Origin of the sequence: Lacrimispora xylanolytica (assembly GCF_026723765.1) — a bacterium.
Taxonomy (GTDB): domain Bacteria; phylum Bacillota; class Clostridia; order Lachnospirales; family Lachnospiraceae; genus Lacrimispora; species Lacrimispora xylanolytica.
On the sequence record NZ_CP113524.1, the window covers coordinates 1,088,015 to 1,203,357 of the forward strand.

The 115,343-nt window shown below is 42.7% G+C and carries 111 protein-coding genes and 2 riboswitches (2 of these 113 running past the window's edge); of the genes, 96 read left to right on the forward strand and 15 right to left on the reverse strand.

The window, feature by feature from the left end:
- Positions 1-276 carry the 3' portion of a sigma-70 family RNA polymerase sigma factor gene (locus OW255_RS05215; protein ID WP_024836962.1) on the forward strand. The gene continues 264 nt to the left of window position 1, outside the view, so only the last 276 of its 540 coding nucleotides appear in the window; its start codon lies off the left edge, out of view; the stop codon is at positions 274-276.
- A 42-nt stretch (positions 277-318) separates the two neighbouring features.
- Positions 319-795, forward strand: a complete 477-nt coding sequence (locus tag OW255_RS05220) for a phage holin family protein (RefSeq protein WP_024836961.1) — start codon at positions 319-321, stop codon at positions 793-795.
- Between the two features lie 36 nt (positions 796-831).
- Here OW255_RS05220 and OW255_RS05225 read toward each other — a convergent pair whose 3' ends face one another.
- From OW255_RS05225 to OW255_RS05235, 3 genes are read right to left on the reverse strand one after another with little or no spacing between them, the layout of a single operon-like run.
- Positions 832-1,401 (reverse strand): accessory gene regulator B family protein, encoded by a 570-nt coding sequence (locus OW255_RS05225; RefSeq protein ID WP_268115854.1) that lies wholly within the window; start codon positions 1,399-1,401, stop codon positions 832-834.
- A 49-nt stretch (positions 1,402-1,450) separates the two neighbouring features.
- Positions 1,451-2,752 carry a sensor histidine kinase gene (locus OW255_RS05230; RefSeq protein ID WP_268115855.1) on the reverse strand — a complete coding sequence of 434 codons (1,302 nt, stop codon included), beginning with the start codon at positions 2,750-2,752 and terminating at the stop codon, positions 1,451-1,453.
- Positions 2,721-3,458: a LytR/AlgR family response regulator transcription factor gene (locus OW255_RS05235; protein ID WP_024836958.1), complete on the reverse strand. Its 738-nt coding sequence runs from the start codon at positions 3,456-3,458 to the stop codon at positions 2,721-2,723. The genes OW255_RS05230 and OW255_RS05235 overlap by 32 nt, the downstream gene beginning before the upstream one ends.
- Before the next feature lie 772 nt (positions 3,459-4,230).
- Between OW255_RS05235 and OW255_RS05240 the strand changes: the two genes are divergently transcribed.
- A complete protein-coding gene (locus OW255_RS05240; protein WP_024836956.1) occupies positions 4,231-4,371 on the forward strand; it encodes a cyclic lactone autoinducer peptide in 141 nt (46 codons plus the stop codon).
- A 99-nt stretch (positions 4,372-4,470) separates the two neighbouring features.
- Entirely contained in the window at positions 4,471-5,094 is a 624-nt protein-coding gene (locus tag OW255_RS05245; protein WP_024836955.1) for an undecaprenyl diphosphate synthase family protein, read from the forward strand.
- Positions 5,095-5,292: 198 nt separating this feature from the next.
- On the opposite strand, the gene OW255_RS05250 is transcribed toward OW255_RS05245, so the two are convergent.
- Positions 5,293-6,447, reverse strand: coding sequence for an SLC13 family permease (locus OW255_RS05250; protein ID WP_268115857.1), 1,155 nt, complete (start codon positions 6,445-6,447; stop codon positions 5,293-5,295).
- A 105-nt stretch (positions 6,448-6,552) separates the two neighbouring features.
- Entirely contained in the window at positions 6,553-7,098 is a 546-nt protein-coding gene (locus OW255_RS05255) for an ECF transporter S component (RefSeq protein WP_268115858.1), read from the reverse strand.
- A 322-nt stretch (positions 7,099-7,420) separates the two neighbouring features.
- Here OW255_RS05255 and OW255_RS05260 point away from each other — a divergent pair, with 322 nt between their 5' ends.
- The 15 genes from OW255_RS05260 to OW255_RS05330 all read left to right on the forward strand — a co-directional run bounded on the left by OW255_RS05260 (position 7,421) and on the right by OW255_RS05330 (position 23,842).
- The gene (locus OW255_RS05260) at positions 7,421-7,996 is read left to right on the forward strand and encodes a MarR family winged helix-turn-helix transcriptional regulator (protein ID WP_024836952.1); all 576 of its coding nucleotides are present in this window, start codon (positions 7,421-7,423) and stop codon (positions 7,994-7,996) included.
- 99 nt (positions 7,997-8,095) lie between these two features.
- Complete coding sequence (locus OW255_RS05265) at positions 8,096-8,536, forward strand: hypothetical protein (RefSeq protein ID WP_268115859.1); 441 nt, start codon at positions 8,096-8,098, stop codon at positions 8,534-8,536.
- Between the two features lie 21 nt (positions 8,537-8,557).
- Positions 8,558-10,720 carry a protein translocase subunit SecDF gene (locus OW255_RS05270; RefSeq protein WP_024836950.1) on the forward strand — a complete coding sequence of 721 codons (2,163 nt, stop codon included), beginning with the start codon at positions 8,558-8,560 and terminating at the stop codon, positions 10,718-10,720.
- Between the two features lie 163 nt (positions 10,721-10,883).
- The gene (locus OW255_RS05275; protein ID WP_024836949.1) at positions 10,884-11,396 is read left to right on the forward strand and encodes a ferritin; all 513 of its coding nucleotides are present in this window, start codon (positions 10,884-10,886) and stop codon (positions 11,394-11,396) included.
- A gap of 109 nt (positions 11,397-11,505) precedes the next feature.
- Positions 11,506-11,964, forward strand: a complete 459-nt coding sequence (locus tag OW255_RS05280) for a LytTR family DNA-binding domain-containing protein (RefSeq protein WP_024836948.1) — start codon at positions 11,506-11,508, stop codon at positions 11,962-11,964.
- Positions 11,964-12,362, forward strand: a complete 399-nt coding sequence (locus tag OW255_RS05285) for a DUF3021 family protein (protein WP_024836947.1) — start codon at positions 11,964-11,966, stop codon at positions 12,360-12,362. Before OW255_RS05280 ends, OW255_RS05285 begins: the two co-directional genes overlap by 1 nt.
- Before the next feature lie 115 nt (positions 12,363-12,477).
- Positions 12,478-12,993: a DUF6622 family protein gene (locus tag OW255_RS05290; protein WP_268115860.1), complete on the forward strand. Its 516-nt coding sequence runs from the start codon at positions 12,478-12,480 to the stop codon at positions 12,991-12,993.
- A gap of 25 nt (positions 12,994-13,018) precedes the next feature.
- Positions 13,019-13,948 (forward strand): AraC family transcriptional regulator, encoded by a 930-nt coding sequence (locus tag OW255_RS05295; protein ID WP_024836945.1) that lies wholly within the window; start codon positions 13,019-13,021, stop codon positions 13,946-13,948.
- A gap of 144 nt (positions 13,949-14,092) precedes the next feature.
- On the forward strand, positions 14,093-14,476 hold the full coding sequence (locus tag OW255_RS05300) for a cupin domain-containing protein (RefSeq protein WP_024836944.1): 384 nt from the start codon (positions 14,093-14,095) through the stop codon (positions 14,474-14,476).
- 88 nt (positions 14,477-14,564) lie between these two features.
- Positions 14,565-15,884, forward strand: a complete 1,320-nt coding sequence (locus tag OW255_RS05305; protein WP_268115861.1) for an ABC transporter substrate-binding protein — start codon at positions 14,565-14,567, stop codon at positions 15,882-15,884.
- 28 nt (positions 15,885-15,912) lie between these two features.
- Complete coding sequence (locus OW255_RS05310) at positions 15,913-16,803, forward strand: carbohydrate ABC transporter permease (RefSeq protein WP_024836942.1); 891 nt, start codon at positions 15,913-15,915, stop codon at positions 16,801-16,803.
- Positions 16,796-17,602: a carbohydrate ABC transporter permease gene (locus OW255_RS05315; protein ID WP_024836941.1), complete on the forward strand. Its 807-nt coding sequence runs from the start codon at positions 16,796-16,798 to the stop codon at positions 17,600-17,602. The genes OW255_RS05310 and OW255_RS05315 overlap by 8 nt, the downstream gene beginning before the upstream one ends.
- Before the next feature lie 79 nt (positions 17,603-17,681).
- Complete coding sequence (locus OW255_RS05320) at positions 17,682-19,712, forward strand: beta-galactosidase (protein ID WP_268115862.1); 2,031 nt, start codon at positions 17,682-17,684, stop codon at positions 19,710-19,712.
- Between the two features lie 443 nt (positions 19,713-20,155).
- On the forward strand, positions 20,156-22,243 hold the full coding sequence (locus tag OW255_RS05325; RefSeq protein ID WP_024836939.1) for a sodium-translocating pyrophosphatase: 2,088 nt from the start codon (positions 20,156-20,158) through the stop codon (positions 22,241-22,243).
- A gap of 441 nt (positions 22,244-22,684) precedes the next feature.
- Positions 22,685-23,842, forward strand: coding sequence for an endo-1,4-beta-xylanase (locus tag OW255_RS05330; RefSeq protein WP_024836938.1), 1,158 nt, complete (start codon positions 22,685-22,687; stop codon positions 23,840-23,842).
- 122 nt (positions 23,843-23,964) lie between these two features.
- Here OW255_RS05330 and OW255_RS05335 read toward each other — a convergent pair whose 3' ends face one another.
- Positions 23,965-24,948, reverse strand: a complete 984-nt coding sequence (locus tag OW255_RS05335; RefSeq protein WP_268115863.1) for an ABC transporter substrate-binding protein — start codon at positions 24,946-24,948, stop codon at positions 23,965-23,967.
- Between the two features lie 458 nt (positions 24,949-25,406).
- Here OW255_RS05335 and OW255_RS05340 point away from each other — a divergent pair, with 458 nt between their 5' ends.
- Positions 25,407-27,146, forward strand: coding sequence for an ABC-F family ATP-binding cassette domain-containing protein (locus OW255_RS05340; protein WP_268115865.1), 1,740 nt, complete (start codon positions 25,407-25,409; stop codon positions 27,144-27,146).
- A 57-nt stretch (positions 27,147-27,203) separates the two neighbouring features.
- On the opposite strand, the gene OW255_RS05345 is transcribed toward OW255_RS05340, so the two are convergent.
- On the reverse strand, positions 27,204-28,412 hold the full coding sequence (locus OW255_RS05345; RefSeq protein WP_268115866.1) for a chloride channel protein: 1,209 nt from the start codon (positions 28,410-28,412) through the stop codon (positions 27,204-27,206).
- A 33-nt stretch (positions 28,413-28,445) separates the two neighbouring features.
- Positions 28,446-28,518: riboswitch (Fluoride riboswitch) on the reverse strand.
- Positions 28,519-28,885: 367 nt separating this feature from the next.
- Between OW255_RS05345 and OW255_RS05350 the strand changes: the two genes are divergently transcribed.
- The 19 genes from OW255_RS05350 (at position 28,886) to OW255_RS05440 (ending at position 46,114) form a co-directional block, all read left to right on the forward strand.
- Positions 28,886-30,106: an ABC transporter substrate-binding protein gene (locus OW255_RS05350; RefSeq protein WP_024836934.1), complete on the forward strand. Its 1,221-nt coding sequence runs from the start codon at positions 28,886-28,888 to the stop codon at positions 30,104-30,106.
- Between the two features lie 89 nt (positions 30,107-30,195).
- Positions 30,196-31,086: a branched-chain amino acid ABC transporter permease gene (locus tag OW255_RS05355; RefSeq protein ID WP_268115867.1), complete on the forward strand. Its 891-nt coding sequence runs from the start codon at positions 30,196-30,198 to the stop codon at positions 31,084-31,086.
- A gap of 10 nt (positions 31,087-31,096) precedes the next feature.
- Entirely contained in the window at positions 31,097-32,086 is a 990-nt protein-coding gene (locus OW255_RS05360) for a branched-chain amino acid ABC transporter permease (RefSeq protein ID WP_268115868.1), read from the forward strand.
- Between the two features lie 2 nt (positions 32,087-32,088).
- A complete protein-coding gene (locus OW255_RS05365; RefSeq protein ID WP_268115870.1) occupies positions 32,089-32,895 on the forward strand; it encodes an ABC transporter ATP-binding protein in 807 nt (268 codons plus the stop codon).
- Positions 32,888-33,586 (forward strand): ABC transporter ATP-binding protein, encoded by a 699-nt coding sequence (locus OW255_RS05370; RefSeq protein WP_268115871.1) that lies wholly within the window; start codon positions 32,888-32,890, stop codon positions 33,584-33,586. The genes OW255_RS05365 and OW255_RS05370 overlap by 8 nt, the downstream gene beginning before the upstream one ends.
- Before the next feature lie 138 nt (positions 33,587-33,724).
- Positions 33,725-34,582: an aminotransferase class IV gene (locus tag OW255_RS05375; RefSeq protein WP_268115872.1), complete on the forward strand. Its 858-nt coding sequence runs from the start codon at positions 33,725-33,727 to the stop codon at positions 34,580-34,582.
- Between the two features lie 35 nt (positions 34,583-34,617).
- The gene (locus OW255_RS05380) at positions 34,618-35,685 is read left to right on the forward strand and encodes a DUF4392 domain-containing protein (protein ID WP_268115873.1); all 1,068 of its coding nucleotides are present in this window, start codon (positions 34,618-34,620) and stop codon (positions 35,683-35,685) included.
- 81 nt (positions 35,686-35,766) lie between these two features.
- Positions 35,767-36,453, forward strand: a complete 687-nt coding sequence (gene pxpB / locus OW255_RS05385; RefSeq protein WP_035317659.1) for a 5-oxoprolinase subunit PxpB — start codon at positions 35,767-35,769, stop codon at positions 36,451-36,453.
- A 4-nt stretch (positions 36,454-36,457) separates the two neighbouring features.
- On the forward strand, positions 36,458-37,486 hold the full coding sequence (locus tag OW255_RS05390; protein ID WP_268115874.1) for a 5-oxoprolinase subunit C family protein: 1,029 nt from the start codon (positions 36,458-36,460) through the stop codon (positions 37,484-37,486).
- 1 nt (position 37,487) lies between these two features.
- On the forward strand, positions 37,488-38,327 hold the full coding sequence (locus OW255_RS05395; RefSeq protein ID WP_331485798.1) for a putative hydro-lyase: 840 nt from the start codon (positions 37,488-37,490) through the stop codon (positions 38,325-38,327).
- A 26-nt stretch (positions 38,328-38,353) separates the two neighbouring features.
- Entirely contained in the window at positions 38,354-39,109 is a 756-nt protein-coding gene (locus OW255_RS05400; RefSeq protein WP_268115876.1) for a LamB/YcsF family protein, read from the forward strand.
- A 215-nt stretch (positions 39,110-39,324) separates the two neighbouring features.
- Positions 39,325-40,068, forward strand: coding sequence for a LytR/AlgR family response regulator transcription factor (locus tag OW255_RS05405; RefSeq protein WP_268115878.1), 744 nt, complete (start codon positions 39,325-39,327; stop codon positions 40,066-40,068).
- An 8-nt stretch (positions 40,069-40,076) separates the two neighbouring features.
- Positions 40,077-41,387: a sensor histidine kinase gene (locus OW255_RS05410; protein WP_268115880.1), complete on the forward strand. Its 1,311-nt coding sequence runs from the start codon at positions 40,077-40,079 to the stop codon at positions 41,385-41,387.
- Between the two features lie 593 nt (positions 41,388-41,980).
- Positions 41,981-43,168, forward strand: a complete 1,188-nt coding sequence (locus tag OW255_RS05415; protein ID WP_416861720.1) for an acetyl-CoA C-acetyltransferase — start codon at positions 41,981-41,983, stop codon at positions 43,166-43,168.
- Positions 43,169-43,198: 30 nt separating this feature from the next.
- Positions 43,199-43,945 carry an acetoacetate decarboxylase gene (locus OW255_RS05420; RefSeq protein ID WP_268115883.1) on the forward strand — a complete coding sequence of 249 codons (747 nt, stop codon included), beginning with the start codon at positions 43,199-43,201 and terminating at the stop codon, positions 43,943-43,945.
- A gap of 13 nt (positions 43,946-43,958) precedes the next feature.
- Complete coding sequence (locus OW255_RS05425; RefSeq protein WP_024836919.1) at positions 43,959-44,618, forward strand: CoA transferase subunit A; 660 nt, start codon at positions 43,959-43,961, stop codon at positions 44,616-44,618.
- On the forward strand, positions 44,618-45,274 hold the full coding sequence (locus OW255_RS05430) for a 3-oxoacid CoA-transferase subunit B (protein ID WP_024836918.1): 657 nt from the start codon (positions 44,618-44,620) through the stop codon (positions 45,272-45,274). Before OW255_RS05425 ends, OW255_RS05430 begins: the two co-directional genes overlap by 1 nt.
- A 96-nt stretch (positions 45,275-45,370) precedes the next feature.
- Complete coding sequence (locus OW255_RS05435; protein WP_268115885.1) at positions 45,371-45,517, forward strand: cyclic lactone autoinducer peptide; 147 nt, start codon at positions 45,371-45,373, stop codon at positions 45,515-45,517.
- A 12-nt stretch (positions 45,518-45,529) separates the two neighbouring features.
- Entirely contained in the window at positions 45,530-46,114 is a 585-nt protein-coding gene (locus OW255_RS05440) for an accessory gene regulator ArgB-like protein (protein ID WP_268115887.1), read from the forward strand.
- A 35-nt stretch (positions 46,115-46,149) separates the two neighbouring features.
- Here OW255_RS05440 and OW255_RS05445 read toward each other — a convergent pair whose 3' ends face one another.
- Positions 46,150-47,349, reverse strand: a complete 1,200-nt coding sequence (locus tag OW255_RS05445) for an FprA family A-type flavoprotein (RefSeq protein WP_024836916.1) — start codon at positions 47,347-47,349, stop codon at positions 46,150-46,152.
- Between the two features lie 263 nt (positions 47,350-47,612).
- Between OW255_RS05445 and OW255_RS05450 the strand changes: the two genes are divergently transcribed.
- From OW255_RS05450 to OW255_RS05505, 12 genes are all read left to right on the forward strand, one after another.
- Positions 47,613-48,014 carry a helix-turn-helix domain-containing protein gene (locus tag OW255_RS05450; RefSeq protein WP_268115889.1) on the forward strand — a complete coding sequence of 134 codons (402 nt, stop codon included), beginning with the start codon at positions 47,613-47,615 and terminating at the stop codon, positions 48,012-48,014.
- Positions 48,011-48,595, forward strand: a complete 585-nt coding sequence (locus OW255_RS05455) for an ATP-dependent Clp protease proteolytic subunit (RefSeq protein ID WP_268115890.1) — start codon at positions 48,011-48,013, stop codon at positions 48,593-48,595. The genes OW255_RS05450 and OW255_RS05455 overlap by 4 nt, the downstream gene beginning before the upstream one ends.
- A gap of 64 nt (positions 48,596-48,659) precedes the next feature.
- The gene (locus OW255_RS05460) at positions 48,660-49,121 is read left to right on the forward strand and encodes a 2-thiouracil desulfurase family protein (protein WP_268115892.1); all 462 of its coding nucleotides are present in this window, start codon (positions 48,660-48,662) and stop codon (positions 49,119-49,121) included.
- A gap of 18 nt (positions 49,122-49,139) precedes the next feature.
- On the forward strand, positions 49,140-49,727 hold the full coding sequence (locus tag OW255_RS05465; RefSeq protein ID WP_268115893.1) for a hydrolase: 588 nt from the start codon (positions 49,140-49,142) through the stop codon (positions 49,725-49,727).
- Positions 49,728-49,871: 144 nt separating this feature from the next.
- A complete protein-coding gene (locus OW255_RS05470; protein ID WP_268115895.1) occupies positions 49,872-51,191 on the forward strand; it encodes an aspartate kinase in 1,320 nt (439 codons plus the stop codon).
- Between the two features lie 126 nt (positions 51,192-51,317).
- Positions 51,318-52,439, forward strand: coding sequence for an aldo/keto reductase (locus OW255_RS05475; protein WP_268115896.1), 1,122 nt, complete (start codon positions 51,318-51,320; stop codon positions 52,437-52,439).
- Positions 52,440-52,464: 25 nt separating this feature from the next.
- A complete protein-coding gene (gene pap, locus OW255_RS05480) occupies positions 52,465-53,964 on the forward strand; it encodes a polyphosphate:AMP phosphotransferase (RefSeq protein WP_024836909.1) in 1,500 nt (499 codons plus the stop codon).
- A 66-nt stretch (positions 53,965-54,030) separates the two neighbouring features.
- Positions 54,031-55,287, forward strand: coding sequence for a BaiN/RdsA family NAD(P)/FAD-dependent oxidoreductase (locus tag OW255_RS05485; RefSeq protein ID WP_024836908.1), 1,257 nt, complete (start codon positions 54,031-54,033; stop codon positions 55,285-55,287).
- Positions 55,284-55,970 (forward strand): (d)CMP kinase, encoded by a 687-nt coding sequence (cmk, locus tag OW255_RS05490; protein ID WP_024836907.1) that lies wholly within the window; start codon positions 55,284-55,286, stop codon positions 55,968-55,970. The genes OW255_RS05485 and cmk overlap by 4 nt, the downstream gene beginning before the upstream one ends.
- Before the next feature lie 2 nt (positions 55,971-55,972).
- A complete protein-coding gene (gene ispH, locus OW255_RS05495) occupies positions 55,973-56,824 on the forward strand; it encodes a 4-hydroxy-3-methylbut-2-enyl diphosphate reductase (protein ID WP_024836906.1) in 852 nt (283 codons plus the stop codon).
- On the forward strand, positions 56,805-57,899 hold the full coding sequence (gene rpsA, locus OW255_RS05500; RefSeq protein ID WP_024836905.1) for a 30S ribosomal protein S1: 1,095 nt from the start codon (positions 56,805-56,807) through the stop codon (positions 57,897-57,899). Before ispH ends, rpsA begins: the two co-directional genes overlap by 20 nt.
- A gap of 90 nt (positions 57,900-57,989) precedes the next feature.
- Positions 57,990-60,047 carry a M13 family metallopeptidase gene (locus tag OW255_RS05505; protein ID WP_268115898.1) on the forward strand — a complete coding sequence of 686 codons (2,058 nt, stop codon included), beginning with the start codon at positions 57,990-57,992 and terminating at the stop codon, positions 60,045-60,047.
- 36 nt (positions 60,048-60,083) lie between these two features.
- Here the strand turns inward: OW255_RS05505 and OW255_RS05510 are convergent, their stop codons facing one another.
- Positions 60,084-60,443 carry a metal-dependent transcriptional regulator gene (locus tag OW255_RS05510; protein WP_024836903.1) on the reverse strand — a complete coding sequence of 120 codons (360 nt, stop codon included), beginning with the start codon at positions 60,441-60,443 and terminating at the stop codon, positions 60,084-60,086.
- A 186-nt stretch (positions 60,444-60,629) separates the two neighbouring features.
- On the opposite strand from OW255_RS05510, the gene OW255_RS05515 reads away from it, so the two are divergent.
- From OW255_RS05515 to OW255_RS05585, 15 genes are all read left to right on the forward strand, one after another.
- The gene (locus tag OW255_RS05515) at positions 60,630-60,842 is read left to right on the forward strand and encodes a FeoA family protein (RefSeq protein WP_024836902.1); all 213 of its coding nucleotides are present in this window, start codon (positions 60,630-60,632) and stop codon (positions 60,840-60,842) included.
- Positions 60,843-60,858: 16 nt separating this feature from the next.
- On the forward strand, positions 60,859-61,077 hold the full coding sequence (locus tag OW255_RS05520) for a FeoA family protein (RefSeq protein ID WP_024836901.1): 219 nt from the start codon (positions 60,859-60,861) through the stop codon (positions 61,075-61,077).
- 72 nt (positions 61,078-61,149) lie between these two features.
- Positions 61,150-63,333 (forward strand): ferrous iron transport protein B, encoded by a 2,184-nt coding sequence (gene feoB, locus OW255_RS05525; protein WP_268115900.1) that lies wholly within the window; start codon positions 61,150-61,152, stop codon positions 63,331-63,333.
- Positions 63,334-63,396: 63 nt separating this feature from the next.
- Positions 63,397-63,534 carry a FeoB-associated Cys-rich membrane protein gene (locus OW255_RS05530; protein WP_034597746.1) on the forward strand — a complete coding sequence of 46 codons (138 nt, stop codon included), beginning with the start codon at positions 63,397-63,399 and terminating at the stop codon, positions 63,532-63,534.
- Between the two features lie 48 nt (positions 63,535-63,582).
- A complete protein-coding gene (locus tag OW255_RS05535) occupies positions 63,583-64,074 on the forward strand; it encodes a transcriptional repressor (RefSeq protein ID WP_024836899.1) in 492 nt (163 codons plus the stop codon).
- A gap of 141 nt (positions 64,075-64,215) precedes the next feature.
- Positions 64,216-64,327: riboswitch (TPP riboswitch) on the forward strand.
- 85 nt (positions 64,328-64,412) lie between these two features.
- Entirely contained in the window at positions 64,413-64,709 is a 297-nt protein-coding gene (locus OW255_RS05540; protein ID WP_024836898.1) for a thiamine-binding protein, read from the forward strand.
- Positions 64,678-65,439 (forward strand): ABC transporter permease, encoded by a 762-nt coding sequence (locus tag OW255_RS05545; protein ID WP_024836897.1) that lies wholly within the window; start codon positions 64,678-64,680, stop codon positions 65,437-65,439. Before OW255_RS05540 ends, OW255_RS05545 begins: the two co-directional genes overlap by 32 nt.
- A gap of 22 nt (positions 65,440-65,461) precedes the next feature.
- Positions 65,462-66,484, forward strand: coding sequence for an ABC transporter substrate-binding protein (locus OW255_RS05550; protein ID WP_268115901.1), 1,023 nt, complete (start codon positions 65,462-65,464; stop codon positions 66,482-66,484).
- A gap of 15 nt (positions 66,485-66,499) precedes the next feature.
- Entirely contained in the window at positions 66,500-67,252 is a 753-nt protein-coding gene (locus OW255_RS05555) for an ABC transporter ATP-binding protein (protein ID WP_024836895.1), read from the forward strand.
- Between the two features lie 88 nt (positions 67,253-67,340).
- Positions 67,341-68,750 carry a L,D-transpeptidase family protein gene (locus tag OW255_RS05560; protein WP_024836894.1) on the forward strand — a complete coding sequence of 470 codons (1,410 nt, stop codon included), beginning with the start codon at positions 67,341-67,343 and terminating at the stop codon, positions 68,748-68,750.
- Between the two features lie 100 nt (positions 68,751-68,850).
- Positions 68,851-69,606 (forward strand): nucleoside phosphorylase, encoded by a 756-nt coding sequence (locus tag OW255_RS05565; protein WP_268115902.1) that lies wholly within the window; start codon positions 68,851-68,853, stop codon positions 69,604-69,606.
- Positions 69,607-69,608: 2 nt separating this feature from the next.
- Positions 69,609-70,211, forward strand: coding sequence for a hypothetical protein (locus OW255_RS05570; RefSeq protein WP_024836892.1), 603 nt, complete (start codon positions 69,609-69,611; stop codon positions 70,209-70,211).
- Positions 70,212-70,229: 18 nt separating this feature from the next.
- On the forward strand, positions 70,230-71,003 hold the full coding sequence (locus tag OW255_RS05575; protein ID WP_268115904.1) for an energy-coupling factor transporter transmembrane component T family protein: 774 nt from the start codon (positions 70,230-70,232) through the stop codon (positions 71,001-71,003).
- A complete protein-coding gene (locus tag OW255_RS05580; RefSeq protein ID WP_268115906.1) occupies positions 70,994-72,706 on the forward strand; it encodes an ABC transporter ATP-binding protein in 1,713 nt (570 codons plus the stop codon). The genes OW255_RS05575 and OW255_RS05580 overlap by 10 nt, the downstream gene beginning before the upstream one ends.
- Positions 72,707-72,721: 15 nt before the next feature.
- Complete coding sequence (locus OW255_RS05585; RefSeq protein ID WP_268115908.1) at positions 72,722-73,237, forward strand: transcription repressor NadR; 516 nt, start codon at positions 72,722-72,724, stop codon at positions 73,235-73,237.
- A gap of 62 nt (positions 73,238-73,299) precedes the next feature.
- Here OW255_RS05585 and OW255_RS05590 read toward each other — a convergent pair whose 3' ends face one another.
- The gene (locus OW255_RS05590; protein ID WP_024836888.1) at positions 73,300-73,791 is read right to left on the reverse strand and encodes a hypothetical protein; all 492 of its coding nucleotides are present in this window, start codon (positions 73,789-73,791) and stop codon (positions 73,300-73,302) included.
- Positions 73,792-73,987: 196 nt separating this feature from the next.
- On the opposite strand from OW255_RS05590, the gene OW255_RS05595 reads away from it, so the two are divergent.
- The 16 genes from OW255_RS05595 to rhaD all read left to right on the forward strand — a co-directional run bounded on the left by OW255_RS05595 (position 73,988) and on the right by rhaD (position 91,836).
- On the forward strand, positions 73,988-75,709 hold the full coding sequence (locus OW255_RS05595) for a L,D-transpeptidase family protein (RefSeq protein ID WP_268115911.1): 1,722 nt from the start codon (positions 73,988-73,990) through the stop codon (positions 75,707-75,709).
- A 190-nt stretch (positions 75,710-75,899) separates the two neighbouring features.
- Positions 75,900-77,105 carry a macrolide family glycosyltransferase gene (locus OW255_RS05600; RefSeq protein WP_268115913.1) on the forward strand — a complete coding sequence of 402 codons (1,206 nt, stop codon included), beginning with the start codon at positions 75,900-75,902 and terminating at the stop codon, positions 77,103-77,105.
- A complete protein-coding gene (locus OW255_RS05605) occupies positions 77,089-77,637 on the forward strand; it encodes a PadR family transcriptional regulator (RefSeq protein WP_024836885.1) in 549 nt (182 codons plus the stop codon). Before OW255_RS05600 ends, OW255_RS05605 begins: the two co-directional genes overlap by 17 nt.
- A 10-nt stretch (positions 77,638-77,647) precedes the next feature.
- Positions 77,648-77,923: a hypothetical protein gene (locus tag OW255_RS05610; RefSeq protein ID WP_024836884.1), complete on the forward strand. Its 276-nt coding sequence runs from the start codon at positions 77,648-77,650 to the stop codon at positions 77,921-77,923.
- A gap of 95 nt (positions 77,924-78,018) precedes the next feature.
- Complete coding sequence (locus OW255_RS05615) at positions 78,019-79,692, forward strand: glutamine--tRNA ligase/YqeY domain fusion protein (protein ID WP_268115916.1); 1,674 nt, start codon at positions 78,019-78,021, stop codon at positions 79,690-79,692.
- Positions 79,693-79,795: 103 nt separating this feature from the next.
- Positions 79,796-81,223, forward strand: coding sequence for a MocR-like pyridoxine biosynthesis transcription factor PdxR (pdxR, locus tag OW255_RS05620; protein ID WP_268116577.1), 1,428 nt, complete (start codon positions 79,796-79,798; stop codon positions 81,221-81,223).
- 13 nt (positions 81,224-81,236) lie between these two features.
- A complete protein-coding gene (locus OW255_RS05625; RefSeq protein WP_268115917.1) occupies positions 81,237-82,100 on the forward strand; it encodes an MORN repeat-containing protein in 864 nt (287 codons plus the stop codon).
- A gap of 16 nt (positions 82,101-82,116) precedes the next feature.
- Positions 82,117-83,091: an AraC family transcriptional regulator gene (locus OW255_RS05630; RefSeq protein ID WP_268115918.1), complete on the forward strand. Its 975-nt coding sequence runs from the start codon at positions 82,117-82,119 to the stop codon at positions 83,089-83,091.
- Between the two features lie 203 nt (positions 83,092-83,294).
- Entirely contained in the window at positions 83,295-83,537 is a 243-nt protein-coding gene (locus OW255_RS05635) for a hypothetical protein (protein ID WP_024836879.1), read from the forward strand.
- Between the two features lie 218 nt (positions 83,538-83,755).
- Complete coding sequence (locus OW255_RS05640; protein ID WP_024836878.1) at positions 83,756-85,711, forward strand: aconitate hydratase; 1,956 nt, start codon at positions 83,756-83,758, stop codon at positions 85,709-85,711.
- A gap of 3 nt (positions 85,712-85,714) precedes the next feature.
- A complete protein-coding gene (locus OW255_RS05645; protein ID WP_268115920.1) occupies positions 85,715-86,899 on the forward strand; it encodes an isocitrate/isopropylmalate family dehydrogenase in 1,185 nt (394 codons plus the stop codon).
- An 83-nt stretch (positions 86,900-86,982) separates the two neighbouring features.
- Positions 86,983-87,861 carry a LysR family transcriptional regulator gene (locus OW255_RS05650; protein WP_268115922.1) on the forward strand — a complete coding sequence of 293 codons (879 nt, stop codon included), beginning with the start codon at positions 86,983-86,985 and terminating at the stop codon, positions 87,859-87,861.
- A 95-nt stretch (positions 87,862-87,956) separates the two neighbouring features.
- Positions 87,957-89,393, forward strand: a complete 1,437-nt coding sequence (rhaB, locus tag OW255_RS05655) for a rhamnulokinase (RefSeq protein WP_268115923.1) — start codon at positions 87,957-87,959, stop codon at positions 89,391-89,393.
- A 13-nt stretch (positions 89,394-89,406) separates the two neighbouring features.
- Complete coding sequence (gene rhaM, locus OW255_RS05660) at positions 89,407-89,721, forward strand: L-rhamnose mutarotase (RefSeq protein WP_268115924.1); 315 nt, start codon at positions 89,407-89,409, stop codon at positions 89,719-89,721.
- Positions 89,722-89,744: 23 nt separating this feature from the next.
- Positions 89,745-90,995 (forward strand): L-rhamnose isomerase, encoded by a 1,251-nt coding sequence (locus OW255_RS05665; protein WP_024836873.1) that lies wholly within the window; start codon positions 89,745-89,747, stop codon positions 90,993-90,995.
- Between the two features lie 13 nt (positions 90,996-91,008).
- Positions 91,009-91,836, forward strand: a complete 828-nt coding sequence (gene rhaD, locus OW255_RS05670; protein WP_024836872.1) for a rhamnulose-1-phosphate aldolase — start codon at positions 91,009-91,011, stop codon at positions 91,834-91,836.
- 114 nt (positions 91,837-91,950) lie between these two features.
- Here rhaD and OW255_RS05675 read toward each other — a convergent pair whose 3' ends face one another.
- Positions 91,951-93,741, reverse strand: a complete 1,791-nt coding sequence (locus OW255_RS05675) for a sigma-54-dependent transcriptional regulator (RefSeq protein WP_268115926.1) — start codon at positions 93,739-93,741, stop codon at positions 91,951-91,953.
- Positions 93,742-93,958: 217 nt separating this feature from the next.
- Between OW255_RS05675 and OW255_RS05680 the strand changes: the two genes are divergently transcribed.
- From OW255_RS05680 to OW255_RS05715, 8 genes are all read left to right on the forward strand, one after another.
- Positions 93,959-95,113, forward strand: coding sequence for an iron-containing alcohol dehydrogenase (locus tag OW255_RS05680; RefSeq protein ID WP_268115927.1), 1,155 nt, complete (start codon positions 93,959-93,961; stop codon positions 95,111-95,113).
- Positions 95,114-95,126: 13 nt separating this feature from the next.
- The gene (pdxA, locus tag OW255_RS05685) at positions 95,127-96,167 is read left to right on the forward strand and encodes a 4-hydroxythreonine-4-phosphate dehydrogenase PdxA (RefSeq protein ID WP_268115929.1); all 1,041 of its coding nucleotides are present in this window, start codon (positions 95,127-95,129) and stop codon (positions 96,165-96,167) included.
- 18 nt (positions 96,168-96,185) lie between these two features.
- Complete coding sequence (locus tag OW255_RS05690) at positions 96,186-97,439, forward strand: four-carbon acid sugar kinase family protein (protein WP_268115931.1); 1,254 nt, start codon at positions 96,186-96,188, stop codon at positions 97,437-97,439.
- Between the two features lie 19 nt (positions 97,440-97,458).
- Positions 97,459-98,367 (forward strand): 4-hydroxy-tetrahydrodipicolinate synthase, encoded by a 909-nt coding sequence (dapA, locus tag OW255_RS05695; protein ID WP_024836865.1) that lies wholly within the window; start codon positions 97,459-97,461, stop codon positions 98,365-98,367.
- Between the two features lie 56 nt (positions 98,368-98,423).
- The gene (locus OW255_RS05700) at positions 98,424-101,078 is read left to right on the forward strand and encodes a cation-translocating P-type ATPase (RefSeq protein ID WP_268115933.1); all 2,655 of its coding nucleotides are present in this window, start codon (positions 98,424-98,426) and stop codon (positions 101,076-101,078) included.
- A gap of 411 nt (positions 101,079-101,489) precedes the next feature.
- Positions 101,490-102,650 carry a sialidase family protein gene (locus OW255_RS05705; RefSeq protein WP_024836863.1) on the forward strand — a complete coding sequence of 387 codons (1,161 nt, stop codon included), beginning with the start codon at positions 101,490-101,492 and terminating at the stop codon, positions 102,648-102,650.
- Positions 102,651-102,773: 123 nt separating this feature from the next.
- Positions 102,774-104,051, forward strand: coding sequence for an SLC13 family permease (locus OW255_RS05710; protein WP_024836862.1), 1,278 nt, complete (start codon positions 102,774-102,776; stop codon positions 104,049-104,051).
- 49 nt (positions 104,052-104,100) lie between these two features.
- Positions 104,101-104,448, forward strand: coding sequence for a VOC family protein (locus OW255_RS05715; RefSeq protein WP_024836861.1), 348 nt, complete (start codon positions 104,101-104,103; stop codon positions 104,446-104,448).
- A gap of 133 nt (positions 104,449-104,581) precedes the next feature.
- Here OW255_RS05715 and OW255_RS05720 read toward each other — a convergent pair whose 3' ends face one another.
- Positions 104,582-105,142 (reverse strand): hypothetical protein, encoded by a 561-nt coding sequence (locus OW255_RS05720; RefSeq protein WP_024836860.1) that lies wholly within the window; start codon positions 105,140-105,142, stop codon positions 104,582-104,584.
- Positions 105,143-105,410: 268 nt separating this feature from the next.
- On the opposite strand from OW255_RS05720, the gene OW255_RS05725 reads away from it, so the two are divergent.
- The 4 genes from OW255_RS05725 to guaB all read left to right on the forward strand — a co-directional run bounded on the left by OW255_RS05725 (position 105,411) and on the right by guaB (position 109,659).
- Positions 105,411-105,701: a co-chaperone GroES gene (locus OW255_RS05725; protein WP_024836859.1), complete on the forward strand. Its 291-nt coding sequence runs from the start codon at positions 105,411-105,413 to the stop codon at positions 105,699-105,701.
- 85 nt (positions 105,702-105,786) lie between these two features.
- Complete coding sequence (groL, locus tag OW255_RS05730; RefSeq protein ID WP_024836858.1) at positions 105,787-107,406, forward strand: chaperonin GroEL; 1,620 nt, start codon at positions 105,787-105,789, stop codon at positions 107,404-107,406.
- Between the two features lie 84 nt (positions 107,407-107,490).
- On the forward strand, positions 107,491-108,000 hold the full coding sequence (locus tag OW255_RS05735) for a DUF6106 family protein (RefSeq protein WP_051464685.1): 510 nt from the start codon (positions 107,491-107,493) through the stop codon (positions 107,998-108,000).
- A gap of 204 nt (positions 108,001-108,204) precedes the next feature.
- Positions 108,205-109,659 (forward strand): IMP dehydrogenase, encoded by a 1,455-nt coding sequence (gene guaB / locus OW255_RS05740; RefSeq protein ID WP_024836856.1) that lies wholly within the window; start codon positions 108,205-108,207, stop codon positions 109,657-109,659.
- A gap of 62 nt (positions 109,660-109,721) precedes the next feature.
- On the opposite strand, the gene OW255_RS05745 is transcribed toward guaB, so the two are convergent.
- Positions 109,722-111,131, reverse strand: a complete 1,410-nt coding sequence (locus tag OW255_RS05745) for a spore germination protein (RefSeq protein ID WP_024836855.1) — start codon at positions 111,129-111,131, stop codon at positions 109,722-109,724.
- Between the two features lie 462 nt (positions 111,132-111,593).
- On the opposite strand from OW255_RS05745, the gene OW255_RS05750 reads away from it, so the two are divergent.
- Entirely contained in the window at positions 111,594-112,466 is an 873-nt protein-coding gene (locus OW255_RS05750) for a YitT family protein (protein ID WP_024836854.1), read from the forward strand.
- Positions 112,467-112,482: 16 nt separating this feature from the next.
- Here the strand turns inward: OW255_RS05750 and OW255_RS05755 are convergent, their stop codons facing one another.
- Both OW255_RS05755 and OW255_RS05760 read right to left on the reverse strand, forming a co-directional pair.
- A complete protein-coding gene (locus OW255_RS05755; protein ID WP_268115936.1) occupies positions 112,483-113,871 on the reverse strand; it encodes an MATE family efflux transporter in 1,389 nt (462 codons plus the stop codon).
- A 79-nt stretch (positions 113,872-113,950) separates the two neighbouring features.
- Entirely contained in the window at positions 113,951-114,391 is a 441-nt protein-coding gene (locus OW255_RS05760; protein WP_024836852.1) for an FMN-binding protein, read from the reverse strand.
- Between the two features lie 158 nt (positions 114,392-114,549).
- Between OW255_RS05760 and addB the strand changes: the two genes are divergently transcribed.
- Positions 114,550-115,343 carry the 5' end (the start) of a helicase-exonuclease AddAB subunit AddB gene (gene addB / locus OW255_RS05765; RefSeq protein WP_268115937.1) on the forward strand. It continues 2,650 nt past the right edge of the window, so the window shows 794 of its 3,444 coding nt (coding positions 1-794); its start codon is at positions 114,550-114,552; its stop codon lies beyond the right edge, outside the window.

A 115,343-nucleotide genomic window follows, 5' to 3' on the forward strand; every position in this document is an offset into this window, starting at 1 on the left:
AGTAAGCTGCATTTTGACAGAGAGATGGTAATGGAGGATGATTTCTTTACAAACATGGATATGGATCAATCGGAATTTGAAGATTGTGTCTTTCTGGAGGATTTAAAAGGATTGATGGGGAAGCAGGAGGGAAAACAGTACCATATTCTTTGCGACATTGTTTTCAGGGACGAGTCCGATGCTGTCATTGCAGAAAAGAATCTGGTGTCCCGTCAATACGTTCACCGGGTCAGAAAAAATTTTTATAACCTGTTAAAAGAGAAATATTTTAAGTAGGAACCACATTACATAACAAATCAATTGGGAAGGAGATTAAGCATGGATAAAAAAATATTTGTAGAAAAGGGCACGATGGGGGCAATAGGTGCGTGGGTCATGGATCAATTTGATTTGTTAATACCAACTGTATTTTTATTAACCTTGTTGATGATCATTGATTATCTTTCCGGTATGCTGGCATCAAAAAAGGAGGCTCTTGATCATCCCAATAACAGGCAATATGGTTGGAACAGTAAAAAAAGCCTGTTAGGCATTTATAAAAAGGCAAGCTACATATTCATCATATTTGTGGCAATCTGCACCGATTACATTATTTATAAATTTACATCAGAATTAGGCATTAAATTTGAACATAAAACAATATTTGGTCTGCTGGTATCTATATGGCTGATCATGAATGAGCTCATTTCTATTTTAGAAAATGCAGGGCGGATGGGGGCCAATCTTCCGGACTTTTTAAAAAAGGTATTGACCGAAATGCAAGGCACCATAGAAAAAAAGGGAAAGAAATTGTAACATACCGGTTACAAGGATTTCCTTCCCTTTTCCTGATTATTTCGTTTTCCTGTTGAATTTAGAAATCACCAATGTGATAAAGACAAGAAGATAGGTTAATGCCAGGAGTAAAAGGTACCGGTCCCATTGAAGCATTAGAAACCCCAATGCAGCCAGGAAGCTGAGTAAGAAGGTAAGATTTGTTTTTCGTACAAATTCTTGATTCTCCTCCTCATCCACTGGTCGGTTTGGATGGTTATAGGATCCGGTAAGTTTAATAGCTGTCAATAAAACAAGAAATAGGATAAAAGAAACAGGGGCACTTAAATGAATATACTTTACAAGGAACAAAATCGTCGTCATGGTCATACAGGAGAAAACCAGGCAGGAATAATAGGATTCCAGATGAAGTCCTCCATTAAAGGAACGGAGAGGAATAAAAAATAAGAAAAACAGGAGACATTCGATTTCCATATGCAGCACAACGGCGATGATGACGCTGCAAATAAAATTGAGAAACAGTTCTAAAAAGCTTTGAAATCCGTAAAGGTAAATATCGTAGTTCTCTTTGGGAATGACTCCTTTTTTCATAATGTAATTTGTAAATACAATGGATAGCCGTTCCATCAGCCAACCTCCTGCTTTAATTGTAGGAAAAAAGATTTGAACTCTTTTGTCATGTTTCTCCGCCCTCATAAAGGATGACGGCGGCCTTAAAAATGTTACCTTCTGTCTCTGTTATCACTTCTCCGTTATAAGTGGCAACGGCCTGTTCAATGGAAAGCATACCCATAACATGCTTTGATGGGGAATCTTTTGAGGAATCTTCTAAGGTATTCCATACCACGATGGAGAGGATTTCCTTCTGATAAGTCATTTGAATTCCAATCATTCGTTTTCCGTTTTGGATATGACGGCAAGCGTTCAGGGCATTTTCCAGAAGGTTTCCAAGAATAATCGTAAGGTTCCCATTCTGGAATGGGAGAACAGGAGGTATAAAAATATTGGCGTTAAATTCAATGTGCTCCTTTTGAGCCACAGAGCACTTATAATTCACCAGAGAATCTACCACGATGTTTCCGCTGCGTGAGATTTCATGGATTTTCCTTGAGGTACCGTTTTCCAGCAGGGCTGTTAAGTAATGGACAGCTTCTTCATTTTTATTAGCATTTACCATTCCTAACAGGCAGATAAGGTGCTGTTTGATATCGTGACGAAGCATTCTTAACTCAGCGTCCTGAACTTCCCTTTCCTTTGCCTGCTGATTGCAAAGGTCCAACTGCTGCTCATAAAGCAGGGTCTTTTTCTGGTAATCCGTATTCTGGGCCAGGGACTCAAATACCTCAAAAATCACATAATTAATAAATAAAAGTAAAATGCCTGAAATAAAAGAAAATAATAATTCGTCACTGGATTGATTGCTGATTACAAAGATGTTATGCATGATGTAGATGCTTCCTGCCGGCACAATAAAAAGGATAGCCATATATCGAAAGGAGATATCGGTGATACTTCTCTGCTGCAGGCAGTTGCCTGTGATGATTGCAAAAACAAGCATTAAAATCTTGGAAATAATGTTTCCTGAAAGTCCGGAGCTATCATCAAATTTCAGCATATATAAGATCATGTGGACAATAATCTCCACCAGCATCCAGATCGCACAGATGAGAAATGAAAAGATGGAACACTTTCTTAAGCTTTCCGAATGAGCGCTGCTGGTGACTAAAAATACAAAAAACATGTTTAACAGTAATGTAATGACCGGTGAAAGTGGTTCTCCCATGCCAACGTATACCTGAAAAAGAAAATAGGCGATCCAGACCAGGTAATTAGGCAGTTTTAAGGGAGTAGGAAGAAAAAAAGCATGGATACATTTTCTTATGACCAGGATATAAAAAAGTGCAAGAAACGGGCTTACTATGGCAGTAGAAAGCATATTCACAGGATCAGACACCTGCCTTTCTGCTTGCCAGATCACATAACTGCATCCTTATCTTTTTCTGCCTGTCCTCGCTGATCTGAAGTGTAATCTGCTCACCGTTATTTTCAATGACCAGATTGGAGAAATTCATCTTTCTTACGTAATCATAATTTACCAGATAAGACTGATGGATTCTTAAGTATCGCTGGTTGATTTCCTTTAGATCTTTTTCTACGTCATTTAACTTTCCGTAGAAAAATTCCTCTTCACCATTATTAAGATAAATATGTATGATCCGGTTCCGGCTTTCAAAATAAATAACATCCTTTAGGGCGACCTTTTTGATCTCTTTATTAAAGTTAAACTGATAATAAACGTTATTTTCGCTGATCCTCTGGTAAGCTTCATGAAAATACTGGGAGAATTTCGAATGATCCAAAGGCTTTGACAGGAAACGGAATGGCTCTACTTCAAATAACTCTTTTAAGTACTGCTCATACCCGGAGATATAAATTAATAATACCGATTTATCGGTCTCTCTGATATGGCGGGCAGCTTCAATTCCGTTTTGCTGGGACATTTCAATATCCAGATATATGAGGTCAAATATGTTTCCCTGGCGGATATATTTTTCAAGCATAACACCATCAAAAAATACATCGATTTCTATTTCAATTCCATTAGCTTCCGCTTCAGCTCTTAATGTTTTTTCTAACATACCTGTGAACAGAAAATCATCATCACAAATTGCGACTCGTAACATATTCTCACTTCCTTAATTTAGTTTTTACAACAGTTTCCATTACTTGCCAAGCATCAAGGGGGTGTGCTTTGTAATCGGCATGATTTTCCGGGTATATCCCGAAAAATATGGTAACAAACAACATATATTATACTATATAATTGTTTTATTTTGTATAGAAGTATTAGCTATAGTATGAATAAAAAATGAGAGAAATGGAATAAGGAAAAATTACAAATAACCTCGTAATTTCAACAAGTTAAGTATTTTGTAAGGGAAATGTTATATTTTCGTATTGCTCTGCAAAGCAGAAGCACAATCTGACATATTATTACAGATGGAAGTGAGGTGATGCTATTTGAATTTATATTTGTTTTTACTACTTGCGGTGGGGATGCTTATTTTAATCACGTATTTGTTCTTTACCATCTTTGATAAAGATTTTTTAATAAAGTCAGATAGAAAAATTTACAATATAAATTTTATTATTACGATTATCATTACCAATTATTTAGAATGGAGTGAAATTAAATTCCAATATAGTAATGAATTTCTGCTGGAAAATTTGATTTCCCTATTTAATCTAATCAATATATTGCTTTGTCTGACCCTTTTGCTGTTAATAATCTTTGCAAAAGACCGGAATGAAATCAAAAAAAGAGGTTAATTCATTCTTTGAAGTAATAGGTGGAAAAAATTACATGCAGTACCGTTATTATTACATTGTGATATATTTTTTGTACCAAGATACTATAATGAACCCATCTTATAGAATATGATGGAGGTAGTTACTATGAAAAGTAAAACAAACAATACAGCAAAATTCATGGAGAAGCTGGCTAGAAAGTCTTTAGAGCTGGCAGCAGAAAGCAGATGCATGTACATATACCATCAACCTAAGATGCCTGCAGAGCTAAAGCAGTTTAAGAAATAGTCTGCTGAGATTTTTCACTCGTTTGCTCACTCCCATTATGGAATCATAAAAAATGGCTATACTCTTTGTATATTTCCAAATGGAAAAAGGAGGAAGCAAATGAGAATTCCAAAGCACATTGGAATCATACCTGATGGAAACCGGCGCTGGGCACTGGAGCAGGGAATGAAAAAAGAAGACGGATATGATAATGGAATTTCTCCGGGAATGGACCTATATTATATCTGTAAAGATATGGGAATTGAAGAAATGACCTTTTACGGCTTTACTGCGGATAACACCAAGCGTCCCACCACACAGCGGGAGGCATTCTCAGAAGCATGTATCAAAGCGGTAGAGAGATTATCAAAAGAAGACGCAGAGCTTCTGGTACTGGGAAAAACATCATCAGCCATGTTTCCTGAGAGATTAAAGCCCTATACCACCAGATCCAGATTTGGTGAAGGAGGCATGAAAATTAATTTTCTCATAAACTATAGCTGGGAGTGGGATTTAGGGCTTCAAGACGGAGCCATAGGACCTCAGTTAAAGACCTCTGATGTTTCAAGAATTGATTTGGTGATCCGCTGGGGCGGACGGAGAAGGTTGTCTGGTTTTTTACCCGTTCAATCGGTCTATTCAGACATGTACATTGTAGATGATTACTGGCCTGATTTCAGACCGCAGCATATTTATGATGCTGTAGAATGGTATTCCAGACAGGATGTGACCCTAGGGGGGTAATGAGTATTCGTTTCCATAGAAAAAAGCAGCGGTTTTATTCTTAAATCCGCTGCTTTTTTATGATATAGGAAAGTTTTGCGAACTCCCCTATATCATAAAAAGCACTCCGTGCAGGATGCACATGACGCTTAAGAGGAAGATGTCACTAAAGTGACGGCGCGTCAGCGCCAGAGTCTGACAAGTCAGACTCTTTCTAGCTTATATCATCAGGAAGCCTGCAATTCCAAGAACTGCAAGGCAGCTGAAATTAAGAACCGTAAAATGAATTAAAAACTTTGCCTTATTCTCACCATACTGGCTGCTGTAAAGAGAATAGGCGATAATGCTGGCAAGGGAAGCCACCGGTGTGCCAAGCCCTCCGATGTTCACTCCGTAATAAAGAGCCTTGGCATGGGAGCTAAAGGGGGCAATTGCAATGGTTGCCGGAACATTGCTTATGAACTGACTCAGCAAAAGAGAGTAAATATAAGTTGCCTTGGGCGTATGAACCAGGTCGGAGAGATATTGATTTAATTGTGGAATATGTGATACATTTCCGACAGCTACAAAAATAAATACAAAAGTAAATATCAATTGATAATTAGCCTGTTTTAACAGCTTTTTGTTTGTGATTAAGGTGGATAAAATCACGATGGGAAATACAGCCAGATAAGGAATTAAATTAAATACACTTAGAATAACAAGAATCAGTAAAAGGCTATAAAACCCCATTCCTTTTTTATTCTGAATCCTTACATCCTCCATTTCAAACTGTATCTTCTTTGACTTAACAATAAAACCAAGTAAAACAAGGAGCACCAGGCTAAGAATACAAAGCGGCAGAGAGAATCCAAGAAACGTTTTCGTACTCATCTTATAAAAGGAGAATAAAAACAGATTCTGTGGATTTCCAAAGGGTGTCATGCTGCTTCCTAAATTAGCGGCTATGGTAACCAGTACACAAGGAATCACAATATCATAACTGCTTTTTTTAGAGATAATAATTAAAATCGGTACAATGGCAAGCAAGGTAACGTCATTGGTAAGGAGCATGGAAACGAGAAAAGAGGTGAGACAAAGTGCCATGGTAAGAGCGCGCTCTGTTTTACAGCTTTTACACACCTTGGTGGCGATATACTGAAGAAAATGAAACTGATCGAATGCGTCTACCACAATCATTAATTCAAACAGGCAGACGATAACTTTAAAATCAATATATTCCCACCTTGGTAATTGAAAAAAAGAAGAAATGATTGCTGCAAATAGGGAAACGGAGAAAATCACGTTACTGGTCACATACTGTTTTATCTTTATCCAGGTCTGTACCAGATGATTCCCTGGATGTTTATCCATGGGCAATTCTTGCTGTATCATATATTAATGTCCTTTATGAGTATAATTTTAGTCTGACCTTTTTGAAATCATTTGCATTATATGCACTTTCATAGTCCATGTCAAGCTATTTATAAAGCCTGCAGGTCATTCCTCATAATCCTTTTTTAAGACAAGGCTCCTTAACTCATTTCTGCGAAGAAGAAATGGAAGCAGAGTACCGGCAATCAACAGGCTGAAACTGTTCTGGACAAGGTTAAGAGGAATATTTAAGAGGGCAGCGGATTTGCCATAAACCACACATTCAAATAAGAAATAACCTCCGGTGACAATTGTGCTGCATGTGAGGCCGGAACTTATAAAAGGAACAAGCCGGAAGGAAACGATTCCACTTCTTTTTATCAGCCTCTGATAGAGGTATCCAGAAAAGAAGGAAGCCAGTGCCTTTATGATTAAGGTAGCAGGAGCATAGAAAGCATAGCCGGATAAAAAGTCTGCCATCATAGAGCCAATCCCGGCAGAAATTCCTCCTGTCATTGGCCCTAATAGAATCCCGCTGATTAAAACCAGACCGTCTCCCAGATGAATATAGCCGTTAAAGGCTGATGGAATATGAATTACCATAGTGGCTACGGTAATCAGTGAAGCCATGAAAGCCCCGTATACGATTTTTTTAGTTCCCATGGATTTCATGATGTTCCCTCCTTTCGTAGTGCTCTTAGAAATAATTTAAGTCTATCATAATGAATCATTGGCATTATTCAAATATCCAATTTGAATAAAATCATACATACCAGTTTTTAAGGATTGGATGTATTCTTCCTGAGAATGAGAATATTTGCTTGATATTCTTCCTCCAAATAAATATAATAGAAATTAGACCAGGACTGGCTTTTAAGGCCATTAAAGGTTAAGAATTTATGCTATGCTGAATGGTATCTATAGAAAAAGTTATAGATATAAGCGAATTCATTACAAAAGACTTATATTACGAGAGAAATACGGAGGTGTTCCCATGAAAAAGGAATGGACAGAAGAGGATCACTGCCCTTATTGCAAACGGCATTGCTCATTAAAAGACCCTCATTGCGGAAAAGGAAAATCTCTTGCAAAATCCATAACAGTAAAAAAGGACAGCATGAAAGCAAAGGCTGTGAAAGCGATTGATAAGGAAGAATTAAAAAAGCTTCAGTCTGATCTTAAATTATTTGTTCTTTATGAGAAAGCAAATGAATGTCTTATGAAAAAGGCAGATGGAAAGAATAAGGGAAAGAAGTTAAAGGGCTACATATTAAATATACTGGCAGAAAACAATGGCATCTCTCCAACGGAATTAAAGGAATCTTCCGGTCTGTTAAAGGAAGAATTAAAAAGGGTTCTGGAAAAGCTTTCTAATAGAAAAGAAATATCCATTCAGGATTCTAAGGAGAACGGCAAAAAGATATTGCTGACGGAAAAAGGCAGGGAAGCAGTGAATTTACAGCTGTACGGGCTGGAGAATGGAAGCGATGAGCTGTTTTCTGTTTTAGGAGAAGAAGAAAAGGAAAATCTGGAAATAATTCTTAGGAAGTTAATAGGGTCTGTGGAATAAGCAAAGGTTGTGTTTCCAGATTATTTGTAGTACAATGCTTTTTGGTGTTTATATTCTGAAAAGTAAGTAATTTGTGTAAATGTTGCAGGAGGGGGACCTATGAAAAATCAGGCCGCAAGCAGCAGTGTAATCCGCAGAATCATGGCATATTTATTCTGTTTTGCACTGCTGTCGTCTGAATTTAATATTTTTAATATCGACATTGGCCGAAAGCTGCCCCATCCTGTGAAAAAGACGGTGTCTGAGAAGGGGGCCAGCCATAAGGGCGTCAAGGGCATCATAGAGTATATCGGTTTTGACGAAGAAGCAAGTGGAGAGATGATGAGCCCCTCCATTGGCAGAGCTTCCTTTGGAGTGATGCCAATGAAGTACTTAATCATGAGAGCGGAACTTCTTTTTATTCCTCTGATCCTGTGGGCTGTAATCACGGTATTATTGCAGGACGGCTATATAGGGAAAATGTTTCTGATACGGTTTATCCACGATTCAGATGGAGAAAAAGAAAGCTTAAGGTTCGTTCATCCATTATGTCAAAATTAAAAGTAGAAAAGAGGATACGATATGAAACCAGGAAAGAAAATGCTTACTGGGATCTTGGTTGCCTTGGCAGCCCTCTGCGCTCTCGCAGTGTTTGGTCTTGGAAGCGATGTGAAGGGTATCTTAGATATGCGTTACGGCATAGATATCCGAGGCGGTGTGGAGGCGATCTTTGAGCCTCAGGATTTAAACAGAAAGCCAACGGAAGCAGAGCTCCAGACAGCGAGAGAGATTATTGAAACCCGTATGGATAACCAGAATATTTCAGACCGTGAAGTAACGGTTGATAAAAATGCCGGTTATATCATCGTTCAGTTCCCCTGGAAGTCCGGTGAGACAAACTTTAATCCAGAGGATGCCATTGCAGAACTCGGTGAGATGGCTGAGCTTACCTTCCGGGATCCAGACGGCAAAGTTTTAATTCAGGGTAAGAATGTTAAGACAGCAGCACCAGAAACCGTCACCAACAACGGTATCAAAGCATATGAAGTAGCACTTAGCTTTGATCAGGAAGGTGCAAAGCTCTTTGAAGATGCCACTGGTAATTTAATCGGCAAACGCATGAGCATTTACATGGATAACGACCTTATTTCAAGCCCGACCGTTCAGACAAAGATTTCCGGCGGACAGGCTGTGATTACAGGTATGAAGGATTATAATGAAGCAAAAAGCCTTGCCGAGAAGATCAACGCAGGTGCGCTTCCATTTTCCCTTGCAACCTCTAATTTCTCTACCATCAGCCCTGCTCTTGGTAACAATGCCTTAAATATTATGATCTATGCAGGAATTGCAGCATTCTTCATCATTTGTGTATTTATGATCGGGTTCTACAAGCTTCCAGGTGTTACCGCCTGCATTACCCTGTTCATGCAGATGATCATTCAGATGCTTGCGATCTCCATTCCTCAGTATACACTGACCCTTCCAGGTATAGCAGGTATCATCCTGACCCTTGGTATGACGGTGGATACCAATATTATTACATCAGAGCGTATCTCTGATGAGCTGAAAAAGGGTGCCTCCATCAAAGGCGCAGTTACTTATGGATATAAGAATGCATTCTCATCCGTATTTGATGGTAATGTAACAGCCGCCATCATTGCTGCCATCCTTATGGCTTTAGGTTCAGGTACCATGTTAAGCTTTGGTTATACTCTTATGATCGGTATGATCGTAAACCTTTTTGTAGGTATTTGGGTTTCCAAGCATCTTCTGTTATCCTTCATCGAAAACAAGAAGTTTAATGATATGAAACACTTCCGTGTGAGAAAGGATATTAAGACCATACCGTTCTACCAGAAGAAGTATATATTTGCCATTATTTCAGGCGTTATTACCATTGCAGGTATTGCAGGCTGCTTTACAAAGGGAATTGCACTTGATACCCAGTTTACCGGTGGTGCTGTTTTAAGCTACTCCGTATCCAATGAAGCAGATACAGAAAAGATTCAGGCAGCCGTAGAGAAAGAGACCAACAGACCGGTAACTGTCCAGATTAAAGAGGACAACATGACCGGACTTAAGAGACTTTCTGTTACCTTTGCAGGAAATGCAGGTATGTCTCCGGATGAACAGAAGGCCATTACAGAAGCTATCAACACAACTTCCGATAAGGTTGATGCAAAGCTTTCTGAGACCTACGTGGTTGAGCCTTACATCGGTGCCAAAGCGCTCAGGAATGCAGGACTTGCCATTGGGCTTGCACTTCTCTTTATTATCGTTTATGTATGGGTCAGATTCTCTGCTATTTCAGGTCTGCCCGCTGGAATCACTGCTATGATCGCCCTGTTCCATGATACGATGGTCGTGTTCTTTGCCTTTGTACTATTTGGAATTCCGTTAAACGATGCCTTTGTGGCGGTGGTACTGACGATTATCGGTTATTCTATTAACGATACCATTGTTATTTATGATAGAATCCGTGAGAACAAAAAGAATGACAGCAAAATGTCCGTCGTGGATCTTGTTAACATAAGTACAAGCCAGACTCTTGGCAGATCCATTAATACATCCATGGCAACCGCCATCTGTGTTGTGGTCATCATGGTTGCTTCCATGTACTTCCAGATTGAGTCCATCATTGAATTCTCTCTGCCAATGCTATTTGGTGTTATCACCGGATGCTATTCCTCTATCTGTGTTGCCGGTACCTTATGGGCAATGTGGGAGAAGAAAAAAGAAAAATAAAATCATAAAACCGGAATATCATGCTATACATGGTGTTCCGGTTTTATTTTATTCCTGGTTTATTTGTTTTGAAAAATTTAATGATTGGCAGATTGAATATTTTTATCAAAAATGTTAGAATATAGTAACACACGTAACTAATTATTAAAAGGAGGATGAAATCATGTTAGATAAAATTATCGTAGATAAAATTAATAAACAGATTAATTTTGAATTTTATTCTGCTTATCTGTATTTGGATATTTCAAACTATTATGCAGACAGTAATTTAAACGGATTTGCAAACTGGTTCAAGATTCAGACCCAGGAGGAGCGGGATCATGCGTTGCTCTTTATGGATTATCTGTTAAACAACGGTGAAAAGGTAGTACTGGATGACATCAAGGCTCCTCATTATACGTATGAGGATTTCCGCCAGCCAACTGTGAATGCCTATGAGCACGAATTAAAGGTAACGGCTGCCATTCATGATATTTATGCAGCAGCTTATGATCTGAAAGACTTCCGTACCATGCAGTTCCTTGACTGGTTCGTAAAGGAGCAGAACGAGGAAGAGAAAAACACGGATGAGATTATAAAGAGATACGATTTATTTGGTAATGATGCCAAAGGACTCTATTTAATTGATTCTGAACTGGCGTCAAGAGTCTATACAGCACCGTCACTTGTTCTTTAAATAACTTAACATTATAGTACTTATATAAAAAGCGGTCTCTGTCATGATGCCAGGTAGTTTCATTCATGGCAGGGATGGCTTTTTCTTATTTGAATCAGGAGTATCTCTTATGAAAATACACATTAACTTCATACCCCAGGAGGAAGAAGAGGAAGTAGTTTTCAGGATACATGGTATGAAAAAGCATGTGACCCAGGCCATTGATATTCTTAATCCAGGGGAGAAGGAAGCTGGCTATCTTCTTTGTAAAAAAGAGGAAAAATTTTTTAAGATACTTGCAGGTGATATCCTTTACCTGGAGTCCATTGACCGTAAGGTTTTTGTATACACGGAAAAAGAGACCCTGGAGATATCGGAAAAGCTTTACGTTTTGGAAGAACAGCTTTCCGAGTGTTCCTTTATCCGTATCAGCAAGTCCATGCTGCTGAATTTTGATAAGATCTATTCTTTTTATCCCAAATTAAGTGGAAACTTAGAAGCCCTATTAGTAAATCAGGAAAAGGTGATCATATCAAGACGGTATGTGCCTGGATTAAAAAGAAAACTGGGAATGGGGGAAAAAGAATAATGCAGAGCAAAATCAAAAAGATATTTCAGCTTACTTCTATGGTATTTACCGTAATTGTCCTGATGCAGCTATTGCTTGGTAATGAGTTAAGCAGAACCATTCTCTATGAATATCTGGCTTGCTCCCTCCTGGCTGCCATGTTAAAGCATATATTTTTCAGAGGGATTATCTTCGAATTTTCCATATGGAGACAGCTTTTATATCTCTTTCTTGTATGGCTGTTTGTCATAACCTGTAATTTTCTGTTTCACTGGGGCATGTCAATGGCTTCTGTTTTTGCAAGTCCGGTGATGGTGATTACGATTTATCTTGTCTTACGCCTGTTCAACTATCAGCTTGAGAAAATGGAAGTGCGAAAGATGAATGAGCTGCTGAAAAAAAGGAGGGACAGTAAATAAGGTTTCAAACAGTACCGCTTAGGAGGGGATTTTGACCGCTTACGTCAAAGCATATTGCCTAATTCTTCGTTTGATACTATGGTAGGGGTACCAATAAAAGAAAGAAGGAATTGATATGTTTTTGATTGAAGTAATAAAAAGAACTCCCGCTATGGTATGGTTTATATTGGCCTTCCTCATTGTAAGAGGCTTAAATTCCTCCAGGGATGGAGAAGTCTCTTTGATAAGAATGGTAATCGTGCCCCTGGTTTTTATGATATGGGGACTGGAAAAGCTTTTTACCAGCTTTCATTATCTTTCCATTGCCCTGGTTTGCTATGTGATAGCAGCAGGTCTTGGAAGCATGCTGGGGTATGTCCTGTATAGCCGTTTTCGAAGGATATATAAAAAGGAAGGAGTGTTTTACCGCACAGGTTCCTACCTTCCACTGACAATCATATTGATTAACTTTTTTATGAAGTACATTCTGAATGTTGTTTTAGCAATTCAGCCGGATTTTCATGGAGACTTAACTTTTAATATCATGTATTCGGTGGTTTGCGGTGTTTCCGTTGGTCTGTTCATCGGGGGAATTTATCAGGTCATTGCAGGGTGCAGAACTTATGTGGAAAGCAGGGGTGCAGAGGTTTAGCTGAGTGTAAAAAGGGGGAAGCTGTTTGGCAAAACAAAGGGAGAAGGTAGAGTATCGATATTATGAAATTCCGGAGGGGGAAGCCGTACTGGCACTATTGGGAGAGGACTGGATCAGGGAATACGGAAAGCAGATTAAATTTCTCCATTTTCACAATTTATTAGAGATTGGATATTGTCACTGGGGAAGCGGAGAGGTTGTACTGGGACAGGAGCATATTCCTTTTTCCGGGGGATCATTTATGGTGGTTCCTCCCCGGCTTCCCCATACCACGAGCAGCGATCATGGGACAAAGGGATTTTGGGAATGGATGTATGTTGACCTGGATAAGCTGGTCTCTGACTTAAGTCAATATGATTCTATGATGAAGAAAACCATGTTAAAGCGAATCAAGAAAACCGGGTACCTGTTAACAGAAAAGGAGAATCCGGTTCTGGCGAAGCTGATACTTGGGATCATGGAGGAGGCACGGAATAAAAAGCCATACTATAAGGACAGCATAAGAGGACTTCTTGGTGCCTGTGTGGTGGAGTTTTTAAGGCTTTCCGATGATGAGGAGAAGATCATGAGATCCAGGTCCAACACCACCCTCATTGCCGGTGCTCTGGAATTTGTCTCAAACCACTACATGGAGGAAATCAGAATCAGCGATCTGGCAGATGCCTGCAGCATCAGTGAAAGCCATTTCCGCCGTGTGTTTGAGGAAGGGATGAACATGAAGCCAGTGGATTACATCAACTTAATCCGAATCCAGAATGCCTGTGAGCTGTTAAAAAGAACGGAAAAGAATATGGAAGAGGTATCGGCTCTATCTGGATTTGCCTCTATTTCCGCCTTTAACAGGAATTTTAGAAAAGTCATGAATATATCCCCTTATCAGTGGAAGAAATCTTCAGAAAATTATGAGAGCAGATTGCTGTACTGTAAGATCAGTGCACAAAAAGGCTGGGATTAAAAGCGCAAATGATTGAATTTGCGCTTTTTTTAATTGAATCTAAAAGCTTTATGAGCAAAAATATTGGTATAATATACCTAATAGTTACAAGTTGACAACATGAGCTTATTTTTACTGGATTGGAAATGAATGGGGGAATATGATTTGGACAAGCTAGAACTATACCGCCCGGAAGATTCCATTTACGTAGAAAAGGGAAATGGAACAAGGGTCAATTATTTTATTTTTGATGAATTTGAGATTCATGAGAATGTGATTTCTCCGAAATCTGCACAGGAGTGGCATATGCATCGGGCGATCGAGGAGGTACTTGTTGTTACCTCTGGAGAATTGACCGTCAGGTGGAAGGAGGAAGGAGGCATCTACCGGGAGACCGCATCTAAGGGTATGGTCATTCGTGTGGGTAATTCCGTTCATACCATTGAGAACCGAACCAATGAGGAGGCTGCCTTTCTGGTATTTCGTATGGTACCGGATGGGAAGGACAAACGAAATGTGATCAAGCATGATAAAGTGATTTTCCCCTGAATGTATTCAGGGTGCGGGTTGAAAAAGATGCTTGGATGAGATTCATCCGATCTTTGAAATTATATTAATTTAAAGGAGGAGTTTCGCTATGAAGAAAAAAATCGCATCTCTATTATTGGCAGGAGCTATGGTAGCATCCTTAACTGCCTGCGGCACAGGGGGTGGCAGCACTGGCACTACAGGGGATACAAAAGGGGAGGGAGCTAAGGCTTCCAATGAACTGACTGTCTGGTGCTGGGATCCAGCCTTTAACATCTATGCCATGAATGAGGCAGCCAAGGTTTACCAGAAGGACCACCCGGATTTCAAGCTTAATGTGGTGGAAACCCCATGGGCAGATGTTCAGACAAAACTGACCACAGCCGCCACCTCTGGAAATGAGGATTCTCTTCCTGATATCATTCTTCTTCAGGATAATGCCTTCCAGAAAAATGTAATCAGTTATCCGGATACATTCAAAGACTTAACAAGCAGCGGTATTGACTTTTCCAAATTTCCAAAAGCAAAAACGGCTTATTCAGTGGTAGAAGGAAAGAATTACGGTGTGCCATTTGACAATGGAGCTGTTGTTGCCTGCTACCGGACAGATGTTTTAAAAGAAGCAGGATACACAGTAGATGATTTTAAAGATATCACATGGAGCAAGTATCAGGAAATGGGAGAAAAGATTCTTGCTAAGACAGGCAAACCTCTCTTATCCTGTCAGGCTGGAGAATCCGACTTAATTGTGATGATGCTTCAATCTGCTGGCGGAAGTCTGTTTGATAAAGACGGAAAGCCCAGCATGGTTGGCAATGACAAACTTAAGAAAGTAATGGAAACCTATGCTTCTTTAGTAAAGAGCGGTGTTCTTGTGGAAGTCAATGACTGGGATCAGTATGTAGGAACCTTAACAAACAGTACGGTAGGCGGGACCATCAACGGATGCTGGATCATGGCAAGCATTCAGACCGCAGAAGACCAGTCCGGCAAGTGGGCAATCACCAATATGCCTAAATTAGAAGGGGTTGAAGGCGCTACCAATTATTCCAATAACGGCGGATCCAGCTGGGCAGTAACGTCTGCAAGCAAAAATCCGGAACTGGCCTATGATTTCTTAAGCAAGACCTTTGCAGGAAGCACAGAGCTTTATGAAACCATTCTTCCAAAGTCTGGAGCTATGGCAACATACCTTCCGGCAGCAGAGAGTAAAGTTTATGGAGAGCCTCAGAAATTCTTTGGAGATGCTCCGGTCTACTCTATGATTACTGATTTTGCTTCCAAGGTGCCATCCAATAATACGGGAGTTTACTACTATGAAGCACGTGATGCAGTGGCAACTGCCATTACAAAGGTAGTAGCAGGCGGAGACATCGACGCAGAGATCAAGAATGCAGAGGATACGGTTAATTTTGCAATGGGCAAGTAAGAGACGCTAGGAGGTGGCATTTCCAGTGATTCATTCTAAGAATAAGCTTTCATTGGGTCAGAAACAGAGCAGGGCAGGCTGGGCATTTTTAACTCCTGCGGTTCTTTTAATTGCAATCATGAGCTTTCTGCCCATGATTCAGGCCCTCTTCCTTTCGTTCCAGACAGGAATCGGCAACAAGATGAAATGGACGGGTGTGACCAATTACATCCGAATGTTCAAGGATCCGGTTTTTGTACAGGCGCTGAAAAACAATTTTATCTATCTGATTATTCAGGTGCCTGTTATGTTGATTTTAGCGCTGGTGCTGGCTTCCCTGTTAAATCATAAGGATCTTCGGTTTAAAGGGCTCTTCCGCACCGCCATATTTCTGCCATGTGCCACCTCACTGGTATCCTATGCTGTAATCTTCCGTTCCTTATTCGCTGTGGATGGCCTGGTGAACAATATCTTAATGAAATTGGGATTCCTGTCCACAGGCTATAACTTTTTAGGACATCCAAACAGTGCCAGAGTCGTAATCATTCTGGCACTGATCTGGAGATGGACTGGCTATAACATGGTATTTTACTTATCCGGCCTTCAAAATATTGAATATTCTGTTTATGAAGCGGCTAAAATCGATGGAGCATCCCCCATTCAGTCATTCTTTCGGATTACGGTGCCTCTTTTGCGGCCAACCATTCTTCTGACTGCAATCATGTCCACCAACGGAACTCTGCAGCTGTTTGATGAATCCGTGAACTTGACCAATGGCGGACCGGCAAACGCTACCATCACCATGTCACACTATATTTATAATGTTTCATTTAAGTATGTACCTAATTTCGGATATGCGGCATCCATGTCCTATCTGATTCTCTTTTTGGTGGCAGTGCTTGCATTCGTTCAGTTAAAGGTAGGTGATAAACGTGACTAAGGGAAAAAAGCTCTTCGCTTATACATTTTTAATCCTTGTTTCTTTAATTTCTGTATTTCCGCTTTACTGGATGATGGTGGCGGCCACCAACCGGAGCGTGGATGTCACCAGAGGGACGCTTGTTTTTGGCACGGCTCTCATGGATAACTGGATCAAGCTGTTTGGCTCCCAGAACGTAGGCACAGCACTTTTTAACTCCTTTAAATATTCCATTATCATGACACTCATCTCCCTGCTTATCTGCTCCATAGCAGGATACGGCTTTGAGGTCTTTCATGATAAGGCAAAGGACAGGGTCATGAGTGTGATCTTGCTGGCTATGATGGTTCCCTTTGCAGCCACCATGATACCTCTTTACCAGATGTTTTCAAAGGCAAGGCTGTTAAACAGCACCCTGGGATTCATACTGCCTACCATATCTACGCCATTTTTAATCATGCTGTTTCGTCAGAGCGCCAGATCCTTTCCATCGGACATTATGGAGGCGGCCCGCTTAGACGGATTGACGGAATTACAGATTTTTTACCGTATGTTCTTACCTACCATGCGGTCGACCTACGCAGCGGCTATGACCATTACGTTTATGAACGCATGGAACAGCTATCTCTGGCCAAAGGTAATCATGTCAGATGCCAAAAGCATTACCATGCCTATGCTGGTAGCAAACTTAACAGAAGGATATGTGACGGATTACGGAACCCTTATGCTGGCGGTCTTAATCTGTACCATTCCAACGGTCATTATCTTCTTCCTTCTTCAGAAGAGTTTTGCAGAGGGAATTACAGGTGCAGTAAAATAAAAATATGATTACAGGCACCGCGGCCGGTTTTTCCTGTGGGGAAATGGTAGCGGTGCTTTTTAGAAAGGAACTTCTGCTTATGAATAACTTGGGATTATGGCATGGAGGAGATTACTATCCGGAGCAATGGCTGGACCAGCCTGAAATACTGAATAAGGATATAGAGCTGTTTTTACAGGCCGGTATCAATACGGTTACTCTTGGTGTATTTGCCTGGTCGTTTCTGGAGCCGGAGGAAGGGAAGTTTGATTTTACCTGGCTTCTTAAACGGGTGGACCAGCTTTATGAAAATGGAATTTCTGTCATCATGGCGACTCCCTCAGGAGCCCGGCCGAAATGGATGTCAGACCGTTATCCTAACGTACTTAGAGTGAATGAAACAAGGCAGCGCCAGCTGTTTGGAGGAAGACATAATCATTGCTACACCTCTTCGGTATACCGGGAAAAGGTAGCACGGATCAACCAGAAGCTTGCTCAGACCTTCAAAGCCCATCCTGGAGTCATTATGTGGCACATTTCCAATGAGTACGGGGGAGAATGTCATTGCCCTCTGTGTCAGGATGCCTTTCGAGGATGGCTTAAGAAACGATACGATTCCATTGAGGAGCTGAACCGGAAATGGTGCAATGCATTCTGGAGCCATAAATATCTTTCCTTTGACCAGATTGAAAGCCCCTCAACCATCGGGGAGAATATGGTTCATGGTCTGAACCTGGACTGGAAACGGTTTGTAACAGAGCAGACATCAGATTTTGCGGCCTGTGAAATCAAAGCCCTCAGAGAGGCAGGTGCCATGCAACCGGTCACAGCTAACTTCATGTATGATTTTAAGGGACTGAATTACAAACGCTTCTCTCAGGAGATTGATGTGGTATCCTGGGATTCCTATCCGCTCTGGCATAAGAGGGCGGAGATTCTTACCGCCAGAGACAATGGGCTTCAGCACGATTTCATGAGAAGCTTAAAAAAGAAGCCGTTTCTCTTAATGGAATCCAGTCCCAGCAGCACCAACTGGCAGGGGGTCAGCAAGCTGAAAAAGCCCGGCATGCTAAAGCTGGATTCTCTTCACGCGGTGGCTCATGGCTCAGACAGCGTACTGTATTTTCAGATGCGGCAAAGCAATGGAAGCTCTGAAAAGTTTCATGGAGCAGTCATTGACCACTATGGCGGCGAGGATACCCGGGTATTCCAGGAAGTGTGTGAGATAGGAGAAGCCCTTAACTCCTTAAAGGAAGTGTCCGGAACCAGTGTCCGTTCTAAGGTAGCATTGATTTACGATACGGAGAGCCGTTGGGCCATGGAGGATGCCCAGGGCCCCAGGAATAACAGTCTTTATCATCACGAGGCTTGTGTAAAAATCTACAGTGCGATAAAAAAACTGGGCTTTAATGTAGATGTGATATCCATGGAAGATGATTTCACAGGATATGAGTTTATAGCTGCCCCTATGCTATATATGTTCCGCAGTCAGGTGGAAGAAAAGCTCCGGACCTTTGTAGAGGAAGGTGGAAAACTTATGGTAACCTATTGGTCCGGAATTGTGGATGAGTGGGATCATTGTTTTCTGGGAGGTGTTCCCTACGGTCTTATGGATGTCCTGGGACTTCGAAGTACTGAGATTGACGGACTATACGATGGAGAGGTCAATCACCTGGTTTCCGTTTCTGGAACATGGGAAGAGAAGGAGTATGAGTGCCGCAACCTATGCGATCTTATAAAAGTCCAGGGGGCGGAAGCGCTTTTTGTATACAGGGATGATTTTTATCAGGGATATCCGGCACTGACCAGAAATCAGTATGGGAAGGGCCTTGCTTATTATGTATGTGCAGATGTAGAAGCGAAATTTTATGATGACTTCTTTAGAAGGGTCATGAAGGAAAGTAAGATTGAACCACTGGTAAGAGGAGAGATTCCAGAGGGCTTAGAAGTGTGCTCCAGAGAGTCTGATGAGTTTGAATATCTGTTTATCCAGAATTTTAACAGGGAACCCGTAACGCTTTCTTCTGAGCTGATGGATGATCTTGAGGCTGGGACTTTCCTGTATGGAGATAAATCTGATCATGGTGAAATTGGCGGATTTCAGACATTGGTGGTAAAAAGAGAAAAGTAACTGCATTGATATTTGATAAAAACTGTGCAAATAAACACATAATTTTGGGAAAATAATTGTTTTGTTGTTGGTAAAGTTATATAATGACTATAATGTTTTAAAAAATGGCACCTGTTATTAAGATGTTTTAAAATCAATGCCTAAAGGCTTGAAATATACTAAGGAGGTGATAACCAGAAAAATAGAACGCTTAGAAGCCACATGGCTTTTAGGTTTAAAGCAGTCTGAAGGTTCCCCCATGCTTTTATACTGCGGTAACTCATTCTTTTATTCTGGGCTTCCTGCGCACAAATAAAGGGCCTGTTCATGTAGAGATATTGGTAGCCCGTTCATTTTCACTTAATGGAGGTGATGGGTAAAATAAAAATAATTGGAAAAAAGGTATATAGTTATATAGTACACAATAAAAAATAATAAGAGAAGAAAGTTGGGGTTTATAGTGTATGAGTAATTTAGACTTATTTTTAATTATTTCCATTTTGGTATCTGCACTTGCTTTTGGGTTTGCGGCCTGGCTGTTTCGATGGGTCAAGGCTCAGCCGTCTTCCAATGAAAGAGTGGAAGAGATCGGCAGCTACATAAGGAAGGGTGCAAATACATTTCTTCGAAAAGAATATCTTGTTTTGGCAAAATTCTGTGGGGCAGCTGCGATTGCTATTTTTATATTTCTACCGGCTCCTATCTGGAAAGGTGGATCAATCTTACCGAATCTGATTATTGTGATCGCCTATTTATGCGGTACTGTTTTTTCCGCGTTTGCCGGTAAAATTGGAATTACAGTGGCAACCATGGCAAATATAAAGACAGCGGAGTCAGCCAGAAATGGCGGCTTAAGACCTTCCTTTTTATCTGCATTCCGTGGCGGTGCCGTTATGGGAATGGCGGTAGTAGGAAGCTCTCTTTTAGGTGTTGCCTTAGTCATGGCAATTACCCACGATGCTACCGCACTTCTTGGCTTTAGCTTTGGGGCAAGTTCGCTGGCTCTCTTTGCCAAGGCAGGCGGAGGAATTTTTACGAAAACAGCAGATATCAGTGCTGACCTTGTCGGTAAGGTGGAGCTTGGAATTCCAGAGGATGACCCAAGAAATCCAGCGGTTATTGCAGACAACGTGGGCGACAATGTAGGTGATGTGGCAGGAATGGGAGCGGATTTATTCGATTCTAACGTGGCTTCCATGGCTTCTGCTCTGGTTATGGCAATCGCTCTTGGCAATAAGATGGGAGTCGATTACGCAGCTATGGTATTTTGCTATGCAGCCCTTGGACTGTTATCCTCAATCTTTGGAGTTATGGCCGCACGTATGGGGAAAAAAGGCGATCCTACCATGGCACTCAATATGAGTACGTATCTTACGACAGGCATCTTTGCAGTTCTGACCGCAGGCGCGACCGCTTTCTTTTCCTTTGACTGGCGTATCTGGGGAGCAACGGCAATTGGTCTGCTTGTGGGCGTTATTATAGGTATTACCAGTGATTACTTTACCAATGACAACAAAAAACCTGTCCGAAATGTGGCAAAGGCATCAGAATCCGGCCCGGCATTTACTATTTTGTCCGGTGTATCCTATGGATTTTTAAGTGTACTTCCTTCCATGGTCGGTATTGGAATTTCAGCAATGATTTCCTACCACCTTTGTGCATCCATTTCACCCGATGATCCCATTGCAGGAATGTTTGGTATTTCCATGGCAGCAGTTGGTATGCTTTCCATCGTTGGTATGATCATATCCAATGATGCATACGGGCCTATTGCGGATAATGCCAGAGGTCTTGTGGAAATGGGTGATTTAGGAGAGGAAGCTTTAGAAATCACAGACTCTCTCGACAGCGCAGGTAATACAGTAAAGGCAGTTACCAAGGGCTTTGCCATTGCAGCAGCAGGTCTTACGATTATATCTCTGCTTGGTGCGTTTATGAGTGAGGTCAATGAGGCAGCAGGCTCAGTCGTTTTAAAGGGCTTTGATATTATTAATCCATCCGTATTCTTTGGAATGTTAGTGGGAGCAGCGATACCAGCCATCTTTTCAGCCATGCTGATGCTTGGCGTTGACAGAAATGCACAGCGTATGGTGTCTGAAATCCATCGCCAGTTCAGAGAAATCAAAGGCTTAAAAGAAGGAAAACCAGGAGTGATGCCGGAATACGATAAATGTATTGATATCGCGACCCATGGTGCGTTAAAAGAGCTGATTCCAGCTGGATTTGTCAGCATCATTGTTACGATTGCTGTTGGATTTATTGGTGGCGTGGAAGCAACAGGCGGATATCTCACCGGTAATATTATCAGCGGTCTTCTCTTAGCCCTGTTCATGAGCAACTCTGGCGGACTCTGGGATAATGCAAAGAAATACATTGAAGCAGGCGGCAATGGCGGAAAAGGAAGCGATGCTCATAAAGCAGCAGTCGTTGGAGATACCGTAGGAGACCCCTTTAAGGATACCGCGGGTCCATCCATTAACACACAGATTACTGTGGTTTCTCTGGTAGCTTCGTTAATGGCTTCTCTGTTCCTGTCATTTTCCCTGTTTTAAAGTGAAATGAATTAGTTTATTAGGAAGGAACGCAGCTTGGCTGCGTTCCTTTTTTACCTTTATCGGAGAGGCCAAATTGGAGAATCTTCAATAAATGCATTTTATATGTGATAAATAGAAAAAAATCGAATTTTAGATGTAATTTTTGTGGTTTTATAAGAAAATATGACGAACAGTATCGGATTTTTTACATTTTTACTGGGAAAGATGCATAACGTGTTACATTAGTATTGTCTTTATGACCACATAGCTAGAGATAGAAGAAATATGATTCTATTTTTAGCTATGAATCAAGGAAAAGGAGTTTTTTGTTCTGGTAACGTAAAAAGGGAGAATGGAAGGGGGGGGGAACTTGGTTCGATGTTGGTACCACGATATCTGTTTTTTACGACCGGCAAGGATTCCTTTCAGTTAACCAATTATACATAAGGGGGTAATACAATGAAAAAGTCAGTGAAAAAGATTTTGACAGTGATTTCTGCAATGGCGCTTACCTTATCGTCATTAGGAGTTACTCAGGCAGCAACGGCAGATCAGACTCTGCTGAATACGTATGGAGCCAAATACGGTCGGGTAGGTACCTGCGTAAATTTATATCAGCTCCAGAACCAACAGACCTTAAATGTCATTAAACAAAGATACAACAGTGTCACCCTTGAGAATGAGATGAAGCCGGACGCCATGCTTGGCGGTTCACCGACTCTGATTTCAGTAGCAGAAGCAAAATCACTGGGATACTATATTCCTAGTAATTATACAGAGTCTACCGTTCCGAAGATCAATTTTAGCACAGTGGACAAGGTTTTAAAGATTTGTTATGAAAATAATTTAGGACTGCGTGGTCATACTCTTGTATGGCACGGCCAGACACCAAACTGGTTTTTTAAAACCAATTACAATGGCGGAACCGGCTTTGTAAGCCAGTCTGTAATGAATGCACGTATGGAATTCTATATTAAGACTGTGATGAATCACGTTTACACAAGCCAGTACGGCAGCGTTGTTTACGCATGGGATGTGGTAAATGAGTATCTTCACTCCCCAGGTGGCACCGGTTGGGTCAGCATCTATGGCGGCGTAACAACCAGTCCTCAGTTTGTAAAAGATGCATTCCGTTATGCCAATGAAACATTAAGCTATTTCAAACTTACCGATAAAGTCAGCTTATTCTATAATGATTATAATGAGTATATGGAAGCTGACAATATTGTAAAAATGATTAATTTCATCAATGCAGAGAAGAAAATCTGTAATGGTGTTGGTGGTCAGGCTCACTTAGAAACATCTTTCCCAAGTGCATCTTACTTTAAGCAGGCATATACGAAATTTGCTAATGCAGGCTTAGAAATTCAGATTACTGAATTTGATGCCGGAGCAAGTTCTGAGCAGGCGCAGGCTACATATGTATACGATATCATGAAATCCGTAAACGAAATTAAAAAATCGGGCGGTAAAATTACAGGCTTTACCTGGTGGGGACTTTCTGATGACGTTTCCTGGAGACGTGATAAGAATCCATTGCTCCACTCTAACTTAAATACTCCTAAGGCTTCCTATTACAGAACACTGGATGCCTTTACCGATGTATTTGGCAGATAATTGAGTAAGTATTCATTTCGTTATTAAAGTTTTACGGGGGAAATAAACGCTGGTAGGGACAGCGAGTATAAAAAAGCTTTTATTATAACAGGAAAGGAGCGCAGCAAAGCTGCGCTCCTTTCCTAATTTAAGGCCAGCAAGGCTTCCACCAGAAGCTTCATCTGCTTGCCGGAAGTATATAAGTCTCTTGAAAAATAATTGGAGAAATCTATATTTATAACATGACCGTTCTTAACTGCAGGGATGCTGTTCCACACGGCATTCTGAGACAAGTCTTCGGAACCGTCCCATACGGAATTAAGTATGTAATCGCCGCAGTATTCCGGTAATACTTCCATTGATATCTCCAGATATTTATCACCTTTTTGGAATACCTCCTGCAATTTATCGGGAGCTTTAAAGCCTAGATAATTATAGACAATATCAGCACCTCTTCCATATTTGTCACCGAATAAATAAGTTCCTTCCATAACAGTTATGGTCTTATTATCAATTCCGACATTTTTCAGCTGGGCTTTATATGTTTCTGCCTGAGTCTCGAATTCGGAAAGTGCCTTTTTCGCATCTGCTTCTTTTCCAATCACCTTACCGGTAAAAATAATTCGTTCGGATAAGCTTTTTGTATAAGCTTCTGTTGCAACCGTAGGAGCAATTGCGGTGAGCTTTTTATATTCCTCCTTTTTTGGTGTATCGGCAATCAGAATAAGGTCTGGCTCTAATGCCATAATGCCTTCATAATCTTCGCTTGTAATTTTAGTATAAGTGTCAGCTGTTAAAAGACCGTCAAATAAATCGACTTCATTATCACCTGCAATTGGTTTCACTCCCATGGATACCAGGTCGCCGGGATTGCCAAGGGCTACAATTCTTACAGGATTTACCGGTACCTCAACATCACCCATAATAGTACTTACCGTATGAGTGCTGGCATCTGATGTATTATTTGGGTTAGAAGCTGCAGCCTGACCATTGGCTGAATCATTGATCTCTGCGATATTCCCTGAGGGTTCAGTGTTCTCCTTATCGGTCTTTTGGCAGGCTGTGAATGCAACCGTCACACACAAACAAAGGAAGGGAATCAGCTTCCTTTTTGTTATTAATTTCATAGCATTATCTCCTTATTTTCTTAAACGCTTATTCCGTTTGCAACAGATAAAACTGAGATAAAGCAATCATATAGCTGCAAAAGGAGTAATCTTAATGGAACCTATTCTTATATGCAAGTTTAGATTTGAAACAATTAGTTAGTTTGTGCTAACTGGCTTCATAATGCTATCATAGTATTTTTTCCATGTCAATATATAGGATATTAATTCATAAGAACTTATAAATAAGATTAGACGCTGATATTTGATCAATTGCTTCTAAAATAGTTGAAATCTACTGCAAATAATGATATGCTACGAAGGTTGACGAGAAATAATCGTCTAAAACAGATATAACTTGATAAAAATTATAAATGATAGGATCGTAGAAGGAAGAGCTTATTTTGGTAAGCTCTTTTTAATCCTTTTCTATTTCACTCAAAAACCGAAGTGTGCAGGACACATGGACAGGAGTAAAGATGATAAAGTTAGAAAATTTTTCCTTTTCTTTTCCCGAAAAGGAGCTTTATAAAGATATTTCATTTACCTTGGAGGAAGGGCAGCATTGTGCTTTTATAGGAGCCAGCGGAAGCGGTAAAAGTACCTTGACGGACATCATCATGGACCCGGAACGGTTTATGTATGATGGAAAGCTGGAAATTACCAACGGTTTAAGAATCGGCTATGTCAGCCAGTTCTCACAGCTTGATAAAACAAGAGATATTACAGTATTCGATTACATCGGGGAAGAATTTATTCGTCTGCAGAGTGAAATTGACGCGATCTGCGTGGAGATGGGAACCTCAGAAGACATTGAGCCCTTACTGAAAAAATATCAGGAGTCTCTTGATGCATTGGAAGCCATTGGTGGAGATGATTTTGAAAACAACATCAGAAAAAAGCTTAATCTGGCAGACCTAAGCAGACTTGAAACATCACTGGTCTCAAGCTTAAGCGGTGGTGAATATAAGCTTATTCAGGTCATTAAGGAAATGCTTACAAATCCTCATCTCATTATCATGGACGAGCCGGATGCATTTTTAGACTTTGAAAACTTAAATTCCCTTAAAGACTTAATCAATGCTCACAAAGGCATGATGCTAATCATAACCCACAACCGGTATTTACTGGACCACTGCTTTGATAAAATCATTCATCTGGAAAATAAAGAGCTTCAGGAGTTTAATGGAAGGTATATTGATTATAAGCTTTCCCTCCTGCAAACAAAGATTGAGCTGCAGGAGCTGGCTGCGGCTGATACGGAAGAGATTGAACGAGTAAAGGGAATTGTTAATAAACTTAGAAATGTAGCAACAGCTCATACAGAAGCAGCCAGAGGGAAATCACTCCACGCAAGAGTAAAGATACTGGAACGTCTGGAAGCCAGAAGAATTAAAGCTCCCTTTGTGGAAATCCATCAGCCGGAAATCCGATTACCGGAATTAGGTGAGGTGACGGATACAGCGGTATTAAAGGTGGATCATTACCATGTGGCCTTTCAGGAGGTTCTATTGGAAGATGCCAGCTTTTTCATTGGTTCATCTGACAAAGTCGCACTCATAGGTCCTAACGGTACCGGAAAAACCACCCTTCTTCGGGATATCTATAAGAACCAGCTGGATACCATTGAGATAGGGGAACATGTGACACTGGCATTTTTATCTCAGATTCAGGGAGAGATGCTGAAGGAAGATAATACGGTACAGGATGAATTCTTTGAGGCAGGATTTAAGACCTATGATGAAATCAGGGAGCATTTGCTGGACTATGGCTTTCGCGATGAAGTATTAAGTCAAAAAATCAGCAATTTATCCGGAGGGGAAAAGAACCTGCTCCAATTGGCGAAAATCTCAGTGACAAAAGCCAATTTACTCCTTCTTGATGAGCCTACCAGCCATTTGGATACTTATTCACAGATTGCCCTGGAAAAGGCGGTAAAGGAATATAAGGGTGCCGTGCTTATGGTATCTCACGATTTTAAGACCATAGCCAATTGTGCGGATTATGTTTTAATGATTGAAGATAAGACCATACGGAAGATGAGCATCCGAAAATTTCGTAAGATGATCTATGCCAAACATTTCAGCAAGGATTATCTGGAGATAGAAGATAAGAAAAAGACAATCGAGACAAGAATAGAATCTGCTTTAAAAAGTGAGGATTTTGAGCTGGCGAAGGTGTTATCGGAAGAGCTGGAAGAGATCATAAAGCTTCTTTAATGAAATATAGGGTGTTGTAAAATGAAAGCATTATGTTTTCCATTTTACAGCACCCTTTTAATCTCCATCTTTTCTTTTCTGCAAAGGATAGATGGACAGGTTAAAGTTACAGCTATAGGCCAGTGCACAAACGATGGCAAAGTAAGGGAAATATTCCCAACCAAAAATCTCAGCTCCCATGATCATAGGGGCAAGAAGGGTATTGGTGGCGCTCCCAAAGACTGCGGCGTAGCCCAGTGCCGCCAAAAACACAGGAGAAAGATCGAGGAGAGAAGAGAGGACGACCCCAAGAGATGCTCCGATGGAAAAAAGGGGAGTCACCTCACCGCCCTGAAAGCCTGCGGCTAGTGTGAGCACAGTAAACAAAAGCTTAAAAGCAAAATCCCAGGTATATATGCCATGGTCAAAGCTCATGGCGATTAAGTTCGTACCAAGACCGGAATACCGTCCTTCCCAGCAAAGAAGGGAGAAAAGGCTGATGGTAGTACCCATGATAAAAATCCGCAAGTAAGGCTTTTTAAACCATTTTAAAAGGGATTCCTTTGTCTTATGAAGACAGAAGGAAAAAAAGCTTCCTGTAAGGCCAAATATAACACCTGCAAGGATTAGCTTCACAACCAGTTCCCAGGAAATGAGTATCTGATCCTTTAAAAGAAAGGTGAACTTTTCAAGGCCCAATAAGCCGGAAACATAGCTTGCTGTAAAGGAAGCAAAAAGTGCCGGCAGGACTGCTTTTTCCTCCAGAACTCCCACGGTAAGGACCTCAAGAGCGAAAAATGCAGCAGCTATGGGAGTGCGGAACAAACCGCCAAAGCCAGCCGCCATACCAGCGATTAATAGAATTTTGCCGCTATCTTTGATGGGAAGCCGTCTGCCGAACCAATGGGCGATGGTGCCACCAATCTGCACTGCAACTCCTTCCCTTCCTGCGCTTCCTCCAAACAGATGTGTAATCCATGTACTTAAGATGGAAAAGGGAATCAGCCGGAGAGGGATATCCGGACTTATTCCGTGGCCCGTTTCAAAGATCAGGGCCATACCTTTTATGCTTCGCCCGCCCGCTTTCTTATAAAACCACAGGATTAAGACGCCTGCAACGCCAAGAAAAGGAAGAAGCCAGAAAACATGGTGTGACCGGATCTCTGTCAGCCAAAGCAGGGTACGTCCGAATACGGTGTCAACAAGGCCTGCTAAAATTCCAATAGGAACAGCAATTAAGGTGAGTAAAATAAGGTCACGGTATAAAAGAAATACTTTCTTTAACATAATACCTCCAACATAAAAAGCTGATAATTCCTGCACCGAGCAGAAGTCATCAGCCAAACAGCAATTTAGGCCGCAGCCAGGGGAGAATTTCATTCCCTGTGAAAGACTATAGCATGGTTAAGACTATTTTTCAAGGAGGAGTTGTCATAGACAGATATTGAAACCATTTTTGTGAAGATGAAATAAAAAGGTTTTAAAAGTTATATATATTTCACAAAAAATAATATTTTTTAAAAATGTATTGTATTTTAGAAAAACAAGTGCTATAATTCACCCAACATATCAAACAAGAGAACGAAGGAGTCTCAACCGTTTTATTACGGTTGCGGCTCTTTTCGCTTTTTCGGGTCCTTTTACTATGGGATTCAAAAGGAGAACGAGGAGGTTTTCCCCAGCATCACCGTGGGAAAAAGCTCCTTTTTTTTGTTTCTATAATGTTTGCATAACTAAAAAAGCATGAGGAGGAACCGAATATGAAAAAAAGATTATTTTCTCTCGTCCTTACGGCGGCCATGTCCGCCAGTCTCCTGGCAGGCTGCAGTTCATCTGCTCAGCAAGGCGCTGCTGGGGGCAGCACTTCGGGGGAAACAACAGCCGCTGCAAACGGCGCACCGGCAAAAGAGGGAAAGACCATTAAGGTAGGCGTCATTGGTCCCTTAACCGGAGGCTCCGCCATTTATGGAGAGGGGGCACAAAATGCCATTACCATGGCGGCGGAAGAAATTAACTTAAGCGATTCGGAATACAAAATTGAAATCGTAAACGGCGGTAAAGTAGTAGATGATGCAAGTGATGCAAAGCAGGCCATTAACGCGTATAACAGCCTGTTAAAGGAAAGTCCCGACGCCGTTGTCGGCAGCTTCTTTTCCTCGGTTACCCTTCCCATTGCAGAACAGGCAACCAAGGACAATATGCTCCTCCTTGCAACAGGGGCGACGAATAAAGATGTAACCTTAAAAGGCCCCACTATTTTCAGAGACTGCTTCATTGATCCTTATCAGGGAAAGATGGCAGCACAGTTTGCCAAGGAAAAGGGCTGGAAAAAGGCTGCGATTATCTATGCAAAGGATGACGATTACTCCAACGGCTTAAAGGATGCCTTTATTGAAAATGCAAAAGAAGCAGGCATTGAGGTGGTCTATACCGGGGAATGTACCACAAAGGATACAGACTTCTCTTCCCAGACCTCTCAGGTGGTGGCAAAGGGAGCTGACTTCCTTTTTTATCCAGCCTTTTTAGATACAGTTCCTCTTTTGGTAGGAGCAGCCAGGGATGCAGGATTTGACGGAGCCATCATGGGAGGCGACGGCTGGGATGGAGCAGATACCAAGGGCTTTGAAGATAAGTTCAGCAACTGCTATTTCACCAACCATTACTCCTCGGAGGATACTGCCCCTGCGGTTACCAACTTTGTAAGCAAATATACAGAGAAATACGGCAAGGAAAGCTTAAATGCCTGTGCAGCTCTCTACTATGACGCCATCTATATGCTTGCCGAAGCAGCTAAAAATGGTGGTGCTTCTGACACCTCATCTCTCGTAAAGGGAATGACCGGAATGACCTTTACCGGAGTAGGTGGAACCTTTACTCTTGACAAAAACGGAGACCCGGAGAAATCCGTTGCCATCAATACCTTTGATAACGGTAAGGTAAAATGGCTTATGACCCTGTCACCAGAAGGCACTAAGAACTAGGAAGCATAGATATGAACAGGAGATGTGCATAAAGGCCGGACATCGGCCCTTTTGCACATTTTCCATTTCAAGGAGAAAGGAATCCGCCTATGACATTTTCATTATTCTTTCAAAGCGTCATCAACGGGCTGAATCAGGGAGCTATTTATGCTTTGATCGCTCTGGGTTATACCATGGTCTATGGAATTATCCGAATGATAAACTTTGCCCACGGCGATTTTATCATGATTGGGGCATACACCTTATTTTATACCATACCTTTGATGGTAAATGCCGGAATGCCCGCCTGGCTTTCCGTTCTGGCCGCAATTATCGTTTGTGCTCTCGTAGGTGTGGTGGTTGAGGTAGTGGCTTATAAGCCTGTCCGTCAGGCCGGTTCCATGTCAGCTCTTATTACGGCCCTTGCCATGAGTCTGTTCCTTGAGAATCTGGCAATGGTGCTCTTTGGCGCAAAGCCCCAGAACGTACAGAAGATCTTTGATCTGCCGACTATCAACGTACTGGGAGCAGCCCTTCCTCTTAATGTAGTTCTCACCATTTTCATAGGCGTCATCATGATGGCAGGACTCCAGCTCTTTATCAAGAAGACGAAAATGGGAAAGGCCATGCGCTCTGTTCCCCAGGACCGGGATGCCTCTGTGCTTGTGGGAATCAATGTAAATAAGGTAATTACCGTTACCTTTGCCATTGGCTCTGCACTGGCGGCTGTGGCAGCCCTTATGTACTGCACCAAATATCCAAGAGTGACCAATGATATGGGTTCCATGATGGGGCTTAAGGCTTTTATTGCTGCGGTCCTTGGGGGAATTGGAATTATACCTGGAGCCATGCTTGGAGGCATATTAGTGGGGCTAATTGAGATCTTTGTTAAGCTGATTGCTCCAGGCTGGTATGAAGCCATTACTTATGCCATACTGATCGTCATCCTTTTGGTAAAACCGTCCGGCATTCTTGGTAAGAATATGGGCGAGAAGGTATAAGGAGGAGAGCATGGAAAAACAGATTAAAAGATCTTATTTGTTAAATATTTTAGGCGTATTATTTGTCTTTTTATTATTTGTCCTTCTCTTTGAGACCAGAGTATTTGGTGCCTCCACCCAGTATATAAAGGGAATATGCACGACGGCTTGTTATACAATTATAATGGTAGCCTCCTTAAATTTAGTGGTAGGGTTTATGGGAGAATTTTCTCTGGGGCATGCAGGCTTTGTGTCTGTGGGGGCCTATACCTCAGCCATTGTATCCTCAGCTCTAGCCGGAAAAGGCCTGCCGGATTTTTTCCTGTTTCTTGTTGCCCTTCTGGCAGGAGGGGCCGCCGCCGGAGTTACGGGAATTCTGGTCGGCATACCAGCCCTTCGCTTAAGGGGGGATTACCTTGCCATTGTAACCGTGGCATTTGCTGAAATCATCCGGGTGTGCTTTTGCAACTTCGCCATTACAGGAGGCGGCAAGACCATGAGCGGGATTTTAAAGCTGTCTGATTTTTACTGGTGCTACTGGATTATGGCAGGCTGTGTTGCAATCATGTATATGTATGTAAGAAGCCGGTTTGGAAGGACGGTAAAAGCCATACGGGAGGACTATATCGCAGCAGCAGCTTCGGGAATCAATGTGACCTATTATAAGGTAATGACCTTTACTGTGGCTGCTTTTTTTGCCGGAGTGGGGGGCGGAATCTATGCTCATTATATGACTGCCATGATTCCTACCAATTTTAATTTCATGTATTCTGCAGAACTGCTATCCGAAGTCATCATCGGAGGAACCGGCTCCCTGACCGGCTCCATTATAGGTGCGGCCTTCCTTTCCTCCCTGCCGGAAATGACCCGTCAGTTCTCCCAATACCGAATGCTGGTTTATTCTGTCATTCTTGTATTGGTCATGATCTTTAAGCCGGGAGGGATATTCGGAACCTGGGAATTTTCCTTAACCCGCATCATCAAACGGCTTTTAGGAACAAAAAGGAATGGAGGTGTGTAACCATGGCAGAAGAGGCAAAAAAGCACCCAGTGTTAAAGGTTCTAAATCTTGGAATCCAGTTCGGCGGGTTAAAGGCAGTTGACAGCTTTGACTTAGAGATTGGAGAATCTGAGCTTATTGGACTCATTGGGCCAAATGGAGCGGGGAAGACCACTGTATTTAACTTAATTACCGGAGTATATAAACCAACGGAAGGCTCCTTTTATTTAAATGGGCAGCGCATGAATGGAAAAAGCACCTATCAGATCGTAGAAGCAGGAATTGCAAGAACATTTCAAAATATCCGATTATTCAAGAAAATGTCGGTTATTGATAACGTGAAAGCTGCCATGAACGCCAGGCTATCTTATGGTCTTTTTCATGCTATATTCCGCACTCCCGGGTATTGGAAGCAGGAGGCGACCCTTACGAGCCATGCGAAGGAGCTTTTAAAGGTGGTTCACTTAGAAGGCAGAGAGGAGCTGGAGGCCGGAAACTTACCCTATGGGGAGCAGAGAAGGCTTGAAATTGCCAGGGCTCTTGCAACGGATATGAAGCTTCTTTTGCTGGATGAACCAGCGGCGGGTATGAATCCTACAGAAACGGAGGAGCTGCTTGAAATCATCAATTATATCCGAAAGGAATTTAAAATCTCGGTTCTTCTCATTGAACATGATATGAGCCTGGTCATGAAGGTCTGCGAACGAATTAAGGTGCTTGATTTTGGAACCACCATAGCCTCTGGTACTCCAAAGGAAATAGCAAACAACCAGAGAGTCATTGAGGCTTATCTGGGAAAAGAGGAAGAGGAGGTGGGGGAAGATGCTTGAGGTCCGCAGCTTATCCGTATCCTACGGAGCGATTAAAGCCATCCATAACGTATCCTTACACGTTAACCAGGGTGAGATTGTTTCCTTAATCGGTGCAAATGGAGCCGGGAAAACCACCATTTTAAGGACTATATCCGGTCTTAAAAAGGCTGATGAAGGAGAAATCCAATTTGAAGGAACTGATTTAAGAAAAACAGAGCCCAGCAGCATCATCCGCTTAAAGCTTGCTCATGTGCCAGAGGGCAGACACATCTTTCCACAGATGACCGTGGAAGAAAATCTGGAAATGGGAGCATTTGCAGATCAGAAGGATATGGAAGCCACCATGACAGACGTCTATGACAGGTTTTCCAGATTAAAGGAAAGAAGACGGCAGCTTGCAGGAACCTTATCAGGAGGAGAGCAGCAGATGCTGGCTGTTGGCCGCGCCTTAATGGCAAGGCCGAAGATGATCCTCATGGATGAGCCCTCTATGGGGTTATCCCCTCTTCTGGTCAAGGAGATATTCTCCATTATAAAAGAAGTAAATAAGAATGGGATCACCATATTACTGGTGGAGCAGAATGCCAGAATGGCGTTGTCCATTTCAAATCGTGCCTATGTCATGGAAACAGGAAAAATCTCCATGGAGGGAGATGCAGGAGAGCTATTACGGGATGTGCGGGTGAAGAAAGCATACCTGGGACAGTAGGAGGAAAACATTTCTATCCCGTGCTTCTAAAAGGGTGTATAATGGGGAGGGAATTATGACCTGTGTCTCAATACGGAGCGCCTGGGGCTAAAGCATAAGATTAAGATTTGGTGTCATTACGGAAAAGAAGGTGAATCAATGAAAGAACTTGCATACTATGATGGAACAATCGGAACGCCAGAGGAACTTACCGTGCCATTTAACGACAGGGTTCATTTCTTTGGAGACGGAGTCTATGATGCTTCCGTGGGAGGCAACCACAAGGTTTATCTCTTAGAGGATCATCTGGACCGTTTTTATTCCAGCGCAAAGGCTCTGGATATTAAGATTCCCATGGAGAAGAAGGAACTGGGTGAGCTTTTGACCAGGCTGCTTTCCATGGTGGAGGGAGAAACGCATTTCGTATACTGGCAGGTGACCAGGGGAGCAGGTGCCAGGAATCATACCTATGGAGACGATATGACCGGTAAGCTGTGGGTCATGATCCGCCCCAATAAGCTAAATGATCCTGATGTCCCCATTAAGCTCATTACCAGAGAGGATACCAGATTTTACCACTGCAACATCAAGACCTTAAATCTCATTCCTTCTGTGATAGCCTCACAGAAGGCAAAGGAAGCAGGAACCGATGAAACCATTTTCCACCGGGGAGATATTGTGACGGAATGCGCTCACAGCAATGTTTCTATCTTAAAAGGCGGAGTTTTCTACTCTCATCCCAATGACACCATGATTCTCCGCGGAATTTCTAAGACCCATATGATATCTGCCTGCTATCGGCTGGGAATAGCGGTAATCGAACGCCCATTTACCTTATCAGAGCTTATGGACGCAGACGAGATCATTGTGACCTCATCCTCTAATTTCTGTCTCCATGCCAATCAGATCGACGGCAAACCGGTAGGAGGAAAGGACCCTGTTTCCTTATCCCGGATCCAGAATGAGGTCATCAGCGAATACCTTTCTTATACAGGAAAGAATAGCCTGTTTGACTGATTTTTATCACACGTTGGAATCACATACGGGAGGGTATGATGGAACGAGCAGAGCTGGAAAAAAGAAACGTCGGAGAAAATCTGGATTCTTTAATGAACTTAGATCCCAGGGGATACGGAGTATGCAGGATTCTCTATGCAGGAAGCCGTGCTTACATGGGAGAGCCCCTTGCCATGAATGCGGCGGAAAGCTTGTGCAACACGGTGAAGGAAGATGATTTTGTCTATATTCTCACAGGATTTGTACTTCTTCCCCATAAGCAGCCAGAAATGGATGGAATGGTAAGCGCCATTCTTTTGGCAAGATCCCTGGTTCTGGCATTTGGGGCTAAGCCTGTCATTCTCTGCCCTGGGGATTGCGTGGAACCGGTGAAAAAGTGCGCCGGAGTGGTAGGCCTTCATATTTATGAAGACTTAAAGGTGGTAAGAGAGCTTCCCTACAGTATGGGAGTAGCAGCCTTTACGAAAAATTCCAAACGGGCAGAAATAGACGGAGAGTGGCTTATGAAAGAAGCCATGCCCACAGCCGTTATTTCCGTGGAAGCGCCTGGAGCCAATCATCTGGGAGTCTACCATAACGCAGCAGGACGGGATGTGACAGCCCTGGAAGCCAAAAGCGATATCCTGTGGGATATGCTTCGGGCCGCCGGAGTCTTAAACATTGCAATCGGTGATCTGGGAAATGAAATCGGCATGGGTGCCATCGCAAGCCACATTACCCAATACGTCCCCTTTACCGGGCCAGAAGAATGCACTTGCGGCTGCAAGGGAGGAATTCTTTCTGCCAGCAGTACCGACCATATCATAACAGCCACCTGCTCGGACTGGGGCTGTTACGCCATGATGGCTGCCATTGCCTATCTAAAGCGGGATATGGAGATTCTTCACCGGGAGGAGATGGAAGCAGAGGTGATGCGGGTGGCTTCAAGGAGCGGTCTGGTGGACATGACAGGTTCTCTTTTACCGGGAATTGATGGCTTTAATACCCGAATGAATACAGGTATCCTAAGTCTGATGCGACAGTGTACAGCCTATGCCGTACGATATTCCGGCAATTCAGAGCACTGGTTTGCTCCCGTCATTGCCAAAGGATTCTTTCGGTAGCAGGAAAATTACCGCTAAGGCGAAAGCGGGATAGGTTGAGAGCCAGTAAGCAATCCATGTTACAGAAAGGAGAGGAACATTATGATACTTAAGGCAGTTGGAGACCGCGGGGTACTTGCAGAGCTGGGAAATTCCATTGATGAAGCAACAAACCGCAGGGTCATGGAACTGAATCGGAAGGTCTTATCCTCCAAGGCGGAAGGAATCATAGAGACAGTCCCTGCCTTTTCATCTCTTCTTGTTTATTACAATCCCCTGATTACTGATTATGAACAGGTATCTAAATACCTGTTAGCCTTGCAGGAAGCGGAAGAGAAGGAAGAAACGAATTCAGGGAAATTAATTGAAATACCCGTCTGCTACGGAGGGATTTACGGACCAGACCTTTCCTTTGTATCAAAGCATACCGGCTTAAGAGAAGACCAGGTAGTTCACATTCATTGCGGCAGGGACTATCGCATCTATATGCTTGGCTTTCTGCCTGGATTTCCCTATCTTGGAGGCATGGATCCCCGGATAAATACCCCAAGACTTTCCACGCCAAGAACGGTCATTCCGTCTGGGTCAGTAGGAATCGGAGGAGAACAGACAGGTATATACCCGATGGAGTCTCCCGGCGGCTGGCGGTTGATTGGGCGGACTCCTCTTCGGCTTTTTGAGCTTCAGATGGGAGAGGATAAGCTTTATAAGGCCGGTGACTCCATTCGGTTTGTTCCAATCGATCAAAAGGAATATGATGCAATCAGCCGGACACAGGAAATGAGGTGACTAAATGGCATTAGAAATCTTACAGCCGGGAGCATTGTCAACGGTACAGGATATGGGAAGAAGAGGATATCAAAGCCAGGGCTTTCAGGAAAGCGGAGCCTGCGATAAATATTCCATGAGAGTATCCAATCTCCTGGCCGGTAATTTAGATGGAGAATGTGGGGCCGCTGTGGTGGAATTTACGTTAAGGGGAGGAGAAATTCGTTTCACCTCCCCTGAGGTGTTCTCTTTGACCGGCGCAGACATGGAGCCTTTCTTAAATGGAACCCCGGTTCCTATGTATGAACCAATTTACGCGGAGGAAGGGGATGTGCTCACCTTATCCCTTGGGAGAAAGGGCTTAAGGGCTTACCTGGCTGTGTATGGAGGAATCGATGTTCCTCTCGTTATGGGAAGCCGTTCCACCAATTTAAAATGCAGGCTTGGAGGCGTAAAGGGTAGGCCATTAAAGCAGGGAGATATTCTTCCAACCAGAAAATCCACAGAAGAGGTCAGAGATTTTTGGAAAAGCATTCAGGGAAATGTACATGGGTCCTCGCCTTTTGTAAAACAGCCATTGCTTCAAAGACCGTCTACTCCCAAACGCTATTATGGGACAGCGGAATATGTACTTTTACGGGCAGTAGAAGGGCCACAGATTCAGGCATTTACGGAGGAGGGAGTGAGGACCTTTCTTCGTAACCCTTACCGGCTTTCCAGCGACTGTGACCGCATGGCCTTGAGGCTTGAAGGTCCTGTAATTGATATGATACAGGGAGCGGATATCATATCTGACGGAATTGTGGAAGGCTCGGTACAGGTTTCAGCCTCCGGTCTTCCCATGGTAATGATGGCAGACCACCAGACAACAGGAGGCTATGCCAAGATAGCAACAGTAATTTCCACGGACATTCCAGCCCTGGCTCAGTTACGTCCCGGAGAATGGGTGACGTTTCAGTTTGTAACCCCACAGGAGGCAGTAAATATCTGCCGGAGAGAGGAACAAAGGCTTTTAGCTGCCTGTAAGGGTTTCCTGTCAGCGGCTGGAAATTAAGATGGAACGAATCAGTATGAAAGGAAGAAACGATATGGATTATGCAGAAAGTAAGCCATGGCAGGTAAGATCACTGATACGGGAAGGTTTGATAGATGTTCCTACCACAGGAATGTGCAACGGGTATGCTCAGGGAAATTTAGTCATACTTCCGGAAGAGCTGTCCTGGGATTTTTTGCTGTTCTGTCAGAGAAATCCCAGAGCCTGTCCCTTGTTAGAGGTATCGGATGCAGGCAGTAAATCATTTCCCATAACGGCAAAAGGCAGTGATCTTACAAGAGACATTCCAAGATACCGGATATATGAAAATGGAATCTGCACGGGAGAACCGACTGATATCTCCTCGTTGTTTGATGAATACCAGAAAACAAAGGGCAGGCTCATTAGCTTTCTTATCGGATGCAGCTTCTCCTTTGAAGCGGAGCTTTTAGAAGCAGGCATACCCGTAAGGCAGATAGAAGAAGGGGTCAATGTTCCCATGTACAATACCAGTATTCCCTGCACCTCTGCAGGAGTTTTTTCCGGAACCATGGTGGTCAGCATGAGACCCATCCCTCATAGTCAGGTTCCGGCAGCCGTTTCGGTGACCGCTGCCATGCCTAAGGTACACGGTGCTCCCATACATATCGGATACCCGGAAGCCATTGGGATTAAGGACTTATCAGTCCCCGATTACGGCGATCCCGTAACGGTGAAGGAAGGGGAAATCCCAGTATTTTGGCCATGCGGCGTTACTCCTCAGGCTGTTTTAATGAACAGCAAACCGACCTTTGCCATAACCCATGCTCCAGGCCATATGTTTATTACCGATTTAAAGAACACGGTTCTTAAATATAGCTGACACCTGTAAAAGAAAGGAGAAGAAATATGCCAACCATTGATTTGAACTGCGATCTGGGAGAAAGCTTCGGAGCCTACAAGATGGGTATGGATGAAGAGATTCTTCCGTTTATTACCTCAGCAAACATTGCTTGCGGATTTCATGGAGGAGATCCGCTGATCATGGAACGTACCGTTGCGCTTTGTAAGGTACACGGAGTAAGGCCGGGGGCCCATCCTGGATTTCCGGACTTAAATGGATTCGGCAGAAGAAACATGAATCTGTCTCCAAAAGAAGTAAAGGCATGTGTTACCTATCAGATCGGGGCATTAAAAGCATTTTGTGACAGCGCCACCATACGCCTTTATCATGTCAAACCTCATGGAGCCTTATATAACATGGCAGCCGTGGACTACAAACTGGCCGCCGCCATCTGTGAAGCCATCCATGACGTGGATGACAGTCTGGTGCTCCTGGCCTTAAGCGGAAGCGAGATGCTCCGGGCAGCCAAAGAATGCGGACTTTTTTATGCCAGTGAGGTATTTGCAGACAGGGCTTATGAAAGAGATGGAACCCTTGTTTCAAGAAATCAAAAGGGAGCTGTGATCGAAGAGAAAGAGGCAGCGGTAAAACAGGTGGTCCGCATGGCAAAGGAAGGCAGGGTAAGAGCCATTAACGGGGAAGACATTTCTATAAAGGCGGATTCCGTCTGCGTTCATGGGGATGGCCGCAACGCCCTTTCCTTTGTTAAAAGGATTCGGGAGGAACTTGCCGTAAAGGGAATTGAAGTAAAAGGGTTTTAAACATATCTCTACCTTCTATATGAATAATTACTTGCAAAAGGTTATTTATTACATATTGGTAATTTCTGTGGTAAATATGTTAATATATTAACAGAGTCAAAGAAGTTCATCGACAGAAGCTCTGCCTATAGAAGAAATGGCCGGCAGTATGCAAAAAACTTGACAAAATATTGGCATAACAGGAACTTTATGTATATGACAGGAGGATATTATGGATGCTTTCAATAGCTATTTGTGACGATGACAGGAAGGATACGGATAAATTAGAAACTTTGGTGAATGGTTACATGAGCCAGAGCCCATTTTCTTATGACATCAAAAAGTATTGCTCAGGAGAAGAGCTGCTTGAATCCAGTGAGACGTTTGATTTATTATTTCTTGATATTGCATTAGGCGGAATGAATGGAATAGAGGTAGGAACGAAAATCAGGGAATCTAACAGAGGGTTAAAAATAATTTATACCACCAGCTACAAGCAGTTTTGCAAACAGGCTGTGAACCGGGCCCATGCATTTGCATATTTAGTAAAGCCTGTTACAAAGGATAAGATAGACCGCCAGCTGGATGAAATCTTATCCTGCATTCAGGAAGAACACGAAGATAAAGAAACCGTGGCATTTGAGATTATGGAGATAACGGACAAAGGGGAACTGGAAAGCAGAATCAAGGATTTTGAAGTAGATGATATCTTTTATTTTGAATATTTTAATAGAAAGATTAAAATCAAACTGGAAAAGGAAGAATATTTCTTTAAAGATAAAATGAAAGATCTGGCAGACAAGATGCAGTTACACAATTTTGAAACCTGCCACCAGTGTTTTTTAGTTAATTTACGTCATGTGAAAAAGATAAAAGGCTACGAAGTTTTTTTAAATAATAATGATATCATACCTGTTTCACAGAAACGATCCGCAGAGTTTAGAAAAAAATTAAATACATTTATACAGAATTCGATTTAGGAGAAGAGATGGAAAGTTACATTATTTTTATATATGGATCCATCATTTCATGTCTGGTCAACATTGTTATTGTATTTCAATTCATAGAAGAAAGAAATGAGCGAATCTATCAAAAGCGTTGCCTATATTTCTTTGTAAAAACAGGGGTATTTATTGCCCTTGTATGTCTTAACTTATTAAATAATCCCATCATAAATATCTTAAGCTGGATCGTTCTTCCTGGCACTGTAAATCTTTTGCTGTTTCATCATATCAATAAAAAGGTGATACACCGGTTAGTAGATGTTACCGTACTAATATTAATTCTATCCATATGCGAGGCAGTTGGTGTTGAAGTTTTAGACTATATCTTTTGGAAGTTTCAAATACATAACGTAGAGCCAATTATGGCCAAAAGCATGGAAATCACCTTTTCCAAATTGTTTGTACTGATTTCTTATTATCAGATCATAGCAAAGCTTTGGAAAGAAGAAGCAGGCCGGACGTTTAACAGGACCCAATGTCTCATCGAAATTATTGTTATCTTATACAGTATAGCCAATTTAGCTGTTATCTTTCTTGTCATATCCAAGGTAAACAGCCAGAAAGACCACATATTGATTCTCGTTAATATGGGGTGCATTTTGATTGCAGATCTTTATTTTTCTTATTTTGCCAGATTCGTGGAGGAAAACAGCCAGCTAAAGATAAAACTAAAGCTTTTGGAGCAGCAGTCAACCCTTCAATATGAGTTCTACGAAGACCAGGAAGAGAAATACAATGAATCCATAAAAATTCTCCATGATGTCAATAAACATTTGAACCTGATTGAATCCCTGTATGAGGCAAAGGAACATGATACGGCTATAACCTATGCCAGGGAAATCGGTCAGATGCTCATTCCTCTCTCCCTGGAGGATTACACCAACAACCCAATCTTAAACGTGTTGCTCAATGATAAGAAACGAATAGCTTGCCTTCATTCCATTGAATTTAACTTAGAAATCGGGGCTGTTGATCTTAGCTTTATGGAACCCATAGAAGTTACCACTGTTTTTGGAAATCTGCTGGATAATGCAATCGAGGCGTGCGACATGGTCCCGAACAACAGATTCATAGATATGAAGCTGGACAAATACAATGAATTCATTGTTATTAACATCACCAACCGTACCATGCCCATTGAAAAGTGGTATCTGGGAAAGCCCGTATCAAGAAAGGGTAAAAATCATGGTATCGGTCTGCTTAATGTGGAAAATATCATAAAAAAGTATGATGGCAGCATGGTTTTAGAGGAAGTAAATAAAAAATTCAGCTGTAAAATTATTTTTAATTTGTAACACAGGATTTCATTCTTATGAATGATTTTAAAGAGCTTTCAACCTGTCACTATTTGTGGAAGATTCCCTAACGTCAGCCCTGATCTCAATAATGACAGGGCTTATTTGTGTTTTAAAAATTTGTGAAATTTGATGCAACAAAGATTCAATTTACAATTCTCATAGTGAATGTTCTTAATTATTCTTCCTTTTAGTTCGTCCATGGGAAAACATAAAAAAGGTTTCCCATTCCCCAGACTGAATCATATGCTTAGGGTTTAATGATAGCTATATAGAATCAAAATCCGGAGCATATCAGGCCGATTTTTAGTATATGATTCCAATTTATTGTTAAGAACTTAAAATCAAAATTTTAGGGAGCAGATGCTTTATATGCTCCTTTTTCTGTCAGTCATACAACAAAAACTGTAAGTTATGCCACTTGTATTGAAATCAAACTTTAAGAGTAGTTAAAATACGTTTGTAATTCAATCCACAACAGAAGGGAGCAAAAATAACTATTCTACATCACTTATTTTTGAATCGAAGTCTCACATTTGAAATCATTGTTTCATCTTGGTAACTGACAAACGAATAAATGAAAGGAATGAATGATTATGAAAAAAATAGCGTTAGTAAGTCCTTTAAGAACTGCAGTTGGATCCTTTAATGGTACTCTTTCCACCCTAAGTGCCACGGAACTCGGGTCAACCGTTATAAAAGCGTGTTTGAATCAAAGCAATGTAAATAGTTCTTTCATTAATGAAGTTTATATGGGCAATGTCCTTCAGGCTGGCAATGGTCAGAACCCGGCCCGTCAGGCTGCAATAAAAGCAGGAATCCCAGTGAATGTACCGGCATCAACCATCAATACCGTGTGCGGCTCCGGCCTTCATGCAGTAGCTCTTGCTTACAATTCCATCCTGGCAGAACAGGGGAGCATAATGTTGGCAGGTGGAATGGAGAATATGAGCAATGCTCCCTACCTTTTGAGAAATGCAAGAAACGGATACCGTCTTGGAAGCGGTGAACTGGTAGATAGCCTGGTGGGAGATGGCCTCACCTGTGCCATTAACGATTATCATATGGGTCTTACCGCGGAAAATGTGGCTGAAAAATATCACGTAACAAGACAGGAACAGGATGAATTTGCTTATGAGAGCAATAAAAAAGCAGCAGAAGCACAGAAGAATCACGTATTTGATGGAGAAATCGTACCAGTAACCGTCAAAAAGAAGAAGGAAGAAATCCTCTTTAACGAAGATGAGCACGTGAGAGCGGATACCACAAAAGAAAAGCTATCCACCTTAAGAACTGTATTCCGGCCAGATGGAACTGTCACAGCTGGTAATGCCTCCCCCATCAGTGATGGCGCAGCAGCCATGCTTGTAGCATCAGACGAGGCATGCAGGGAGCATGGGTTAAAACCGGCAGCTTATATTAAGGGGTATTCCCTGGTGGGGCTTGATCCTGCATACATGGGAATGGGACCATTAAAGGCAGTAGACACCTTACTGAAAAAACAGGGACTTACCGTAGGGGATATTGACCTTTTTGAAATCAATGAAGCATTTGCTTCTCAGTCTGTGGCTGCCACAAGAGAACTGGAAATACCCGCATCAAAAATCAATGTCAATGGAGGAGCCATTGCAATCGGCCATCCCTTAGGGGCCAGCGGAGCCAGAATACTGGTCACTCTCATTCATGAAATGACGCGCAGATCCGCTCATTATGGAGTTGCTTCCTTATGTATCGGAGGAGGCATGGGAATTGCCATGCTGGTAGAAAACGCCGCCATTTAACATACATAATACAAAGAAAGGAAGATGTGTATGAAGAAAGAAGATATTTTAGCCTTACAATCCATGCCGGCTGCAAGTGCCAGCTACGGCCGTCCACCCTGCCGGTTCATAAACCGTGAATTCTTTACCGTTACCTACGAATCCGACCCGGAAACCATACGCCAGGCTGTCCCGGAGCCTCTGGAGCCGGACGGGAGCAATACAGTGGTCTATGAATGGATTAAAATGCCGGATTCCTCAGGTTTAGGTTCCTACGAAGAAAGCGGAGTCGTCATTCCCTGCCTCTATCACGGAGAACCTTGTAACTTTATTTCTCAGATGTATTTAAACAATGGTCCCGCCATTCTTGGAGGCCGGGAAATCTGGGGATTTCCTAAAAAATGGGGTCACCCCTCTCTAAAGGTTGAGGAAACAGAAACCCTAACCGGTACTCTGATTTATAATAACGTTTTGGTGGCTATGGGAACTATGCCCTTTAAATATAACACACTTGATCATCAGGCAGTTGCTAAAACCATAGGAAAGACCCAGGTGAACTTAAAGCTGATCCCCGACGTGGACGGAAGTCCTAAGATTGCTCAGCTGGTATCCTATGAACTGGAAGACATTACAGTGAAAGGTGCCTGGTCAGGGCCTGCAAGACTAAGCCTGACGCCTCATGTCAATGCACCGGTCGCAGACCTTCCCATAAAGAAATGCCTGGAAGGAAAGCATTTTATCGCAGATTTGACCCTTCCCTATGGAAGCGTTATGTATGATTACTTAGAAGAAAGCTAAGGAGGTATCGATCATGAAAAGTAAATTGATGACAGCCAGAGAAGCAGTAGAAAAAGTAAAAGACGGAGATGCCATTATGGTGGGTGGATTTTTGGCAGGAGGCCATCCGGAGCATCTGGTGAACACTCTGTTAAACACCAATCCAGCCAAGGATTTGACCATCATATCCAATGATACAGGAACCAAAGAATTATCCATCTATCAGCTGGTGAAAAGCGGAAGAGTCAGCCGTATCTTTGCTTCCTATATCGGCGCCAATCCGGAGACAGGAAGACTTCTTATGACAGGAGAAGCAGAAGTAAAGCTGTTTCCTCAGGGAACCCTGGCAGAGAAAATCCGTTCCGGCGGTGCAGGGCTTGGAGGTGTTTTAACTCCTGTTGGTGTAGGTACCGTAGTGGAGGAAGGAAAAAAGAAGCTGGAGATTGAGGGAAAAGAATATCTTCTTGAGATGCCCTTAAAGGCAAATGTGGCCTTTATAAAAGCAGAAAAGGCCGATGAAGAAGGAAACCTAATCATCAGAGGTTCCTCCCGTAATTTTAATATTGTCATGGCTACTGCGGCTGATTATGTAGTTGCTGAAGTAGATGAGGTGGTAAAGACAGGTACGCTGGAGCCGAATCATATCAATGTTCCTGGAATCTTTGTAAATGCAATCGTAAAGGTGGGATTATAATGGATAAGAGAGAATTTATTGCGAAACGAGTTGCAAAGGAATTAAAAGATGGTGATGTCGTCAACCTTGGGATAGGAATGCCTACCATGGTGGCAAATTACATACCGGAAGATGTTCATATCATGCTGGAAGCGGAAAATGGAATCCTTGGCGTTGGACCAAATGCCGGAGAGGGGAATGAGAGCCCTAACTGTATCGATGCAGGTGGAAATTACGTGACCACGGTAAAGGGGGCCAGCTTCTTTGACAGCTCGTTCTCCTTTAGCATCATACGGGGAGGCCACGTGGATGTTACGGTGTTAGGAGCACTGGAGGTTGATTCAGAAGGAAATGTTGCCAACTGGATGATTCCAGGCAAAAAGGTACCGGGAATGGGCGGAGCCATGGATCTGGTGGTAGGCGCCAAAAAAGTCATTCTGGCTATGGAGCACGTCAATAAGAACGGATCACCGAAGATACTTCGTAAATGCAGACTTCCTCTCACTGCAGCTCATGTGGCTAAGACCATTGTGACAGATATGGCAGTTATTGATGTTATACCAGATGAAGGTCTGGTGTTAAAGGAAATTGCTCCTGGTATTTCTGTAGAAGATGTAAAAAATCAGACAGAAGCTCCTTTGATCATTTCTCCCAGTCTAAAAGTCATTGAAGTTTAAGATACACGGTCAAAATCTTAAGATTGTATTAGGTTTTGAATAATGCTGGGAAGAAGTCATATATTCTTAATAAGAAAAAAGAATGGAGGCGTCAAAATGAAGGATGAGTTAAAGAAATTGTCACTCAAACTGGCATCAAAAGTAATCTTAAATTCTGCAAAAACAGAAGCAAACAGTTCCTGTTTTTTCATTGGCTACCAGCCAAAACTACCTGAAAATGCAAAGAAACTAAGAAAATTTTAAGGTGATTTCCGGATGATACCATGGGAAATATGGTTTACCAAAAAGCTGGTATTCCATCAGATTATTTCGGAGGAAGATGGAGAGCTTTATAAATTTGGAATGGAGTGTCTGATCTTAAAGATCGCTCATTGTATTTCATATTTATGGATTGCAATATGCTTTCATTTGGTCCCGGAGTTAATCCTGATTGGATGCGTATTCATACCATTAAGAAGAAGTGCAGGGGGATATCATGCAAAGACAAAAACAGGATGTTATCTGTTTTCCTGCTGTTACATTTCAATCATTCTTTTGTTATCTCAGATGGAAATCAATCAGTTCTTGTTGTGGGGATTATTGGCCTTATGCGACGGTATTATTTTTTTCTTAAGCCCGGCTGATAATGAGAATAAGAGACTGGATGAGGTAGAAAAGATATACTACAGGAAAAAAGCAAGAATTATCCTGATTCTGGCAAATACAGGCTGTATGATATTTACTATGATTCATTACATAAACATTGGAGGTCTCATCAGATGGGGAATCTATGCCGCTGCATTCTTACTGGTACTTCAAAAGATAAGAAATCAAAAACCCTCCTGGGAACAGCTTAAATGAGCTGTATCCTGGGAGGGATTTTTGTATGTTAAGAATTATAAGGTCTTTACAATGGCATCAGCAAGAGCTGCGATGTCCACAAGCTGATCTTCTTTGACGGAAGATTTGATGGTGACCATATCATCAAGAATGGTCATATTTTTCATGCCGGAGATGATTTCAGCCATCTTTTTCCCTGCTGTAATACCCCAGGTACCATTCTCCATAAGAGCTACGGTACGGTTCTGCACGTTATGGGCCTTCATATCCATGAGAAGGTGCTCCATGTTGCTGAAAATACCGCTGTTATAGGTGGCAGAGGCAAATACCAGATGACTGCACCGGAACGCTTCTGAAATGAGAATTGAGGCATGTGTGACGGATACGTCATAAACAACAATGTTCTTCACGCCTCTGTCTGCCAGACGGCTTGCAAGGATATTAGCAGCATTCTCTGTGTTGCCGTAAATGGAACCATAAACAATCATAACGGCCTTATCCTCTGGCTCATAGCTGCTCCAGGTCAAGTACTTATCCACGTACCAGTTGATGTCAGAGCGCCATACCGGACCGTGAAGCGGGCAGAGAATCTGAATGTCAAGTGGAGCTACCTTCTTTAATAGCGTCATGGCAGACGGACCGTATTTGCCTACGATATTGGAATAATATCTTCTGGAATCATCAAGCCAGTCCCGCTCAAAATTCAATTCATCTGCAAATAAATTCCCGTTCATCGCGCCAAAGGTACCGAAGGCATCGGCTGAAAAAAGGATCTTATCTGTTGTATCAAAAGTAACCATAACCTCCGGCCAATGGACCATGGGAGCCAGATAAAAGGTAAAGTTATGCTTACCGGTACTTAAGGTATCTCCTTCCTTTACAATAATTGCTCTGGAATCAACACCGAATTCATAAAACTGGTTAATGATGGGAACGGTCTTTGCATTGCATACGACCTTTACATCTGGATATCTTCTTACAATCTCTCCTAAGGTAGCACAGTGATCTGGCTCCATATGATTGACAATAATATAATCCAGATCCCTTCCATCAAGCACAGCTTCCACATTTTCCAAAAATTGTCCGGTAATGGCACGGTCAACGGTATCAAAAAGAACCGTCTTTTCGTCAAGCAGGACATAAGAATTATAGGAAATCCCTCTTGGAATCGGGTAAGCATTTTCGAACAGAGCCAGACGGCGGTCACTTCCCCCGACCCAGAATAGATCGTCGTTGATTTTTTTTACACAATACATGTTGCAGCCTTCCTTTCTTTCGTTCGATATATCTTGTCACTTAAAAGTATACTATATTTCAAAGGAAATGTCATTGTTTTTTCTACAAAAATAGTAGGATTTACTATTATTAAGACCCTTTTGATGAATTTTCTCTCTATCCAGTTTAAATGATGGATCATATCCAACTATTTTATGGAAAAAAGCTGAAAATAACCGCATTTTTTATTAAGACAAAAAATTTATTGGCTGATATAATGAGAGGCATAAGATGGAGGTGGAACATGGAAGGTAAGAAAAGGACCGTTAAAAATGTAATTGAATATGTGGAAGCCCAATTGTCTTTGGAGGAAGGACTGGATCTGGAGACTATTGCAAAGAGAACCGGATATTCCCGGTTTCATCTAAATCGCATGTTTTGTGAAGTGACCGGCTGTACCCTGCACCGCTATATTAAGGAACGAAGGCTTTCAGAGGCTGCTAAAAAGCTTGTTATGGAAGAAGAAAGATCCATTGCTGATATTGCCCTGGAGGCATCCTATCAGTCCCAGCAGGCATTCTCTCTGGCCTTTAAAAAGGAATACGGATGTACGCCAAAGACGTACAGAGAAAAAGGAATCTGCAAGGAACTTAGAACGGTGGAGATCGTTTCCCGACAAACAGGAACCTGGAGGTGTGCAGCATGAGTTTTGTACCCTATGTCATTGAGAGAACGTCGGCAGGAGAACGGAGCTATGATATCTTTTCCCGCCTGTTAAAGGAGCGGATCATCTTTTTAGGAGAAGAGGTCAGTGACGAATCGGCCAGACTTATCGTCGCCCAGCTTCTTTTTCTGGAGGCAGAGGATCCATCTAAGGATATATCCTTTTATATTAACTGCCCAGGCGGTTCGGTCACAGCAGGCTTTGCCATTTACGATACCATGAGACACATCAAATGTGATGTTTCCACCATTTGTCTTGGCTTTGCAGCAAGCTACGGTGCATTTCTTCTGGCAGGTGGAACAAAGGGAAAGCGGTTTGCTCTTCCCAATGCTGAAATCATGATTCATCAGGTGGCGGTACAGAACATCGGAGGAAAAGCAACGGATATCTCTATTTTTACGAGAAAGCTGGAATCAGATAAGCTTAAGCTTAACCGGATCATGGCAGAAAATACAGGGCATACCATAGAAGAGATTGACCGGGATACGGACCGGGATCATTATATGACGGCCCAGGAAGCCAAGAATTATGGGATCATAGATGAAATTGTGGAACGAAAATAAGAAGGAGGGATTGAACCTCTTTCTTTTTTTTGCTACAGTAAGACTTATAAAAGGAGGCTTAAAGGTGGAAAATAAGGAAAACATACTGGTAAGCGCATGCCTTTTGGGAGTGAATTGCCGCTACGACGGCGGTAACGGCAAACGAGAAGAAGTGGTATCGCTGATGAAACATTATAATCTGATTCCAGTCTGTCCGGAGCAGTTAGGAGGCTTAATGACGCCCCGGCTGCCGGCAGAGAGGAAGGCAGATGGGTCTGTTAGCAATGAGCAGGGGCAGGACGTCACAGATTATTTTAAACGGGGTGCGAAAGAGACCCTCAGAATCGGAACGCTTTACGGCTGCAAACGGGCCATATTAAAAGAGCGAAGCCCTTCCTGCGGTCATGGGACCATTTACGACGGCACGTTTTCCGGAACAAGGACAGGCGGCAGCGGCATGACAGCAGCGCTCTTAGAAGAGAACGGAATTCAGGTAACAGGGGAGAGTAATATTCAGGAAGAATTTACAAAGAACACAGAACGTTAGGATAAGGAGACGAATAGGATGAAAACAGCAATTACAAGACCAGAAGCACTGAAACTGCTTATGAAATATAACAAGGAGCCCTTCCATCTGCTTCACGGACTGACCGTAGAAGGAGTCATGCGGTGGTATGCAAAAGAAATGGGATATTCCGAAGAGGAAGATTTCTGGGGGCTTGCAGGTCTTCTTCATGATGTGGATTTTGAAGAATTCCCGGAGGAGCACTGCAAAAAGGCTCCGGAGCTTCTCTTTGAAATCGGGGCAGAAGAAGAGCTTGTCCATGCAATTGTAAGCCATGGCTACGGTATCTGCGTGGATACAAAGCCAGAGCATGAGATGGAAAAGATACTGTTTGCTGCCGATGAACTCACGGGCCTCATTGGTGCTGCAGCCAGAATGCGCCCCTCAAAGAGTGTCATGGATATGGAGGTATCAAGCTTAAAGAAAAAATTCAAAGATAAAAAGTTTGCAGCCGGCTGCTCCAGAGATGTGATTACAGACGGCGCACAGGCTCTTGGCTGGACCCTGGAAGATTTGTTTGAGAAGACCATACTTGCCATGCGCTCCTGCGAGGAACGTGTAAACGCAGAACTGGAACACCTTTCTTAAGAACCAGGACATTGAAGGATTATTTATACATGAAAATGGAAAATTATGCAATATATTTGAAAAATGCTTGACATCAGAAAGCAATTGGGATATTATTTCCGTTAAATATCCAGATAATAACCTGTATCAGAGGAGAGAGACGCTATGAAAAAAGTTGTGAAATTCGGAGGCAGCTCTTTGGCCAGCGCGAAGCAGTTTAAAAAGGTTGGAGATATCATTCGGGAAGACAAAAGCAGGCGATATGTGGTACCTTCCGCACCTGGAAAGCGTAGTGACAAGGACGAAAAAGTAACTGATATGCTGTATCAGTGTTACGAGGCAGCATTACAGGGAAAAAGCTATAAAAAGATTTTGGAAAAGATCAGAGAACGGTACGATGAGATCATTGACGGTCTTAATTTAAACCTGAACCTGGATTTTGAATTTTCCACCATTGAAGAGAATTTCCTTAAAAAGGCCGGAAAGGATTATGCGGCTTCCAGAGGTGAATATTTAAACGGCCTCGTGATGGCAGAGTATTTGGGCTACGAATTTATCGACGCAGCAGACGTTATCTTTTTTGATGAGGATGGAGCCTTTTTAGCAGACCTTACAGACAAGGAGCTGGGAGAGCGTCTAGGTCATACAGAAAGGGCAGTCATTCCCGGCTTTTACGGAGCGAAAAAAGATGGGACCATTAAGACCTTTTCCAGAGGCGGCTCTGATATCACAGGTTCTATTGTAGCAAAGGCCATTCATGCAGATATGTATGAGAACTGGACCGATGTATCTGGTTTTCTGGTGGCTGATCCAAGAATTATTAAAAATCCTGAGGTCATTGAGACCATTACATACAGAGAACTCAGGGAACTGGCTTACATGGGAGCAAGCGTGCTTCATGAGGATGCCATTTTCCCAGTAAGAAAAGAAGGCATCCCCATCAATATCCGAAACACCAATAAACCGGAGGATAAGGGAACCTTAATCGTGGAAAGCACCTGCAGAAAGCCCAATTACACCATTACAGGCATTGCAGGTAAAAAAGGGTTCTGCTCCATTAACATTGAAAAGGCCATGATGAATGCTGAGGTTGGCTTTGGGAGAAAGGTTTTAGAGGTATTTGAGCGGTACGGCGTTTCTTTTGAGCATATGCCTTCTGGAATCGATACCATGACTATCTTTGTTCATCAGTCCGAATTTGAGGAATTTGAGCAGTCAGTAATCGCAGGAATTCATCGGGCTGTGGAACCGGATTTTGTTGAAATGGAATCAGACCTTGCTTTAATCGCGGTGGTCGGACGTGGAATGAAAGCGACCAGAGGGACTGCCGGAAGGATTTTCTCAGGACTGGCTCATTCCAGGGTCAACGTAAAGATGATTGACCAGGGCTCCAGTGAACTGAATATTATTATCGGTGTAAAGAATGCAGATTTTGAGGAAGCCATTAAGGCAATCTACGATATCTTTATTATGACAGAAGTATAAAAAAGGGACAGGAACGAACAGCTATAAAGCTGTGATTCCTGTCTTTCTTTTTTTCCAGAAAAGTATTTTTATGTCAGGTCGAATATGATACAATTACAGTATTAAATACACATGCGGAGGGTAATTATGCAGTATCGTGAATTTGGAAAAACAGGATTAAAAGTATCAGCACTTGGATTTGGAGCCATGAGACTTCCCGTATTGGAACATGATCAGGTGGATGAAACACGGGCCATTCAGATGATTCGCCATGCCATTGACGAAGGAGTCAATTACATTGATACCGCATATCCTTATCACCAGGGAGAAAGCGAGCGGATTGTTGGAAAGGCTCTTCTTGACGGATACCGGGACAAGACGTATCTGGCTACCAAATGTCCTGTCTGGAAGCTTCAAAAGGAAGAAGACTTTGAAGCTGTGTTAGACGAGCAGTTAGAGAAGCTTCAGACAGACCACGTTGATTTTTATCTGCTTCATGCCTTAAGCAGAGACCGGTTTGAAGATACGGTTAAAAAATTCGATCTTGTAAAAAAGATGGAGCGGGCAAGAGAACAGGGAAAGATTAAGTATCTTGGTTTTTCCTTCCATGATTCATATGATGTATTTCAGGATATCCTAGATTATTATGATGGATGGGATTTCTGCCAGATTCAGTATAACTATGTGGATCTGACCCATCAGGCAGGCAAAAAAGGCTTATTAGAGGCCGCTTCTAAGGGACTTGCCGTGGTTATTATGGAACCGCTTTTAGGCGGTAAGCTGGCAGCACCGGCCGCCCACGTAAAAGAGATTTTCCCAGAGGATAAAACCTGTGTGGAATATGCTCTGGACTTTTTATGGAATCAGCCGGAAGTCAGCCTGCTCCTAAGCGGAATGAGCGATGAAACCCAGTTAGAAGAAAATTTGACTTATGCGGATAGAAGTCATGTTCATATGGTGACGGATAAAGAAAAGGTAATGTATGAAAAGGCAAAGGAAGTGTACGATTCCATGGCACTGGTAGGCTGCACTGGCTGCCGCTACTGCATTCCCTGCCCCTTTGGACTTCCTATTCCAGACATCTTCACCCTATACAATATGACAGCTGCTCATAAAGAAAAAGAAGCTGTGGAAGGATACCGGAACATTTCCATAAATGCGGAAAGCTGTAAGGCATGCCACCGCTGTGAAAAAGAGTGCCCGCAGATGATAAAGATCAGTCAGGTCATGCCAGAAGTGGCAAAGGTATTTTCCCACATGGAGGCATGACGGCTTAATCCAGGAGGGATGGCGTATGCTAGAGAAAATTGATTTGTCTAAAACCATTGATAAACGAGAATATAAGGATAAAATCAAGGAACAAAGTGAACGGTTAGGAGAGCTGCAGCGAAAGCTAAAGGATGCCAACATCCCTGTTTCCATTGTATTTGAAGGCATGGGAGCATCGGGGAAAGGCACCCAGATCAATCATCTCATCCAGGCCCTTGACCCAAGAGGCTTCGATGTGTATGCCAATGACAAATCCAGCAAGGAGGAGCGGATGCGCCCGTTTCTGTGGCGTTTCTGGACCAAGCTTCCGGCCCAGGGAAGAATCGCCCTCTTTGACAGGAGCTGGTACCGCCAGGTGACCATGGAGCGGTTTGACGGGAAGATAGAAGCCTGCGCCATAGAGGGAGCATATAAGGATATCCAGTCCTTTGAGCGACAGCTGACCGATGATGGTATGGTCATCATCAAGCTGTTTCTCTACATTTCTAAAAAAGAGCAGAAGGACCGGTTTCAGAAGCTGGAAAGCTCAAAAAGTACCAGCTGGAGAGTTTCTTTAGACGACTGGAGAAGGAATAAGGAGTATGACCGGTTCCTTGGCATCTGTGAAGAGATGCTTGAAAATACGGATATGGACTATGCTCCCTGGACCATTATCGAAGCCACGGATAAAGATTATGCAGCCGTAAAAATCATGACCCATGTGGCAGACCGTCTGGAGGAGGCATACCACCTTCGTTTGATCCGCGGAGAACGAAAGGAAAAGGAAGTTCCTATCCGGACGAAGGAGTATCAAAATGGAGTGCTCTCGGGAGTTGATTTAACAAAGACCTTAACAAAGGAAGAGTATAAAAGAGAAATTGACGTTCTTCAGGAGCGCTTAGATGAGCTTCACAGTCAGATCTACCTGTTAAAAATCCCCGTGGTCCTTGGTTTTGAAGGCTGGGATGCAGCAGGAAAAGGCGGCGCTATCAGGCGCCTCACCAGTCATTTAGACCCAAGAGGCTATAAGGTATATCCCACATCAGCGCCAAACGATTTAGAGCGGGTCCATCATTACCTTTGGCGGTTCTGGAATCACATGCCAAAATCAGGTCACATCGCCATCTTTGACCGCACCTGGTATGGACGTGTTCTGGTGGAACGGGTGGAAGGCTTTTGCAGTGAAAATCAGTGGAAGCAGGCTTACCAGGAAATCAATGAGATGGAAAATCACATAGGCAATGCAGGCGCTGTGGTGTTAAAGTTCTGGATTCACATCGATAAGGATGAGCAGGAGCGGCGCTTTAAGGCCCGCCAGGAAAATCCTCAGAAGCAGTGGAAAATAACGGAAGAAGACTGGAGAAACAGAGAGAAGTGGGATGAGTATGAGGAGGCAGTCAATGAGATGCTTGTGCGTACCTCAACCACCTATGCTCCCTGGATTGTGGTAGAAGGAAACTGTAAGTATTATGCCAGAGTAAAGATCTTAAAAACAGTGGTGGAAGCCCTGGAAGCAAAGATTAAGGAGTCAAAGAAAAATCCGTGACCGCTTGTATTTTCCTCTTTTTTCGTGTAAAGTAGAAAAGGAGTGAATGAACCAGGAGGATACGGCATGAATACGGTTTTAATCGTGGGCGGTGGCGCTGCAGGGATGCTGGCTGGTATAGCAGCAGCCATGAAGGGCAGTACCGTCCACATTTTTGAGAAAAATGAAAAGCTTGGCAAAAAGGTTTTTATCACGGGAAAAGGCCGCTGTAATGTGACCAATGCCTGTGATACCGAAGAATTGTTTGGAAACGTTGTGACCAATGCCAAATTTTTATATAGCAGTTTTTACGGTTTTACCAATTTTGATATGATGGATCTTTTAGAAAAGCTTGGATGTCCGCTTAAAACCGAGCGTGGAAACCGGGTCTTTCCTGCATCAGACAAATCCTCTGATGTTATCCGGGTCTTGAACCAAAGACTGATGGATTTAGGGGTCACCATTCACTACCGCGCAGAGGTGAAAAAGCTTCTCATAGAAAACGGTTCCATAACCGGACTTCTCTTAAATAGCGGAGGAAAGAAAGTCCAGTTTACGGGAGATTCCGTGATTGTAGCCTGCGGAGGCTATTCCTATCCCCTGACCGGATCCACTGGAGATGGCTACGAGCTAGCCAAGGAAGCTGGCCATACGGTTACGCCCATATCTCCAGCCCTCGTTCCATTTGTGGTTGAGGAGCCGGTGGTAAAGGAGCTTCAGGGATTATCCCTTCGCAATGTGGAGGCCACAGTGTTAAAAGGGAAAAAGACCATTTACCAGGAATTTGGGGAGATGCTCTTTACCCATTACGGCGTCAGCGGCCCTGTATTATTAAGTGCCAGCAGCTATGCTGCCAAAGAATTAAAAAAAGGTCCGCTTACCTTATCCATTGATTTAAAGCCAGCACTTACCGAAGAGCAGTTAGATACCAGGCTTTTACGGGATTTTGAAGAAGCTATCAATAAGCAGTTTAAAAACTCTTTGAATCACCTCTACCCCGCCAAGCTGGTTCCTGTTATGATTGACAGAAGCCAGATACCGCCGGAGAAAAAGGTCAATGAGATTACAAAGGAAGAACGCCAAAGAATCATTCAGATAACCAAGGCATTTACCCTTACCTTATCCGGGCTTCGTGCCTATAATGAGGCAATTATCACCCAGGGCGGTGTTTCCGTAAAGGAGGTAAATCCCTCTACCATGGAATCAAAGCTGGTTCCCGGTCTTTATTTTGCAGGAGAAGTACTGGATCTTGATGCAGTGACCGGAGGGTTTAATTTACAGATTGCCTGGTCCACCGGATGGGCAGCAGGGAATGCTGCAGGAGAGGAGAAGTTCGAAGGATGAAAGAGGTTTATAATATAGCCATAGATGGTCCGGCTGGTGCCGGAAAAAGTACCATTGCAAGGTCAGTAGCAGAAAAGCTTCATTTTGTTTATGTTGATACAGGAGCAATGTACCGCGCCATGGCTCTTCATTTTTTAAGAATGGGCATTTCACCGGCAGATGAAGTCGCCATATTTAAGGCAGCAAAAGACGTAAAGGTGACCATTTCCTACGAAAACGGGGAACAGCAGGTGATTTTAAACGGGGAAAACGTTTCCGGACTGATCCGCACCGGAGAAGTCAGTGACATGGCCTCAGCTACCTCCGTTTATCTGCCCGTCAGAGAAAAACTGGTGGAACTTCAAAAAGAGCTTGCCAGAAATGAAAGCGTAATCATGGACGGAAGAGATATAGGAACCTGCGTGCTCCCAGAGGCAGATTTAAAAATCTATCTCACTGCAAGCAGTAAGGTGAGGGCAAAGAGAAGATTTGCACAGCTAAAGGAAAACCAGGGACAATACACGCTGGAAGACATAGAAAAAGATATTATAGAGAGAGACAGCCGGGATATGAACCGGGAAAATTCCCCTTTAAGACAGGCAGAGGATGCCGTTCTTTTGGATTCCTCTGACATGACAAAAAAAGAGGTGGAGGATCGTATTTTGGAGCTGTTCCTTGAACGAAAAAAAGAAGGGAAGAAGTAGTCATGGAAGTGGTAGTTGCGAAATCAGCAGGATTCTGCTTCGGCGTAAAGCGCGCCGTTGACCAGGTCTACGAACAGCTAAAACGAAACGATAAGCCCATCTATACCTACGGTCCCATCATTCATAACGAAGAAGTGGTCAGGGACTTAGAAGAAAAGGGCGTAAAAGTCATAGAAACAGAAGAAGAGCTTCGTAAGCTGAAAGATGGTGTGGTGGTCATAAGAAGCCACGGCGTTGGCAGAAAGATTTATGAGATCTTAGAAGAGAATGGCATTGAGGTGATTGATGCCACCTGCCCTTATGTCAGGAAGATACATAAGGTCGCTCAGGAGCAGAATAAAGACGGAAGACGCCTGATAATTATTGGAAATGAATCGCATCCGGAAGTAGAGGGTATTAAAGGCTGGGGAAATGCAAATACTCTAGTGGTGGAAACACCCGAACAAGTGGAAGCTTTACCTCTAACCGAAGGAGAAAGGCTGTGTATTGTATCACAGACGACATTTAATTACAAGAAATTTCAAGATTTAGTTGAAAAAATTTCTGAAACGCGGTATGATATACTTGTTTTAAATACGATTTGCAATGCAACACAGGAAAGACAAGTGGAAGCAAAGCGGATAGCTTCAGAAGTGGATGCCATGATTGTCATAGGCGGAAAAAGCAGTTCTAATACCCAGAAGCTGTACGAGATATGCCGAAGGGAATGTAAGAATACTTACTATATCCAGACACTAGGTGATTTAGATCCTGATTGTGTAAATTCTGTGCGCAGCGTAGGTATTACAGCCGGGGCTTCAACCCCGAATCATATTATCGAGGAGGTTCATACTAATGTCAGAGTTAAGTTTTGAACAAATGTTAGAAGAATCATTAAAAACCATACGTACAGGAGAGATCGTCACTGGTAAAGTCATCGACGTAAAAGAAGATGAAATCGTCTTGAATATAGGTTACAAGTCTGATGGCATCATCCCGCGTAGCGAGTACACGGATGACCAGAATTTAAATCTTACCACCGTTGTACAGGTTGGAGAAGAGATGGAAGCCAAAGTTACTAAGGTAAACGATGGTGAAGGTCAGGTTGCTTTATCCTACAAGAGACTTGCAGCAGACAGAGGCAACAAGAAGCTGGAAGAAGCATTCGAAAACCACGAAGTATTAACTGCAAAAGTTGCACAGGTCCTTGACGGCGGTTTAAGCGTTGTTGTAGAAGGTGCAAGAGTATTCATTCCTGCAAGCCTTGTTTCTGATACTTATGAGAAGGATTTATCTAAATATGCAGATAAAGAAATCGAATTCATCATTACAGAATTCAATCCTAAGAGAAGAAGAATCATCGGCGACAGAAAGCAGCTTATGGTTGCTAAGAGAGCAGAATTACAGAAAGAATTATTCAGCAGAATCCATACCGGTGATATTGTAGAAGGAACCATTAAGAACGTAACTGATTTCGGTGCATTCATCGATCTTGGCGGCGCTGACGGTTTACTCCATATCTCTGAGATGAGCTGGGGCAGAGTAGAAAGCCCGAAAAAAGCATTCAAGGCTGGAGAGAAAGTTAAAGTTTTAATCAAAGACATTAACGGCGATAAGATCGCATTAAGCTTAAAGTTCCCTGAGACAAATCCATGGAAAGATGCTTCTGAGAAATATGCAGTAGGCAATGTGGTAACAGGAAGAGTTGCTCGTATGACAGACTTCGGCGCATTCGTTGAGTTAGAGCCAGGCGTAGATGCACTTCTTCATGTATCTCAGATTTCCAGAGAGCACGTAGAGAAGCCATCTGATGTACTTGCAATTGGTCAGGAAATCGAAGCAAGAGTCGTTGATTTTAACGAAGATGAGAAAAAGATCAGTTTAAGCATCAAAGCACTTCAGGCACAGGATGAAATTGAAGATGGTCCTGTATATTCTGACGAAGCTTAAACATAATAAGATATATGACAGATAAGGAAGTGGAGCCATCCACTTCCTTTTTTGAGTCCAATAAAAGGAATGAAAGAGAAAGGGGAACTTATGAAAAGAACCATCAGCTTATTCCTGGCACTTGTTCTGGCACTGTCATTTATCTTAAGTGGATGCAGCAAAAAAAAGGAGGCTGACCCGGAGGAAACAAAGGCCCAGCCGGTCAATGTCTCCGGAACAGCAGAAAGTGCCCAGTCGGAAGAAGAAAGAAAGGCCCTGGCAACGGATTACTATGATTATGTGAATCAAAAGGTGCTCAGTGAAAAAGAAATCTCAAAGGATTCCAATCAATGGAGCTATTTTTATGATTTGGATAAGAAGTCCTATGATATTTTAGATGGTGTACTAAAAAGTGCAGTCAATGACCGGGCAAATGCAAAGATAGGGTCCATCCAGCAGAAAATTGGGGATTTCTATCTGACAGCTCTTGATATGGAAGGAAGAAAAAATGCCGGTCTTCAACCATTGAACCCTTATATTGACAGTATCAGAGATGCAAAAAGTGTATCAGAATATATGAAGGCATTGGGAACGGTTTATTCCGACTTAGGAGTTGGGAGCCTCATTCTTCCCCAGTGGTATGAGGATATGAAGGATTCCAGCCGCTATGCACTCTATCTAAACGGAGCAGATATTGGACCTGGAAAGGAAACTCTGGAAGATGAGTCCTTATCAGAACTTCTAAAGAATTACCAGGCCTATATAGAAAAGATCATGGAAAGCTCTGGCCTAAGCCAGGAGGATGCGAAAAAAGCGGGAGCAGATATCCTGGCATTTCAAAAGGATCTGGCTAAGAGTGCCCTTCCTTTAAGCAAACAAGGGGACCCGGAAATCATCTATAACCCTTACACACCTGAGATGTTAAAGGAGATGTTCCCAGACGGCACCATAGACATATTCCTGCAGGCAGCCGGACTTTCAAAGCAGCCAGGCCTTGTGGTAACAGAACAAGAACAGTTAAAGAAAATCAGCGGATATTTAAACGAAGAGTTTCTGCCTCTTCTTAAAAATTACGCGGTATTTAGCCTCATCAATGATTTTGCCGGGTATCTGACTCCTGAGATTCGGGATAACTATATGAACTGGCACAAAATCCAGAATGGTATAAAGGAAACAAAATCCGATGAGAAGCTGGCAAGTGAGATGACTCAGGATATGCTTGGTTTTGAATTTGGCCGCCTCTATGTGGAGAAATGCTTTTCAGAAAAAGACAAAGAAGCCATTAAGGCCATGGCAGAAACCATCATTGATACCTATAAGAAGCAAATCATGGCTCTGGACTGGATGGGGGAAAAGACGAAAGAAGCAGCGGTGAAAAAGCTGGACCATATGACCCTTAAAATAGGCTATCCCGACCAATGGCCAGATAATTATAAAAACGCAGAAGTCTTGTCTTCAGAACTGGGAGGAAGTCTTATAGGCAATGTCCTCTCCCTGCTAAAAGCAAGGAATGAGGTGGAAAAAGAGAAGGTGAAAAAGCCGGTGGATAAAGGGGAATGGGCCATGACACCTCAGACGGTCAACGCCTATTATAACCCCACGGGAAATGAAATCGTATTTCCGGCCGCCATATTACAGCCTCCCTTTTATGATTCCAATGCGTTATACGCTTCCAATCTGGGAGGAATTGGTATGGTCATTGCCCATGAGGTCAGCCACGCCTTTGATTCTTCCGGCTCCCAATACGATGAAAATGGAAATTATCATGTATGGTGGACAGAGGAAGACCGAGCCAAATTTAAAGAGCTGGCCAGTCAGGTGGAAGCTTATTATGACAGCCAGGAGGGATATGAGGGCCGCCATGTAAACGGTGCCCAGACCTTAAATGAAAACATCGCTGACTTAGGGGCTCTGGCCAGCATTACAAGCATTGCAGGAGACGACAAAGAAGCCCTGCGCCATCTGTTTCGGCAGTATGCCACCATCTGGGCCTCTAAATACACGCCTGAGGCCATGATTAAGAGACTTAACACAGATGTCCATTCCCCGGCAAAGGTGAGGGTGAACGCAGTGTTAAGTGCCACAGATGGTTTTTACTTCGCTTATCCCGAGATCAAGGAGACAGATGGTATGTACGTCCCCCCGGAGAAACGGGTGAAGATCTGGTAGTGAAGCATGAAAAAAGGACCGTAACAGGTCCTTTTTTTAATTAATATGTTTTTTCAGTGCGTCAAAGCTTTCCTTGCTGATGACATGCTCGATTCGGCAGGCATCTTCGTCAGCGATTTCTCTGGATACTCCAAGGGTAACAAGCCAATTGGATAGAAGTTCATGTCTTTCATAGATCATCTCTGCAATCGCCCTGCCTTCTTCCGTCAGATATATAAATCCTTCTTTTGTAACCGTAATGTGATTTCGTTCACGAAGATGTTTCATAGCAACGCTGACACTGGATTTTTTAAAACCAAGCTCTTCCGCTACATCCACAGATCTTACCACAGGTCGTGTCTTGCTTAATACAAGTATGACTTCCAGGTAGTTTTCTGATGATTCATTGGTATGCATCATTAGCGTCACCTCAATCTAAAATAGTTATTTTAGTATATCATACCGATGACATAACATCAAATAAAAATTTATTGATAAAAAATATTAATAAAGATATTGACAACTTCCCTGGGTTAGCATATACTAACCTACAGGAAATGGAATTGATTATCAATAAATATAAAAGAAAGAAGATGACGAAGGATGCCCTTGACAATGGTAAAAGCTGGAGAACCAAATGTAATCCGTAAAGTCGGAGGAAAAGAAGAAACAAGACGGTTTTTAGAGAACCTGGGATTTGTTACAGGTGGAGTTGTGACTGTTGTTTCTGAAATCGGAGGAAATATGATTGTTAATGTAAAAGATTCCAGAGTGGCAATCGGAAGAGATATGGCCAATAAGATTATTGTAGGCTAGAGAAGGAGAAAAGAAGATGACATTAAAGGAAATCCCAGTAGGAAAAACAGTCAAGGTTACCAAGCTGACAGGTGAGGGCCCTGTGAAACGAAGAATCATGGATATGGGCATCACAAAAGGCGTGGACATTTTTGTAAGGAAGGTCGCACCTCTTGGGGATCCGGTTGAAGTCACCGTAAGAGGATATGAATTATCCCTTCGCAAGGCTGATGCGGAAATGATTGTTGTGGAATAATTTTTTTTACAGATGAGTTAGGTAAAACTAATACCAAACATATTAATGCTGACAGGCAGAAAGAGGTAGAGTATGTCAATTAAGATTGCATTAGCAGGAAATCCAAACTGCGGAAAGACAACGCTGTTTAATGCGCTTACGGGATCAAATCAGTTTGTGGGGAACTGGCCCGGCGTTACGGTTGAGAAAAAGGAAGGAAAGTTAAAGGGTCATAAGGATGTTATCATCATGGATCTTCCTGGAATTTATTCCCTTTCTCCCTATACTCTGGAAGAAGTAGTAGCCAGAAACTACTTAATCGGAGAGAGGCCGGATGCGATTCTTAATATCGTGGACGGAACCAACATCGAACGTAACCTTTACTTATCCACCCAGCTGATGGAACTTGGAATTCCAGTCATTATGGCTATCAACATGATGGATATCGTTGAGAAAAACGGAGACAAGATACATATCAGCAAATTAAGCCAGAAGCTGGGCTGTGAAGTTGTAGAAATCTCCGCTTTAAAGGGAACTGGTATCTCTCAGGCCGCGGAAAAAGCAGTTGCATTAGCCAATGGAAAGAAAAATACAGTTCCGGTACACAAATTTCAGGCGGAGCTTGAAAGCGTATTGGATTCCATCGAGGAAAAGTTAGGAAACGATGTGCCAGAAGAGCAGAAACGTTTCTTTGCAATTAAGCTTTTAGAAAAAGACAGTAAGATCGAAACCCAGTTAAAGCGGGTACCGGATGTATCAGAAGAAATCACCTTAATTGAACGTGAGATGGACGATGATACGGAAAGCATTATTACCAATGAGCGGTATGTGTACATCTCTTCCATTATCAATGAGTGCTACACAAGAAGCAAACGGGATAAGCTTACAATATCTGATAAGATCGACCGGATTGTTACCAACCGGTTTCTTGCTCTGCCTATTTTTGCGGCTATCATGTTCCTCGTATACTATGCATCTGTAACTACCGTCGGCGGCTGGGCTACGGACTGGACCAATGATAACCTGTTTGGTGAAGGCTTTTCCTTCTTTGGCCTTGATGTTCCAGGAATTCCAGTCATAGCAGAAAACATCCTGGTTGCAGTGGGTTGTGCAGACTGGCTTCAGGGATTGATTTTAGATGGTATTATCGCTGGTGTGGGCGCTGTTCTTGGCTTCGTACCTCAGATGTTAGTACTTTTTATATTCCTTGCTTTTCTTGAGAGCTGCGGATATATGGCAAGAGTTGCGTTCATTATGGACCGTATCTTCCGTAAATTCGGTCTTTCTGGAAAATCCTTCATTCCAATGTTGATCGGCAGTGGCTGTGGTGTTCCTGGTATCATGGCTTCCCGTACCATTGAAAATGATCGTGACCGTAAGATGACTATCATGACAACTACTTTTATTCCATGTAGTGCCAAGCTTCCGATTATTGCTCTGATCTCAGGTGCGTTGTTCGGAGGAGCTGCCTGGGTAGCTCCAAGTGCTTACTTTGTTGGAATTGCAGCAATTATCTGTTCCGGTATCATTTTAAAGAAGACAAAGATTTTCTCCGGCGATCCGGCTCCCTTTGTTATGGAGCTTCCGGCATATCACATGCCTACAGTAGAAAATATTTTAAGAAGCATGTGGGAACGTGGCTGGTCCTTTATTAAGAAGGCTGGTACCATCATCCTTCTTGCAACCATCGTAGTATGGTTTACCTCATACTTTGGCTGGGTGGACGGACAGTTCAGACTTCTTGATACCCTTGAACTTGATCACAGCATCCTGGCAGCAGTGGGAAGTACCATCAGCTGGTTATTCGCTCCTCTTGGCTGGGGCAACTGGAAAGCAGCTGTCGCTGCGATCACAGGCCTGATCGCAAAAGAGAACGTAGTAGGAACCTTTGGTATTCTTTACGGTTTTGCAGAAGTGGCAGAAGACGGAAGCGAAATCTGGGGAACTCTTGCAGGAAGCATGACTTCTATCGCTGCTTATTCCTTCCTGGTATTTAATCTTCTCTGCGCTCCCTGCTTTGCTGCTATGGGTGCCATCAAACGAGAGATGAACAGCGCCAGATGGTTCTGGTATGCAGTAGGTTACCAGACGCTCCTCGCTTATGTAGTGGCTCTTTGCGTTTACCAGATTGGTACACTCATTACCACAGGAAGCTTTGGAGTATTTACAATCGTTGCATTTGCATTGATTGCAGGATTTATCTTCCTTCTGGTAAGACCAGGCAAAGACAGTAAAGTTTCAAAAGCAAATTTTAAAAGTGTGGCAGGCGCCAAATAAGTCGCGGTACACGTAGAAAGAGCCTGCATGAAGATGCAGGCTCAACATATGAGGAGGCTCATTATGGGAACAGTGGTTGTACTCTTAGCCGTTATCGGCGCAGTTTCATTGGCAGTCAGAAGCATGGTCCGTGATAAGAAGAACGGAAAATCCATTCAGTGCGGTCAGTCCTGTAAGGACTGCGGAGGACATTGCAGCTAATCGATACCAATTAATAACGAATTAATACCAGTAAACGGAGGTGCCAATATGGAAAATCGTAATGTAATCAGTGAAAAAAGAAAAGTAACCGACTCCAGAAGCTATCGTACATCTAAAATGCAGAAGGACCTCATTATTGAGCGACTAAAGCAAAAAGGATGCAGAATAACTAAACAGCGCCTCACGCTGCTGGATATAATTCTGGAACATGAGTGCTCCAGCTGTAAAGAGATTTATTACAAAGCGTCGAGAGTGGATGAAAGCATTGGAGCTGCAACGGTTTACCGTATGGTAAATGTGCTGGAAGAGATCGGTGCCATCAGCAGAAAGAACATGTATAAGATTGCTTATTCAGAAACCTGCTCTATGGAAAATGCCTGCACAGTGATTCTTGACGATGAAACCACATATCATTTATCTGCAAAGAACTGGAATCTGGTAGTACGGGCAGGACTATCCGCCTGCGGATATTTAAACGATCAGAAGATTTCTTCTATTTCCGTAAAGCCCTGCGAATGTGAACAGGCCGGATGCTACTAATTGACGGTTAGCCTTTGCTAACTAAAAGACGAGTAAAACATAGGAATATAGGAACCAGATTGAAAGTGACAGCAGCCATTCAATACCCATTGGGACCCGGCCAGCTTGACATTCCCGCTGGTTCGATGTATACTTTCAAAGAAAATTAAAAAGGGGTGCTGGATGAAGTCCGGCTGAGATAAAACCGTCTTGTTTTAAACCCTGTAACCTGATCTGGATAATGCCAGCGTAGGAAACTTTCAGGCTCTGCCTGTTAACCCGCCCGGATATCCGGGCGGGTTTTTTCATACCAGCCCTACTGGGCATAACGCACATAACAGGAAAAGGAGAGAACACATATGAATGCAAGCGTAGCAATTCAAACACTTCCAGAGGCTAAGAATGATGAGGATTTAATCCGTATTGTAGATGAAGTTATTGATTATATTAAAAGCACGGGACTGACTTATTATGTTGGGCCGTTTGAGACTGCCATTGAAGGAGATTATGATGAACTGATGGATATTGTAAAGGAATGCCAGCATATCGCCATTCGTGCAGGCGCTCCTTCTGTGGCCGCTTATATTAAAGTTACCTACCGGCCGGAAGGTGAGGTATTGACCATTGATAAGAAAGTCACAAAGCATCACCAATAAGCTTTGGTCCTGTTCCGCGGTATTGGGGCTTTTGCTCCTGTGGCAGGGGATATGTTCCGCCGGTATCATAGAAGCCTATCTTCTGCCGTCTCCCGCCAGCGTGGGACGTGCACTGATCACGGAGTTTCCGGCACTGATGGAGCATGGGAAGATAACGCTTAAAGAGGCATTTGCAGGACTTTTTCTTGGAGTGGTACTGGGATTTTTTATCGCTGTTATCATGGATCATTTTCATGGACTTTACCGGGCAATTTATCCGGTGATTATACTTACCCAGACCATTCCTACGGTGGCCTTAGCCCCTCTCTTAGTATTGTGGTTTGGTTATGAAATGACACCAAAGATCATACTGATTGTGCTGACCACATTTTTTCCTGTTGCCATCGGACTCCTTTCCGGCTTTCAATCCGTTGATCCGGATGAAGTCACCTTGCTTCGGTCCATGGGCGCAGGAAATGTAAGTATTTTTCGTTATATCAAGCTTCCGGGAGCCATGGGGCAGTTCTTTTCCAGCCTGAGGATTTCCGCATCCTATGCAGTAGTAGGTGCGGTCATCTCCGAATGGCTGGGGGGATTTGGCGGCCTTGGCGTCTATATGACCCGGGTGAAAAAGGCCTTTGCCTTTGATAAAATGTTCGCAGTGATTATTCTCATATCAGTCATCAGCCTTCTTCTCATGAAGGGGGTTGACTACCTCTCGAAAAAATGTATGCCATGGGAAGAAATCTAACAGAATTAATTTGGAGGAAACAATGAAAAAAATCATAAGAAAAGCAGGGAAAGCAGTTTTACTTGCAGCGGCACTTACTGCATCCTTAAGTGCCTGTAAGAAGCAGGAAACGCAGACAGGTAATACAGAAGCAGAGAATTTAAAGAAAGTAACATTTGTTCTTGATTGGACGCCTAACACCAATCATACAGGCCTTTATATTGCACAGGAAAAAGGATATTTTAAAGATGCCGGACTTTCTGTTGATATTGTACAGCCACCGGAAGATGGGGCAGCCGTTTTAGTCGCCTCAGGAAAAGCGGAATTTGGCATGGCATTTCAGGATACCATGGCCCCGGCACTGGTTGGGGATAATGCCTTACCGATTACAGCTGTGGCAGCTGTGATTCAGCATAATACTTCTGGAATTATCTCCAGAAAAGGGGAAGGCATGGATACTCCCAAAGGACTGGAAGGGAAAAAATATGCTACCTGGGATAATCCAGTGGAAAAAGCCATGATAAAAGATGTGGTGGAAGCGGATGGCGGAGATTTCTCCAAAATAGAGATGATTCCAAGTACAGTGACCGATGAAGTTTCTGCTTTAAAAACAAAGTCAGTGGATGCCATCTGGATTTTCTATGGCTGGGCAGGCGTTAAGATGGAAGAAGAAAAACTGGATACCGATTATTTTCAATTTGCAGATTTAAATCCGGTGTTTGATTATTATACACCTGTTATGATAGCCGGTAATGATTTCTTAAAGAATGATCCGGAAACGGCAAGAGCGTTTCTTGGTGCCGTTAGCAAAGGGTATGAAGACGCAGCAAAGAACCCGGAGGAAGCAGCAGAAATATTATGTAAGGCAGCTCCAGAGCTTGATAAAGGCCTTGTCCTGGCAAGCCAGAAATACCTTGCTGATAAATATCAGGCTGGAGTGGATGTATGGGGATATATGGACCCCAAGCGTTGGAACGGATTTTACAACTGGCTTAACGACAATGGACTTTCTAATCCTGCAATACCGGAAAACACTGGCTTTTCCAACGACTACCTGCCACAGTAAAATCAGGAGGCTTATATGGTACATTTAAAGGCGGAAGGCATAAAAAAGTCTTTTGAAGGAAGAACGATTTTAGAAGGTGTATCTCTGGAACTTAAGGAAGGGGAGCTGGTTTCCCTTCTTGGAGCAAGCGGAGGAGGAAAAACCACCCTGTTTCAGATTCTCGCAGGACTCAGCCTGCCGGAGGAGGGCCACGTTTTTATTGATGAAAGAGAGGTTACAGGGAAACCAGGTAACGTCAGCTACATGCTTCAAAAGGACCTGCTCCTTCCATATCGAACGGTGGTTGATAACGTGGCTCTTCCCCTATTGCTTTCCGGAATGAGAAAAAAGGAGGCCAGAGAAAAAGCAGCCGGATACTTTGAGCTGTTTGGCTTAGAAGGAACCGAAAAAAAATATCCCTCCCAGCTCTCCGGCGGTATGCGGCAAAGAGCAGCTCTTTTAAGGACATATTTATTTAAAAGGCCCATTGCCCTTTTGGATGAACCATTCTCAGCCCTTGATATGCTTACCAAGCACGCCATGCATGAATGGTACTTAAAGGTGATGGAGGAGATTAAGCTATCCACTCTTTTTATCACCCACGATATTGACGAAGCCATTCTTTTATCGGATCGTATCTGCCTTTTGACCGGGTCTCCCGGAAAGATAACCAGAGAGATTCTGATCAAAGAGCCAAAGCCCAGAAGCGTAGAGTTTCACTTGTCTGAAGAATTCCTGGAATACAAAAGAGAGATCACAAAGCATTTACTAGATGGAAAAATTAGGTAAATTTGACGCTTGTTATTCCCTTAAAATCGTGTTACCCTAGACAGGTATGGAAATGATTTCCATAAAATACAGCAAAGGATTTGAGGAAATGGACAGGAAAAGAAATCATGTACTTACAATGGCTAAAGTCCTGGTTCTGACAGGGGTATTTATTCTGGCAGGACAGGGGAATGCACTGGCAGATGCCTCCTTAAAGTTTGTGCCTGGAACAAAGATCAACGGAGTCTTTGTGGGCGGTATGACAGTGGAGGAAGCAAAAGTACAGATAGAAGGCTTTTATGGAAGAGAATATAACTTAACGATTAAGACAAAAGACGGAAAGGCGGAGGTCATCAAGGGCTCTGACATCGGATATCAGGTGGTGATTACCGATGGATTAAAGAGCATCCTGGATGAGCAGAACGCCTCAGGCCGCGTAGCAGGACCTGCCGAGGACAACAGCCGCAGCTTAAAAAGCACGGTGGCCTTTGATGAAGGAAAACTAAAGGAAAAGCTGAATGGCCTTTCTTTTGTAAGCGGACAGGGAGTCGTAACTACGGTAAATGCAAGGATATCCGCCTTTCAACAGGGGGAGCCATTCACCATTCTCCCGGAGGTGCAGGGAAACAGCGTGAACATGGGAAAGCTGGAGGAAGTAGTAAAAGGCGGGCTGAACCAGGAACTTCGGGAAATCAGCTTAGAAGATTCCGGCTGCTATGACGCGGTTACCGTTACAAAGGATGACCCTGGCTTAAAGGCACAGTGCGAGGCACTTAATAAGGTCAGGGAGATGCAGATTACATATACTTTTGGAAACAGAACCGAGGTTCTTTTAGGAGAGGAGCTGAGCTCCTGGATTACCGCTGGGGCAGATGGCTCCATTCAGGTGAATCAGGAAAAGGCTGCCGCCTACGTAAAGACCCTGGGAGACAAGTACGACACTGCCGGCAGGGGAAGAAATTTCCGTACCACAAGCGGAAGGGATTTAAGCTTATCCGGTGCTTATGGCTGGCAGATCAACCAGCCGGCTGAGGTTGGGGAGCTGATCGCTGCCATTCGCGGCGGACAAAGTATTACGAAGGAACCCAAGTACTTAAAAGCTGCCGCAGACCGGAACAATGACTGGGGTGGAACCTATGTAGAAGCGGATATGTCTGCCCAGCATGTTTACATGTACAAGGATGGAGCCCTAGTCTGGGACGCTCCCTGTGTCACTGGAAATGTATCAAAGAATTATACCACACCCGAAGGAATCTATACCTTATCTTATAAGCAGACGGACCGGATTCTTCGTGGAGATAAAAAGGCGGACGGGACCTATGAATATGAGAGTCATGTAGATTACTGGATGCCATTTAACGGTGGAATCGGTTTTCACGATGCCAACTGGAGAAGTAAGTTCGGCGGAGCTATTTATAAAAACAGCGGAAGTCATGGCTGTGTCAATCTGCCTCCCAAAAAGGCGAAAGACCTTTACAGTCTTGTTTATTCCGGAATACCGGTTATCTGCTTTTATTAAGAAAAAGAAAGGGATTGTCTTGTCACCTGGCAACAGATTGACAAGACAATCCCTTTGTGTTACATTGATGACATTAAATGGCAGAAAGGAGAAGACATTGATGTCAGAAATCATGCCGCATTTAAAGCTTTCCAAGGAACAGGCAGCCCCCTTTGCTCTTTTACCCGGAGACCCAAAACGGCTTGACCGGATTGCCCCCTATTTGGAGGATGTAAGGGAGCTGGCGTTTAACCGGGAATTTCGAAGCTTAAAGGGAAGCTTTCGGGGAGTTGAGGTGATGGCTGTATCCACTGGAATCGGTGGCGCTTCGGCGGCCATAGCGGTAGAAGAGCTTCACCGCATCGGAGTCAGGGCCATGATACGGATTGGAAGCTGTGGTGCTCTTAAAAAAGGCATTTCTCTGGGAGATTTAATCATAGCAAGTGGTGCCGTTCGTAACGACGGGACCTCCTCATCCTATGTAGATTCCGCTTACCCGGCAGTCCCTGACCCCCAGCTTTTTATGGCCTTAATGGAAAGCGCCAGAGAATCGAGAGTTCCCTGTCATGCAGGGATCATAAGAAGTCATGACAGCTTTTATATTGACGAAGAAAAGGAAATATGTGAGTACTGGTCAAAAAAGGGTGTCCTTGGCTCTGATATGGAAACTGCGGCGCTGTTTGTGACAGGAGGCTTACGGGGAGTAAAAACTGCTTCCATCCTGAATACCGTAGTCCAGTATGAGGAATCCTTAGAAGAGAACATAAACCTTTATACCGGCGGTGAATCAGCTATGATGAGGGGAGAACAAGCAGAGATTCTTACGGCACTTCAAGCATTTGTTCGGATCAGTCAGAACCAGGAAGGGAGAATATGAAAATGAAACAGTTATTTAAAACGAAATGGAATGCAGCCTGCTTTGTGCTGATTCCAGCCTGTATTGGTATCAATTATCTGGGAAAATTATTTGCTTCTGTTTTAAAGCTGCCACTTTGGCTGGATTCCATTGGAACCTGCATTGGCGGAATTCTTGGAGGGCCTGTAATCGGGGGGATCTGCGGAGCTGCCAACAATCTGATCTTTGGTTTTACCACCGGGGATTCCATTACTCTTGTATATGCCTTAACAAGTCTTGGGATCGGCGCGGCAGCAGGAATCATGGCAAGACTGGGCCATATGAAATCATTGGGGGGTGCCTTATTCACAGCCTGCGTCACAGGCTTGACAGCCGTTGTTATTTCCACCCCTTTAAACATTATCTTCTGGGGAGGAACCACCGGAAATATCTGGGGAGATGCAGTGTTTGCATGGTCACAGGCTTCTGGGCTTCCAGTTTTCTTAGGCTCATTTTTAGATGAAGTGGTGGTAGATGTTCCAGACAAGTTTATTACTCTTTTGATCGTGTTTGCCATTGTGAAAGGACTTCCCAGGAAACTTACCTCACTGTATGACATTGATGATGAAGTTGTAAGCCTGGATTAGAGAAAAAGGCGGTTAATTATGAAAAGCATCAGTCTTTATGTGGATCAGGATACCTTTTTAACCAGACTCCATTCCTTTTCCAAGTTATTTTACATTGCAGCAGCCATTGCCATTCCTCTCATCGGAGGCGGTTTCCGTTTATATGTCCTTAGCCTGGGATTAAGCTTTTGTCTGATTGCAGCAGGAAAAATCGGAAGAAGAATTCTGCCTCTCATCGCGTTTTCATTTACCATTATTCTTACGGTATTTTTGATTCACGGACTCTTTAATCAGAAAAATGAACAGATCCTTTTTACTCTGGGACCTCTCGTCTTTTACAGGGAAGGGCTTTTATATGCACTTAAGATAGGGCTTAATATCTTAAATATGCTCCTTGCCTTTGCGGTCCTTGTGCTGACGACCAGACCAGCAGTCCTTGTGGATGATTTAGAACAGGCTGGATTTTCTCCCAGATTCGGCTATATGATCTGTTCTGTGTTTCAGATTATCCCTCAGATGATGGGAACCATGAATACCATACTGGATGCCCAAAGAAGCAGGGGCATGGAGACAGAAGGCAATATACTGGTAAGAGCCAGGGCATTTCTTCCCCTCATTTCTCCAGTGGTAAACAGTTCATTAATCAATACCAGAGAAAGGGCCATTGCCTTAGAAGTCCGTGGATTTGATTCCAAAGAGAAAAAGACCTTTTTACAGGATCGTAAATTACGGGGAGAAGATAAGAGATTTATAGCCATGATGGCGGTTCTTCTCTTTGCAGCTCTCATATGGAGGATACGTGTATGGCTCTGATTGAGGTGAAACAGTTAAAGTACCGCTATCCCCATACGGACAAGCTGGCTCTTGACGGAATTGATTTTACTGTGGAAAAAGGGCAGTTTATTGGAATCATCGGGGAAAATAAGGCAGGGAAGAGCACTCTATGTCAGGCTTTTGTGGGACTGGTGCCCTCCATGTTTCGGGGAGCCTATGGCGGAACGCTCATGATTCATGGTATGGAGGCGGCTAAAACACCGGTAGCTAAACTTTGCCGTCATGTGGGGCTGGTGTTTCAAAATCCGTTTAACCAGTTATCAGGAGCCAAGGAAACGGTGTTTGAGGAGGTTGCCTTTGGCCTTCAAAATCTGGGGATTCCCAGAGAGGAAATCATAAGACGGGTGGAGGATAATCTTTCCCGCCTGGACATTTTAGACTATAAAAACAGGAACCCATTTGACTTATCCGGAGGTCAGACCCAGAGAGTGGCAATCGCAAGCATACTGGCCATGGAGCCAAAAGTCATTGTTCTTGACGAACCAACCTCTCAGCTTGACCCTCAGGGAAGCGAAGAGGTCTTTCAGGTGGTAGAGGCCTTAAAACAATCCGGCATCACCATACTGATGGTAGAACACAAGATGGAAAAGCTGGCAGAATACTGTGATAAGATCCTTCTTTTGCACCAGGGAAGACAGATTGCCTATGATACACCGGAACGTATTTTTTCCAGAGCGGATTTAGAACAGTATGGAGTGGAACCACCGGTCTATACAAAGGTGTGTGAGAAACTTGAAATCTACAGGGAATCAGGGGATCAAAAAGAGTATCCGGTTACCTTATCACAAACCGTGGAGAAAAAGGACAGCTTTCCAAAAACTCTTTCCGGCAGAGAAATAGAAAAACAAGGGACTTTATGGGAAGAAGAGGTCTCAAAGGAACAAGAAGTGCTTTTTGAAATTCAGGATCTGGAGTTTGGCTATACCTCACAAAAGCTGGTGATCCATAGCCTGTCTCTCAAATTATCAAAACAGCCCACAGCCATCATCGGTCAAAATGGTGCGGGTAAAACCACCTTAGTGAGGCTTTTGAAAGGATTGCTAAAGCCGGGTGACGGCCAGATCCTTTTAAACGGAGAAGATATTTCGGAAAAAACTGTTGCAAAGCTGGCGGGAGTGGTGGGCTATGTGTTCCAGAACCCTGATGATCAGATTTTCAAAAACAAGGTAATCGATGAGGTAATGGTAGGGCCTCTTCATATTGGCATGAGCCGGGAAGAAGCTGGAAAAAGGGCCAGAGAGGCCCTTTCCATGGTCGATATGACGAAATGGGAGCAGGAAAATCCTTATGATCTGGATCTTTCAGAACGTAAGATGGTGGCCATTGCTTCTGTCATTGCCATGGAGCCAAAGGTGCTGATTTTAGATGAGCCAACCATTGCTCAGGATATAAAAGGACGTAAGCTTTTGGGCTCAATCATAAAAAAGCTCAGTGACAAGGGAGTATTTGTCCTGGCGATTCTTCATGATATGGACTTTGTAGCAGAATACTTTGACCGGGTCATTGTCATGGCTCATGGAAAGGTGCTGGCAGACGGACCAAAAGAAGCTGTTTTCTATGATAAGGACAGCTTAAGTACGGCAAGACTTGAACAGCCTCATATGACAAGGCTGTGTGAGGCATTGGGATACCAGGGGATATTTTTAACAGCAGACGATATCAAAGATAAAGGCAGGGATTAATAAAAATTGGATGGAATGGAACGCAGACAAAAAATAATACAAATCTTAAGCCAGGAGGACATGCCCGTTTCCGGTACAGAGCTTGCAAAACGGCTGGGAGTGAGCCGGCAGGTCATTGTTCAGGATGTGGCCCTGATGCGGGCGGAGCAGACGGAGATTCTTTCCACGAACAAAGGATATGTACTTCGCCGCCAGCCAGGAAAAGAGGAGGAAAGCTTTGTAAGAGTCTTTCGGTCCACACACAGAACAGAAGATACCTTAAGTGAGCTTCAGACCATTGTGGATTATGGCGGCAGGCTTCTTGACGTGTCCATCGAGCATGAGGTCTACGGTGAGATCCATGTGGATTTAATCATTAATAACCGGTTGGATGCAGAGGAATTTGTAGAAGCCCTGGAGACATCGAAGGACCAGCCTTTAAAGGCGCTTACCAATGGCTGCCATTACCACACGGTGGCGGCGGATTCCATAAAGAATTTAGACAGAATTCAACAGGAATTAAAGAATAAAGGCTTTCTGGTGGAAGAATAAGGCACGTAAAATACCTGGCTCTTAAAAGAAGTATGAATGAGAGCCAGGTATTTTTCATATGTTTATTCCGAGCAAAAAACTATGACAGACTGTGGCGTGGTCTGAGCCGGTATGCTGCGGGTGGTAAATAAGTAAAGAACAAGAAGGTAGTGGCCTCCCGGATTGTAAAAAAAGGTTTGCCCATTGGGCAGAAGCACGTTGGTAGAATCGGAGATATTAAGCTTTAAAGTCTCGTCGGTATTAAGCAGGTCCTCGTTAAAATAATCAAACATAGCCTGAAATCCATCTTCATTTTTTGCAAGCATCACTGCAGTGAATTGTGGCGGATAGATTAAGGGAACAGGAGCGCTGGTATCATAAATAGCAATGATGGGATCTCCTTCTTTAAAGGTATGCTGGCCCAAGACATAAGTATTGGGATTAACGACAAAATTCACCTGACCGAGGCTTTGGCTCATAACAGAGATCAGAATAGAACAGCTATGGTCCAGAGCCGAGGTTTTTAATGGAGTAATGGAACTGATGGTTCCATAAACAGGAGTATAACGGGTCATGAACAAGATTTCCTTTGGAACATTCTTAGTTTCATTTTATGAAGAGCAATTCCTCTCTGTGAAAAATCTTAATAACTCTTTCCTGGAAATCGTAATAAAAACGTCAAGAAATATACCATAAATATTTAGACATATTTCGCGTTTATCCGTTATAATTGATTCTGAACGAAAAGGATAGCAAAGAGGTAGGAAATAAATGGAAAAACATGAACAGCGCAGCAGAAAGAAGAAGTCCTTAGGAGTATCGGGGCTGGCATTAGTTGGAGGCGGAATTATGGCAGCAGCGCTGATTGCTGCTTTTGCATACATACAGGTTGGCAGATCATATCAAAAGGTGTTTTTCCCTAAAACCGTTATCAATGGAATGGACGTTTCAAAAAAATCAGTGATGGAAGTCAAAAAGATGATTGCTTTGACCATTGATGATTATAAGCTTACCTTACAGGAACGGGGAGGAACCACGGAAGAGATTAAAGGCATGGATATCGGTCTGGAAGCCGTATTCGATGGAAAGCTGGAATCTTTGCTGGGAGAACAAAAGCCCCTTTCCTGGGCAAAACACTTAAGGAAGCCCCAGTCATTTGAAATCGGAACCATGATTCAGTATGACCAGAATAAATTTGATACTGTGGTAAACGGATTATCCTGCTTAAAGATAGACGAAGAGGATAAGGCTCAGAACGCATCAATTTCTGATTACGTCTCTGGTCAGGGTTACCAGATTAAGCCGGCCAAGGATGGCAAAGAATTAAACCCGGAAAAGTTGAAGTCAGAGATATCAAATGCAGTTATGGATTTAAAGCCGGAGCTTAATTTAGACGAGGTGGGAGCTTATATCTCTCCTAAGGTGCCGACCAATGATCCAGGGCTTGTAAGCAAGGTTCAGACCATGAATAAGTATGTCAACACCACGATTACATATAACTTCGGCGATGAGAAAAAGGTACTAAGCGGAGATACCATCTCCAAATGGGTCAAAACCGATGACAGCGGCCAGGTTTATTTAGACAGTAAATCCGTCAGTGATTATGTAAAAGAACTGGCAAGTACCTATGATACGGCCTACAAGGCCAAGAATTTCACCACTTCCACCGGACAGAATGTGAAAATTACCGGAGGAAGCTATGGCTTTAAAATCAATCAGAGTGCTGAGGCAGACGAGTTGGCAGAGCTGATCCGTACCGGTAACAGTCAGGTAAGAGAGCCTGTTTATAAACAGAGGGGCGCCAGCAGAGGCGCTAAGGATTATGGGAATACATATGTGGAGATCAACTTGACGGCTCAGCATATCTACTATTATAAAGACGGCAAGCTAATTGTGGAATCTGATTTCGTATCAGGCAATGAATCCAAGGGCTGGTCTACTCCAGCAGGAGCTTACGCCCTTACTTATAAAGAACGCAATGCCACACTTAAGGGAGAGAATTACAGAACTCCTGTGGATTACTGGATGCCATTTAACGGCAATATCGGTCTTCACGATGCCAAATGGCGGAGCACCTTTGGAGGTTCTATCTATAAGACCAGCGGCTCTCATGGCTGTATCAATCTTCCTCCAGCCGTTGCAAAGACCATTTTTGAGAACATAGGTGCAGGAATTCCGGTCCTTTGTTATCATCTGCCAGGAACCGAGTCTCTGACTACTTCCAATGGAACCGGAAAAAAGGAAGAGACAAAAGGCGCCCAGCAGCCAACGACTCAGGCAGGTACCCAGCCAACCACCCAGGCAGCTACTCAGCCAGCCACACAACCAACCACCGCAGCACCTACGACAGCAGCGCCAACAACAGCAGCTCCGACTACGGCTCCGGCGGCAACCACCCCAACCACAGTTTCAGCCCATCCTTCCTTTGACCAGGAGGCAGGGCCTGGCGCATCGAAAAGTACGGGAAAGAATAAGTCCGGACCTGGGATGTAGGGGAAAGGAATCTAATAATAAAATCAGAGGCAGTCTCCGGATATTTAATAGGAGGCTGCCTCTTTTTGCTGTAATAAAGAATACTGCCTCCTGTCTTCCCTTCGTCTCCTTCCCTTATGAACTTTACTTGACAAGTATATCAGACTGATATAATATAAAATATATCAATCTGATATAGTAGGAGGAGCGTATGTCTAATATACTGTTTGTTAATGGCAATCTTCATGGTCATGTAAATCCAACCCTGCCTTTGGTAGAAGAACTTGTGAACCGAGGAGATAAGGTATGGTACTTTGGAGCTGATTCTTTCCGTAATTCCTTGTCGGAGGCTGGGGCTATCTGCATAAATGGAGGTGAGGAACTGGAGGAATTTTATAAGGGATACCGTCCCACGGGAAATCACCCGTTTTTCACCATACTGGAATATATGATCCGCCTTGATGAGATACTGATTCCGATGATTTTAGAGGTCTGGAAGGAGAGGACCTTTGACTGTCTGATATGTGACAGCGTTCTGGGAGCCGGCCAGTTTTTGAGAGGAATTCTTAGCGTGCCTGTGATTGGTTCTGTCTCCTCCTTTGCCTTAAGCAGCCTTCCCATTCCTGACAGCATGTTAGAGCGGGGGACCCATCCCCAGCTTGATGAGTTTTACCGCAGACTTCATGAGCTTTGCTCTTCCTATCAATTGCCGGTTCCTGATCCTCTGTCCTTTTTTCAAAATCAGGGGGACTTAAATATGGTTTATACTTCAAAGGCATTTAACCCAGGCAGCCAGCTCCTTGACGATTCCTACCGGTTTGTAAGCCCAATGCTCCGGGAGGAGGACATGGGAGATTTCCCAATAGAACAGCTTCAGGATAAGAAGGTGATTTACATTTCCCTTGGGACCATAAACAATCAGATATCGGAATTTTATGAAATGTGCATGGAAGCCTTTAAAGACTTTGATGGTGTAGTGGTTCTTTCTGTGGGAAAAAAGTGTCAGATATCTGATTTTACTCATATCCCAGCCAATTTCATGGTAAGGCCATATGTGCCTCAGCTGGAGGTCTTAAAGCATGCCAGCTTGTTTCTTACCCACAGCGGCTTAAACAGCGTCAAAGAGGCCATTCTAAGCGTTGTACCCATGCTCCTGTTCCCCATGGTCAATGACCAGTTCCTGGTGGCGAAACAGGTGGAATCCATGGGCTGCGGAATCAGGATGATATGGAAGGAAGCAACTTCTTCCATTATAAAAGAAAAGGCCTGGGAGGTCATGAATGAGCCAAATTATGAGAAAGCCTGTCAGAAGCTTCGTCTTGAGTTTGAGAAAACAGGAGGTATGAAACAGGCAGCAGATGAGATTCATAAGCTGCTTGCAGAATGGAAGGAGAAAAAAGATGTCAGTGAAGAATAAAACACGCTACGCTATTTTAGGTGTCTTAAATAGTTCCCCCTGTACTGGCTATGATATTAAGAAATACTGCGACCGGATCATCGCCCATTTCTGGAATGAGAATTACGGCCATATCTATCCGGTGCTCAAAGCGCTGCAGGAGGAAGGTCTCATAGAGCGGGTGGAAGAGGAGACGAATGACAGGAAAAAGAAGTATGCCATAACCGGAAAAGGCAGAGAGGAATTCTTAAGCTGGCTAAAAGAACCGGCCCATTATCAGCCTGCCAGATCGGAGTTTCTGTTAAAGCTATCCTTCTCCAAGGATCTTCATAAAGATGAGATCAGGAGCATGATTTTAAAATACAAAGAAGATTACGTGAAAAAACTCGATGGATATGGTAAAATGGAAGAATATATGAAACAAAAGGAAGGGGCTCTGGAAACACAGCAGGGATTCTTCCTATATGCCCCCCTAAGATATGGAATCCGTTCTGCAGAGTCTGCCATCGCATGGTGCGATGAGATGCTGAACGAAATTGATTTACTGAAATAAGGAGAAGGCCATGCTAAAAAAAGAGACATTCGTGCCCATACAGTTTTTTAAAAAAGAAGCGTACACCGGAAGCATGATGGGAATGCGCTACCGGATCAAAAAAGAAGAAGAGGGACTGGAAGCTACGGTATACCCGGAACCTTACTGTTATGAGGCAACTCCTGACGAACAAAAAACAAAAGAAGTCTTTCCATTTTCGGAAGAAGGACGGGAACAGGCCGTGGACTGGATCAACCAGCAGTATGAAGAGAAAATAGAAATATGGGAATCCGCCAGAAGAAAGTAAAAATGAGCAAATCCCTGTTCTTTTCCCCCTTTTCTAAATGGATGAAGTATGGTATGATAATGTATTATTGGAAATACTGACATGGAGGAAGAGAGATGGAAGATAACAAAGAAGAAATTGTTTCTAAAAACTTTATTGAACAGGAGATAGACAAGGATCTTTCCGAAGGAGTTTATAATCACGTGCAAACGAGATTTCCTCCGGAACCAAACGGTTATCTGCATATTGGACATGCAAAGTCTATATTGCTTAACTATGGCCTGGCTCAGAAGTATGGTGGAAAATTCAACCTCCGTTTTGATGATACAAACCCGACAAAAGAGAAGACAGAATTCGTGGAATCCATTATGGAAGACGTAAAGTGGCTGGGAGCTGACTTTTCAGACCGCCTTTTCTTTGCTTCCAATTATTTTCAGGAAATGTATGACTGTGCCGTTCTTTTAATTAAAAAAGGAAAAGCATTTGTCTGTGATTTAACTGCGGAGGAAATCAGAGAATACCGCGGTGATTTCAAAACTCCGGGAAAAGAGAGTCCATACAGAAACCGAAGTGTGGAAGAAAACTTAAAGCTGTTTGAAGAGATGAAGGCTGGAATATACAAGGACGGAGAAAAGGTGCTCCGTGCGAAGATTGATATGGCTTCTCCAAACATTAACATGCGTGATCCGGTTATTTACCGTGTGGCCCGCATGACCCATCATAATACCGGAGATGCATGGTGCATTTATCCCATGTATGATTTTGCCCACCCCATTGAGGACGCTATTGAAAACATTACTCATTCTATCTGTACGCTGGAATTTGAAGACCACAGACCTCTTTATGACTGGGTGGTTAAGGAATGTGAATATCCAAATCCTCCCCGTCAGATCGAATTTGCAAAGCTTTATCTTACCAATGTAATAACCGGTAAGCGGTATATAAAGAAGCTGGTTGAGGATAACGTTGTAGATGGATGGGATGATCCTCGTCTTGTTTCTATTGCAGCTTTAAGAAGAAGAGGCTATACTCCGGAAGCACTTCGTATGTTCGTGGATTTAGTAGGTGTTTCAAAAGCCAACAGTTCCGTGGATTATGCCATGCTTGAATATTGTATCCGGGAAGATTTAAAGCTGAAAAAACCAAGAGTGATGGCTATTTTAGATCCCATTAAGCTTATCATTGATAATTATCCGGAAGATACCATTGAGTATCTGGATGCTCCCAATAACCTGGAAAATCCAGAGCTTGGAGAGAGAAAGATACCGTTTGGCAAGGAGCTTTATATTGAACGGGAAGACTTTATGGAAGAGCCTGTGAAAAAGTATTTCCGCCTTTTCCCTGGCAATGAAGTTCGCCTTATGAATGCTTACTTTGTGACCTGTACAAGCTGTGAAAAAGATGCAGATGGCAATGTAACCGTCGTACACTGTACCTATGATCCTGAGACAAGAAGCGGTTCCGGCTTTGAAGGAAGAAAGGTAAAGGGCACCATTCACTGGGTGGCAGCAAAAACGGCTGAAGTGGCAGAATGCCGTCTGTATGAAAACATTGTGGATGAGGAAAAAGGGAAATTAAACGAAGACGGAAGCTTAAACTTAAATCCCAACTCTCTGACCATTATAAAGAACTGTTTTGTGGAACCTGAGCTTGCAAAAGCAAGAGCTTATGACAGCTTCCAGTTTGTTAGAAACGGATTTTTCTGCGTGGACTGTAAAGACAGTACACCAGAACATTTAGTATTTAACCGGATTGTATCCTTAAAGAGTTCCTTTAAAATAACAAAATAATGATGACAGGCTAGATGCCGGTCAAAGGAAGAAGTGCTGCATGACCGAGAAAAGAAAGGGCGTGTGGCATTTTTTCCTTTGGAAGCAGAAAGGAGACGATATCTTGGAGCTGATGATTCCTCTGAAAAATCAGGCTGGTCTTTCCTATTACAGCCAGATTTATACTTATATCAAAGAAGAGATTAAGAAAGGTAATCTAAAGCCGGCGACCCGTCTTCCTTCCACCAGATTATTGGCGGAGCATTTAAAGGTGAGCCGGAGCACCACCCAGATGGCATACGAACAATTGCTGTCAGAAGGCTATATTGAGGCAGTTCCCTATAAAGGCTATTACGTCTTAGAGATTGATGGTCTGGTGCATACCGGACAGGAGTTAAAAGAAAAGGGAGCTTCCCTGTTACAATCAGGCTTTCCTCATTCCATGACCGGGTCAGGCATTCTTGTGGATTTTTCACCAAGAGGAATTGATCTTGGTGCATTTCCTTTCAATACCTGGAGGAAAATATCGAAAAACACCCTGGTGGATGATAACAGAGAGATGTTTGTTACCGGGGATCCAAAAGGAGAGGCTGGTTTTCGGGAAGCCATCCGCACATATCTCCATTCTGCCCGAGGCGTGAACTGCCTGGCGGAGCAGATCATTGTTGGTGCAGGAAGCGAATACCTTCTTATGCTGCTGTCCCAGATTCTCTCCAGTGACCGGATTATAGCCATGGAAAATCCAACCTACAAACAGGCCTACCGGGTCTTTTACAGCTTAAACTATCAGGTAGTCCCTGTATTCATGGACCAGCAGGGGATGGATGTGAGACTTTTAGAGGAAAGCGGAGCCGATACCGCCTATGTTATGCCCTCCCACCAGTATCCAACGGGAATTGTCATGCCGGTGAAGCGCCGCCAGGAGCTGCTTTCCTGGGCCTGTAAAAAAGAAGGCAGATATTTAATTGAAGACGATTATGACAGTGAATTCCGCTATAAGGGACAGCCCATTCCAGCCTTACAGGGTATGGATCAAAAGGATAAGGTCATTTACATCGGGACCTTTTCTAAATCCATCGCACCCGCTATTCGGGTGAGCTACATGGTGCTTCCAAAATCTTTGCTGTCAGTTTACCGGGAAAAGGTTAGCTTTTATGCCTCCACGGTTTCCCGCATCGACCAGAATATTCTTTATCAGTTTATGGAGGAAGGCCATTATGAGCGTCATTTAAACCGGATGAGAGCCGTATATAAGGCAAAGCATGATGTTTTAATTGCAGGTCTTAAGCCATTTGAGGAGCAGTTTCTCATAAAGGGAGAATACGCAGGCCTTCATCTGCTGCTTACGGATTTAAAGGGACGGACCGAAGAAGAACTTATCAATCAGGCAGAACAGGCGGGGGTTAAGGTATATGGAATGTCAGGATACTTTATTCATGAGGAACATAATAACTACCCACCGACCATAGTACTGGGCTTTGCAAGCCTTAATGAAGAAGAGATCACCAGAGGCCTAGATCTTCTTAAAAAGGCCTGGAGGGTGGAAGAATAGAGGGAGGGATGCTGTGAATCATAAATGGAACGAAATAAAAAAACAGGATAATATCCGGGTACTGGCTGCCATCGGACTGACCGCTCTTTTGTTATTTCTCTTATCCGTGGCAGGTACTCTTCAAAATGGGAAACCGGCCCCGGCCCCAGTCCCGGCCCAGAAAGAGGCTCCTGTGGCAAAGGCGAAAACCGGCGGAGAATCGGTGCCTGATAAGACAGAAGTCCCCCTTACGGAGGCGGATAAAGAGTTTTTAAATAGTCTTACTTTATATTTTGATAGCGGGGATTTGGAAGGAGCAGCCAGGCTGATAGACAGCTATCCGCTTAGCTGGACAGAATTTCCTATCATGTATGATGGAACTGCTTTATCAAAGGAGATGACTGGAACAAAAGGCATGGTGTTTTTAAAGAGGACCACTGTTTTTTATGGAGAATTTGCGGGAGGGCTTCCACAGGGAAAGTGTACGGCTCTCCAGGTGATTACTCTTGACGAAGGAAAGCGGTACGATTACTCTTACGGTACCTGGTCTCAGGGAAGAATGAACGGAAGCGGTGCAAGCGGCTATAATTATTATGACGGAGCAATGGGAGATATTAATAAGAAGAGTGCAAAAGAAGGAAATTTTAAAGACGATCTCATGGAGGGGGAAGTGATATATACCACCACCAATGCTTCTGGTGAGACTGCCAAATGGGATTTTCAGACGGCTGATGGTGTGATTGTGCCAGATGACCGCTGGATACAGGAACATGACGATGAGGGGAAAGTCATTTATAAACGGATGGCAGACCAGGATGAAAATCACGCCTATACCTTAAGTGAGAGCGATATAAAAGAAGATAGGTGGAAGAATTTTATCCAGTTTTCAACAGATTAAAAGGAGGCTTTGCCCTGTGAATCAGGAAATCATTGACCGTCTTGGAGTCATAACGGATGAGGAACGGGAAATCATAAACGGTCGGACAGAGATAGATATAAAGCGGTATACTGAAGGCAGAGATCTGGTCATCGACAGTAAAAAGATGCTGGAACACGGGAAAATGATTCGGATCCGGCCTCATACCAGATTTGTTCATTTTCCAAGGCACAAGCATAATTACATTGAAGTGATTTACATGTGCAAAGGAGAAACCACTCATATCATTGATGGAGAGCGGGTAGTTTTAAAAACAGGAGAGCTGCTGTTTTTAAATCAGCATGCCGATCAGGAGATTTTCCCGGCAGGAGAAGGTGATATTGCGGTGAATTTCATCATTCTTCCTGAATTTTTTGATACTGCCTTTGAGATGATGGGAGAAGAAGAAAACCTTTTGCGGGATTTTTTAGTGGGCAGCCTCTGCTTTGATCCCCGGTATGCCAGCTACCTACATTTTCAGGTGGCAGATGTACTTCCCATTCAGAATCTGGTGGAAAATATGGTGTGGACCTTACTTTATGACCAGCCCAATAAAAGAAGCATCAATCAGGTAACCATGGGGCTCTTGTTTTTGCAGCTGATGCATTATACCGATAAGATCAGCCATACAAGGGAAGGCTTTGAGCAAAAGCTTATTTTTCAGGTTCTTACATTCATTGATGAAAATTATAAAGAAGGGGAACTTACGGAGCTGGCAAAATCCTTAAACTATAATATATACTGGTTAAGCAGAGCCATAAAGAAGCTGACCGGACGGACTTATAAGGAATTATTGCAGATCAAACGGCTAAATCAGGCCTCCTTTCTTTTACTCAATACCAGGTTATCTGTTACTGATATTTCCATAGCTGTAGGTTATGATAATACCAGTTATTTTCACAGAATCTTTCGAGGTTATTACAGTATGTCACCGAAAGAATACAGGGAAAAGAATAAAACAGCTAATTCTTAGAATACATTGTTAAATTCTAAACTTTCAACTCCTTAAAAATGGTTCTATTCCTGAACTTAACGTTTAAGTAATATCTTAAATATCAAAAAAAGTTTAAGTTAAAACTTTTTCAAAATGGATATGTATGGTAATAAATAAAATAGAGTTGGCATATATTTGTTATATAAGGTTGACAAATAATTTCTGTAAAGGAGAGAACCGAAATGCCAAGAGGAGTAAGAAAGACACCGCTTGAGAAGTTAAGCGAAGAATTAAAAGAGGTAAGAGAATCCATGAAACAGTATAAGGATTGTCTGGTTACATTAGAGGAAAAAGAAAAAGAAATTCAGGATAAGATAAAACTGGAACAGTTTAAAGAAGTATCCTCTATATTGGACGAGCACGAAATGTCTATTATGGATTTAAAAGAACTGTTGATCTCATCAAAAACGGAGCCAGCAGAATAACATAATCATGGAAGTTAACGTGTTATAATCATTCATGATAAGAAGTTAATCGATGATCAGGCCAGAACCTTTTAAGAAGGGCTCTGGTCTTTTTTTATTTATATTTAGGGCAAAAGAAACCTATTCTTGTTTTTTATAAGAGCATTCCTAAATTTCATTATGCAAGGGGCATAAAGGGAGGATAAAATCATAGGAGAGTCATATAAGGAGGCATACTTGTGGGAAAATCATTAACACATAAGATTATTAAGTCGCATTTAATTTCAGGAAACATGATTCCTGGAGAGGAAGTATTTGTAAAGGTGGACCAGACACTGACTCATGACATCAATGCAGTCATGACTTACCTTGCCTTCGAGGCGGTGGGAATTGACCGTGTAAAAACTGAGTGCAGCGTCAGCTATCTGGATCACAACTTATTGTACGTAGATCATAAAACACCGGATGACCACATTTATCTCCAGTCCGTTGCAAAACGCTACGGAGTCTATGTATCACGTCCAGGCAACGGAATCTGCCATTCGGTCCATGTGGCCCGGTTTGGAGTTCCGGGGAAAATCAGTATGGGCGGTGACAGCCATACGCCTCATGGTGGCTCCATTGGCATGCTCTGTATCGGAGTAGGGGGCATGGATGTGGCTACCGCAATGACAGGAGTTCCCATGCGCCTTACCATGCCAAGGGTTATCAAGGTGAATCTGACTGGTGCATTAAAGCCAGGCTGTAATTCCAAGGAAATCATTCTGGAGCTTTTGCGCCGTGTCAGCATCAAAGGCGGCCTTTTAAATGTATATGAATATGTAGGACCAGGTGCGGAGGCATTAGAAGTCTCTGCCAGGGCAACCATTGCAAATATGGGGGCAGAAACGGGGGCAACAACGTCAATCTTTCCAGCAGATGAACAGGTTCGTAAGTTTTTAGCCTCCCAGGGGCGTGAACAGGATTACAAAGAGCTGCTTCCTGATTTAGATGCGGAATATGATGACTGTATGGAAATCAATTTAAGTGAGCTGGAGCCTTTGGTTTCCTGCCCCCACCAGCCAGATAACGTGAAGCGTATCCGAGATGTGGAAAAAAAGCCTGTGCAGCAGGTATTTATCGGAAGCTGCACCAATGCCAGTTATTCTGATATCGCAAAAGCTGCACTGGTATTAAAGGGTCATCTGGTAAATGAAACGGTAAGCTGTACCTGTGCAGTGGCGTCAAAACAGATATATAAAAAGCTGATGCAGGATGGATATATTGATATGCTGCTTGATGCAGGAGTGCGGATGCTGGAAATTGCCTGCGGTCCCTGTTGTGCCATCGGGCAGACTCCTGCCACCAAAGGAATTGCCGTTCGTACCACCAACCGGAATTTTATAGGAAGAGCAGGAAATCCCACGGCTGAAATCTATTTGGTAAGCCCAGAAAGCGCTGCCGCTACCGCCATTGCAGGTACCTTTGCTACGGCAGAGGATATTATGGGAGAAGAAATTTGGAAACTGGGAGAGGTAAGAGAGCCTGAAGAATTTGGAATTGATGACGGAATGCTCATTAAGCCCCTTTCAGAGGAGGAAGGGGTGGAAGTTTCTGTGGTGCGGGGCCCCAATATTAAGCCCCTTCCAATACCCGATGCACCGGAGCAATATCTGTGCGCCCCCATCAGCTTAAAAGGCGGAGATAACATTTCCACAGATGACATTACACCGGCAAGTGCAGAATTCAGCAGCATGCGCTCCAATATCCCGCTGATGTCGCAGTACTGCTACCATCGCTATGCACCTGATTTTGCGGCGCGCGCAAAAGCCATGGGGAAAAGCATTATCATTGCCGGAGAAAATTATGGACAAGGTTCTTCCAGAGAGCATGCGGCCATAAATCCCATGTATCTTGGGGTAAAGGCAGTCATTGCAAAGAGCATCGCCAGAATTCATAAGGGGAATTTAATCAATCATGGCATCATTCCCATGATATTTGCAAACTCTGAGGATTACCAGGGATTGGAGCTGGAAGATGAACTGGAAATTGAAAACCTGCTGGAACAGATTCCTACAAGAACCGTAACCATAAAGAATAAAACACGCCATTTTCTGTTTGATGTGAAGCTTGAAATAACGGACAATGAGATGGAGGTCGTCTTAAACGGAGGACAGCTGGCTTATTTAAAAAAACAGCTGACAAAGGAGGCATAAGATATGGCCGGAGTAAAAGGAGAAATCATGGATTATAGAAAAATAGCCGAGGAGACCTTCGGAAGCTTAATTCAAGGAGAGTATGAAAGAATTGAGCGCATGAAATCCAATACAGAAGTGACGGATTTTAATGAGCTTCCAAAGATCATAGTGGGAATCCTGCCTGGAGACGGCATTGGTCCTATTATCATGGAACAGGCGCTTCGGGTGGTGAAAAGGCTGGTTTCAGAAGAAATTGACCAGGGGAAAATAGAATTAAGGACCATAGAAGGAATGACCATTGAAAACCGGGTGGAAAAAAGGAACAGCCTGCCTGAGGAGGTATTGAAAGAGATTAAAAAATGTCATGTTCTGGTAAAAGGCCCCATGGTAACGCCTAAGGAAGGAGACGGGCTGCCAAATCTCATCAGTGCCAACAGTCTGCTAAGGAGAGGGCTGGACCTGTTTGCAGCAGTCCGCCCAGTAAAGATACCAGAAAAAAATATTGACTGGACATTCTTCCGGGAAAATATTGAAGGAGAGTATATCTGGGGGAACAAGGGAATTCAGGTGAATGAAGATCTTGCAATTGATTTTAAGATCCAGACAACAAGAGGCAGTGAACGCATTGCGAAAGCTGCGTTTGACTTTGCAAGAAAGAATGGAAAAAAGAATATTACTGTGGTGACAAAAGCAAATATCGTCAAACTGACCGACGGAAACTTCAGTAAAATGGTTCATAAGGTGGGAGAGGAATACCCGGAAATTAAAGTTCAGGACCGGTTCGTGGATGCCATGTGTGCCAAAATGATGGATCCGGAATTTAATAAAGAAATGGAAGTAATCATTCTTCCTAATTTATATGGGGATATTGTCACCGATGTTGCAGCGGAACATCAGGGAGGACTTGGCACTGCCTCGTCTGCCAATATAGGCAATCAATATGCCATGTTTGAAGCAATCCATGGGACAGCCCCCTATCTAATGTCCCAGGGCAGAGGGGAATATGCAGATCCATGCAGCTTAATCCGGGCTATGGGGCAGATGCTCCAGCATATTGGATATGGAGAAAAGAAAGCACTTTTGGATCAGGCACTCAATATTTGTACGGTGACAGAGAAAAAAACAGTGGTCACGACCAGAATAGAAGATGCCAGTGCGGCTGAATTTACGGATTACCTTCTTAATACCATAGATCAAATAGGATAACCTCTTTTTCACGTGTAACTTCCTCCTTGTATGGAAGGAAAAGGTCTGATAAAATGGAGGAAACGGACAAAGAGGTAAAGGCAATGAAAGATTCTGATTGGGTGATCCTGTATGAGCTTTACAAAAATCCAAATATGTCAAAGGTGGCCAGCCTGTTATTTATGACCCAGCCTTCCCTCACAAAAAGGCTGAAGCAGATGGAGTCAGAATTTCAGGTGACCATTGTAAACAGAACCCCAAAGGGCCTGGAGTTTACGAAAGAAGGTGAATTTCTGGCAAACCAGGCAAATGTATATCTGGATTTTATGAAAGAGACCAATCGGGGACTGGCTGAATTAAAAGAAAGCGGTGAAGAGACCATTGTTATAGGCTCTTCCTACACCTATAGTAAATATACCCTGACTGATGTTTTATACCAATACAATCAAACCCACCCCAATGTGAATTTTCACATTGTGAATGATCAAAGCAATATCCTGTTCCGAAAGATGTTAGAGGAAGCGGTAGACGTTGCTTTTATCCGCGGTGATTATGAGGGCGCTGTCAATAAAGCTCTGATTGCTGAGGATCAGGCATATCTCATTACCAAGGAAAAGGTTGATATGGACCAGCTTCCCGGTCTGCAGTGGATTGCATACAGCACCAATGACCGAACCAAGGAGCTTTTAGGTGATTGGTGGCAGGATCGTTTTCATACAGCTCCCCCTTTGGGTATGGAAGTGGGGTTTATTGATTTCGCCTGGCAGCTGATTGGCAAGGGACTAGGGTATACTTTATGTTTTCTTCCCAGTAACTTTGTGAACGAACATGATCTTTGTCTGACTCCCTTGACAAAAAGGAATGGAGCTCCGGTACTTAGAAATACATGGTTTATCTATTCGAAAAACAAGAGAAAATCAAAGATGCTGGAAGATTTTATTCGTTATATAGAAGAGAAGCTTGTAATTGTATCATCGCGATGATGTGCAAATAAGGACGTTGTTTTAAATAAACAGCGTCCTTATTTTTTATAGAAAAATAAACTATGATTAGAATAAGAAAACTAGGAGGGGTAAGCATGGAGAAATACTATCTTGCCGTAGACATTGGTGCTTCCAGCGGACGTCATATTCTTGGAACTGTAAAAGATGGAAACATGGTTCTGGAGGAGATATACCGCTTTGAAAATGGCATGAAACGGATGGGGGAAAGGCTTTGCTGGGATGTGGAGTCCTTATTTGCAGAAATCAAAGAAGGCATGAAAGCGTGTAAAAAGCTAGGTAAGATACCTGTGAGCATGGGCATTGATACCTGGGCTGTGGATTTTGTTCTCCTTGACCGGGAAGGAAAGCTTCTCTCCGAAGCTGTTGGATACCGGGATGACCGCACAAAGGGGATGGATGAGGAAGTATATAAGACTATACCTCTTTTAAGCCTTTATGAAAGAACCGGAATCCAGAAGCAGATTTTTAATACCATTTATCAGCTGATGGCAGTAAAGAAACAAACTCCTGAGCATTTAAAAGAGGCAGAAACATTTTTAATGATTCCGGATTATTTTCATTATCTCCTTACCGGAGTAAAAAAGCAGGAATACACAAATGCTACCACCACACAGCTGGTGAGTCCGGAGACAGGAACCTGGGATTATGATTTGATTCAGAGCCTGGGACTTCCAGAGGGGCTGTTTTTACCCCTTTCCATGCCAGGAACACTGGCAGGCGGGCTGGCTCCTCAAATAATAGAAGAAGTAGGCTTTGATTGTCAGGTAGTGCTTCCTGCCACTCATGATACGGCATCAGCCGTAATGGCTGTTCCTGTGGTCCCAGGCGGTTCCATGGAAGACCTTCTTTATATCAGCTCCGGTACCTGGTCCCTCATGGGCACAGAGCTTTTAAAAGCAGATTGTTCCGTCAAAAGCATGGAAGCAAATTTTACCAACGAGGGCGGCTATGACTACCGTTACCGGTATTTAAAAAATATCATGGGACTTTGGATGATCCAGTCCGTAAGAAAAGAGCTTTCCAGGCAAGGAGAGGAATATTCCTTTGCACAGCTTTGTGATATGGCTTCCAGGGAATCCATCTCTTCTCTCGTAGACTGTAATGACAGCGTATTTCTGGCACCGGAGAGCATGATACAGGCAGTAAGGGAGTATTGCAGAAATCACAATCAGCAGGAGCCAAAGACACCGGGGGAGATTTCAGCGGTTATCTATAACAGTCTGGCAGTCTGTTATGAAAAAACGATCAAGGAATTAGAGTCCATTACCGGGAAAACATATCCTGCCATTCATGTGGTAGGCGGCGGCTCCCAAGCGGAATATTTAAACCAGCTGACAGCAGATATGACTGGAAGAACCGTCTATGCAGGACCAGGAGAGGCAACTGCCATTGGAAACTTACTGGCTCAGATGCTTTCGTTCCATGAATTTGACGATTTAAAGCAGGCAAGAGAAGGCGTATACCGTTCTTTTGCAGTAAAGGAATACAGGCCCCAAAAAGGGAAAAAATAAAGGAGGAAATTTTATGATCCGAAAATCATTTAAAATGTATCTAAATGAAGGAATGGCAGAGGAATATGAAAAAAGACATAACATGCTATGGCCGGAGATGAAAGAGATGATACGCCAGTGCGGCGGCCATAATTATTCCATCTTCTTAGACGAAGAGACCAACGTACTCTACGGATACATTGAAATTGAGGACGAAGAGCGGTGGGCTGAATCAGCCGATACTGCCATCAACCGCAAATGGTGGGATTTCATGGCAGACATTATGAAGACCAATTCGGATAACAGTCCGGTTTCGGTTGGCTTAACACCAGTATTTCATCTGGATTAATAGGGAAAAGGAGAAGGAAAGCGATGACAATAAAAGAGAGATATGAGGCAGCAAAAGAAAGCTACAAAGGGATTGGTGTGGATACCGATGCCGCTATAAGTGCATTAAAGGCGATTCCCATTTCCATGCACTGCTGGCAGGGGGATGACGTAACTGGATTTGATGGGGCAGGCGCTCTTTCCGGAGGAATCCAGACCACGGGAAATTATCCGGGCCGTGCCAGAAACCCACAGGAATTAATGGCGGATATGGATCAGGCATTAAACTTGATTCCTGGAAAGCACCGCATTAACTTACATGCCAGCTATGCCATATTTGAAGAAGGAGAATGGGCTGACAGAGATAAGCTGGAACCAAAGCATTTTAAAAAATGGGTAGAGTTTGCAAAGGAACGGGGCATTGGCATTGATTTTAACCCCACATTATTCTCACATGCCAATGCAGAGCATGCCACCTTATCAAGCGAAGATCCTAAGATTCGCTCATTCTGGATCGACCATGTAAAAGCATGCATCCGAATTTCAGAGTATTTAGCCACAGAGCAGGGAACCCCTTGTACCATGAATATCTGGATTCCTGACGGATTTAAGGACATTCCTGCTGACCGTACCTCTCCAAGAGCAAGACTTAAGGATTCTCTGGACCAGATCCTTTCCATGGAGTATGATAAAACAAAGGTGCTTGTAGCCGTGGAATCAAAGGTATTTGGAATCGGTATGGAAAGCTGTACCGTAGGCTCCCATGAATTCTATATGAACTACGCCTCTAAAAATGACATCCTCTGCCTCCTTGACAGCGGACATTATCATCCGACCGAGGTGGTTTCAGATAAGATTTCATCCATGCTTTTATTCTTTGACAAGGTTGCCCTGCACGTAACACGACCGGTGCGCTGGGATAGTGACCACGTAGTTTTATTTGATGATGAGACAAAGGAAATTGCAAAAGAAATTATCCGCGGCGGCTCAGACCGTGTGCTTTTAGCCCTTGACTTTTTCGATGCCAGCATTAACCGCATCAGTGCCTGGGTGGTTGGAATGAGAAACATGCAGAAGGCCTTGTTAAATGCACTGCTTTTACCAAATGAAAAACTGGCTGAGCTTCAAAATACCAGAAGCTTTACGGAGCTTATGATGCTTCAGGAAGAATTAAAGCTTTATCCCATTGGAGATGTGTGGAACTATTTCTGTGAGCTAAATGGAGTCCCGGCTAAGGAAGACTGGTTTAAAACAGTGGCTGCTTATGAAAAAGACGTACTGTTAAACCGGAAATAAGGAGAAAAAGAACATGAAAATTTTAGATGCAGAATTTGTAAAAGGCTTTATCCGTTTGTGTGATGATGGATTTCAACAGAACTGGCATGAGAGAAACGGCGGCAACTTAAGCTACCGGATCAAGCCGGAAGAGGTGGATTCTATTAAAGAGGAGCTTACCTTTGATGCTCCATGGCAGCCCATTGGAACAACGGTAAAGGGGCTTTCCGGGGAGTGCTTTATGGTAACGGGAAGCGGAAAGTATTTCCGCAATGTAATTCTAGAGCCGGAAGTCAATACCTGCATCATAGAACTGGATGAAAGCGGAGAAAACTACAGAATCCTTTGGGGACTGACAAAAGGCGGACGCCCAACCAGTGAACTTCCTTCTCATTTGATGAACCATGAGGTAAAAAAGGAAGCCACAGGCGGAGCACACAGGGTCATTTACCATGCCCACCCAACCAACATCATTGCCCTTACCTTTGTTCTTCCCTTAGAGGATAAGATATTTACAAGAGAATTATGGGAAATGGCTACCGAATGCCCCGTGGTATTCCCAGCGGGTGTTGGTGTAGTAGGCTGGATGGTGCCGGGCGGACGTGAAATTGCAGTGGCTACCAGCGAGCTTATGAAAAAGTATGATGTGGCTATCTGGGCTCATCACGGTTTGTTTGCTTCCGGAGAAGACTTTGACTTAACCTTTGGCCTGATGCATACGGTGGAGAAATCTGCTGAAATTCTCGTAAAGGTTCTCTCCATAAGACCGGATAAGCTGCAGACCATCACAGCAGGTAATTTCCGTGATCTGGCTCGTGATTTTAAGGTAACGCTGCCAGAAGAATTTCTTTATGAGAAATAATAGTTAAACCAAAAATCTTATCCATACCAAAAGGAAAATGAAAACAGCGTTTTGTTCTGCTTAAAACCAGACCAACACGCTGTTCTTCATTTTTTTGGAGAATCTAAATCTAATCTATATCCCATTATGAGTCTTTAATATTCTCCATAAAGTGCTTCGGCTGATACCAAGCCTGTTTGCAGTCTTTTCTTTATTTTCGTGCTCCTCAGCCAATACAGTTAATATAATTTGATAGTTGATTTCATCTAGAGTCTGAGTTAGATCAAAGTCAGAGGAAGGAAGCGAGGGTATTTTTGGTGTTTCCTGATCAAGGAAATATTTCACATCGTTGTAGGTGATATAAGGCGTTTTCGTAACTACAGCAAGTTCCTTAAGCACGTGCTGCAGTTGATCTAAGTTGTGAGTCCAGGGAAAAGCAGTGAAAAGTTCCATGGCCTCTGCTTCTAAACCAATAATCTGTTTTCCGAGTGATACATTTAATTTATGAAGATATAATGCGGTAATGCTGGGGATATCGTCACTTCTCTCTCTTAGTGGAAGCAGATTTAAGGTTAAACAGGAGAGTCGCTTTTCTAAGTGACTTTTCATGGCTGTTGCTTCTGGGGATATCTCATTGGTAATCAAAAGAGAGAATATCATGCGATTTCGTTTTACCAGGTCAGTGTGATCCATATAGTGAAATAGTTTTTCAAGCTGAGAATGAGAGAGCATGCAGATATTTTTAATGTATATGGTAGAATGTACATCTGCAAGAGGAGAATTCTCATTATTCATAATATGGTTCCATTTACGCTCGCTGATAAATTTACAGTCTATGACATAAAAAGGTGATGTACTATATGGACCATTTTCGTACATAAGAGATGCCACCTTATCTTTGCCAGTGCCATCTTCTCCCGTAATTAAAACGGGCAGATAGCTTTTACTGTATTCCTCTATGATATGAGCAGTAATACCGATTTTATTGGAACCTCCAAAGAAGCTTGAAAAATTTGCAGAATCCGAATCTGGTTTATTATAAATGGTGATTCCAATGTCATCCTCCGTAAAAAGTGCAGGCTTTTGGTTTATAATGATAGCAGTATATTTTTGCTCATCAATATAGAGATGACGGCATGTGAACGTGTAAACTTTATCACGTATCTGTCTGGCAACACTTTGGTTTGGAACCTTTAAGAAGGCTTTTAAGTATGTTTGAACCACATTCATCAGCGATACATTCATTCCGTCAATAGAAAAGCTTGAAAACCATAGAGAACCTGCAGGATCATAAATCAGGAACTCCCGGTCCTCATCCGTGAGAAGGCTCTGAAAAAGATTCTTTTGCTTGTGCACATGATTGGAAGAATGGACTATTTTTTTCGCTTCATTGATGGCATCGTTAATGCTTTCCGTACCTGAAGTTATGAGAATGGAGTTCATATTTAATATTTTTGCATAATTTGCACCAGTCATATCACAAAGTACCAGAGATGCGCCGTTGCTTCTTGCCTGGCGAAGAGCAGCAAGTGCACCATCCTCGCTTGTAAAAGTAATTATGTTAATATCATATTGAAGCAGATCACAGAGCACCCTTGCCTGCTTGGTAATTCCGGAAAATCCAGCAATCACAAGCTTGCCAGAGTAACTTTCGGCCATTTTAATACTACGAAGAATGTCGTAGCCCGAAATCGAAATATCAACAACGGGAATTTCCACAGAGGATCGAATCAGCTCAGCCGTACCACCTCTTGAAATAATGACATCATAATTCTTATGAGCTAAGTTTTCAACAATTTTTCGCCCGGTATTTAAATCTCCAGTTTGAATTGTCAATTCTATATCTTCACGATTTTTGGAAATATTCTCAAATATTTCTGTCATTCCCTCGTATGGGGCAATGACAAGTATCTTAACCTTCTGCATAAGCTCTCCCAATGTGTAAAAACTGTTTTGTTCGTTGATTTTAATCTTATTATATGATCAAATGTCGCAAAAAGCAACGATTTAAAAATAATATGTATTAATATAAGACGTAAATTGGAAAGTATATCGCTTGAATCGCCACACTGTGATAGTGTAAGATAGGTATATGAAAAAAATGTTTTATATTGAGACGAGAAAATAACTAGGAGGAACTGAAATGAGCTACCAAATTAAAATTCCATCTTGCGTATATGGCGGACCAGGAAGTATTGAACATGTAAATGCCATAATAAAGAAAGAAGATTCAAAGAAAATTATTATATTTACAGATAAAGGGATACGTGAACATGGATTCTTAGATATTTTGACAAACCATTTCGATGAAATGAATACGCAGTATAAGGTATATGATGATTTGATACCAGAACCTGCTTATCAGGATGCAGAAAGAGTGATAAAAGAAGCCGAGGATTATGATGGTGATTTGATCATTGCCATTGGTGGTGGCAGCGTTATGGATGTTGCAAAACTTTGCTCTGTTTTAAAAGGTGCCACATACACCGTAAAAGATTTACTCAATGATCCGACACAGGCAAGAAAACAACTGAAAACAATCATGATTCCTACTACTTGCGGTACTGGCTCCGAGGCGACTTGTAATGCAATTGTTGCAATTCCAGAAGAACAATCGAAAAAAGGAATTGTTAATGACAATATGATTCCGGATTACGTAATCCTTGATGCAAATTTCATCAAGAAGCTTCCAAGATCAATCGTTGCAGCGACTGGTGTGGATGCACTGGCTCACGTTGTCGAGTGTTATACATCAAAAAAAGCAACTCCATTATCTGACACCTATGCGCTTGCAGGAGCTAAATTAATTTTTAATAATATCAGAGAAGCATATGATGATGCTGATAATTTAGAAGCAAAAAACAATCTGCTCTTAGGTGCCTTTTATGGTGGTGTCGCCATTACTGGAAGCGGTACAACAGCAGTTCATGCGCTATCTTACCCCCTTGGAGGAAAATATCATATTGCCCATGGTGTATCCAATGCAATTTTATTTGCGCATGTTATGGAATTTAATAAAGATGCATGTGAAGACAGACTTGCTAAGTTATATGATGCGGTATTCCATGGTATACCAGTAAAAACCCAGGCTGAGAAAGCACAGTATGTCATTGATCAGATTGCTGATATTGTGAAAACCACCAACATTCCTACAGATCTAAAAGAATTTGGTGTTAAGAAGGAAGATTTAGAAACTTTAGTAGAAGCAGGAAGCAAACAACAGAGATTACTTGTTAATAATAGGAAGGAATTAAGCCTTGAAGATATAAGAAATATTTACTTAAAGGTTCTTAAATAAGGAAGGTGAGACAATGAAGAAAAGACCGATTATTGGAATCACTATGGGTGATCCGGCTGGTAATGGATCTGAGTTATCCGTAAAGGTATTGCTGGATAAAAAGGTATATGAAACGTGTCGTCCTATCATAATCGGGGATGCCAGTTGTATGGATGAAATCGTAAAAAGACTGAATAAGGAAAATGAAATTAAAATCCATGGGGTTAAGAAGGTGGAAGATGCAGTCTTTGAATATGGAACCATTGATGTTTATGACATGGGTCTGGTTGATATGGAAAAGCATATCTATGGGAAAATATCTAAGATGTGCGGTGAAGCAGCATTTCAATATGTTGTCAAAGTAATTGAACTGGCAATGAATGGATCCATTGATGCAACGGTAACCAATGCATTAAATAAAGAAGCAATCAACATGGCTGGACATCATTACTCAGGACATACGGAAATCTATGCAGAATACACTCATACCGATCGATATACCATGATGCTGGCCCATGAAGATTTAAGGGTGGTCCATGTATCCACTCATGTTTCTCTTCGTCAGGCCTGTGATAGAGTGAAAAAAGCCAGAGTGTTAGAAGTAATTAGAATTGCAAATGAGGGCTGTAAAGCCATTGGTATCGAAAATCCGAAAATCGGAGTGGCTGGATTAAATCCCCATTGCGGAGAAAATGGTCTGTTTGGTACAGAGGAGATCGAAGAGATTCAACCAGCAATTGATGAGGCCATAGCAGAAGGTATCTGCATACCCGAAGGAATCCCCACACCTCCTGATACTATTTTTTCAAAAGCCTTAGGCGGCTGGTATGATATTGTTGTTGCAATGTATCACGATCAGGGACATATCCCCTTAAAGGTTAAGGGCTTTCAATATAATAAGGAGCTTAAAAAATGGGATGCTGTATCAGGGGTAAATATCACACTTGGTATTCCAATTATAAGAGTGTCTGTGGACCATGGAACAGGCTTTGACCTGGCTGGAAAAGGAATCTCCAGCGAATTAAGCCTTGCTCATTCAATTGACTATGCGATTCGCCTGGCGTCAAATAAGTAATCTAAGGAGGGGGATTGTATGGGTAAGATGTTGATCATAGCAGATGATATTACTGGGGCGTTAGATACAGGCATACAATTTGCCAAACGTGGGATACGTACTCAGGTTTTCACAGAAGGTAAGCTAAATGAAAGTGATGTAAAAACAGACACTGAAATTATTGTGGTAGATTCAGAGTCCAGACCAATGTCAGCAGAGGATTCTTATGAGGTCGTATACAGCATTGCTGATTGGGCGCACAAAAAAGGAATCGAAATTATATTTAAAAAAACGGATTCCGCCTTACGTGGAAATATTGGTTCCGAACTTCAGGCGGTAGCTGATGCGGTAAAAGGCGTTCCGATTTATTTTCTCCCAGGGCATCCGGAAATTGGAAGAATTACAAAGGGCGGTGTCCACTATATATCTGGAGAGTTACTGGAGAACAGTGTGTTTGGAAAAGATCCATTTGATCCAGTTACTAAGTCCTATATCCCAGATATTATAAAGGACCAGAGTGACATTTCTGTTATTTGTAAAAGTGCAGAAGAACCCATTACGGATGAGAAGAATTCCATGTCAGAAATAATTGTATGCGACACTCTATCTGTGAGAGATATTGATTATAGATTAGACGAATTAGTCAAAATGAATGGGCTCAAACTCATCGCAGGCTGTGCAGTGCTTGGAGAGCGATTGGCAGAAAAGGTTTTATGCAATTCCAAAGAGGTATCATCCTATGAAAAGACGGATGGTTTGTATGTGGCTTGTGGAAGCCTAAATAAGATTACACTCAACCAATTAGAATATGCAGAACGTAATGATAGCTTTATAAGAAAAAAGCTCACTATGGAGCAAAAGTACGATACTGATTATTACAATACTTTGGAAGGCAAGAAATTCTTAGAAGAAATCGTAACTATGTGTAGAACCAACAAAAAAGTAATTGTGGATTCTTTTGACACGGAAGAAAATATTGTGAATTTTGTGGCTGACAAAAGTAAGAATATTGATGAGCTAAGAACATTGATCCCACAGGCACATGGACATATTGTAAAAGCTCTTGCAGAGGAAAAGATTGACTTGACCATCCTTATGACAGGAGGAGATACACTGATGGGATATATGAAACTAGTTGGGTGTACCCATATAGAACCAGTGTGTGAGATAGAATCAGGGTTAGTTGTTTCTAAGCTTATATGGAATGGGTATAACCAACAGATTATCTCGAAGTCTGGAGGATTTGGAACCGAGGATATTTTGTGTAGAATTGCACTAAAAATAATAAAATAAGTCTAGGAGGACAATTATAATGAAAAAAGTAGAATTAAAAGGTATCATTACCCCAATTTTAACACCAATGAATGCAGATGAGTCTGTAAATCTTACAGAACTTCGCAATCAGGTTGAACGCCTTATTAGCGGTGGAGTACATGGAATCTTCCCATTTGGAACCAATGGGGAAGGCTACATATTAAGCGAAAACGAAAAGATTGAAGTACTGGAAGCTACCATCGATCAGGTGAAGGGAAGAGTACCTGTATATGCTGGCTCCGGTTTAATCTCTACAAAAGATACAATCCGTATGAGTAAGAAAGCAGAAGAGCTGGGCGCAGATGTTTTATCAATTATCACTCCAAGTTTTGCAGTTGCGTCACAGAAAGAATTATATGATCACTATGTTGAAATAGCAAAGCATGTTGATACGCCAATCGTACTTTATAATATACCTGCACGTACTGGCAACAAGCTGCTGCCTGAAACCATTGCAAAACTTGCAAAGGACGTAGATTTAATTGTTGGAGCCAAGGATTCAAGCGGTGATTGGGATAATCTAAAAGCTTATATTACGGAAACACGTGAACTTGAAAAAGACTTCTATGTACTTTCCGGTAATGATTCTCTGATTCTTCCATGCCTAAAAGAAGGTGGCTTTGGTGGTATTGCGGGTTGCTCTAATGTATATCCAGAAGTATTATCATCCATTTACAACTTATTTATTGATGGTAAATTAGAAGAGGCAGAAGTGGTTCAGGAATCCATTGCAAGTTTTAGAGCTGTATTTAAATATGGCAATCCGAATACGGTTGTTAAGAAAGCAGTGGCTATGTTAGGCTACCCAGTAGGCGATTGCAGAAGACCATTTAACTACCTTTGTGAGGAAGGAATTGAAGCTCTATCAAAAGTGCTTAAGGAAAATACAGATAAGGGCATGAAATAATAAAGAATCTGTTCAGACTGTTTTCGCATTATGCATAAAAAAGCGGGAGAAGAAAAATGCAAAAAGAGTATTTAATGGAGTCAACTGATGTACTTAAAAATCTAGAAACATCGACTCAGGGGCTTTCCAGTGCGCAGGTGGAGGAACGAAAATCAAAATATGGTTTAAATAAATTAAAAGAAGGTGTAAAACCCAGCCTGATTCAAAAGTTTTTTAACGAACTGATCAATTTTATGAACGTTGTACTTATCATTGCAGCAGTTATTTCAGGAATTACTTCACTCTATGTGGGTGAAAGCATGATAGATACTGTCATTATTCTTCTTGTTGTTACCATCAATGCAGCACTTGGAGTATATCAGGAATCAAAAGCAGAAGCCGCCATAGAAGCGCTTCAGGATATGGCAGCCGCCACATCAAATGTGATAAGAAATGATAAAATCGAAAGTGTTCGTTCCGAAGATCTTGTTCCAGGAGATATTATTCTATTAGAAGCAGGGGATGCAGTACCTGCAGATTCAAGATTAATTGAATGTGCCAGTTTAAAAGTGGAAGAGGCTGCCCTGACAGGAGAATCAACATCTGTAACAAAAACGGAAAAAACCATAGGAACAGGCTTTCAGGAAGTTACTCTGGGTGATAGAAAAAACATGGTATATACCGGCTCTACCATCGTTTATGGAAGAGGAAAAGCCGTTGTATGTTATACAGGAATGGATACAGAGATTGGGCGTATTGCTGATGCAATTAACACCGCGAAAGAGGAAGAGACTCCATTGCAGTTAAAGCTCAATCAGCTATCAAAGGCATTATCCATTATGGTTCTGGCTATTTGCGCCGTTATGTTTGCTACCGATATTGCTAGAATTCTCATAGCTGGTGGTGAGATTCACCTTGATGCGCTCATTGATACGTTTATGATTGCTGTTTCTCTTGCAGTAGCTGCTATTCCGGAAGGCCTCGCAGCCGTTGTTACCATACTTCTCTCCATTGGCGTTACAAAAATGTCAAAAGAACATGCAATTATAAGGAAGCTTACCGCAGTAGAAACTCTTGGATGTACGCAGATAATCTGTTCTGATAAAACCGGAACCTTGACTCAGAATAAGATGACCGTTGTGGAACATTCCTGTTCTGATGAGAAGCTTCTTATGACTGCAATGTCTCTTTGCTCTGATGCAGAGATTGATTTAGATACATCACAGGCAATTGGAGAACCTACAGAATGTGCGCTTGTGAATGATGCATTTAAAAATGGCTTGTCAAAGCCAGAGCTTGCAAAGGAATATGTTCGAGTTGCCGAGGCACCTTTTGATTCTGTTAGAAAAATGATGTCAACGCTTCATAAAAAGTCTGATGGTACTGTCCTTCAGTTTACCAAGGGTGCTCCAGATGAGGTGCTAAAAAGATGCAGCAAGGCTTACGTGAATGGCAATATAGTAGAAATGACAGAGGAACTGCGTAGGTCTATTATCGCATCCAATAAGCAAATGGCAGATAAAGCACTTCGGGTTTTATGCGCTTCCATGAAAGAATGGTCCATATTGCCTTCTGCCATTGAACCTGGTGAAATAGAACATGATTTAATATACCTTGGCTTATCTGGCATGATAGACCCAGTAAGACCTGAAGTGAAATTTGCAATTGTTGAATGTAAGGAAGCTGGAATCCGTGCGATCATGATTACTGGAGATCACAAGGATACAGCCGTTGCCATTGCGAAAGAGCTTGGTATCCTTGAAGATGAAAGTATGGCAATAACCGGAGCAGAGTTAAACAAATTATCTGAGGAAGAACTTGAAAAAAGCATACAGAATTATTCCGTGTATGCCAGAGTACAGCCAGAGCATAAGGTGCGCATTGTAAAAACGTGGAAGAAATTATCTAAGGTAACCGCCATGACTGGAGACGGCGTTAATGATGCTCCATCCATTAAAGAAGCGGATATCGGCGTTGGTATGGGAATTACTGGAACCGATGTGACCAAGGATGTAGCAGATATGGTTCTGGCAGATGATAATTTTGCAACTATTGTAAGTGCGGTTGCAGAAGGAAGACGTATTTATGATAATATAAGAAAAGCCATACAATTCCTTCTATCATCTAACCTTGCAGAAGTCATTGCCGTCTTCATTGCCAGCTTACTTGGCTTTACCATATTAAAACCAGTTCACCTTTTATGGATTAACTTAATTACAGACTGTTTCCCAGCCATAGGGATAGGCATGGAGGAACAGGAAGCCGATATTATGAAGCGTAATCCAAGAAATGCTGGAGATGGGATTTTTGCAGATGGGGTTGCTGGTGAAACATTATTCCAGGGAGCCGTCATTGGATCTCTGACTCTGTTGGCATATTTTGTAGGGCATTACATGGAAAGCGGATTATGGGAAATTGCACAAAGTGCTGACGGCATGACAATGGCGTTCCTATCTCTGTCACTTCTTGAAATGTTCCACTCCTTTAATATGCGTTCCAGACATGAGTCAATCTTTCGGTTAAAGACGAAAAATAAGTTTTTATTTGGATCGCTTCTGGCATCATTTGTACTGACGACTGCAGTTATCTATGTACCATTTTTAAGAAGAGCATTTGAGTTTGAGCATATTTCACTAACGGAATATTTTGTAGCAATTCTAATAGCTGTTTCTATCATTCCTATCATGGAAGTCATGAAGCTTATTAGACGTAACCAGCTAAAAAATAAGTAAGAATGTGACTATGTACTTTCGTATCGTACGCAATGCATAGTTTTAAGATTGACACAAAGAATAAAAAACGGAAACAGATTATTATCTGGTTTCCGTTTTTTTTGTACGTATCAGATAAAAATATAAATTTTTTGAAAATAAATTATATGGTTATCATAAACACATTTCAATTTTAAACACTATTTTTATCAATGTTGTTCTAAAATGCAACATATTTGAAATTTATTTTGATGTAAATTACCAACTGATATGTCATAATGTGAACAAGATTAAAACAGTTCTTCTCAATCAGCAATCTGTCTGGCAGTAGAAGAAGAGGGGAGGGTGATTACAACTACTTGATAACTTATCTGGCATTCATATTTGTAATCGCGAATCATTTTATATTTACTGGTAATAAGGAGGAAACGTATGCAATATCCAAAACTTCCAGGTCTCACCTGGGATGGAACAATCTACGAGAATGAAGAAATGAAAGTATATGAAGCATTGCTGCCTGATGGTGGTTATCCCACTGCCCACGCCCCGGCATTGCTGGAACTTCCCAATGGTGATCTTCTTTGCTGCTGGTTTGCAGGAAGCTATGAAGGCAGCGCTGATGTTCATATTATCTGCTCCATACTTCCAGAAGGAAGCACAAGATGGCTGCCTCCAGAAGATATTTCCAACGATCCAACACGTAGTGAACAAAATCCTTCTCTGTTTTATGGTCCTGATCATAAGGTATGGGCAATGTACACGGCTCAGCTTGATCGCCAGGAGGGGAAAGATAACATGCAGTATACTGCAGTCGTCCGCTGTCAAAAAAGCAGTGATGGCGGAAAAACCTGGGGACCATATGAAACCTATTTCCCTGAGGAAGGTACCTTTTGTAGACAGCCGATTCAGGTTCTTTCAAACGGGACATGGATATTTTCAAACTGGATTTGTACCGATTCTTTAGACGGTCTGTCAGGTGACCCAACTGCTTTTCGTATCTCGTATGATCAGGGAGAAACCTGGAAGACAGTTATGATGCCTAAGAGCAACGGGCATGTTCATGCCAATGTTGTTGAGCTTGATTCAGGACACTTAGTGGCTTTTATGCGGAATCGGGAAGCTTACCGCATTCATCGAAGCGAATCCTTTGACTGGGGGGAGACCTGGAGTGAGCCGGTACCAACACCTTTGCCAAATAATAACTCCAGCATAAGCGCCATAAAGCTTCAAAGCGGACGTATTGCTATTGCTTACAATCCAACCGCTACCCCATCTCCTGAGCCTGGAAAAGCAGCCTGGCCAGGTCTGCGTTGTCCTGTGGCAGTAGCCCTATCAGAAGATGGAGGCCAGACCTTCCCTGTGATACGCTTAATGGAGCGGGGAGAAGGATTTGTGGGGGATGAGAATAAGACAAACAACAAGCAGTATGAATATCCCTATCTCATGCAAAGCAGAGACGGAATGTTACATCTTGCATATGCTGCACGTACTCGCAAAGGAGTAAAGTATATAAAGTTTAGTGAAAAAGATGTTCTTGGGGATAAACGTGAGCAGGTCGGTCTGTACAATCCTACAGCAGCTAAGAGCCACTGATATTTATTGCTATGTTACACCTTGAAGTGATACACAAAAAATATAACGAAATGTGTCATAAATGTACATGACATAGAGTAAACCGTGCACGATGACACCAAGAAAGGCTAGAGGGAAAATAATATGACACCTCAAATGATGATAGCTTTAGCAATCACTGTATTCATGATTATACTGATTATGACAGACAAACTACCATTCGGCGCGCCTCCACTACTGGCCTGCCTGCTGCTTGTCATATTTGGAATCACTGATATTAAGGGCGCATTTGCTGGATTTTCAAACTCCACAATTATTATGCTCGCCGAGTTTATGGCAATTATTGCAGCACTTCAAAAAACCAGTTTTATTACTGCCTTTAAGCGTTCCATGTTTAACATAGCAAATAAAGGGAAATTTAAAGCATTTTTATTGATCATTTTAATTGTTATGATTGGCTGCAGCTTATTCGGAACTGGTTCCACTGCATATTACGTACTGACCATAGGTTTACTTTCCACGTTACCAGAAAACAAACAGCTGCCTCCTTCAAAAGTCATTATGACTGCCGGATTTGCAGCAAACCACCCATTATTACCGTTTAACACTGCATTGCAGTATGGAATCGTAATAGCAGTACTTAACAGTGCAGGTGTTCTTGCACAGGTATCAGTCGTAAAGTTTGCAATTATTAACTTAATATTATCTCTTGGTTTTTTACTTAACTGTGTGATCCAGTATAAGTTCCTTCCAGATCATCCCATTGCTAAGGCAACAGAGGCTGCAAAAGCTCAGGGAGAAACAGTTAGTACCCTTCCAAAGTGGAAAGAGCAGGTAACATACATTGCTTTCGTAGCCGCAGTAATAGGAATGATACTCCAGAGCTTTATTGGTGATGCAGGTTATGCAATTCCTGGTCTGTCTGTTGCAGTAATTCTTGTCATTGGAGTTATGGACTTTAAAGAAATACGTGATGCGATATGCGCACCTATTATATTGATGTCTGCTGGTGTTATAGGCATTGCTGATGCACTTGGAAGCACTGGATTGACCAATCTGGTTGGCTCCACCGTAGCAGGTATGCTTGGAACTAATATCAATCCTTTCCTTATGATCCTTGCATTTTGTATTCTTACAAGCGTGCTGGCAACAATGACGGGATCAACCATTGGAACCGTTTATGTATTTACACCACTTGCCATTGCCACCTGTACCAGTCTTGGACTTGATCCTACGGCTGCTGCATGTGCCATCGTAATATCTGGCTGGTGTGGACATTTCCTTCCTATTGATGGTATGCCTGCAATGGTTATGGGCGTTGGAAATTATAAGATTTCGGAATTCTGGAAATTTACGATTCCCCAATATTTTATTCGTCTGATTGCCTTGACAGCCGGTTCCCTCCTGATGTTCCCTATGTAGGGACAAAGAAGAAACCCCAAAAAACTTAAATATAGAAAGAGGTATCATTGTGAAAGCCAAGTTTGAATTAGAGCATGTTGGGATTAACACACCCGATGCTAAAGAGGCAGAGAAGCTTGCACAGCTTTTAGCCATGATGTTTAATATAGAACCACGCCATGGACAGAAATCTGAATTTGCCGGTCCATACTTTGAATGTATGAAAGCCCCGTTCCTTGGTTGTAATGGCCATATCGCTATGAGGACTCCTGATCTGACCGCTGCCACAGAAGAACTGAAAGAGAAAGGCTTCTCCTTTAACATGGATACTGCCGCTTATACTGAGGAAGGGAAATTAAAGAACGTCTATTTAGACGGTGAGTTTGGCGGCTTTGCCATTCACATTATGGAAAAATAACAGATTATCTATAGAAGAAACTTCTTCTTAACATACATGAAACTGTCAAAGTAGTTCTGAAAACAAAATAAGGAGCTGTTTCCCATGATGTAATATCAATGGGAAACAGCTCCTTATCCTGTTAATTCTAAAATTATTCGATGTCATCCTCTTCGATGGTAGTCGTATCGTCTTCAGATGCTTCTTTTATAGAGTCTGTCACCTGCTCCTGCTCTGTCATGACTTCCTCTTCCTCGGGCAGAGCCTGGGATGCGGTATAATCAAGACCGCCGTCTTCTGTGATATCCTCTGTGTCTTCTTCGGTATCTTCTTTTTCTAATGTGGAGTCAAACATGTCCTTTGCCGTAAATGCCACAGCAGAAGCTGCTTCCTTTGCCGTATCGCTTACGATGTTAGCTGCGTCTTTTACAAGGTTCTTAGCAGCAACGGCTGCATCCTTGGCTGCGTCAGCCATATCGGAAGCTGCGGTCTTAAGCTCGTCCTTGTTGGCATTTAAAGAAACATAGTTACGGTTCATCGTGCTGTCAATTTTGGAAATATCGTCATTGCCATCATCTTCAAAGTCATGAAAATTTTCTTCCAGCTCTTTGTGAAAAGATTTGTATTTCGTAAAATAAGAGATGCCTGCTGCTACTGCGCCGGCGATTGTGGCGAATGCCACGAATTTCCCAAAACCATAACCTTTTTTTGCCATAAAATAACACTCCTTTCATTCTCCTTGTTATTGTAATACTTCTATTGGAAAAAAGAAAGGTATATAATAAGAAAATTTCTATAAACTAAGTAGGTAAGGCAAAAAATGGGTCTAGTATGGCAAAAATGTAAAAAAAATATAAAGTTAGCACTCAACTATTGACAGTGCTAATAATGAGTGATATAACTTAGTATGTGAATAATAAAAAAACTTCTTTCGGGAGGCCAAAAGAAAGAAAATAAGCAGAAAGCTATGAGGAGGAATTGCAATGAAATTAGTACCATTATTTGACAAAGTTGTGTTAAAACCATTGGTTGCAGAGGAGACAACAAAGTCCGGTATTGTTCTGCCGGGTCAGGCAAAAGAAAAGCCACAGCAGGCGGAAGTCATCGCAGTAGGACCTGGCGGTTTGGTAGACGGCAAGGAAGTTACCATGCAGGTTAAGGTTGGCGATAAGGTAATCTTCTCCAAGTATTCAGGAACAGAAATTGAGACTGGCGAAGAAGACGAGAAGTTCGTAATCGTAAAGCAGAACGATATTTTAGCAGTGATCGAATAAATAAAGTGACGGACATTTCGTCAACCACTCAGAAAGCCCATATTGAGCTTTCTATCATTTTAGAAGAAAACTGGAGGAATGAATCATGGCAAAGCAGATTAAATATGGCGTAGACGCGAGAAAAGCACTTGAGTCAGGTGTTAATCAGTTAGCAGATACCGTTCGTGTAACATTAGGACCGAAAGGAAGAAATGTTGTACTTGATAAATCATTTGGAGCACCTCTTATTACCAACGATGGTGTAACAATTGCAAAAGAAATCGAATTAGAAGATGCCTTTGAAAACATGGGCGCTCAGTTAGTAAAAGAAGTTGCAACAAAGACCAACGACGTAGCTGGTGACGGTACTACAACCGCTACCGTGCTTGCTCAGGCAATGATCAACGAAGGTATGAAGAACTTAGCAGCAGGCGCTAACCCAATCGTTCTTAGAAAAGGAATGAAGAAGGCTACAGAAGCAGCTGTAGAAGCGATTAAGAACATGAGCGAGCCGATTAAGGGCAAAGCTTCCATCGCAAGAGTTGCAGCTATTTCCGCAGCCGATGACGTAGTAGGTGAGATGGTTGCTGACGCTATGGAGAAGGTTTCCAACAACGGTGTTATCACCATTGAAGAATCCAAGACCATGATGACAGAGCTTGATTTAGTAGAAGGTATGCAGTTTGACAGAGGCTATATCTCTGCTTACATGTGCACCGATATGGAAAAGATGGAAGCCAACTTAGACGATCCGTACATCCTTATCACAGATAAAAAGATTTCAAGCATTCAGGAGATTCTTCCTTTATTAGAGCAGGTGGTACAGTCTGGAGCAAGACTTTTAATCATCGCAGAGGATATCGAAGGAGAGGCACTTACCACTCTTATCGTGAACAAATTAAGAGGAACCTTCAATGTAGTAGGTGTGAAAGCACCAGGCTACGGCGACAGAAGAAAAGAGATGTTACAGGATATCGCAGTATTAACTGGCGGAACTGTAATCTCTGACGAATTAGGCTATGAGCTTAAGAATGCAACTCTTGATTTATTAGGCCGTGCAAAATCCGTTAAGATCCAGAAGGAAAACACAGTTATCGTTGATGGCTGCGGAGATAAAGACGCAATCGCTGCAAGAATCGGACAGATCAAAGGCCAGATCGAAGAAACAACTTCTGACTTTGACCGCGAGAAATTACAGGAAAGACTTGCTAAATTATCCGGTGGTGTTGCAGTAATCCGTGTAGGTGCTGCCACAGAGACTGAGATGAAGGAAGCAAAGCTTCGTATGGAAGATGCTTTATCTGCAGCAAGAGCAGCAGTTGAAGAAGGCGTAATCGCAGGCGGCGGTTCTGCTTATATCCACGCAATCACTGAAATCGAAAACGTAGTAGCCGGATTAGAAGGCGATGAGAAGACAGGCGGAAAGATCATCTTAAAAGCACTGGAATCTCCATTATACCACATTGCTGCTAACGCAGGTCTGGAAGGAAGCGTTATCATCAATAAGGTAAAAGAGTCTAAGGTCGGCGTTGGCTTTGATGCTTATAAAGAAGAGTATGTAGACATGGTGGAAGCTGGCATTTTAGATCCTACCAAGGTTACAAGAAGTGCCCTTCAGAATGCTACCAGCGTAGCATCTACCTTATTGACAACTGAGTCCGTAGTTGCTAATATTAAAGAAAAGACACCTGCAATGCCTGCACCAGGCGGAATGGATATGATGTAAGACATATTCCTACAGAAGAAACACCTTTAAGGTAGTCTTCATGCCCTGGTAATGTGGGCAGGGAAGAAAGGATCCAGTATCATTATGAATGAAATGTATGCAGAATGGCTTGTGAAGCGCAAAGCTCCGGCCTACACCATGGTGCTTAAGATTTTAATGGGAGTTTTATGCGTCATCGCATTTTTACTATCCATTTCTCCGGCTTTTGGGATTTTCGGAGTAATCATTCTCTTTGCTGTGGGAGGTGCCACCTATCTGGTATTTAGAAACAGTGAGGTGGAATATGAGTACCTGTTTGTCACTGGCTCATTGTCCATTGACCGTATTTACGGCAAAAGCAAGAGAAAGAAGGCCTGGGAAGCCACCATGGAAGAGATACAGATCGTCGCTCCCACCGGCTCCACAGAAGCCAGGGATCATGAGACTAAGGAAATGAAGGTACTGGACTTTTCCTCTAAGACTCCTGGTGCCAGCACTTATACACTGATCAGCCAGTCCAGCTCAGAAAGAACAAAGATTATTTTTGAGCCCAATGACAAGCTGCTTAAATGTATGAAGATGACAGCCCCTCGTAAGGTTGTTTCGCAGTTATAAAGGGAAAAAGGCAGGGACAGTTTAAACTGTCCCTGTTCTTTTTCTCTTTTTATATTATGCCTGATTTGTTGTCCACCCTGGACGGAAATATACAATAAAATGTCCGTTGACAACCCTTACAAAATTTGTTAAACTATGTAACTAAATAAACAAATCGCATGACAGCGTTGTGTATTAAAATCGAAAGAAGGAGAGAATACATTAATGGGTACAATAATTGGCGAAGGCATTACATTTGATGATGTGCTGTTGGTTCCGGCATATTCTCAGGTAATACCAAATCAGGTTGATTTAACGACAAACCTTACAAAGACCATAAAGCTGAACATTCCGCTTATGAGTGCAGGTATGGATACTGTAACCGAGCACCGCATGGCGATTGCCATGGCAAGACAGGGAGGTATCGGCATCATCCATAAAAACATGACCATTGAGCAGCAGGCGGATGAGGTTGATAAGGTAAAGAGATCAGAAAACGGCGTCATTACCGACCCATTTTATCTTTCCCCAGAACATACATTAAAAGATGCGGACGAGCTTATGGGCAAGTTCCGTATATCCGGTGTACCAGTAACAGAAGGCAAGAAACTGGTGGGTATTATTACAAACCGTGATTTAAAGTTTGAAGAGGATTTCAGCAGAAAGATCAAGGAATGCATGACTTCTGAGAATCTTGTGACAGCCAAAGAAGGAATTACTCTGATGGAAGCAAAGAAGATTCTTGCAAAAGCAAGAGTTGAGAAACTTCCAATCGTTGATGATGATTTCAACTTAAAGGGCCTTATCACCATCAAAGATATTGAAAAGCAGATTAAGTATCCTTTATCCGCTAAGGATGCTCAGGGAAGACTGTTATGCGGTGCAGGCGTTGGAATTACTGCCAATGTCTTAGATCGTGTGGCTGCCCTGGTGAATGCGAAAGTAGATGTAATCGTTCTTGACTCTGCTCACGGACATTCTGAGAATGTAATCCGCTGCGTAAAGATGATTAAGGAAGCATATCCGGATCTTCAGGTCGTTGCAGGTAATGTTGCAACCGGAGATGCCACCAGAGCCCTCATTGAAGCAGGCGCAGATGCCGTTAAGGTAGGAATTGGCCCTGGTTCCATCTGTACCACCCGTGTCGTAGCAGGAATCGGTGTACCACAGATTACTGCTGTTATGGATTGCTATCACGTGGCTAAGGAATACGGTGTGCCCATCATTGCAGACGGCGGAATCAAGTATTCCGGAGACCTTGCTAAGGCTATCGCAGCAGGCGGCAGCGTATGTATGATGGGAAGCTTATTTGCCGGTTGCGATGAGAGTCCGGGAACCTTTGAATTATATCAGGGAAGAAAGTACAAAGTCTATCGTGGAATGGGATCCATTGCAGCTATGGAAAATGGAAGCAAGGACCGTTACTTCCAGTCTGATGCAAAGAAGCTGGTACCAGAAGGCGTGGAAGGCCGTGTAGCCTATAAGGGATTGGTAGAGGATACTGTATTCCAGATGTTAGGCGGACTTCGTTCCGGTATGGGTTACTGCGGAGCACAGACCGTCCCAGAGCTTCAGGAAAACGGTAAATTCGTAAAGATTACAGCCGCTTCCTTAAAGGAAAGCCATCCTCACGATATCCATATCACAAAAGAGGCACCAAACTACAGCATCGATCAGTAAAAATAGGAAAAGGCGGAGAATGCATTTGCATCCCCCGTCTTTTTTTACACCAAAGCCGAGTTTTATTTTGACTGATGAGGCAGCCGTCCGCGAAACAGCCTCTTTTTTAATTCCTTGATATGAAATGGGATCAGCGGATAGATATAACTCTTGCCGGCTATGGTCTTATTAAATATGACGGCACACACGGTCAGAGCTACACCTGCAATAAAGCCCCAGAGATTAAAGATTGCCGTTAAGATCAGCATAATCATACGCATGAACTTAAAGGCGTAGCCCAGCTCAAAGCTCGACTGGGAATAGTTGGCTACGGTGACAAAGGACATATAAAGCATGGTCTCACTATTAAACCACCCTGATTTTACCGAATATTCTCCAAGGACAATACCTGCGATAATACTTAACGGTGTGGTCAGCATGCTTGGGGTATTGATTGCAGCAAGCTTTAATCCGTCAATGGCAAATTCAAAGATAAGAAGCTGAAACAAAAGAGGTACCTGAGGCTCTTCCGATAGCTTTATAAATTGAAGCCAGGAAGGAATGTAATCTGCATTCTGCATAAAAAGCAGCCAGAGGGGGGTAAGAAAAAGGGTCAGGAGCGAAATCAGAAATCTGGATAAACGAAGGTAGGTTCCTGTCACCGGAGGGAAATAATAATCATCAGCTTCTTCAATGATGTCAAAGATGGAAGAAGGAAGTATCATGGCGGAAGGAGAATTATCCACCAGAATAACAATATTGCCCTCTAAAATACAAGCGGCAGCCGTATCCGGGCGCTCAGAATATTTGAACTTTGGAAATGGGTTGAACCACATATGGGGATAAAGACACTCGGCAAGACTTTCCTGATTCATGGTAAGTGCATCTACTTTTACATTTTTAATCTTGCTTTTGACTTTGTTTAAGAGTGCATCATCCACTCTGCCTTTAAAGTAACAGATGGCAATGTCTGTGTGAGAACTTTCTCCCATATTCATGATTTCCACCGTCATTTTCGGATCCCTGATTCTTCTACGGATCAGGGCGGTGTTAAAGGTCAGAGTTTCCACAAAACCGTCTCTGGAGCCCCGCATTACCTTGTCTTTTTCCGGTTCCGCAACACTTCTTGCAGGATAACTTCTGCTGTCAACGACAAAGCACCGGTCATAGCCGTCGATGAATAGACAGGAAAGGCCGGAGAGCAGATTTTTAATCATGGTAAATTCGTCTTTGACCAGACTCACCTGAGTATAGGGAAAATATTTTTTAGCAAATTCATGGATATCAGGGGGCATGTCCTCGGGAGTGATCGAGGAGAAGTCCTCCATGAGCTTCTGCCACACATCATTTTTGGTAAATCCTTCTATCGTATACAGGCAGGCAACTTTGCCGCCTACGTAAAAGGTGCGGTAATTGAGATCAAAGTTCCCATCCACATCCAGCTTGTTGTTTAGATAATTCATATTGTCGGAAATGCTAGTCGAAAATTCCATGGCAGATATCTCCTTATTATAAAATAGCCGGGATTTGGCAATAAGGAAAGTATGTGCAATTTTTCTGAAAATATGTTTTAACAAATTACCATGACGGAAAAGGGCAGATTTTGACAGATGTGTAAAAATATATGGGAAAGCGTACCGAGACAGTCTGTTTTTTGGGTAAAATAGACTAAAAACATTGACTTTGTTGGCAATCTATGGTATTATCGTCTATGTAAAAAGCACAAAGAGGTGTCTTATGTGCTTGATATCGGCATGGGGATGCCGTGTAGCGAAAACGATATGACGTGACGGTTTTAGATCGTGGCGGAGGATTGCCTTCTGTGGGGGAAAGGCAATCCTCTTTTTTGCGTAGTCAGAAATGATAATGGGCAAGGATAGCCTATCATTTTTATAAAAAGTTTGATATGGTTAGAGAACTTACATATAATACTTGTATCGATAAGGAGGAATATTATGCTTAAAAAACTAAGGAAAGATAAGCGGGTAAGAAATGTGATGACAACGTTCGCGGTTATCTTATCTGCTCTTTTACAGACGTATGTGATTCAGGCCTTTATCCAACCTGCAGGACTGTTGTCCGGTGGATTTACGGGAATTGCCATTTTGATTGACCGGATTACTTCCCTGTTTGGAATTAATATATCCACTTCCCTTGGTATGATCGTACTCAATATTCCGGTGGCCTGGGCATGCAGCAGAAGCATCAGCAAGCGATTTACTTTTTTTTCTCTGTTACAGGTTCTCTTAGCCAGTACATTTCTAAGAATATTCCACTTCAGTCCTCTTTTTGACGATGAGGTACTGAATGTAATTTATGGCGGCGTTCTGTTTGGCTTTGCCATTTTATTGGCTCTTCGGGGAAATGCATCCACTGGAGGAACGGATTTTATTGCCCTTTATGTGTCCAATAAGACCGGGAACTCCATATGGACGTCTGTATTTATTGGAAATGTGGTTCTGCTTTGTATCTTTGGAGCTATCTTTGGCTGGAAATACGCCGGTTACTCCATCCTGTTTCAGTTTGTGTCAACAAAGATTATATCAACCTTTCATCACCGGTATGAGCGGGTCACATTACAGATCACAACCGCAAAAGGTCCGGAGCTCTCTGAAAAATATGTGGAAACCTTTCATCATGGAATCTCCTGTGTGGATGCCGTGGGTGGTTACAGCAAGAAAAAGATGTACCTTCTTCATACGGTGGTCTCCTCATATGAGGTGGCTGATATTATTACCTTGTTCCACGAGGTGGATGAGAATGTAATTGTCAATCTTTTTCGGACGGAACAATTTTATGGTTCCTTTTACCGGGCTCCTATGGAATAGGAGTCCGGCCTCTGATTTATTTTTTTAAGCGGAGGGGAAAGCTGCGGCTTTTCAGCCGGCTGAAAAAGAAGAAATAAATGAAAAACAGAACTGAGGTAGTGACCCAGGTCATAGGGTAACTGAATATCACAGTTTCAATGGTACGGTGAAGGGGAACCACAGTCCAGATCCATACGACCCGAAGAATGCAGACTCCCATGCAGGTAAGGAGCATAGGGATCCAGCAGTCCCCGGTCCCGCGAAGTGACCCGGAGAAAATCTCTATGGAAATATATGTGATGTAAACCGGAACCAGATAACGGAGAATATCCGTACCAATGGAAATGACATCGGTATCCGTGGTAAACAAAAGATAAATGTGGTTTCCGAACGTATAGAGAAGTATACTGAGTACAATGGAGGCTGCAAAGCACATGGCCATGCAGACACGGATTCCCTTATAGACCCTGTCCTTTTTCCCTGCCCCGTAATTTTGTCCTACAAAGGTGGTTATGGAGATACCAAAGGCGCTTATGATAGTAAAGAATACGCTGTCGATCTTTCCATACGCGGTCCAGGCTGCTATGGTGTTGGTTCCAAGGGTGTTGATGCTGGACTGAATGATAATATTTGAAAAAGAGTACATAACGGACTGGAGTCCAGCCGGAAATCCTATGCGGATGATACGCTTTAACATACCTTTATCAATTCTTAAATTACGTAGAACCAATCGGTAGGATTCCTTTGTGCGGGTCAGTACAAGCACCACAAGCACAGCGCTTAAGAGCTGGGAGAGAATAGTGGCCAGTGCAGCTCCCCTTACCCCAAAGGGCAGGTATACCACGAACAGGATATCCAAAAGGATATTGGTAAAGCAGCTTGCAATAAGAAAATAAAGAGGCCGTTTGGAGTCTCCAACGGCCCGGAGGATTCCGGCTCCCATATTGTAGATGAGGTTTGCAGTCACACCCATAAAATACACTCTCATAAAGGCGACTGCGTGGTGCAGGATATCTTCAGGAGTCCCCATGGCCTTTAGGGCAAGGGGCGCGAACACGATTCCGATGATGGTAAAGAGGATACCGGAGACGATTGAGAAAGCGATGGCGGTATGGACCGCCTGGCTGACCTTTTCCTTTTGATTTCCTCCGTAATGCTGTGAAATAATAACCGTTGCACCAGAAGAAAGCCCTATGAAGAATCCGATCAGCAAATTGATCAGGGTTCCCGTAGGACCTCCCACTGCAGCAAGTGCTTCCTTTCCCACAAATCTGCCGACAATGACGGCGTCTATGGTATTATAAAGCTGTTGAAAAAAGGTTCCGAATAAAATGGGAAAGAAAAACAGAAGAAGCTGTTTCCAAATCACTCCCTCTGTAATCCCGTTATGCCCCAGCGCATCTTGTGCTTTTGTAGTTTGTTCCATGGTTCATTTTCCTCGTTCATGTAATTATGTATCCCATTTTTTCATTATACTGTTTTCAATGAAAAAATACAATCCCTCCTTATTCAGCCTTTACTGCCTTAGTAAGCGCCTGATCCACAGCCTTTAAAAGAACGCCTGAGGTGTAGCGGGATTCCGTTGGATAGGAGATGTTTTTGGTGGACTGGTTTTTCACGATCTGCTCCGATAAGTTCTCCATTGCAGGCTGCATGAGCGGATACATGGTTGTGACAGCTTCGCTTAGGGGAACCAGGTTCACAGAGGCAATCTTTCCGGAATCTACGGTAACCTGAACATTAATATCCTGGTTGTTCAGTGTTATGGCAGAGGTATAGACCCCAGGAACATAATGCACGGCGTCACCAGACGTGGGAACCGAATCCTTTTTCGGGCGGAACATGACTAAAAACAAAGTAATAAGGAGTATTCCAAGGCCGACGAAGATTGCTGTGTAAATGATTTCTTTCATTCGTAAAACTACGATTTTTGTTTTTGAGCTCATATAAAAAGCCCTCCGTACAGTTTTGTTATAGTCTATTATTTTGATTTGTGTTTCATGCCTAAGATTTGATTGTTGTAAGGGGAAAACTATGTTAAGATGATAAGCAAACAAGTGTTTTGTTTTCATAGGAATGATTAGAAAAAGGAGACAAAAAGACGATGTCCCTTCAATTTATTTTAGGCGGATCAGGGTCAGGAAAGACCTACCGCCTTTATACAGAGCTTATCCGAATGTCCATAGAGGATCCGGATACCAGATATATTGCCATCGTACCGGAACAGTTCACCATGCAGACCCAGAAGGAGATTGTTACCCTTCATCCCCGTCATGGTGTTATGAATATAGATATTGTCAGCTTTAACCGTTTGGCTTACCGTATTTTCGAAGAGCTTGCCATTGAAAATCCCCAGGTCCTTGACGACATGGGAAAATCCATGGTCTTAAGAAAGGTCGCCGCCGGAAAGAAAAAAGAGCTGGTGCTTTATAAAGAGCATCTGTCAAAGAACGGATTTATCTCTCAGTTAAAGTCCATGCTTTCAGAGATGTATCAGTATGGAATCACCCCTGATATGTTAAAAGAAGAGCTGCCACAGTCCATGAGTCCTATGCTGAAACAGAAGCTGTTTGACATCTCCGTGATGTACCAGGGATTTAAGGATTATATTAAGGACAAGTATATCACCACAGAAGAAATTCTTGATGTATTCTGCCGGGTACTGCCTCAGTCAGAGTTAATCAAAAACAGTGTTATCACCCTTGACGGCTATACCGGATTTACTCCGGTCCAGTACCGGATTCTCGGTCTGTTTCTTCGTTTTTGCAAAAAGGTCATTGTGACCGTAACCATTGATCCCCAGGAGAACATGAGCAGGCGGACCGGAATTCAGGAGCTGTTTTACATGAGCCGTCAGATGATATGGAAGCTAAATGATCTGGCTGAGGAAGAGAATGC

Coding starts and splice junctions, on each gene's coding strand:
- OW255_RS05690 (WP_268115931.1), top strand. CDS start 96,186: ATGGGTAAGATGTTGATCATAGCAGATGATATTACTGGGGCGTTAGAT.
- OW255_RS05305 (WP_268115861.1), top strand. CDS start 14,565: ATGAAGAAAAAAATCGCATCTCTATTATTGGCAGGAGCTATGGTAGCA.
- cmk (WP_024836907.1), top strand. CDS start 55,284: ATGAAAGAGGTTTATAATATAGCCATAGATGGTCCGGCTGGTGCCGGA.
- OW255_RS05225 (WP_268115854.1), bottom strand. CDS start 1,401: ATGGAACGGCTATCCATTGTATTTACAAATTACATTATGAAAAAAGGA.
- OW255_RS05245 (WP_024836955.1), top strand. CDS start 4,471: ATGAGAATTCCAAAGCACATTGGAATCATACCTGATGGAAACCGGCGC.
- OW255_RS05360 (WP_268115868.1), top strand. CDS start 31,097: ATGGAAAAACAGATTAAAAGATCTTATTTGTTAAATATTTTAGGCGTA.
- OW255_RS05530 (WP_034597746.1), top strand. CDS start 63,397: ATGGGAACAGTGGTTGTACTCTTAGCCGTTATCGGCGCAGTTTCATTG.
- dapA (WP_024836865.1), top strand. CDS start 97,459: ATGAAAAAAGTAGAATTAAAAGGTATCATTACCCCAATTTTAACACCA.
- OW255_RS05605 (WP_024836885.1), top strand. CDS start 77,089: ATGTCAGTGAAGAATAAAACACGCTACGCTATTTTAGGTGTCTTAAAT.
- OW255_RS05370 (WP_268115871.1), top strand. CDS start 32,888: ATGCTTGAGGTCCGCAGCTTATCCGTATCCTACGGAGCGATTAAAGCC.
- OW255_RS05280 (WP_024836948.1), top strand. CDS start 11,506: ATGAAAATACACATTAACTTCATACCCCAGGAGGAAGAAGAGGAAGTA.
- OW255_RS05675 (WP_268115926.1), bottom strand. CDS start 93,741: ATGCAGAAGGTTAAGATACTTGTCATTGCCCCATACGAGGGAATGACA.
- OW255_RS05390 (WP_268115874.1), top strand. CDS start 36,458: ATGGCATTAGAAATCTTACAGCCGGGAGCATTGTCAACGGTACAGGAT.
- OW255_RS05250 (WP_268115857.1), bottom strand. CDS start 6,447: ATGATACAGCAAGAATTGCCCATGGATAAACATCCAGGGAATCATCTG.
- OW255_RS05275 (WP_024836949.1), top strand. CDS start 10,884: ATGTTAGATAAAATTATCGTAGATAAAATTAATAAACAGATTAATTTT.
- rhaB (WP_268115923.1), top strand. CDS start 87,957: ATGGAGAAATACTATCTTGCCGTAGACATTGGTGCTTCCAGCGGACGT.
- OW255_RS05465 (WP_268115893.1), top strand. CDS start 49,140: ATGAAAACAGCAATTACAAGACCAGAAGCACTGAAACTGCTTATGAAA.
- OW255_RS05595 (WP_268115911.1), top strand. CDS start 73,988: ATGGAAAAACATGAACAGCGCAGCAGAAAGAAGAAGTCCTTAGGAGTA.
- OW255_RS05665 (WP_024836873.1), top strand. CDS start 89,745: ATGACAATAAAAGAGAGATATGAGGCAGCAAAAGAAAGCTACAAAGGG.
- OW255_RS05485 (WP_024836908.1), top strand. CDS start 54,031: ATGAATACGGTTTTAATCGTGGGCGGTGGCGCTGCAGGGATGCTGGCT.
- OW255_RS05710 (WP_024836862.1), top strand. CDS start 102,774: ATGACACCTCAAATGATGATAGCTTTAGCAATCACTGTATTCATGATT.
- OW255_RS05735 (WP_051464685.1), top strand. CDS start 107,491: ATGAATGAAATGTATGCAGAATGGCTTGTGAAGCGCAAAGCTCCGGCC.
- OW255_RS05515 (WP_024836902.1), top strand. CDS start 60,630: ATGCCCTTGACAATGGTAAAAGCTGGAGAACCAAATGTAATCCGTAAA.
- OW255_RS05450 (WP_268115889.1), top strand. CDS start 47,613: ATGGAAGGTAAGAAAAGGACCGTTAAAAATGTAATTGAATATGTGGAA.
- pdxA (WP_268115929.1), top strand. CDS start 95,127: ATGAAGAAAAGACCGATTATTGGAATCACTATGGGTGATCCGGCTGGT.
- groL (WP_024836858.1), top strand. CDS start 105,787: ATGGCAAAGCAGATTAAATATGGCGTAGACGCGAGAAAAGCACTTGAG.
- OW255_RS05240 (WP_024836956.1), top strand. CDS start 4,231: ATGAAAAGTAAAACAAACAATACAGCAAAATTCATGGAGAAGCTGGCT.
- OW255_RS05395 (WP_331485798.1), top strand. CDS start 37,488: ATGGAACGAATCAGTATGAAAGGAAGAAACGATATGGATTATGCAGAA.
- OW255_RS05565 (WP_268115902.1), top strand. CDS start 68,851: ATGTCAGAAATCATGCCGCATTTAAAGCTTTCCAAGGAACAGGCAGCC.
- OW255_RS05705 (WP_024836863.1), top strand. CDS start 101,490: ATGCAATATCCAAAACTTCCAGGTCTCACCTGGGATGGAACAATCTAC.
- OW255_RS05420 (WP_268115883.1), top strand. CDS start 43,199: ATGAAGAAAGAAGATATTTTAGCCTTACAATCCATGCCGGCTGCAAGT.
- OW255_RS05350 (WP_024836934.1), top strand. CDS start 28,886: ATGAAAAAAAGATTATTTTCTCTCGTCCTTACGGCGGCCATGTCCGCC.
- OW255_RS05745 (WP_024836855.1), bottom strand. CDS start 111,131: ATGGAATTTTCGACTAGCATTTCCGACAATATGAATTATCTAAACAAC.
- OW255_RS05375 (WP_268115872.1), top strand. CDS start 33,725: ATGAAAGAACTTGCATACTATGATGGAACAATCGGAACGCCAGAGGAA.
- feoB (WP_268115900.1), top strand. CDS start 61,150: ATGTCAATTAAGATTGCATTAGCAGGAAATCCAAACTGCGGAAAGACA.
- OW255_RS05435 (WP_268115885.1), top strand. CDS start 45,371: ATGAAGGATGAGTTAAAGAAATTGTCACTCAAACTGGCATCAAAAGTA.
- OW255_RS05580 (WP_268115906.1), top strand. CDS start 70,994: ATGGCTCTGATTGAGGTGAAACAGTTAAAGTACCGCTATCCCCATACG.
- OW255_RS05340 (WP_268115865.1), top strand. CDS start 25,407: ATGATAAAGTTAGAAAATTTTTCCTTTTCTTTTCCCGAAAAGGAGCTT.
- OW255_RS05540 (WP_024836898.1), top strand. CDS start 64,413: ATGAATGCAAGCGTAGCAATTCAAACACTTCCAGAGGCTAAGAATGAT.
- OW255_RS05430 (WP_024836918.1), top strand. CDS start 44,618: ATGGATAAGAGAGAATTTATTGCGAAACGAGTTGCAAAGGAATTAAAA.
- OW255_RS05590 (WP_024836888.1), bottom strand. CDS start 73,791: ATGACCCGTTATACTCCTGTTTATGGAACCATCAGTTCCATTACTCCA.
- OW255_RS05720 (WP_024836860.1), bottom strand. CDS start 105,142: ATGGCAAAAAAAGGTTATGGTTTTGGGAAATTCGTGGCATTCGCCACA.
- OW255_RS05725 (WP_024836859.1), top strand. CDS start 105,411: ATGAAATTAGTACCATTATTTGACAAAGTTGTGTTAAAACCATTGGTT.
- pxpB (WP_035317659.1), top strand. CDS start 35,767: ATGATACTTAAGGCAGTTGGAGACCGCGGGGTACTTGCAGAGCTGGGA.
- OW255_RS05575 (WP_268115904.1), top strand. CDS start 70,230: ATGAAAAGCATCAGTCTTTATGTGGATCAGGATACCTTTTTAACCAGA.
- OW255_RS05650 (WP_268115922.1), top strand. CDS start 86,983: ATGAAAGATTCTGATTGGGTGATCCTGTATGAGCTTTACAAAAATCCA.
- OW255_RS05330 (WP_024836938.1), top strand. CDS start 22,685: ATGAAAAAGTCAGTGAAAAAGATTTTGACAGTGATTTCTGCAATGGCG.
- OW255_RS05755 (WP_268115936.1), bottom strand. CDS start 113,871: ATGGAACAAACTACAAAAGCACAAGATGCGCTGGGGCATAACGGGATT.
- OW255_RS05270 (WP_024836950.1), top strand. CDS start 8,558: ATGAAACCAGGAAAGAAAATGCTTACTGGGATCTTGGTTGCCTTGGCA.
- OW255_RS05255 (WP_268115858.1), bottom strand. CDS start 7,098: ATGAAATCCATGGGAACTAAAAAAATCGTATACGGGGCTTTCATGGCT.
- OW255_RS05520 (WP_024836901.1), top strand. CDS start 60,859: ATGACATTAAAGGAAATCCCAGTAGGAAAAACAGTCAAGGTTACCAAG.
- ispH (WP_024836906.1), top strand. CDS start 55,973: ATGGAAGTGGTAGTTGCGAAATCAGCAGGATTCTGCTTCGGCGTAAAG.
- rhaM (WP_268115924.1), top strand. CDS start 89,407: ATGATCCGAAAATCATTTAAAATGTATCTAAATGAAGGAATGGCAGAG.
- OW255_RS05550 (WP_268115901.1), top strand. CDS start 65,462: ATGAAAAAAATCATAAGAAAAGCAGGGAAAGCAGTTTTACTTGCAGCG.
- OW255_RS05325 (WP_024836939.1), top strand. CDS start 20,156: ATGAGTAATTTAGACTTATTTTTAATTATTTCCATTTTGGTATCTGCA.
- OW255_RS05700 (WP_268115933.1), top strand. CDS start 98,424: ATGCAAAAAGAGTATTTAATGGAGTCAACTGATGTACTTAAAAATCTA.
- OW255_RS05535 (WP_024836899.1), top strand. CDS start 63,583: ATGGAAAATCGTAATGTAATCAGTGAAAAAAGAAAAGTAACCGACTCC.
- OW255_RS05320 (WP_268115862.1), top strand. CDS start 17,682: ATGAATAACTTGGGATTATGGCATGGAGGAGATTACTATCCGGAGCAA.
- OW255_RS05645 (WP_268115920.1), top strand. CDS start 85,715: ATGGCCGGAGTAAAAGGAGAAATCATGGATTATAGAAAAATAGCCGAG.
- rpsA (WP_024836905.1), top strand. CDS start 56,805: ATGTCAGAGTTAAGTTTTGAACAAATGTTAGAAGAATCATTAAAAACC.
- OW255_RS05335 (WP_268115863.1), bottom strand. CDS start 24,948: ATGAAATTAATAACAAAAAGGAAGCTGATTCCCTTCCTTTGTTTGTGT.
- OW255_RS05560 (WP_024836894.1), top strand. CDS start 67,341: ATGGACAGGAAAAGAAATCATGTACTTACAATGGCTAAAGTCCTGGTT.
- OW255_RS05570 (WP_024836892.1), top strand. CDS start 69,609: ATGAAACAGTTATTTAAAACGAAATGGAATGCAGCCTGCTTTGTGCTG.
- OW255_RS05615 (WP_268115916.1), top strand. CDS start 78,019: ATGGAAGATAACAAAGAAGAAATTGTTTCTAAAAACTTTATTGAACAG.
- OW255_RS05400 (WP_268115876.1), top strand. CDS start 38,354: ATGCCAACCATTGATTTGAACTGCGATCTGGGAGAAAGCTTCGGAGCC.
- guaB (WP_024836856.1), top strand. CDS start 108,205: ATGGGTACAATAATTGGCGAAGGCATTACATTTGATGATGTGCTGTTG.
- OW255_RS05600 (WP_268115913.1), top strand. CDS start 75,900: ATGTCTAATATACTGTTTGTTAATGGCAATCTTCATGGTCATGTAAAT.
- OW255_RS05440 (WP_268115887.1), top strand. CDS start 45,530: ATGATACCATGGGAAATATGGTTTACCAAAAAGCTGGTATTCCATCAG.
- OW255_RS05750 (WP_024836854.1), top strand. CDS start 111,594: ATGCTTAAAAAACTAAGGAAAGATAAGCGGGTAAGAAATGTGATGACA.
- rhaD (WP_024836872.1), top strand. CDS start 91,009: ATGAAAATTTTAGATGCAGAATTTGTAAAAGGCTTTATCCGTTTGTGT.
- OW255_RS05265 (WP_268115859.1), top strand. CDS start 8,096: ATGAAAAATCAGGCCGCAAGCAGCAGTGTAATCCGCAGAATCATGGCA.
- OW255_RS05585 (WP_268115908.1), top strand. CDS start 72,722: ATGGAACGCAGACAAAAAATAATACAAATCTTAAGCCAGGAGGACATG.
- pap (WP_024836909.1), top strand. CDS start 52,465: ATGCTAGAGAAAATTGATTTGTCTAAAACCATTGATAAACGAGAATAT.
- OW255_RS05680 (WP_268115927.1), top strand. CDS start 93,959: ATGAGCTACCAAATTAAAATTCCATCTTGCGTATATGGCGGACCAGGA.
- OW255_RS05505 (WP_268115898.1), top strand. CDS start 57,990: ATGAAAAGAACCATCAGCTTATTCCTGGCACTTGTTCTGGCACTGTCA.
- OW255_RS05445 (WP_024836916.1), bottom strand. CDS start 47,349: ATGTATTGTGTAAAAAAAATCAACGACGATCTATTCTGGGTCGGGGGA.
- OW255_RS05410 (WP_268115880.1), top strand. CDS start 40,077: ATGGAAAGTTACATTATTTTTATATATGGATCCATCATTTCATGTCTG.
- OW255_RS05510 (WP_024836903.1), bottom strand. CDS start 60,443: ATGCATACCAATGAATCATCAGAAAACTACCTGGAAGTCATACTTGTA.
- OW255_RS05345 (WP_268115866.1), bottom strand. CDS start 28,412: ATGTTAAAGAAAGTATTTCTTTTATACCGTGACCTTATTTTACTCACC.
- OW255_RS05635 (WP_024836879.1), top strand. CDS start 83,295: ATGCCAAGAGGAGTAAGAAAGACACCGCTTGAGAAGTTAAGCGAAGAA.
- OW255_RS05380 (WP_268115873.1), top strand. CDS start 34,618: ATGATGGAACGAGCAGAGCTGGAAAAAAGAAACGTCGGAGAAAATCTG.
- OW255_RS05455 (WP_268115890.1), top strand. CDS start 48,011: ATGAGTTTTGTACCCTATGTCATTGAGAGAACGTCGGCAGGAGAACGG.
- OW255_RS05290 (WP_268115860.1), top strand. CDS start 12,478: ATGTTTTTGATTGAAGTAATAAAAAGAACTCCCGCTATGGTATGGTTT.
- OW255_RS05355 (WP_268115867.1), top strand. CDS start 30,196: ATGACATTTTCATTATTCTTTCAAAGCGTCATCAACGGGCTGAATCAG.
- OW255_RS05235 (WP_024836958.1), bottom strand. CDS start 3,458: ATGTTACGAGTCGCAATTTGTGATGATGATTTTCTGTTCACAGGTATG.
- OW255_RS05760 (WP_024836852.1), bottom strand. CDS start 114,391: ATGAGCTCAAAAACAAAAATCGTAGTTTTACGAATGAAAGAAATCATT.
- OW255_RS05220 (WP_024836961.1), top strand. CDS start 319: ATGGATAAAAAAATATTTGTAGAAAAGGGCACGATGGGGGCAATAGGT.
- OW255_RS05405 (WP_268115878.1), top strand. CDS start 39,325: ATGCTTTCAATAGCTATTTGTGACGATGACAGGAAGGATACGGATAAA.
- OW255_RS05470 (WP_268115895.1), top strand. CDS start 49,872: ATGAAAAAAGTTGTGAAATTCGGAGGCAGCTCTTTGGCCAGCGCGAAG.
- OW255_RS05475 (WP_268115896.1), top strand. CDS start 51,318: ATGCAGTATCGTGAATTTGGAAAAACAGGATTAAAAGTATCAGCACTT.
- OW255_RS05610 (WP_024836884.1), top strand. CDS start 77,648: ATGCTAAAAAAAGAGACATTCGTGCCCATACAGTTTTTTAAAAAAGAA.
- OW255_RS05555 (WP_024836895.1), top strand. CDS start 66,500: ATGGTACATTTAAAGGCGGAAGGCATAAAAAAGTCTTTTGAAGGAAGA.
- OW255_RS05285 (WP_024836947.1), top strand. CDS start 11,964: ATGCAGAGCAAAATCAAAAAGATATTTCAGCTTACTTCTATGGTATTT.
- OW255_RS05365 (WP_268115870.1), top strand. CDS start 32,089: ATGGCAGAAGAGGCAAAAAAGCACCCAGTGTTAAAGGTTCTAAATCTT.
- OW255_RS05425 (WP_024836919.1), top strand. CDS start 43,959: ATGAAAAGTAAATTGATGACAGCCAGAGAAGCAGTAGAAAAAGTAAAA.
- OW255_RS05260 (WP_024836952.1), top strand. CDS start 7,421: ATGAAAAAGGAATGGACAGAAGAGGATCACTGCCCTTATTGCAAACGG.